General features: G+C 71.6%; 75 protein-coding genes. 41 read left to right on the top strand and 34 right to left on the bottom strand.

Going from position 1 to position 89754, the window contains the following annotated elements; genetic code table 11:
- Both ABZ374_RS13665 and ABZ374_RS13660 read right to left on the bottom strand, forming a co-directional pair.
- Positions 1 to 2884 (bottom strand): beta-ketoacyl synthase N-terminal-like domain-containing protein (locus ABZ374_RS13665; protein ID WP_360310362.1); only part of this gene is annotated, 2884 nt, incomplete at its 3' end.
- 53 nt (positions 2885 to 2937) lie between these two features.
- Complete coding sequence (locus ABZ374_RS13660; protein ID WP_360310360.1) at positions 2938 to 10110, bottom strand: SDR family NAD(P)-dependent oxidoreductase; 7173 nt, start codon at positions 10108 to 10110, stop codon at positions 2938 to 2940.
- Between the two features lie 499 nt (positions 10111 to 10609).
- Between ABZ374_RS13660 and ABZ374_RS13655 the strand changes: the two genes are divergently transcribed.
- Complete coding sequence (locus tag ABZ374_RS13655; protein WP_360310358.1) at positions 10610 to 11497, top strand: LysR family transcriptional regulator; 888 nt, start codon at positions 10610 to 10612, stop codon at positions 11495 to 11497.
- A gap of 32 nt (positions 11498 to 11529) precedes the next feature.
- Here ABZ374_RS13655 and ABZ374_RS13650 read toward each other — a convergent pair whose 3' ends face one another.
- Positions 11530 to 13320, bottom strand: a complete 1791-nt coding sequence (locus ABZ374_RS13650; RefSeq protein WP_360310356.1) for a glycoside hydrolase family 35 protein — start codon at positions 13318 to 13320, stop codon at positions 11530 to 11532.
- A 351-nt stretch (positions 13321 to 13671) separates the two neighbouring features.
- Between ABZ374_RS13650 and ABZ374_RS13645 the strand changes: the two genes are divergently transcribed.
- The 4 genes from ABZ374_RS13645 to ABZ374_RS13630 all read left to right on the top strand — a co-directional run bounded on the left by ABZ374_RS13645 (position 13672) and on the right by ABZ374_RS13630 (position 17910).
- Positions 13672 to 15084, top strand: coding sequence for a sugar ABC transporter substrate-binding protein (locus ABZ374_RS13645; RefSeq protein ID WP_360310354.1), 1413 nt, complete (start codon positions 13672 to 13674; stop codon positions 15082 to 15084).
- Positions 15085 to 15219: 135 nt separating this feature from the next.
- On the top strand, positions 15220 to 16134 hold the full coding sequence (locus tag ABZ374_RS13640; protein WP_360310352.1) for a sugar ABC transporter permease: 915 nt from the start codon (positions 15220 to 15222) through the stop codon (positions 16132 to 16134).
- Entirely contained in the window at positions 16131 to 17045 is a 915-nt protein-coding gene (locus tag ABZ374_RS13635) for a carbohydrate ABC transporter permease (protein ID WP_360310350.1), read from the top strand. Before ABZ374_RS13640 ends, ABZ374_RS13635 begins: the two co-directional genes overlap by 4 nt.
- A gap of 46 nt (positions 17046 to 17091) precedes the next feature.
- The gene (locus ABZ374_RS13630; RefSeq protein ID WP_360310348.1) at positions 17092 to 17910 is read left to right on the top strand and encodes an AraC family transcriptional regulator; all 819 of its coding nucleotides are present in this window, start codon (positions 17092 to 17094) and stop codon (positions 17908 to 17910) included.
- Here the strand turns inward: ABZ374_RS13630 and ABZ374_RS13625 are convergent.
- A complete protein-coding gene (locus tag ABZ374_RS13625) occupies positions 17901 to 18371 on the bottom strand; it encodes a hypothetical protein (protein ID WP_360310346.1) in 471 nt (156 codons plus the stop codon). The two genes, ABZ374_RS13630 and ABZ374_RS13625, sit on opposite strands and share 10 nt — an antisense overlap.
- 398 nt (positions 18372 to 18769) lie before the next feature.
- Positions 18770 to 20011: a hypothetical protein gene (locus ABZ374_RS13620; protein WP_360310344.1), complete on the bottom strand. Its 1242-nt coding sequence runs from the start codon at positions 20009 to 20011 to the stop codon at positions 18770 to 18772.
- A gap of 212 nt (positions 20012 to 20223) precedes the next feature.
- Here ABZ374_RS13620 and ABZ374_RS13615 point away from each other — a divergent pair, with 212 nt between their 5' ends.
- Positions 20224 to 20727, top strand: a complete 504-nt coding sequence (locus ABZ374_RS13615; RefSeq protein ID WP_360310342.1) for a hypothetical protein — start codon at positions 20224 to 20226, stop codon at positions 20725 to 20727.
- An 80-nt stretch (positions 20728 to 20807) separates the two neighbouring features.
- Positions 20808 to 21293 (top strand): DUF1269 domain-containing protein, encoded by a 486-nt coding sequence (locus ABZ374_RS13610; protein WP_360310340.1) that lies wholly within the window; start codon positions 20808 to 20810, stop codon positions 21291 to 21293.
- A 57-nt stretch (positions 21294 to 21350) separates the two neighbouring features.
- On the opposite strand, the gene ABZ374_RS13605 is transcribed toward ABZ374_RS13610, so the two are convergent.
- Positions 21351 to 23006 carry a tetratricopeptide repeat protein gene (locus ABZ374_RS13605; RefSeq protein ID WP_360310338.1) on the bottom strand — a complete coding sequence of 552 codons (1656 nt, stop codon included), beginning with the start codon at positions 23004 to 23006 and terminating at the stop codon, positions 21351 to 21353.
- Positions 23007 to 23024: 18 nt separating this feature from the next.
- On the bottom strand, positions 23025 to 23987 hold the full coding sequence (locus tag ABZ374_RS13600; RefSeq protein WP_360310336.1) for a DMT family transporter: 963 nt from the start codon (positions 23985 to 23987) through the stop codon (positions 23025 to 23027).
- A 218-nt stretch (positions 23988 to 24205) separates the two neighbouring features.
- Between ABZ374_RS13600 and ABZ374_RS13595 the strand changes: the two genes are divergently transcribed.
- A complete protein-coding gene (locus ABZ374_RS13595; protein WP_360310334.1) occupies positions 24206 to 24964 on the top strand; it encodes a rhomboid-like protein in 759 nt (252 codons plus the stop codon).
- Here the strand turns inward: ABZ374_RS13595 and ABZ374_RS13590 are convergent.
- Complete coding sequence (locus tag ABZ374_RS13590) at positions 24955 to 25431, bottom strand: hypothetical protein (RefSeq protein WP_360310332.1); 477 nt, start codon at positions 25429 to 25431, stop codon at positions 24955 to 24957. The two genes, ABZ374_RS13595 and ABZ374_RS13590, sit on opposite strands and share 10 nt — an antisense overlap.
- Positions 25432 to 25725: 294 nt before the next feature.
- Here ABZ374_RS13590 and ABZ374_RS13585 point away from each other — a divergent pair, with 294 nt between their 5' ends.
- The 8 genes from ABZ374_RS13585 to ABZ374_RS13550 all read left to right on the top strand — a co-directional run bounded on the left by ABZ374_RS13585 (position 25726) and on the right by ABZ374_RS13550 (position 33049).
- A complete protein-coding gene (locus ABZ374_RS13585) occupies positions 25726 to 25929 on the top strand; it encodes a cold-shock protein (RefSeq protein ID WP_020554660.1) in 204 nt (67 codons plus the stop codon).
- Positions 25930 to 26307: 378 nt separating this feature from the next.
- Entirely contained in the window at positions 26308 to 27876 is a 1569-nt protein-coding gene (locus ABZ374_RS13580; protein WP_360310330.1) for a DEAD/DEAH box helicase, read from the top strand.
- A gap of 415 nt (positions 27877 to 28291) precedes the next feature.
- Positions 28292 to 29347, top strand: a complete 1056-nt coding sequence (locus tag ABZ374_RS13575; protein WP_360310328.1) for an Ig-like domain-containing protein — start codon at positions 28292 to 28294, stop codon at positions 29345 to 29347.
- Entirely contained in the window at positions 29317 to 30273 is a 957-nt protein-coding gene (locus tag ABZ374_RS13570) for a protein kinase (protein ID WP_360310326.1), read from the top strand. The genes ABZ374_RS13575 and ABZ374_RS13570 overlap by 31 nt, the downstream gene beginning before the upstream one ends.
- Positions 30246 to 30530 carry a hypothetical protein gene (locus ABZ374_RS13565; protein WP_360310324.1) on the top strand — a complete coding sequence of 95 codons (285 nt, stop codon included), beginning with the start codon at positions 30246 to 30248 and terminating at the stop codon, positions 30528 to 30530. The genes ABZ374_RS13570 and ABZ374_RS13565 overlap by 28 nt, the downstream gene beginning before the upstream one ends.
- A gap of 160 nt (positions 30531 to 30690) precedes the next feature.
- On the top strand, positions 30691 to 31146 hold the full coding sequence (locus ABZ374_RS13560; RefSeq protein WP_360310322.1) for a tellurite resistance TerB family protein: 456 nt from the start codon (positions 30691 to 30693) through the stop codon (positions 31144 to 31146).
- Positions 31147 to 31298: 152 nt separating this feature from the next.
- Positions 31299 to 31886 carry a hypothetical protein gene (locus tag ABZ374_RS13555; RefSeq protein WP_360310320.1) on the top strand — a complete coding sequence of 196 codons (588 nt, stop codon included), beginning with the start codon at positions 31299 to 31301 and terminating at the stop codon, positions 31884 to 31886.
- A complete protein-coding gene (locus tag ABZ374_RS13550; RefSeq protein WP_360310318.1) occupies positions 31883 to 33049 on the top strand; it encodes a PrsW family intramembrane metalloprotease in 1167 nt (388 codons plus the stop codon). The genes ABZ374_RS13555 and ABZ374_RS13550 overlap by 4 nt, the downstream gene beginning before the upstream one ends.
- 349 nt (positions 33050 to 33398) lie before the next feature.
- Here ABZ374_RS13550 and trxA read toward each other — a convergent pair whose 3' ends face one another.
- Positions 33399 to 33770, bottom strand: coding sequence for a thioredoxin (gene trxA / locus ABZ374_RS13545; RefSeq protein ID WP_360310316.1), 372 nt, complete (start codon positions 33768 to 33770; stop codon positions 33399 to 33401).
- A gap of 272 nt (positions 33771 to 34042) precedes the next feature.
- On the opposite strand from trxA, the gene ABZ374_RS13540 reads away from it, so the two are divergent.
- Complete coding sequence (locus tag ABZ374_RS13540; RefSeq protein ID WP_020554669.1) at positions 34043 to 34303, top strand: hypothetical protein; 261 nt, start codon at positions 34043 to 34045, stop codon at positions 34301 to 34303.
- Positions 34304 to 34415: 112 nt separating this feature from the next.
- On the opposite strand, the gene ABZ374_RS13535 is transcribed toward ABZ374_RS13540, so the two are convergent.
- From ABZ374_RS13535 to ABZ374_RS13520, 4 genes are all read right to left on the bottom strand, one after another.
- Positions 34416 to 35276: a hypothetical protein gene (locus ABZ374_RS13535; RefSeq protein WP_360310314.1), complete on the bottom strand. Its 861-nt coding sequence runs from the start codon at positions 35274 to 35276 to the stop codon at positions 34416 to 34418.
- A gap of 129 nt (positions 35277 to 35405) precedes the next feature.
- On the bottom strand, positions 35406 to 36218 hold the full coding sequence (locus ABZ374_RS13530) for a serine hydrolase domain-containing protein (protein ID WP_360310312.1): 813 nt from the start codon (positions 36216 to 36218) through the stop codon (positions 35406 to 35408).
- Positions 36219 to 36229: 11 nt separating this feature from the next.
- Positions 36230 to 36763 (bottom strand): hypothetical protein, encoded by a 534-nt coding sequence (locus tag ABZ374_RS13525; protein ID WP_360310310.1) that lies wholly within the window; start codon positions 36761 to 36763, stop codon positions 36230 to 36232.
- 29 nt (positions 36764 to 36792) lie between these two features.
- Positions 36793 to 37098 (bottom strand): GNAT family N-acetyltransferase, encoded by a 306-nt coding sequence (locus ABZ374_RS13520; RefSeq protein ID WP_360310308.1) that lies wholly within the window; start codon positions 37096 to 37098, stop codon positions 36793 to 36795.
- A gap of 211 nt (positions 37099 to 37309) precedes the next feature.
- Between ABZ374_RS13520 and ABZ374_RS13515 the strand changes: the two genes are divergently transcribed.
- Both ABZ374_RS13515 and ABZ374_RS13510 read left to right on the top strand, forming a co-directional pair.
- Complete coding sequence (locus tag ABZ374_RS13515) at positions 37310 to 38131, top strand: SDR family oxidoreductase (RefSeq protein WP_360310306.1); 822 nt, start codon at positions 37310 to 37312, stop codon at positions 38129 to 38131.
- Between the two features lie 217 nt (positions 38132 to 38348).
- Positions 38349 to 38993, top strand: coding sequence for a restriction endonuclease (locus ABZ374_RS13510; protein WP_360310304.1), 645 nt, complete (start codon positions 38349 to 38351; stop codon positions 38991 to 38993).
- A gap of 82 nt (positions 38994 to 39075) precedes the next feature.
- Here the strand turns inward: ABZ374_RS13510 and ABZ374_RS13505 are convergent, their stop codons facing one another.
- Entirely contained in the window at positions 39076 to 39288 is a 213-nt protein-coding gene (locus ABZ374_RS13505) for a zinc ribbon domain-containing protein (protein ID WP_360310302.1), read from the bottom strand.
- Between the two features lie 41 nt (positions 39289 to 39329).
- Entirely contained in the window at positions 39330 to 39650 is a 321-nt protein-coding gene (locus ABZ374_RS13500; protein ID WP_360310300.1) for an antibiotic biosynthesis monooxygenase, read from the bottom strand.
- Between the two features lie 215 nt (positions 39651 to 39865).
- Between ABZ374_RS13500 and ABZ374_RS13495 the strand changes: the two genes are divergently transcribed.
- Entirely contained in the window at positions 39866 to 40144 is a 279-nt protein-coding gene (locus ABZ374_RS13495) for a hypothetical protein (protein WP_360310298.1), read from the top strand.
- A 64-nt stretch (positions 40145 to 40208) separates the two neighbouring features.
- Here ABZ374_RS13495 and ABZ374_RS13490 read toward each other — a convergent pair whose 3' ends face one another.
- The gene (locus ABZ374_RS13490) at positions 40209 to 42503 is read right to left on the bottom strand and encodes a collagenase (RefSeq protein WP_360310296.1); all 2295 of its coding nucleotides are present in this window, start codon (positions 42501 to 42503) and stop codon (positions 40209 to 40211) included.
- Positions 42504 to 42835: 332 nt separating this feature from the next.
- On the opposite strand from ABZ374_RS13490, the gene adh reads away from it, so the two are divergent.
- Positions 42836 to 44353: an aldehyde dehydrogenase gene (gene adh, locus ABZ374_RS13485; RefSeq protein WP_360310294.1), complete on the top strand. Its 1518-nt coding sequence runs from the start codon at positions 42836 to 42838 to the stop codon at positions 44351 to 44353.
- Entirely contained in the window at positions 44353 to 44784 is a 432-nt protein-coding gene (locus ABZ374_RS13480) for a DUF779 domain-containing protein (protein WP_360310292.1), read from the top strand. The genes adh and ABZ374_RS13480 overlap by 1 nt, the downstream gene beginning before the upstream one ends.
- Positions 44785 to 44844: 60 nt before the next feature.
- Here ABZ374_RS13480 and ABZ374_RS13475 read toward each other — a convergent pair whose 3' ends face one another.
- On the bottom strand, positions 44845 to 46134 hold the full coding sequence (locus ABZ374_RS13475) for a prenyltransferase/squalene oxidase repeat-containing protein (RefSeq protein ID WP_360310290.1): 1290 nt from the start codon (positions 46132 to 46134) through the stop codon (positions 44845 to 44847).
- A gap of 156 nt (positions 46135 to 46290) precedes the next feature.
- Positions 46291 to 47331 carry an MBL fold metallo-hydrolase gene (locus ABZ374_RS13470; RefSeq protein WP_360310288.1) on the bottom strand — a complete coding sequence of 347 codons (1041 nt, stop codon included), beginning with the start codon at positions 47329 to 47331 and terminating at the stop codon, positions 46291 to 46293.
- A gap of 311 nt (positions 47332 to 47642) precedes the next feature.
- Here ABZ374_RS13470 and ABZ374_RS13465 point away from each other — a divergent pair, with 311 nt between their 5' ends.
- Together ABZ374_RS13465 and ABZ374_RS13460 are read left to right on the top strand one after the other, a co-directional pair.
- Positions 47643 to 49106 carry an aldehyde dehydrogenase gene (locus ABZ374_RS13465; RefSeq protein ID WP_360310286.1) on the top strand — a complete coding sequence of 488 codons (1464 nt, stop codon included), beginning with the start codon at positions 47643 to 47645 and terminating at the stop codon, positions 49104 to 49106.
- Positions 49107 to 49187: 81 nt separating this feature from the next.
- Entirely contained in the window at positions 49188 to 49418 is a 231-nt protein-coding gene (locus ABZ374_RS13460) for a ferredoxin (protein ID WP_360310285.1), read from the top strand.
- Positions 49419 to 49472: 54 nt separating this feature from the next.
- Here ABZ374_RS13460 and ABZ374_RS13455 read toward each other — a convergent pair whose 3' ends face one another.
- The gene (locus ABZ374_RS13455; RefSeq protein WP_360310283.1) at positions 49473 to 50078 is read right to left on the bottom strand and encodes a TetR family transcriptional regulator; all 606 of its coding nucleotides are present in this window, start codon (positions 50076 to 50078) and stop codon (positions 49473 to 49475) included.
- A gap of 197 nt (positions 50079 to 50275) precedes the next feature.
- Here ABZ374_RS13455 and ABZ374_RS13450 point away from each other — a divergent pair, with 197 nt between their 5' ends.
- The 4 genes from ABZ374_RS13450 to ABZ374_RS13435 all read left to right on the top strand — a co-directional run bounded on the left by ABZ374_RS13450 (position 50276) and on the right by ABZ374_RS13435 (position 55944).
- On the top strand, positions 50276 to 51691 hold the full coding sequence (locus ABZ374_RS13450) for a glycosyltransferase family 4 protein (RefSeq protein ID WP_360310482.1): 1416 nt from the start codon (positions 50276 to 50278) through the stop codon (positions 51689 to 51691).
- Positions 51692 to 51756: 65 nt separating this feature from the next.
- The gene (locus ABZ374_RS13445) at positions 51757 to 52524 is read left to right on the top strand and encodes a class I SAM-dependent methyltransferase (RefSeq protein WP_360310281.1); all 768 of its coding nucleotides are present in this window, start codon (positions 51757 to 51759) and stop codon (positions 52522 to 52524) included.
- Entirely contained in the window at positions 52521 to 53654 is a 1134-nt protein-coding gene (locus ABZ374_RS13440) for a prenyltransferase (protein WP_360310279.1), read from the top strand. The genes ABZ374_RS13445 and ABZ374_RS13440 overlap by 4 nt, the downstream gene beginning before the upstream one ends.
- A gap of 481 nt (positions 53655 to 54135) precedes the next feature.
- On the top strand, positions 54136 to 55944 hold the full coding sequence (locus ABZ374_RS13435; RefSeq protein ID WP_360310277.1) for a serine/threonine-protein kinase: 1809 nt from the start codon (positions 54136 to 54138) through the stop codon (positions 55942 to 55944).
- An 82-nt stretch (positions 55945 to 56026) separates the two neighbouring features.
- Here the strand turns inward: ABZ374_RS13435 and ABZ374_RS13430 are convergent, their stop codons facing one another.
- The 7 genes from ABZ374_RS13430 to ABZ374_RS13400 form a co-directional block, all read right to left on the bottom strand.
- Entirely contained in the window at positions 56027 to 57040 is a 1014-nt protein-coding gene (locus ABZ374_RS13430; protein ID WP_360310275.1) for an LLM class F420-dependent oxidoreductase, read from the bottom strand.
- A 192-nt stretch (positions 57041 to 57232) separates the two neighbouring features.
- Complete coding sequence (locus ABZ374_RS13425) at positions 57233 to 58117, bottom strand: hypothetical protein (RefSeq protein ID WP_360310273.1); 885 nt, start codon at positions 58115 to 58117, stop codon at positions 57233 to 57235.
- A gap of 180 nt (positions 58118 to 58297) precedes the next feature.
- Positions 58298 to 59302, bottom strand: a complete 1005-nt coding sequence (locus ABZ374_RS13420) for a hypothetical protein (protein WP_360310271.1) — start codon at positions 59300 to 59302, stop codon at positions 58298 to 58300.
- 111 nt (positions 59303 to 59413) lie between these two features.
- Positions 59414 to 60406, bottom strand: coding sequence for a hypothetical protein (locus ABZ374_RS13415; RefSeq protein WP_360310269.1), 993 nt, complete (start codon positions 60404 to 60406; stop codon positions 59414 to 59416).
- A 238-nt stretch (positions 60407 to 60644) separates the two neighbouring features.
- Positions 60645 to 61760, bottom strand: a complete 1116-nt coding sequence (locus tag ABZ374_RS13410; RefSeq protein ID WP_360310267.1) for an N-acetylmuramoyl-L-alanine amidase — start codon at positions 61758 to 61760, stop codon at positions 60645 to 60647.
- A complete protein-coding gene (locus tag ABZ374_RS13405) occupies positions 61750 to 63012 on the bottom strand; it encodes a hypothetical protein (RefSeq protein WP_360310265.1) in 1263 nt (420 codons plus the stop codon). The genes ABZ374_RS13410 and ABZ374_RS13405 overlap by 11 nt, the downstream gene beginning before the upstream one ends.
- A gap of 214 nt (positions 63013 to 63226) precedes the next feature.
- Entirely contained in the window at positions 63227 to 63865 is a 639-nt protein-coding gene (locus ABZ374_RS13400) for a class I SAM-dependent methyltransferase (protein ID WP_360310263.1), read from the bottom strand.
- A 206-nt stretch (positions 63866 to 64071) separates the two neighbouring features.
- Between ABZ374_RS13400 and ABZ374_RS13395 the strand changes: the two genes are divergently transcribed.
- The 3 genes from ABZ374_RS13395 (at position 64072) to ABZ374_RS13385 (ending at position 68341) form a co-directional block, all read left to right on the top strand.
- A complete protein-coding gene (locus ABZ374_RS13395) occupies positions 64072 to 66276 on the top strand; it encodes an acyl-CoA dehydrogenase (protein WP_360310261.1) in 2205 nt (734 codons plus the stop codon).
- Positions 66277 to 66352: 76 nt separating this feature from the next.
- Positions 66353 to 67555, top strand: coding sequence for a lipid-transfer protein (locus tag ABZ374_RS13390; protein WP_360310259.1), 1203 nt, complete (start codon positions 66353 to 66355; stop codon positions 67553 to 67555).
- 393 nt (positions 67556 to 67948) lie between these two features.
- Positions 67949 to 68341 (top strand): hypothetical protein, encoded by a 393-nt coding sequence (locus ABZ374_RS13385; protein ID WP_360310257.1) that lies wholly within the window; start codon positions 67949 to 67951, stop codon positions 68339 to 68341.
- 34 nt (positions 68342 to 68375) lie between these two features.
- Here the strand turns inward: ABZ374_RS13385 and ABZ374_RS13380 are convergent, their stop codons facing one another.
- Positions 68376 to 69662 (bottom strand): NYN domain-containing protein, encoded by a 1287-nt coding sequence (locus ABZ374_RS13380; RefSeq protein ID WP_360310480.1) that lies wholly within the window; start codon positions 69660 to 69662, stop codon positions 68376 to 68378.
- 193 nt (positions 69663 to 69855) lie between these two features.
- Here ABZ374_RS13380 and ABZ374_RS13375 point away from each other — a divergent pair, with 193 nt between their 5' ends.
- Positions 69856 to 71538 carry a long-chain-fatty-acid--CoA ligase gene (locus ABZ374_RS13375; protein ID WP_360310255.1) on the top strand — a complete coding sequence of 561 codons (1683 nt, stop codon included), beginning with the start codon at positions 69856 to 69858 and terminating at the stop codon, positions 71536 to 71538.
- Between the two features lie 73 nt (positions 71539 to 71611).
- On the opposite strand, the gene ABZ374_RS13370 is transcribed toward ABZ374_RS13375, so the two are convergent.
- The 4 genes from ABZ374_RS13370 to ABZ374_RS13355 form a co-directional block, all read right to left on the bottom strand.
- A complete protein-coding gene (locus ABZ374_RS13370) occupies positions 71612 to 71959 on the bottom strand; it encodes a helix-turn-helix transcriptional regulator (protein WP_360310253.1) in 348 nt (115 codons plus the stop codon).
- Positions 71960 to 72214: 255 nt separating this feature from the next.
- Positions 72215 to 72865, bottom strand: coding sequence for an organomercurial lyase (gene merB, locus ABZ374_RS13365; RefSeq protein ID WP_360310251.1), 651 nt, complete (start codon positions 72863 to 72865; stop codon positions 72215 to 72217).
- Complete coding sequence (rarD, locus tag ABZ374_RS13360; protein WP_360310249.1) at positions 72862 to 73857, bottom strand: EamA family transporter RarD; 996 nt, start codon at positions 73855 to 73857, stop codon at positions 72862 to 72864. The genes merB and rarD overlap by 4 nt, the downstream gene beginning before the upstream one ends.
- A 99-nt stretch (positions 73858 to 73956) precedes the next feature.
- Positions 73957 to 74817: an SDR family NAD(P)-dependent oxidoreductase gene (locus ABZ374_RS13355; protein WP_360310247.1), complete on the bottom strand. Its 861-nt coding sequence runs from the start codon at positions 74815 to 74817 to the stop codon at positions 73957 to 73959.
- Positions 74818 to 75090: 273 nt separating this feature from the next.
- On the opposite strand from ABZ374_RS13355, the gene ABZ374_RS13350 reads away from it, so the two are divergent.
- Both ABZ374_RS13350 and ABZ374_RS13345 read left to right on the top strand, forming a co-directional pair.
- The gene (locus ABZ374_RS13350; RefSeq protein ID WP_360310245.1) at positions 75091 to 75231 is read left to right on the top strand and encodes a hypothetical protein; all 141 of its coding nucleotides are present in this window, start codon (positions 75091 to 75093) and stop codon (positions 75229 to 75231) included.
- 129 nt (positions 75232 to 75360) lie between these two features.
- Complete coding sequence (locus tag ABZ374_RS13345) at positions 75361 to 75975, top strand: TetR/AcrR family transcriptional regulator (RefSeq protein ID WP_360310243.1); 615 nt, start codon at positions 75361 to 75363, stop codon at positions 75973 to 75975.
- A gap of 231 nt (positions 75976 to 76206) precedes the next feature.
- Here the strand turns inward: ABZ374_RS13345 and ABZ374_RS13340 are convergent, their stop codons facing one another.
- On the bottom strand, positions 76207 to 77532 hold the full coding sequence (locus tag ABZ374_RS13340; protein ID WP_360310241.1) for a tetratricopeptide repeat protein: 1326 nt from the start codon (positions 77530 to 77532) through the stop codon (positions 76207 to 76209).
- Between the two features lie 380 nt (positions 77533 to 77912).
- On the opposite strand from ABZ374_RS13340, the gene ABZ374_RS13335 reads away from it, so the two are divergent.
- From ABZ374_RS13335 to ABZ374_RS13325, 3 genes are all read left to right on the top strand, one after another.
- Positions 77913 to 78947, top strand: coding sequence for a DUF5753 domain-containing protein (locus ABZ374_RS13335; RefSeq protein WP_360310239.1), 1035 nt, complete (start codon positions 77913 to 77915; stop codon positions 78945 to 78947).
- Complete coding sequence (locus ABZ374_RS13330) at positions 78917 to 79030, top strand: DUF397 domain-containing protein (protein WP_360310237.1); 114 nt, start codon at positions 78917 to 78919, stop codon at positions 79028 to 79030. The genes ABZ374_RS13335 and ABZ374_RS13330 overlap by 31 nt, the downstream gene beginning before the upstream one ends.
- A gap of 403 nt (positions 79031 to 79433) precedes the next feature.
- On the top strand, positions 79434 to 80999 hold the full coding sequence (locus tag ABZ374_RS13325) for an ABC transporter substrate-binding protein (RefSeq protein ID WP_360310235.1): 1566 nt from the start codon (positions 79434 to 79436) through the stop codon (positions 80997 to 80999).
- Positions 81000 to 81060: 61 nt separating this feature from the next.
- Here the strand turns inward: ABZ374_RS13325 and ABZ374_RS13320 are convergent, their stop codons facing one another.
- Complete coding sequence (locus ABZ374_RS13320; RefSeq protein ID WP_360310233.1) at positions 81061 to 81762, bottom strand: PaaI family thioesterase; 702 nt, start codon at positions 81760 to 81762, stop codon at positions 81061 to 81063.
- Positions 81763 to 81911: 149 nt separating this feature from the next.
- Here ABZ374_RS13320 and ABZ374_RS13315 point away from each other — a divergent pair, with 149 nt between their 5' ends.
- From ABZ374_RS13315 to ABZ374_RS13300, 4 genes are all read left to right on the top strand, one after another.
- Positions 81912 to 82772: a MaoC/PaaZ C-terminal domain-containing protein gene (locus tag ABZ374_RS13315; protein ID WP_360310231.1), complete on the top strand. Its 861-nt coding sequence runs from the start codon at positions 81912 to 81914 to the stop codon at positions 82770 to 82772.
- 463 nt (positions 82773 to 83235) lie between these two features.
- A complete protein-coding gene (locus ABZ374_RS13310) occupies positions 83236 to 84312 on the top strand; it encodes a Zn-dependent alcohol dehydrogenase (RefSeq protein WP_360310229.1) in 1077 nt (358 codons plus the stop codon).
- A gap of 148 nt (positions 84313 to 84460) precedes the next feature.
- A complete protein-coding gene (locus ABZ374_RS13305; protein ID WP_360310227.1) occupies positions 84461 to 85390 on the top strand; it encodes a 3-oxoacyl-ACP reductase in 930 nt (309 codons plus the stop codon).
- A 135-nt stretch (positions 85391 to 85525) separates the two neighbouring features.
- Complete coding sequence (locus ABZ374_RS13300; RefSeq protein ID WP_360310225.1) at positions 85526 to 86674, top strand: hypothetical protein; 1149 nt, start codon at positions 85526 to 85528, stop codon at positions 86672 to 86674.
- Between the two features lie 60 nt (positions 86675 to 86734).
- On the opposite strand, the gene ABZ374_RS13295 is transcribed toward ABZ374_RS13300, so the two are convergent.
- The coding region (locus ABZ374_RS13295) for an ATP-binding cassette domain-containing protein (protein ID WP_360310223.1) at positions 86735 to 89754 on the bottom strand (3020 nt) is incomplete at its 5' end.

The following is an 89754-nucleotide window of genomic DNA, read 5'->3' as shown; positions in this document are numbered from 1 at the left end:
CGGTCGAGTGGTTCGTGGACGGATCCGTGCTCGCGGGGCCGGTCGAGTGGTTCGTGGACGGATCCGTGCTCGCGGGGCCGGTCGAGTGGTTCGTGGACGGATCCGTGCTCGCGGGGCCGGTCGAGTGGTTCGTGGGCGCATGCGTGCCTGCCCGGTCGGTCACCTCGATCGCGGACGTACGTGGGTCCGTCGGCCCGGCCGGGTCGATTGCCGTCCCTTCCACCCACAGCGCCGCCGTGGCGCGACGGAAGCCCGCCAGGCCCGGCCGCAGCGTCGAGTGCGCGGCGACGGCCAGCGCGTCGCAGCCGCGCAGCGTGTCGTGCACGAAGCCGACCAGGCTGCCCGCACCCGGCTGGACGAACACCCGCACACCCTGCGCGTACAGCTCCTCGATCAACTCCCGGAACCGGACCGGCTCCAGAAGATGACGCACGGTCAATTCGCGGACGGCTGCCGCTTTTGTCGGATAGGGCGCGATGCCGGTCGCCGACCACACCGGCATCCGAGGTTCCCGCAGCGGGAGTTGCTCGAACGCGTCGGCGACCTGCCCGAGGTAGGGCGCCCACATCGGGGTGTGGAATCCGGAGCGGAACGGCAGCTCGCCACCCACGACGCACTCCCGGCGCAACCGGCCCAGCACTTCGGAGACCGCTTCGGCCGGACCGCACAACACGCTCTGGTTCGGGCAGTTGTCGTGTGAGACCACCACCGAGTCGGCGCCGACGAGATGGCGTCGGGCGACCGCCACCCCGCAGCCCACCGCCGCATAGACCAGGTCCGGAACGGCCAGCGAATCCGGCCTCAGCGAGGACAGGAAGCCGTCCACCGCAGCGCGCGGGTACATCCCGGCCACCACCATCGCGGTCCACTCGCCCATGCTGTGCCCGGCCAGCAGATCGGGGACCAGACCGGCACGTTCCCACTCGGCCGCCAGGAAGCGGCCCGCCGTCAGCGCGTCCACCGCACGGCCGACCAGGTCCTCGGCGCCGGTCAGCTCGGGTCGGGGCCGGCCGCACGCGTCGGCCAGGTCGTCCAGCCGCGGTGAGATCTCCGGCTCCAGACCGGGAAACAGGAACGCGACCCGGCCGGGATTCGGCGTGTACGGGCCCAGCAACGGGCGCGGGGTGAACCAGATCTCGGCCCGGCCGCGCCACGGCACACCGCGCTCGACCGCACGCGCGGCCAACGCGAGCCGCTTCCGCGTCGGATTCGCGACCGCGAGCCGACACGGCCCGGTGCCGGGCGGCACCGGCGCCGCCCGGCCGGCCGCAACCTCGGCAAGCATCCGACCCAACTCGGCCACCGACCCGGCCGCCAGCGTCAACACGTCGGACTCGACCCCCCGGCCCGACTCGGCGGTCGGCCCGACCCCACGCCCCGACTCGGCGGACCGCGTGACCGCCCGGGCCGATCCGGCAGGCGGTATGACCGTCCGGGCCGACTCGATCGCCGGCGCGAGTGCGCGGGCCGGTTCGGCCGGCAGTGCGACCGCCGTTCCCGTGGGCGGCTGTTCGAGTACGGCGTGGGCGTTGACGCCGCCGAAGCCGAACGCGTTGATCGCCGCGAGCCGGCTGCCCGCCGGGTTGACCGGCCAGGACTCGGCGTGGTCCTGCGGACGCATCCGGGTGCCGGTGAAGGCCGGATGCGGGTTCCGCACGTGCAGGGTCGGCGGGAGCGTGCGGTGATGCAGGGCGAGGGTGGCCTTGATCAGGCCCGCCATTCCGGAGGCCTGCATGGTGTGGCCGATGTTGGACTTGACCGTGCCCAGCGCGACATCGGCCGGGCTGTTGCCCGAGCGTGGCCCGAAGACCTTGCCCAGCGTGGTCAGTTCCGCCTCGTCGCCGACCGGCGTGCCGGTCCCGTGCGCCTCCAGCAGACCCAGCAGGCCGGGTACGGTCGGATCCAACTCGGCTACCCGCCAAGCCTGTTCCAGCGCCCTGACCTGTCCGTCGACCAGCGGGCTGAGCAGACTCGCCGCCCGGCCGTCACTGGAGACCCCGACAGCACGGACCACCGCGTACACCCGGTCGCCGTCGCGTTCGGCGTCGGCGAACCGCTTGAGCAACACCGCACCGGTGCCCTCGGAGATCAGCGTGCCGTCCGCCGCCCGGTCGAACGGCCGGATCCGCTCGCTCGCACTGAGCGCGCGCAACTGGGTGAACACGCTCCACAACGTCGCGATGTGGCAGTGGTGCACGGCGCCCGCGAGCACCGCGTCGCAGCGTCCGGAACGCAACTCGGCGGCGGCCTGGTCCAGCGCGAGCAGCGAGGTCGCGCAGGCCGCGTCCAGGGTGTAGGCCGGGCCGCCCAGGTCGAGCCGATTGGCGATCCGGGACGCGGTGAAGCTCGGCACCAGGCCGATCGAAGCTTCGGGCCGCTCGGGGCCGAGCGAGTCCTGGAATGCCGCCCGGATCGCGGTCAACCTGGCCCGGCCCAGCTCGGGCGCCAACTCGGCCAACAGCGCGGTGAGTTGATGCGCGGTGCGGACCCGTTGGTCGAGCCGGGCGGTGGCCACGCCCATGTAGCCGCCGCGACCGAAGATCACCCCGACTCGGGACCGGTCCGGCAGCCGGGCCTCGCCGCCCGCGTCGGCGATCGCCTCGGCGCCCGCCCGCAGCGCGAGCAGTTGGTCCGGTTCGGCGCCGGCGACCACGGCGGGCATGATGCCGAAGCGCACCGGGTCGAACGTGGCCAGGTCGTCCACGAAGCCGCCGCGCCGGCAGTAGAACCGGTCGCTGCGGGCGGGCTCGCCGGCCGTGCCCGGCGCGTAGTAGAGCGCCGGGTCCCAGCGATTCGCCGGCACCTCGGTGATCGCGTCGCCGCCGGACTCGATCAACCGCCAGAAGCCGCCCGGGTCGGCCGCGCCCGGGAAGATCGCACCCATCCCGACGATCGCCGCATCGTCGGGCCGAGGCCCGCGCCCCCCGATCCGGGCGCTCATCCGGACACCGACCCGCGCTCCGACTCCCACATCGACTCGTGCGTCGATCCGGGCGTCGGGGTCTGCGCCGACTCGGAGGCCGGCAGGCATACGTAGACGGCCTGTTCGTCCCGGCCCGAGATCAGTTCGTCGAGCAGTGCCCGGACGCCGTGCTCGGGGTCGATCAATGCGATGCCGCGTCGGCCGTACTCGCGGGCCAACTCCGGTGTGACCATGCCGCCGCCGCTTGCCGCCCAGGGACCCCAGTCGATGGTCAGTACCCGCTCCGCGACCGGCGCGATGGTGTCCTCGGACCCCGACGACCAGTGCCGACCCAACGTGGCCAGCGCGTCGTTGGCGGCGGCGTAGTCGGTCTGTCCCCGATTGCCGTACACCCCCGCGACGCTGCCGAACATGACCAGGAACGCCGGTGGTGCCAACGTCGGCCGCAGCGTGCGCAGAGCGGCCACCAGCGCCCGTGCCCCGGTCACCTTGGTGGCGAATACCTGCCAGCAGGACTCGGCGGTCTTGTCCGCGAGCAGCCGATCGGCCAGTACACCGGCGCCGTGCACGATCCCGTCCAGCCTGCCGTGTCGCTCGGCGATCCCGGTCAGGGTCCGGCGGACCGCGTCGGCGTCGGTGACATCGGCGACGTGCAGCCGGACCGACGCCGCGTGTTCGGCCAACTCGGCGAGTGTCGCCCGGACTTGGCGGCGACCGAGTACCCGGGTCAGCTCGGCCTCGATCCGGGCCGGCTCGCGCATCCCGGTCGCGATCAACGCGGCCCGGAGCGTGGGGACGTCGGTCGCCTCGGCGAGCGCGGCGGGCTCCGGGTCGCCGTCGTCACCGGTACGACCGAGCAACTCGATGTGGCACCCGGTGGCACGGGCCAGGCCGATGGCGGCCCGGGCGGTGATGCCGCGTGCCCCACCGGTCAGCAGTACCACGGCGTCCGGCCCGATCCGCTCGCGCAATCGGGCGTCCCGGTCGGCGGGCGACAGGTCCGGGAGCGGCACCGGGCGGGTGCGCAGGGTCAGCCGACGGTCGCCGGACAGGCCGAGCAGCACCGGCGCATCGGGCTCGGGCCGGCCTGCGGTGCGGACCAGTTCGGCCAGGAGCCGCCGGGCGATGCGGGCCGGTTCCTCCTTGGGATCCACGTCCACTACGCGCAGCACCCGGTCCGGATACTCCAGGGCGGCGGACCGGGCGAACCCGGCCAGGCCCGCGCCCGGCACCGGATCGGGCCCGGCGGCGGCCGGCGCCCGGCCGAAGTGGCCGCCGCCGGGGGTGCCGAGGAACACCTGCCGTACGCCGCCCACCAGCGCGTCCCGCAGCAGCGCGAAGGCGTCCGGGAGGATCGGGTCCGGGCCGTCGGCGAGTGCGGCCAGGTGCACCAGCGTGTCGACCTGCGACCACGCCGGGTCCGGCCGATCGTCCCCCGGTTCGGCCCGGTCCCGGGCGTGCGTCTCGACCACGACGCCGTGCGGCGCGAGCAGGTCGGCCAGCGCCCAGGCGATTCCGCCGCCGTCCTCGACCAGGACCACCCGGCGACCACGCAACGCCTCGCCGATGGGTGGGTCGGATTCGCCCGCGGGCACCGGGTCGTCGATCGGAACACACTCGACCAGATGCCGCGTGGGCCGGTCGGCAACCGGCTCGATCGGCGGCTCCGGCACGACCTGTTCGCCCGAGCCGGCCCCCGAACCCGAGCCGGAACCCAGGACCGGCCCCGAGCCGGAACCCGAGTCCGAGTCCGAGTCCGAGTCCGACCCGGAACCGAAACCCGAGCCCAAGTCCGACCCCGAGCCCGGCCCCGAGCCGGAACCGGAGCCGGGCTCCGAGCCCGCCCCCGCGTCGACCGCCAGCACCCCGGCCACGATCGCGTCGATCGTCTTGACCTTCGCCAGCCGCTCGATCACCGTCTCGTCGGCGTCCCCCGCCGCACCGAGCACCCCCGACTCCCCGACTGCCCCCGTCAGCCGCAGCCGCAAGGCCAGTTCGCCGATGATTTCGGTGCGCTTGATCGAGTCGACGGACAGATCCGCCTCCAGATCCAGCGCCGGATCGAGCATGTCCTCGGGATAACCGGTCCGTGTACCCACGATGTCGAGGACCACGGCCAACACGTGCTCGCGGGTGAGCGGCCCACCCGGCTCCTCGACCGGGACGACCGCCGCGACGGCCCCGGGCCCGGCCACAGCACCCGCCCCGGCCACCGAAGTCGCCCCCGTCACGGAACCCGGCCCCACCCCGAGCGAAACTCCCGCCGCCACCGCCCCGGGCGCAACAACCGGCGCCTCCGGCACCCCGCCCGGCACGCCCAGGTAGCCCAGCAGTACTTCGCGCTGGGCGGCGACCGCGGCCCGGGCGCCGGCCAGGTATTCGAGCAACACCGCGTCCCGCGCGTCCCCGGCCGGCGCCCCAGCCGCACCCGCCGAGCCGGCGGTCGACAGGGCGGCCACCGGGGTCGCCGGATGCAGCCCGCCCGCCACCGGCCTGCCGTCGGCGGTACGCACCAGGTGGCCGTCCACGGTCCAGGCCGGGCGGGTGCCCGGCTCGACGTCCACCGGCCGTACCCGACCGGCCAGGCCGCCCGCGACCCGCACCGGCACGCCGGCGACCGCGAGTTCGGCCAGTGCGGTGAGCAGCCGGCGCACCCCGTCCTCGCCCGGCACGTCGCAGGCCACCGCGGTGTGCGGCCGGTCGCCCAGGATCGTCCGGACCATGCCGGTCAGCGCCCGACCCGGCCCTGCCTCGACGAAGATCCGCACGCCCGCCGCGTACATCGCCTCGATCTGCTCGGCGAAGCGCACCGGCTCGGCCACCTGCCGGGCGATCAACGCGCGCACCTCGGCGGCCGCGTCCGGATAGCGCTCGGCGGTGGCGTTGGACCACACCGGGATCCTGGGCACCCGCACGTCCAGGTCGGCGACGGCGGCCGTGAGGGTGTCGGCCGCCGCCGCGACCACGGGGCTGTGGAACGCGCACGCCACCGGCAGTCGGCGTGCGGACAGCCCGGCCGCCGCCAGTGCCGCGATCGCCGCCGCCAGGGCCGCCTCGGGGCCCGATACGACGGTCTGCGTCGGCGTGTTGCGATTGGCGAGTACGACGCCGCCGATGCCGGCCAGCAGTTCGGCCACCCGGTCCGCGCCGGCCGGTACCGCCGCCATCGCGCCCGGTTCGCTGCCGGCGGCGGCCAGCACCGCGGCCGCCCGCACCTCGCCGAGCCGAGCCAGGTCCCGGGTGGCCAACACGCCCGCCGACCACAGCGCGGCCAACTCGCCGTAGCTGTGCCCGGCGACCTGGTCCGGCCACACCCCGAACCGGTCGAGCAGCCGGGTCAGCGCGACGGCGGCCACCCCGAGCGCGGGCTGCGCGCGGCGGGTGTCGGTGATCCGGGCCGCCTGCTCGGCCCGGGCCTCGGTGCCGAACGCGGCCGGCGGGAACATGGCCCGCACACACTCCGGGTCGATGTCCCGCAGCCCGTCGCACAGTTCGGGGAAACGGGCGAACAGATCGGCGAGCATCCCGGGCCGCTGACTGCCCTGTCCGGGATACAGGAACGCCACCTGCCCGCCCACCTCCGCCCCCCGGTGGAAGATCTCGCCGGCGGGATCGACCGCACCCGCCCGGGCCAGCGTCAGCTTGATCCGCAGATCGGCGTGATCGCTCGCGACGAAGGCGACCCAGACCGGGACTTCGTCGGCGCCTTCCCCGGCGGCGAGCGCCGCCAGGCCGCGCAGCGGCAGGTCCTCGGCCGCGTCCAGCCGGTCGGCGACCCGGTCCAGCGCCGCGTGCGCCGCCGCACGGTCCGCGCCCCGGAAGCAGAACAACTCGGCCGGCCACGCGGCGTCCGCGCCCCCCGGCCCGCCCACCCCGGACAGCTCCGAACCGGCCAGCACGGCGTGGAAATTGGTGCCGCCGAACCCGAACGCACTCACCCCCGCGATGCGTTCGGTGATCGGCGTGGGCCACGGCCGGGCCCGGTCGTCGAACACGAACGGCCCCGGGTCCGACGGTCGGCGCAGATGCAGGGTCGGCGGGCGCACCCCGAAGTGCACCGCGAGCGCGGCCTTGGCCAGGCCGGCCAGGCCCGCCGCACACTTGGTGTGCCCGATCTGGGATTTCACCGAGCCCACCGCACAGTCGCCGGGGGTCGCGCCGTGCTCGGTGAACACCGCGGTGAGGGTGTCCAGTTCGGCCCGGTCGCCGACCACCGTGCCGGTACCGTGCGCCTCGACCAGGCCGACCCGGGCCGGCGATACGCCCGCCGCCCGATACGCGCGTTCCAGCGCCCGCCGCTGGCCCTCGGGGCGCGGCGCGGTCAACCCGAGCGAACGGCCGTCGCTGGACCCGCCGACGCCCTTGACCACCGCGTACACCCGATCGCCGTCGCGCTCGGCGTCCGCCAGTCGCTTGAGCAGCACACACACCGCGCCCTCGCCCAGCGCGATCCCGTCCGCGTCCGCGTCGAACGTGGCGCAACGCCCGGTCGGCGACAGGGCGCGCACCGAGGAGAACATCAGGAAGTCGTTGATCCCGTTGTGCGTGTCCACGCCGCCGCACAACACCAGATCGCTGGAGCCGGTGTTCAACTCCTTGCAGGCCAGGTCCAGCGCGGCCAGCGAGGCCGCACACGCGGCGTCCACGGTGTAGTTGACCCCGCCCAGATCGAGCCGGTTGGCGATCCGGCCGGCGATCACGTTGGCCAGCACGCCGGGAAAGGAGTCCTCGGTGGGGGTCGGCAGTTGCCGGTCCAGATCGGCGGGAAGCGCACCGTAGTAGCCCGGGAACAACGCGCGGAAGCCGTACGCGCCGGCCAGGTCCGCGCCCGCCTCGGCGCCGAAGATCACCGAGGTGCGCTCCCGGGCGAAGGCCCGACCCGGTCCGTAGCCGGCATCCGCCAGCGCCCCCGACGCGACGTGCAGCGCGAGCAGTTGGGCCGGATCGATCGCCGCCAGCGAGGCGGGCGGGATCCCGTACCCGGTGGCGTCGAATCCGATCGCGGGCACGAACCCGCCCCACTTGGACGGCGTGCGCCCGGGCGGGACCGCGCCGGGGGCGGCACCGCGAACCGAGCCGCGAGCGGTCGCGCCCGGGTCGGCGTCGGCCGCGAAGTAGCGGTCCACGTCCCAGCGGTCGTGCGGCACCTCGGTCACCGCGTCGACGCCGGCCAGGATGTTGCGCCAGTAACCGGCCAGATCCGGTGCGCCCGGCAGGACACAGGCCATGCCCACGATGGCGACATCCTGCGGTCCGGCCGCAACGGGTCGGGCCGGCCCGCCCAGCTCGCGCACCCTGCGGGCCAGCCACGCGGCCGCCTCGATGGTGACCTCGCGGTGCAGTGTGGCGACATCGGTCGGCGCGGACCGCAACACCGCGGCCTGGCCCAGCATGAACATCCCGTCCCGGCGCTGCGCGTCCGCGTCCACCTCGACCAGGGCGTCGCCCTCGCGCCGCAGCCCCTTGCCGGCGATCCGCAACCGACCGAGGTTGAGCTGCTCCAACTCGGCCCAGACCTGCCGGGACGGCAGGCCACGCGCCTCCAGATCGCGCCGGGCGGCCTCGAACGCGGCCACGAACGGCGTGCCCGCACAGCGGGTGGCATGCCCGGGCGCGGTCTGCACGAGCGCGGTCGAGGCACACTCGACCGCCGCCGCCTGGAAGCCGGGCACGATCGCGCCGCTGTCCACCGCCTCGCGGGTGAACAGGTACGCGGTCCCCATCAACACGCCCACCGACGCACCGCGATCGACCAGGGGCGCCGCCGCGGCGGCCACCATCGCGGCCGAGCGCGCGTCGTGGATCCCACCCGCGAACAACAGGTCCAACTCGCCCGCGTCCGTGTGTCGTTCGGCGAAGGTCAGCAATTCGTCGAGCTGTGCCTCCCACAGCGGGAAACTCGCGCGCGGCCCGACATGGCCACCACATTCGGTGCCCTCGAAGACGAACCGCCGGGCGCCCTCCCGCAGGAACTGGGTCAACAAACCGGGGGAGGGCACATGCAGATAGGTACGGATCCCGGCGGCCTCCAACGGCGCCGCCCGATCCGGCCGACCACCCGCGATCAGCGCGTACGGCGGGCGCGCCGCGAGCACCGCGGCCAGTTGCTCCTCGCGCAGCTCGGGCGGCGCGAAGTCGAGCAGGCCCACCCCCCACGGCAGGTCGCCGAGCAGCGCGGCGGTCTCGCCGAGCAGCGCGCCCACCTGCGGGCCGCGCAGCAGCGACAACGCCAGGAACGGCAACCCGCCCTCCCGGGCCACCGCGTGCGCGAACGCGGCCCGGTCGCTCACCCGCGTCATCGGCCCCTGCGCCGGCCGCGGCCCCACTCCGTGCCGGGCGGCCGAGGCCACCTGGTCCACGATCGCCTCGCGCACCGCGCGCAACACCCGACCGGCGGTGCCGTACCGGTCCGCGAGCCGGGCGGCCGACGCGCCGTCCTGGCCGACCGGCAACAACTCGCGGTGCAGCCCGCTCGCACCCAGTGCGGCGCCGAGGTCGGCGGCCTGCTCGGCCAGTTCCGCGATCGGCAGGTCGGGCCGCCGGTAGACCCGATGCCCGCGGAGCACGACCGTCTCGCTGCCGTCCATCGCCCGCACGGCCGCTGCGACGTCGGCGGGCAGGGTGCTCTCCGCGACCAGGGCCAGTTGGGTGTCCAGCAGCACGCCGGCGGCACCGCCCGCGACCGCCGCGGCGGCGGTGTGCGGACCGATGCCACCGGCCGCCCAGACCGGCACCGGAACACTCTCGTCCGCGAGCAACTGCTGAAGCAGTACGAAGGTGGTCAACTCGCCGCATCGACCACCGCTCTCCGCGCCGCGCGCGACCACTCCCGCAGCCCCGGCGGCGACCGCCGCACGGGCCTGCTCGACGCAGGTGACCTCGACCAGGACCCGCCGCCCCGGCCCGGCGGCGGCGAGGGGCCACGGCGCGTCCGGCGCCAGGAGCACCACCCGCACCCGGGAGGGCAACTCGTCCGGACTCAGCGGACAACCCACCGGCACCCGAACACCGAAGGACGACAAGGCGGATGCCTCGGTCAACGCGTCGAGCGCCGCGTCGCGCTCGCGGCCGAGGTCGAGCACCCCGAGCGCGCCGGCCCGATGCGCGGCGATCACGAGTCGGGCGTTGGGACGACCCAGCGGGCTCACTGCGAGGACCTGATCGCGACGCGGGGACTGCGACGTCATGGGGGAGTGCCTCCATCCGGGAAACCGTGCGGCGGGACGAACGGTGCGGTGCGAAGGGCGCGCGAAGGCGATACCGGGCGCCACGCTTTCGGGAACTTCGGTTCCGGGCACGAGAAATCGCCGCATCGATGCCGATGTCGGGACGTATCCAAGTCAGGAATTGTCAAACGCTCGAAAGCGGTGCGAAATCGGAATATCGCCCGCAGCCGAATCACTGCGCCGTATAGTCGGTTTCGGGCATCGAGGTGTCAACGACGAACCGGTCGCGGGCCCGCCGCGCGAAAGCTCCGGCGAAAATCCCCCGGGGCCGCTCTGCCCAGTCGGCACACGGCCCGATCGGCCCCGGATCACGGCCGGCGCGACGCCGAACCTTGCCCGCACGGCATATACCGATGCCCGCGTGATCCGCCCGAGTGGAGCGATCCCCCGGGCGCCGGCGGTGAATTACCCGTTTTATGACCCTGCCGGCATGGGTGGCGTGACCGTTATGGTGCGGCGCGTGACCCTCCAGCAGCTCCGCTACCTCGTCGCCGTCGCCAACTTCGGCACCATGACCGCCGCCGCGGAAGCCCTCTACGTCGCCCAGTCCGCCCTGTCCCGGGCGCTCAAGGCCCTCGAACACGAGCTGGACGCCGAGCTGTTCGTCCGCGAGGGCCGGACGGTGGGACTGACCGCCGAGGGCTCCCGGGTGGTGCGGATCGCCCGTACCGTGCTGGACGCCGTCGGCGCGATCGAGGACATCGGCCGGGTGGCCGGCCCGGTCACCGAGCCCCCACTGACCGTGGCCACCACCGCCACCCTCGCGATCGGCCATGTCGCCCGGATGGTCTCGATGTTCGCCGCCGAGCACCCGGAGGCGCCGATCGAGGTGACCCGGTACGACGGGCGCGGGGGAGTGCTCAACGCGGTCCGCGCGGGCACCGCCGCGATCGGGGTGGCCGACGCGCCCGGGCCCGGCGACCTGCGCACCTACCGGCTCGCCGCGGCGGAGGTGGTGCTCGTGTCGCCACTCGACACCCGGCTGCCCGACCCGGTGCCGTGGTCCGCGCTGGACGGCCTGCGGATGGTGCTGCCCAGACGCGGTACCGAGCGCCGCTCCCAGTTCGAGGCGATGTTCGCCGAGATGGGCGTCCGACCGATCGCCGGCTGCGAACACGACGACCGGGTCAACTGGGTCGCCGGGGTCCTCAACGGCGAGGGATCGCTGCTGTGGTACCGCGACGTGGCACAGGACGTCTTCGGCGAATCCGCCTGCATCCGCTCCCTCGACCCGCCCCTGCGCCGCGGCATCATTCTGCTCTGCCGAGAAGACGCCCGAGAGCGCTCCGCCCGCCTGTTCATCGACCTCGCCCGCCGGCACGGCGTCAGTGAACCGGACGCCGACTGACGCGCGCCGCGCCGCAGGACGCCGGACCGGGCCTAGTCGATCATCGGCGCCGCGGCCGGCTCGCCCAGGTCGGGCGTGTCCGTGAACGTCACCTGCGCCCCGCCGGGACCGTGCAGTTCCAGCACCGTCACCGTATTCGTCCCCGCCCGCAGCAGCGGTCCCGGGACATACAGGGTGCGCTGCGGCCCCTTCGACCAGTAGCGGCCGAGCAGGAAGCCGTTGACCCAGACCAGGCCCTTGGTCCAGCCGTCCAGCCGGACGAAGGTGTCGCCGACCGTCTCCACCTCGAACGTGCCCGAGCGCAACACCGGTACACCCGCCGGGATCGGCCCGGAGGCGTCCGGCAGCACCGGTCCGTCCGGGGCGTCCAGCGGCAGCGGGTACATCTGCCAGCCGAACAGGTGCTGCCGCTCCAGCCGCACCCCCCGGGTGATGCCCTTGCGGTCGTGCAGCCCGGGGCCGTAGTTGACCCGCCCGCAGTTCTCCACCAGCAGGTCCAGCCGCGCACCGCCCGCGGGAATGGCCAACTCGCAGGAGGGTGAGCCGCCTTCGCTGCGGTCCAGCACCGCGACCGGCACCCCGTCCAGGAACACCTGGGCCCGGTCGGCCAGTCCGTCCACGTGCAACGGCGCCGCCTCGCGCGGACCGCTGATCCAGGTCCGGTAGAGCACGAAGCCGTACGCCTGGTCGAGTTCCTCCATGGTGAGCGTGCCGGGCGAGTACACCGGCGCGGACAGGTCCTCGACGTGCGCGAGCAGCGCCGCCGCCGAGGGCAGGGCGACCTCGCCGAGCTTGATCCGCGCCGGCAGCGCCGGCGGCGGTTCGACCGGCAGCGGCGCGTAGCGGCCGATCACCTCGCGGAAGGCCCAATACTTGTCGGTGAGTTCGCCCGCCTCGCCGATCGCCGCGTCGTAGTCGTAGCTGGTCACCGTCGGCTGATAGACGCCGTCCTGCTCGTTGGCGCCGTTCATCAGACCGAAGTTGGTGCCGCCGTGCGCCATGTACAGGTTCACCGAACCGCCGGCCGCGAGCATGTCCTCCAACACCGCCGCCGCGTCCGCCGCGTCCCGTACGTGGTGCGGATCGCGCCAGTGGTCGAACCAGCCGTTCCAGAACTCCATGCACACCGGCGGCCCGTCCGGCGACCAGCGACGCAACGTCGCGAACGCCTCGTCGGCGCGCGAGCCGAAGTTCACCGTCGGCAACACGCCGGCCACGGTGCCGCCCTGGAGCATCGGCTCGGTGGGCCCGTCGGAGGTGAACAGCAGCCCGTTCGCGCCGCGCCGGCGCAGCCCCTCGACCAGGTGCCGCAGATACGCGACGTCGTTGCCGTAGCTGCCGTACTCGTTCTCCACCTGGAGCGCGATCACCGGCCCGCCGTGCTCCGCGAGCAGCGGCTCGACCAGCGGCATCACCGCGTCGAGATAGCGGTCCACGGCGGCCAGGAACGGCGGGTGGGCACAGCGCAGCCGCATCCCCGGGTCCTTGAGCAGCCACGCGGGCAGGCCGCCGAACTCCCACTCGGCGCAGATGTAGGGGCCCGGCCGAACGATCGCCTTGAGCCCGTGGCGCTCGGCCGCGCGCAGGAACGCGACCAGGTCCTTGCCGCCGCTGAAGTCGAAGCGGCCCGGTGTCGGTTCGTGCACGTTCCAGGCGACGTAGGTCTCGACCGTGTTCAGACCCAGGCCGCGCAACCGGGCCAGCCGGTCGTCCCACTGCGCGGGATGCACGCGGAAGTAGTGCAGGGCACCGGAGAGCATGCGAAACGGCCTGCCGTCGAGGGTGAAGCCGTCTCGACTCGGGACGAGGCTGGGGGTGGTCAAGACGCTCCTCGGGCAGATCCGTGCGGTGGGTCCGGATCATCGTGCCCGACCCGCGCGACTCGAACATGCACTCTTCTGAGCGGCATCGTGGACTTTTCTACACCCGGTGACCCATGGTTCCAACGCTCTCACCTGGATGGATACTCTCTGGTTCACGCCCCTTGCCATTCGGTGACCAGACACTTGGACTTTTCTTGCGGATCACCTCGACAAAACCATGATCCGCCCGGCAACCCGTTGACGCTTTGTCGGGCAGGGCACATGATCGGCGGCCAGACAGCCTCCTCTGCCTTCCGACCACCTGCCGGGCTCCGTCGAGCCCTGCCCATTTCCCGAAGGGACGGCCACCTCATGTGGGGTAGCACCCGTGCTTCGCGCCCCTCGCCGCGCGCCGCTTCGCGTTTCTCGCGCCGAGGCCGCCGGACGGCCCGCCACGCCGCCGTCGCGGTCACGCTCGCGGCCCTGACCGCGCTCACCGCCTGCGGCTCCGACTCGGACTCCGGCAGCGACAAGACCGACAAGGCGGCACAGGGCGACAAGACGCCCGGGGGCCAGGGCGGCGGCACCGCCCAGCTCGACTTCTGGGGATGGAACCCGGCCTACGAGAAGGCCGTGACCGCGTTCAACGCCGCGCACCCCGACATCCACGTCAACTACAACAAGGTCGAGCCGGGCTCCAAGGGCGGCTACGCCAAGATGCTCGCCGCGGTGAAGGCGAACAACGCCCCGTGCCTGGCCCAGATGGGCTACGAGACCCTGCCCAGCTTCCTGGTCGAGGGCGCGCTCCAGGACGTGGACAAGGAGGCCGCCGGGGTCAAGTCCAAGTACTCGGCCGGCGCCTGGTCGCAGATGAGCGTCGCGGGCAAGACCTACGGCATCCCGGTGGACACCGGCCCGGTCGCGATGTTCTACCGCACCGACATTTTTGCCAGGAACGGCCTCACCCCGCCCAAGACCTGGGACGAGTTCGCCCAGCAGGCGGACAAGGTGCACGCGGCCGACCCGGCGGTGTCCTACTCGGCGTTCGGCGGCAACGACCCGTGGTGGTACGCGGGCATGGCCTGGCAGAACGGCGGCAGTTGGTTCAAGCCCGAGGGCGACACCTGGAAGGTCTCGCTGACCGAGCCGGGCACCCAAAAGGTCACCCAGTACTGGCAACAACTCCTGGATAGGAAGGTCGTCTCCGCCGACCCGACCTCCACTCCCGACTGGTACAAGCGCATGAGTGACGGCAGCGTTGCCAGCTACGTCGGCCCGGTCTGGTTCACCGCGCTGCTGGAGGAGAACAACAAGGACGCGGCGGGCAAGTGGGCGGTGGCGCCGATGCCGCAGTGGGAGGCGAACGGCAAGGCCACCGGCAACATCGGCGGCTCCGGCACGGCGGTGCTCAAGGGCTGCAAGAACACCAAGGCCGCGGTCACCTTCGCGGACTGGATGAGCAGCGACACCGGGAGCCTGACCACCCTGGTCAAGGACGCGGGCATCTACCCGGCGGCCACGGCCGGGGCGAGCCTGGAGGCGATGCAGCAGCCCTCCGCGTACTTCGGCAACGCGAAGATCTACGACATCTTCAAGGAGTCCGCCGCGCAGGCCCCGACCGGCTGGCAGTGGGGACCCACGATGACCCAGGTCTCCGCCGACCTGACCGACCGGATGGGCAAGGCCGGCGCCGGCAACGGCAAGCTCGCCGACGCGCTGACCGGCGTCCAGGGCACCACGATCAAGGCCATCCAGGACAAGGGCCTGAAGGCCGCCGCGGGCTGACCCGCCGTCACCACCCCGACGCCGCCGGCAGTTCGTACCGTGTCCCGCCGTCCGCGCGTCACCCGCGCGGGACGGCGGGCACGCCGCCGTCGGCCCACCCGTCCCCCACTCGTTCCATCCACCGGGAGCCCGCCCTTGAGCGCACCGATCCCGCGGCGCAAGCGCCGGCGGTCCGCGCCCCTGATGTTCCTTGCGCCGTTCGGCGTGCTGTTCGCCGCGATGTACGCCGTCCCCGTCGGCTACGCGATCGTCGAGAGCCTGCACAAGATGCAACGCTCCGGCCTGGGCCTGACCCCGCCCAAGCGGGTGTACGCGGGATTCGAGAACTACACCAAGGCGCTGCACGACGACGCCCTGTGGCACGGCGTGGGCCGCGTGCTGCTGTTCGGCGTGATCCAGGTGCCGGTGATGCTCGGCCTCGCACTGGTGCTCGCCCTGCTCCTGGACGCGAAGTCGGCCCGACTCAAGGGCTTCTTCCGCACCGCCTACTTCCTGCCCTACGCGATCCCCGGCGTGGTCGCCACCATCTTGTGGGCCTTCCTCTACATGCCGCGCTCCAGCCCCGTGGTGAGCATGCTGGACGCGGTCGGCCTGCCGTCCGACTTCCTCGGCGAGGACGCGGTGTTGTGGTCGATCGCGAACGTGGTCACCTGGACCTGGACCGGCTACAACATGCTGGTCATCTACTCCGCGCTCCAGGCGATCCCGCAGGAGCTCTACGAGGCCGCCGAGTTGGACGGTTGCGGCCCGTGGCGCACGGCGTGGCGGATCAAGGTGCCGCTGGTCGCCCCGGCGATCGCGCTGACCACCGTGTTCTCGGTGATCGGCACCCTCCAGCTCTACACCGAACCACGCGTGTTGCGACCGCTGACCTCGTCGCTGGACGCGGACTACACCCCGATCATGTCCGCGTACCACAAGGCCGTGGAGAACAACGACTACGGTCAGGGCGCCGCGATCTCGGTGCTGCTCGCGCTGGGCACCTGCGTGTTGTCCTTCGCGGTCCTCAAGCTCTCCGCCCGGCTCACGAACGGCAGGTCCTCGCTGTGACGACGCTGACCACCCCGCCCGCGAGCCCGGTCCGCGAGCAGGCCCCGCCGCGTGCGCGCAAGGTGGGCAAGGGCCGCACCACGCCGATGCGTTCGCAGGTGCTGACCACCTCGTTCCTGTTCCTGGTGGCCACCTACTTCCTGATGCCGGTGTGGTGGCTGCTGGTCTCCTCGACCAAGTCCTCCAGCGACCTGTTCGGCAGCAACGGCTTCTGGTTCGCCGACTGGAACCTGGGCGCCAACCTGCGCCAACTCTTCGACCAGGACGGCGGCATCTTCCTGCGCTGGGTGTTCAACTCGGTGCTGTACGCGGTCGGCGGCGGCGTGGTCGCCACCTTCCTGGCCGCGATGGCCGGCTACGCGCTGGCCAAGTACCGCTTCCGCGGCCGGGGCGCGATCTTCTCGGTGATCCTGGGCGCGGTGCTCATCCCCACTCCCATGCTCGCGCTGCCGATCTACCTGATGCTCTCCAAGGTGCACCTGGTCGACACGATCTGGGCGGTCCTGCTGCCCGCGGCGGTCAGCCCGTTCGGCGTCTTCCTGGCCAAGACCTACGCCGAGGCGTCGGTGCCGGACGAACTGATCGAGGCGGCCCGGCTGGACGGCGCGAGCGAGTTCCGGATCTTTTGCACCATCGGCCTGCGGATCATGTCGCCCGCGCTGGTGACCATCTTCCTGTTCCAACTGGTCGCGGTCTGGAACAACTTCTTCCTGCCGCTGATCACCCTCAACAACCAGCACCTGTGGCCGGTCACGCTGGGCCTGAACGCGTGGAACAGCGACCCCAACCAGCCGCACGCCAACCTGGTCGTGGTCGGCGCACTGGTCTCGGTGATCCCGCTGGTCGCCGCGTTCTGGTCGCTCCAACGGTTCTGGCGCACCGACCTGGTCGCGGGCGGGGTGAAGGCGTGAACAACCGCTGCGCAGCCGGCGCCCGCCGCCGTACGATCGGCGCACCATGATCTTCGCGCGCTATCTCACGCCCGCAAAGGAGCACCAGGCCCTCGGCCTGGTGTGCCTGGGCGTGGGCTGGCAACAGGTCAACGCGATGTTGTTCGAGGGCCGGGTGCTGGGCTGCTACCAACTCACCCTGATCACCGGCGGATCGGGCTGGTTCCGCTCCGGCAACCGGCACGCGCCGCGAATCCCGGTCCAGGCGCCCGCCGCCTTCCTGCTCTTCCCCGGCGAGTACCACGCGTACAGCCCGGACCCGACCGGCTGGCGCGAGCACTGGGTGCTGTTCGAGGGGCCGACCGCGGCGGCGTACGAGGACCTGGGCTTCCTGGACCGGGCCGAGCCGGTGATGTCGCTCGGCGGGGTCCGGCCGCTGCGCCAGGGCTTCGACCGGCTGCTGACCGCGGTGGAACCGGGCGCGCCCAATCGCGAGGTGGTCACCTCGGCGATCGTGCACCAGTTGATCATCGACCTGAAGACGATCCGGGTCGACGAGGACGGCTCGCGCGTGGTCCGCTACTTCGACGAGCACGCCACCGAGCCGCTCACCGTCGGCGAACACGCCCGCCGGCTGGGTCTGGACGAGGCGGGCCTGCGCGGCGAGATGCAGCGCGCGACCGGCACCACCCCCAAGGAGTACATCGTGCGCACCCGGCTGTCCCGGGCCAAGCGCCTGCTCCTGTCCACCGACCAGTCCATCCACGAGGTGGCCCGCAACGTCGGCTACGACGACCCCGCCTACTTCGCCCGACTGTTCTCCCGCCGGGTCCAGCAGTCGCCGACGGAGTTCCGGCGCACCGGGCAGACCCCCGGTCAGGCCTGAGGCGGGTCGATGTGCCGCGGCGCCTCGGGGGCGCCCAGCAGGCTGCCCAGCGGCTCCTCCTCGGCCAGGAACGCGCCGATGGTGATCGCGAAGACCACCACCGCGCAGGCCGCGACCAGCCACGACATCAGGGTCAACATCAGCCCGAGCGGGCCGAACTCGGCCACGCTGCGGGCCACCGCCCTGGGCATCACCAGATGTGAGCCGTACTGCATGCCGATCGTGCCCAGCGCGGCCGACAGCGAGCCGGGCAGCAGCGGCCACCAGCCGATCCGACCCTCCGGCAACAGGTGCTGAGTCCACCACCACAGCAGCACCGAGGCGACGAACAGGACGACCACGCCGAGCCGGGGCCCGGCGCCGAAGCCGTTGTGCAACTGCGCCTGGAACAGCAGCGCGACCAGCCACACCGACGACCCCAACAACCGGCGCCCGATCAGTCGGGGGCTGAAGCCGACCACCCGCACGAACCACGCGCCGGCACAACCGTTGCAGCGACCGGGCCACCCGGCCCGCCATCGACAGGGTGAACACCGCACTGGCCGCACCGGTTTGCCGGCGCAGATGCTCGCCCGCGTCGTGGACCCGGGAGACCTCGTCCAGCGTGCCGGCGGGCAGGCCCAGGATCGCGCGCAGCGAGTCGAGCAATTCGTCGCGCAGCACCCGGGGGGCGAACGCGGCGAACACGAACAGCGCCGGGACACCGGCGAGGAACACCTTCGCTGCCGACATGGTGGCCGCCTCGACGCTGTCGACCACCAGGAACCGGGTGGTCAACCGACCCACGAACGCCATCACCGGCATGTCCTCGACCCGGCCGCGCAGTCGGGTCACCGCCCCCTGGGACGGGGCCGCACACTCACCGATCGACCCCGGCCGGCTCGGGGGTTCCGGCCGCCGCCACGACCTCCAGGACCGCCACGACGGCCAGCACCACCAACAGGACCAGCAGCACCGCGGGCACCGTCGGATGGTTCCACCAGGCCAGCCACACCCCGCCGAGCAGGCCCACCACGGCGTAGATCGGGCCCCGCCGCGCGGCCACGAAGCGGCCCGCCGACCCGGTGCCCAGACCGGTCCGGGCCAGCGCGCCGCCCGCCGCGTCCGGACCGGCCGCCAGCACCCGCCGAACGGCCGCGGCCCGCCGCGCCGGGCCGACCACGAAGGCGGCGATCGCGACCGCGGCGGCGATGATCGCCAGGGTGCGGGTGGTCTCGCGCAGGAACCGCACCAGCGCGTCGAAGGTCGCCGCCGCCGCGTCCCGGGAGATCTCCGACGGCAACCGGTCCAGGTAGTACCGGCGCGCGACGGCCAGCCCGATCGCGAGCACGAGCAGGGCGAGCAGGGTGCCCAGGGCCGTCCACATGATCACCCGACGACGTCGGGGCGCGACGCACACACCCACCACGAAGAGCAGCGCCACCACGATCGGCAGCCAGGTGCCCGCGGCGTTCAGGAACCGGAACGCGTCCTGACCCTTGCGCAACCCCTCGCGGTGCAGCAGGACGAACCGTTGGTCGGTACTCGGGATGTTGGTCGCGATCGAGAAGCCCCGGTCCACCAGGCCCTGCCGGACCCGGTCGATCGTCGGACCCAGATCCAGCACCACCTCGCCGCCGGACGAGGTGACCGCGCCGTCGTCCTCGCCCTCCAGCGCGCGCAACGCGGACGCGTGGGCCAGGCGGAGCGCGTCGCGCCACACGACGTCGAACGCGTCGCTCGCGACGAAGGCGAGGGCGGCCTGGTTCACCACGCCGTGCAACAGGTTCCGAATCGATCCGGTGACCGGCCCCGACGCGTCGTTCGGATCCAGGCCCAGGGCCTCGCGCAGCGCGTCGCTCAACCCGCCCACGTCCACCGCCTGCACGGCGGCCTCGGCCACCCGATCGGCGACCTCGGCCTGGACGTCCGGGTTCGAGGACAGCGGCGCCAGCGTGGCGACGAAACGATCGGTGTCGCCGATCTCGTCGTCCGCCCACGAGGCCGCCACCGCGACCGGGGTGAGTACGCAGGCCAGGGCCAGGAACAGGCAGGCCAGGGCGAGCCGCAACCGGTGCCGGCCCCTCGTCCGTTCGCCCGATTCGGATGCTGCCTGGGACATCGCTGCAGTCCTCCCCGCTCGTGACCAGGTGTCCCGGGGCGGGTTCCATCAAAACCGCGTATCTACTCGTCTTTAGAAAAAGGTGCAAAATAGGACAAGCTGTGCCAAGGTGCGAGAAGGCCGACTCGCAAGGTCGCGGGCACCCGCGACGGCAGGCAATCGGCACGAGGCATAACCTTCCCGGCCGTCCGGGCCGGGGTTGGGAGTAGGCCATGAACAGCAAAACCCGCATGTCGGGCGCTTGGTCCGGGTGGGTGGCTTTCGCCGGATGCACCCTGCTCGTCCTGGGTGTCCTCAACCTCTTCCAGGGGTTCACGGCACTGTTCTCGGACGGGTACTTCGTCACCCGTTCCGGTGATCTCCTGGTGTGGAACTACAACACGTGGGGCGTCATCCTGCTGATCTTCGGCGGGTTGCAACTGCTCGTCGGTGGGGGGCTGCTCACCGGTGCGACCTGGGCCCGCGTGATCGGTACGTTCCTGGTGATGTTGAACATCATCGGTGAGATCGGCTTCCTGGCCGCGCACCCGGTCTGGTCCACCATCGTGATCGCGCTGGACCTGGTGGTCCTGTTCGCGCTGACCGTGCGCTGGGACGCCGCCCAGGGCTACTACTCGGACGAGACGGTGTCCGAGTGGCGGGCCCGGGACGAGAGCCGCCGCATGGGCACCGGAGCGCACCGCCGGGACGCCGAGCACGAGGGACCGATGGAGTAACAGGCCACACCACCCGCCACGCACGGACCCCCCGGGGCCCGTGCGTGGCTCTTCGTCCGCATCGATGTCGGAGGTCTTGCGTGTCCACGCTCACCGTCTGGAAGTTCCCCACCGCGCACGGCGCGGCCGATGCCGAACAGACGCTGCTCACGCTCCAGAAGCAGGAACTCGTCCGGGTACACGACGCGGCCGTGGTGTCGTGGCCCGCGGACGCCAAGAAGCCCAAGACCAAGCAGCTCAACAGCCTCACCGGGATCGGCGCGCTGTCCGGCACCTTCTGGGGCATGCTCTTCGGCCTGATCTTCTTCGTGCCGCTGCTGGGCGCCGCGATCGGCGCCGCGGCGGGCGCGCTCGGCGGCAGCATGAGCGACGTCGGCATCGACGACGACTTCGTCGCCGAGGTGCGCCGGCAGATCACCCCGGGCACCTCCGCGCTGTTCGTGATGACCTCGAACGTGGTGGTGGACCGGGTGCACGAGGCGTTCGGCGGGGCCCAGGCCGAACTGGTGCGCAGCAACCTGTCCAACGACCAGGAGGCCAAGCTCCGCGAGGTCTTCGCGGACTGACGGCGGTCCGTGCCGGTGGGCGGACCCGCCGGGGGTCCGCCCACCGCCCACGCGGCACTACGAGCGCAGCCACATCGCTTCCCCGCCGCGGCCCTGGGCGTCCAGGAAACGGGCGAGTTGGCCGGCGGCCGCCGGGTGTGCCTCGGCCAGGGCGCGCCGGTACATCTCCTCCGCCTCGCGGGTGCGACCGCGGCGCTCCAGCAGGCCGGCGAGCACGATCGCGGCCTCCGGGTGGCCCTCGACCAACGCACGACGGCAGAGCTTCTCCGCCTCCTTCAGCCGACCGCGCGCGCCCAGCAACCCGGCCAGGTTGACCGCGGCGTCCGGGTGGCCCTGTGCGTAGGCGTGCCGGAACAACTGCTCGGCCTCGTCCGGGCGCCCGGAGCCGGCCAGGAGCAGGCCCAGGTTGTTCGCGGCGTCGTCGTGGCCGTGGGCCGAGGCGTGCCGGAAGAGCATCTCGGCCTCCGGGGTCCGGCCCAGGCGCACCAGCAGTCGGCCCAGGTTGTTCGCCGCGTCCGGGTGGCCCTGCGCCAACGCGCGGCGGTACAACTCCTCGGCCTCACCGGCTCGATCGGTGGCCGCGAGCAGGTCGGCGAGGTCGTTCGCGGCCTCCGGGTGGTTGCGGGCCAGGGCCTCGCGGTACAGCGCCTCGGCCTCGGTCTCGCGGCCGGTGTCCGCGAGGTGGTAGGCGAGTTGCACCGCGGCGTCCGGATCGCCGGACGCCGCGGCCCGGCGGAGTTGCGGCTCGTCGTCCTCGTCGGCTGCCGCCGCGGCCGCCGCGACGGGGGGCGGGAACACGGGCGGGCCGAGCGGGGGCTGCGGCGGGGCGGGCGGGGGCGGTACCGGCGGAGCCGGCATCAGCGGCGGGGCGGCGGGCGGGCGGGGGCGGTCCGCCGGGGGCGGCGGGGGCGTCTCGGTCAGCCGCGCGGCGACCGAGGCCGCGTCGGCCGGGCGCTGCGCGGGATCCTTCGCCAACAGGTCCAGGACCAGCCTGCTCAGGTGCGCCGGCACGTCCACGCCGCGCCGCTCGGGCGGTTCCGGGATCGCGTCGAGCTGGGCGCAGACCGTGGCGGCCACGTCGCCGGTGCCGAACGGCGGTGTGCCGGTGAGCAGTTCGTAGAGCACGCAGCCCAGTGCGTACAGATCCGAGCGGGGCTCGGCGGGCTGCCCGCGCAGTCGTTCCGGCGCGGTGTAGGCGAGTGTCCCCAGCAGGCGTGTGCCGGTCGTGGCGACCGCCGCGAGGTGCCGGGCGAGGCCGAGGTCGAGCACTCGGACCCGGTCGTCCTCGCCCACGAACAGGTCGGCGGGCTTGAGGTCGCCGTGCACCAGACCGGCCCGGTGCGCGTGTTCGAGCGCGGCGCAGACCTGCGCCGCCCACGCCACCGCGTTCGCGGGCTCGGGCAGACCCGCGCCCAGCGTCGCCCGCAGATCGCGGCCGGTGAGCAACTCGGTGACCAGGAACGGCGTGCCGTCGGTGTCCCGCCCCACGTCGAGCACGGCGACCAGGCCCGGATGCGCCGGCGCCGCCGCGGCGCGCACCTCGTGCACGAACCGCGCCGCGGCCTCGTCGTCGGGCGGGCCGTGCAGCAGCTTGACCGCGACGTCGCGGGACTCGGTGCGATCGTGCGCGGCCCAGACCCGACCGAGCCCGCCGCGACCGCGCTGTTCGAGGAGTTCGTACCGATCCGCCAGGACCCGACCCACCGCTGTCACGACATCTCCCTCGTCCGGTCATCGTCCGGGGAGATCCTGCCGCACCGGCGGCCCTTCGGCGGCCTTCGGGTCGAACCCGGTCACCGGTCGGCGGGCACCACCCCGGGAGACCGCGACGCCGGCCAGGCACAGCGCGCCGCCGAGGAAGGTCAGCGGGCCGGGCACCTCGTCCAGGAATACCCAGGCGAGCAGCACCACGATGGCCGGCACCGCGTACGTGGTGCTGCCCATCCTGCCCGCGGTGGTCCGGGCCAGTGCGTACGCCCACGTGGTGAAGCCCAGCGCGGTGGGAAAGATGCCCAGGTAGATCACGTTCAGCGTGGCCGAGAGCGGTGCGTCGGCGGTCTGCTCGACCAGTTGCCCGGCGAACGGCAGGCAACAGAGCATGCCGATGAAGCAGCCGTACGCGGTGACCTGGAGCGCGGAGGTGTGTCGCAGCGCGGGCTTTTGCGCGACCACGCCGGCCGCGTAGGACAGCGCGGCGAGCACGCACAGGCCCACGCCCAGCAGCGGCGCCCCGCCGCCGTCCGACATCGAGACGCCCACCACGACCGCGCCCGCGAACGAGACGGCGATGCCGGCGAGCAGGCGCGGTGCGAAGCCCTCCTTGAGCAACCAACCGCCGAGCAGCGCGATCGCGATCGGGCCGATGTTGACCACCATCGCCGCGGTGCCCGCGTCCACCTTGCGCTCGCCCCAGTTCAGCACCGCCATGTAGACGCCGAACCACAACACCCCGGAGAGCAGGATGCCGGGCCACGCGGCGCGCGGCGGGAAACCCTCGCGGCGCACCAGCACGATCGTGCCGAGCACCAGCGAACCGGCGAACATCCGCCCCAGGGCCAGCGCCCCGGGGGCGAAATGCGCGCCCGCGCTGCGGATGGACACGAACGCGGACGCCCAGAACACCACCGTGACGCACGCCGCGGCGACGGCGCGCCGATCGACGCCGGTCGCCGGGCGAAGACGTGTCTCCGACATTGCTTGGACCCCCTGTGCCGGCGGCCCGGGTGGGCCGCTGCCGAAGCGTTCACCGGTGGCGGACGCGCTGACGAACACGACGCTAGGGGCGGGTCGTTTCGGTGCCCACCGAATCGTCGACCGTCCGATTCGGGGACCGGGCCGCGGCGACCCGGCCGGGTGATGCAGCATGGTGGTTTCGCGCCGCGTCCCCGCGCCGGCACAAGGAGAGTCGCACCGTGAGTCGGAACCCCGCGAGCCAACTGCGCGGCCTCGTCGGATATCCGCGACGCAGCCCGGCGACCTTCGCCGTACTGTTCCTGCTCGCGATCACCGGGGTCGTGGTCGGCCGGCTGATGTCCGAGACCGCCGCAGATCGGCTCCTGGACGAGATCAGCACGAACCTCGACAACCTGCACCACCATCCGCTGCGCGCGATGGCGGGCAGCCTGATGGTCGCGGACGTACACGGCACCCTGCTCGGCAACGTGCTGACGATCGGGTTCGGGCTCGGAGTGTGCATGGCGTTCCTGGAGCACCGGGTCGGCACGCTGCGCGCGGTCGGCGTCACGGTGCTCGGACACGTGGGTGCGACGCTCGTCACAGCGGTGGTGCTGACCGTGGCGATCGACGCCGGAACCTATCCGGAGGACACCCGGTACTCGCTCGACTACGGGGTGAGCTACGCCTCGATGGCGGCCATAGCGGCGGTCACCCCGCTGCTGTCCCGGTGGTTGCGGCCCTGGTGGGCGCTCGTCTGCCTGCTGTACCCGTTCTCGTCCGTCGAGTGGTTCGGCGCGTTGCCGGACTTCACCACGATCGGGCACGTCTCGGCGGCGCTGATCGGGCTCGGAGCCGGCTACCTGTTCTCCGGACGGCTGCGGCCGGCGCCGCGGCCGGAGCTTGCCGACGTCGGGCTCCCGCCGGCTGCGACCGTGCTTCCGGAGGCCGGGAACGGGTCGGCGCAGCCGGACGGGGCACGTTCGACTCAGCCCTGAACCGGCGGCACCCGCCACTCGATCTGCACCCGCTCCTCCAGCGGCAGTTCCGCCGGGCCGAGCGCCACGTGGTCGATGACGTAGCGGAAGAGCAGCACCACCGCGTCCGACTCCATCTCCGGCAGGCTCTTCCGGGTGGCCCCGAGCACGTCCAGGAGGAGTACCGGGTCGGACTCCAACTCCTCGATCTCCTCGGCCAGTTCGGCGTCGATGTCGTCACCGGCGGCGAGCGCCGCGATGGACCGGGCGACGAAGGTGGGTTCGGATTCCAGGCGCACCAGCACCTGCTCGGTGACGAACGCGTCGAGCAGGTCGGCGTCGATGTCGATGTCGCCACCGGCGCATCCGCAGCCGTCGCCGCAGCCACCGGTCGCGCTGACGTCCTCCAGGGTGAGGGGGGTGCCGATGGCGGAGAGGGAGATCGGCTGGGCCGAGTCGTCGGACGCGGGGAAGTCGGAGGAGGACACGCGAACCCTTCGGGGAAGCTGGGAGGTGGCCGGGGACCGGCGGAGCGTCCATGGTCGCACCCGGTGTGCGAGCGTGCGGCCGGCACAAGATCGGGAGGATCCCGCCGGCCGGGCCCTCCGGCGTGCTAACGTTAATTGCTGCTGTGGTTCCCATGGAATTTTCTGTGCGCCTGCTGGTTGTAGCCAACAGGTGCACTTTTGTTTTTCCGGTGTCCATCTCCGGGCGGGGTAATCAGCAACGATTCGGGTTTCGCAGGGTGCGAGATCCCGGTACTGCCCCGAAGGGGAAGATACGTGGCTACTGGCACCGTGAAGTGGTTCAACGGAGAAAAGGGCTTCGGCTTCATCGAGCAGGACGGTGGCGGCCCCGACGTCTTCGCCCACTACTCGAACATCAACGCTCAGGGCTTCCGTGAGCTGCAGGAGGGCCAGAAGGTCTCCTTCGACGTCACGCAGGGCCAGAAGGGCCCGCAGGCGGAGAACATCAACATCGTCTGACCTGTCTCATGGGCGTGGCTTCGGCCGCGCAGCGAGGGCCCGCGCCGCAAGGTGCGGGCCCTTCCCGTGGCCGGCTGCCCTTCGGGGCGACGGTCCTTCCGATCGGGAAGGCCACGGTGTACCACCCCAGGCGGATGCTCCGCGTCCGCCGATCAGGACCCTGCCCGACGCGACCTCGTCGCGCGGCCTCGCACGGTCCGGCACATCGGCCGCCGCTCTTCGGCAGGCGCCCGACCGTTGCGCACTATCTCGACGCGAGTGATCCCGAGTCACCACGTCGGTTCTTTTTCAGCTAGTCCGGCTCGTTCTTGCGACTCCTTGTGCGGCGTCATGCCGCGGAGACGTCCTCGATACGCGCCGCATCGAGGAAGGTTCTCCATGAATCGCACCCCCCGCTCCAACGACCGATACAGCCGCAGCGGCGGCAGCTCCGCCGGCCGCAGTGGTGGCTACGGCGGCGGCTCCGGTGGCGGCCGAGGCCGCGGCGGCGCCCCGTCGGGCAACCGTCGCAAGCCGATGACCGCGGCTCCCGTGGCCGAGTTCGCGCTGCCGGTCAGCACCACGCCGTCGCTGCCCGCGGTGAACTCGTTCGCCGAGCTGGACATGCCCAAGCCGATGTTGGCCGCGCTCACCCGGCAGGGTGTCACCGAGCCGTTCCCGATCCAGTCGGCCACGCTGCCCAACGCGCTGGTCGGGCGGGACGTGCTCGGTCGCGGTCGGACCGGCTCGGGCAAGACGCTCGCGTTCGGCCTCGCGATGCTCGCCCGGATCGCCGGTCGGCGGGCCGAGAGCAAGCAGCCGCTCGCCCTGGTCCTGGTGCCCACCCGCGAACTCGCGCAGCAGGTCACCGACGCGCTGATGCCGTACGCCAACTCGGTCCAGCTTCGGATGACCACGGTCGTCGGCGGCATGTCGATCGGTCGGCAGGCCAGCTCGCTGCGCAACGGCGCCGAGGTCGTGGTGGCCACCCCGGGCCGACTCAAGGACCTGATCGACCGCGGCGACGCGCGGCTGGACGCGGTCGGCATCACGGTGCTCGACGAGGCCGACCAGATGGCCGACATGGGCTTCATGCCGCAGGTCACCGCGCTGCTCGACCAGGTGCAGCCGGACGGTCAGCGGATGTTGTTCTCGGCCACGCTCGACCGCAACGTCGACCGCCTGGTCAAGCGCTTCCTGTCCGACCCGGTCGTGCACTCGGTCGACCCCTCGCAGGGCGCGGTCACCACGATGGAGCACCACGTGCTGCATGTGACCGAGGCCGACAAGCACACCGCCGCGACGCACATCGCGGCGCGTGAGGGCCGGGTGATCATGTTCATGGACACCAAGCACGCGGTGGACCGGCTCACCCGCCAGATGTTGCAGAGCGGCGTGCGCGCCGCGGCGCTGCACGGCGGCAAGTCGCAGCCGCAGCGCACCCGCACGCTGGAGCAGTTCAAGAGCGGGCACGTCACCGCGCTGATCGCGACCAACGTCGCGGCGCGCGGCATCCACGTGGACGGGCTGGACCTGGTCGTCAACATCGACCCGCCGACCGACCACAAGGACTACCTGCACCGCGGCGGTCGTACCGCGCGCGCCGGCGAGTCGGGCAGCGTCGTGACGCTGGTCACGCCGAACCAGCGCCGCGAGATGGCCCGCCTGATGATGATCGCCGGCATCGAGGCGTCGACCATCCAGGTCCGCTCGGGCGACGAGGAACTCACCCGCGTCACCGGCGCCCAGGTGCCCTCGGGCATCCCGGTCGTGATCTCCTCGCCGGTCTCCGAGACCCCGCGTCGCGGTGGCTCGGCCGGTGGCCGCGGTCGCGGTCGTCGGCCCGGCCAGGGTGGCGGCAGCGGTACCGGACGTCGTCCGTCCACCGCGGCCGGTGCCGCCTCGACCCGTACCGGTGGGACCACCGCCGGCGGCGGCGCCCCGCGTCGGCGCACCGCCGCCGCGTAGCCGCCGTTCGCCGCCCGTGCGGCGGACGATCGCCGACTCCGCACGGTGAGCGAATACCAACTCCGAAGCCGCGCCCGGGATTTCTTTCCCGGGCGCGGCTTCGTGCCGTGCCGGGCTTGGCGGTTGCATCCAGGCGGTGTCGACACCGTCACACCCCGCCCGGGCATGGGGAATTGCTCCGCATTGTTACTGTTGAACGATTCCCGGTCGTCCAGATTCGTGAGGTCAGCACGTGCGAAAGCCCCTGATATCCGGCTCCCGCAAGGGAATTCGTGTGGTTGCGCTGCCGTTGGCGGCGGCTGCCGTACTGCTTGCGGGATGTGGCTCGGGAGGGGCCGACAAAGCGGCGAAGTCGGACGCGGCACAGGCGAAGCCGGGCTCGGACGAGAATGAGGCGAAGGACACACCGGCGCGGGTGAGCGTGGATCCGGCGGACGGCACCCAGGGCGTGGCGCCGGGCAAGCCGGTCACGGTGACCGCGGACGCCGGCACGCTGGCCTCGGTGCGCGTGGTGGACGCGGACAACCGGGCGCTGGAGGGCACGGTGGCGCCGGACGGCCGGACCTGGACCTCGACCACCCGGACCGTGCCGGGCGCGGCCTACACGGTGACCGCCACCACGCGCGGCAAGAAGGGGGCGGAGTCCTCGGCCACCACCCGGTTCGGCACCCTCAAGGCCGACATCGTGAACAAGGTCACACTGCGACCGGCCAACGGCGGCACGTTCGGCGTCGGCCAGCCGGTGTCGATCATGTTCGACCACGCGGTCAAGGACAAGGCCGAGGTCGAGCGCAACCTCAAGGTGGCCACGAGCACGAACGTCGAGGGCTCGTGGGGCTGGACCAAGGACCAGTCCGGCAAGGACCGGGTCGACTGGCGGCCGCGCGAGTTCTGGCCCAGTGGTACGAAGGTCACTCTGAACGCGAACCTGGCGGGTGTGGCCAGCGCTCCGGGCACCTACTTCGCCCGCGACTACGAGAGCAGCTTCACGGTCGGCACGAACCGGGTCGTCGAGGTGGACATCACCAAGAAGCGGCTGACCGTGGTCGAGGACGGCGTCGCGGTCAAGACGCTCAAGATGTCGGCCGGTTCGAGCGAGTTCCCCACCCGCGGCGGCACGCACGTGATCCTGAACAAGAACGCCAAGGAGACGCTCGACTCGACCACGGTCGGCCTCGGCGACAGCTACAAGCTCCCGGACGTCCCGTGGGTGGTGCACTTCACCTCGTCGGGCACCTTCTTCCACTCGGCCGACTGGAACACCGCCAACATCGGCGTCGCCAACACCAGCCACGGCTGCGTCGGGATGACCATCCCGGACGCCGAGTGGTTCTACAACCGGGTCCAGGTCGGCGACCCGGTCGTGGTCAAGGGCTCGTCCAACACCGAGGCCACCGAGCCCGGCAACGGCTTCGGCAACTGGCAGCTGACCTACGACCAGTGGAAGGCCAAGAGCGCCCTGGCGGGCTGACCCCCGACCGCCGAACCGCTCCCGAACCGATCTCGCTGCGCGAGGCGGTCCGGACGCACGGACCGCTGTCCGAGGAGGCGGTCCGGGCGCTGGGCGCCGGGCTCGCCGCCGCGCTGGTGACCGTGCACGAGGTTCGGCTGGTGCATCGCGACCTCAAGCCCTCCAACGTGCTGCTCACGCTGGATGGTCCTCGGGTGATCGACTTCGGGATCGCCCGGGCCGCCGACGCCACCGCGCTGACCACCACCGGGGTGTTCGTCGGGTCGCCCGCGTTCATGTCGCCGGAGCAGGCCGACGGCCGGGAGAGCGGCCGGCGACGTGTTCTCGCTCGGTTCGGTGCTCGTGCACGCGGCGACCGGCGTCGGGCCGTTCGGCGAGGGGCGCACATGTACCGGGTGATCGGCCACGAGCCGAACCTGTCCCGGGTGCCCTACTCGATGCACCCGGTGATCGAGGCGTGCCTGCACAAGGACCCGGAGCAGCGCCCGACCCCGGAGCAGATCGTCGCGGCGCTCGCTCCCGACGGGAACCCGCGCGTGTTGTTCGGGCCCGGTTGGCTGCCGGGCGGCGTGGTGGAGGTGATGGCCCGGCGGGCGGTGGACCTGCTGGAGATCGAGACCGAGCCGGAGCCGGCCGCCGATCTCGCACCGACCCGGGTGGCGGGCGCGGAGCCCACGCGCGTGGCGGGGGAGCAGGGGACTCGACTCGCCCCGGAGTCGACACCGGCGGGCCCGGCGCGGCCGAGCGGGAGCCGGCGCGGATGGTGGTGGAAGTACCCGCTGAGGACAAGCCGGCCGCGCGAAAGGCGCCGGAGCCGCAGGTCTCGGCACCGCTGGAACTGCCGATCGAGTTGGCGCACAAGTGGGAGGGGATCCTTCCGGCGACCGAGGACCCCAATGTGCCGCTCAAGATCGTGGTCACGATGAGCAAGGGTCGGATCGGCGATCCGGTCGGCCGGGTCACGTACATGAACCGCTACAACTCGGTGATGTGCGAGGCGCCGATGAGCCTGAAGGAATACACCAGGGGTCGGATCGTGCCGGGCGGCGGCATTCGGCCGGACAACTTCGGCTTCTGCACGCGCAACGACGTGGTCCTGTCGATCGTGGCCGACGGGACGCTCGAATTCGCCTCCACCGACAGCTACAACCGGACCTTCGCCGCGACGCTGGGCGGGGTGTGAGCGCGCCGCCGGCCGGATCGGTCGGCGGTCGGTCGTCCGGCGCGGCGCCGGTGGATTGCCGAATGGATTCTGCAACCGTCGTGGGGGAGAGGTATCTTCTACGAGTCTGTAGATCAACGGCTCGAAGCGTACCTGCGTGTGCGAGAGACAGAGGACTCCGATGGCTCTGTGGGACAAGTTCAAGCAGTCGGCCCAGACGATGCAGGGGCAACTGGAGGCGAAGAAGAACGAGTTGAAGAGTGGTGGCTTCCGGGACGCGAGCATGGCGATCTGTGCGCTGGTGGCCGCGGCCGACGGCTCGATCGACCCGGCCGAGCGGCAGCGGGTCACCACGCTGATCACCACCAACGACGTGCTGCGCAACTTCGCCGCGAGCGACCTGGAGCAGCGTTTCGAGGCATACCTGGCCAAGCTCACCGCCGACTTCGAGCTGGGCAAGGTGTCCCTGCTCCAGGACATCGCGAAGGTCAAGAAGAAGCCGACCGAGGCGCGTGCGGTGGTCCAGATCGGCATCGTCATCGGCGGCGCCGACGGCCACTTCGACAAGACGGAGCAGGCCGTCGTGCGGGACGCGTGCTTCGCACTCGACCTCGCGCCGGTCGAGTTCGGGCTCTGATTCAGGTCGGGCCCCCGATTCCGCTCGGGCCCTGATTCCGGGTGGGTTCGCCGGCGGGGCGTGCGCACCCGTCAACCCTTTCGAGGGATCGATTCCGCCCGACGGCCGATGTTCGTCGGGCGGAATCGGGGGGCCCGTCGGACGTTGGAGACATGACCGACGCCCGCATGCGTTCCGGGCCGCGGCGAGCTCGTTGGTGGGGGCCGCTCGCGGTTGCCGCCGTGTTGGTACTGCTCGCCGGCGGGTGGCCGCTGATCGGGTCGTGGATCTCCGGGGACGAGCGGATCACGACGGGCACGGTGTTCCGGGTCGGGCCGGACGGGCACCGCGCGTGGTTTCGGGTCGGCTCCGGGTGGACGTTGGACCAGGCGGCGACCACGCCCTCGCGGGTGTTCGTACTGCGGCACGGCGACGTGGACCTGTCGATCGCGTACATCTCACTGCCCCGGGCCGAGGACGCGGACGCGTTGTGGAGCGGGCTGCGCAGGACGATCCGGGTCGGCGACCCGCATGCCCGGCTCGGTCCGCCGGCGCCGTTGATCGCCGACGCCGGGGCGCAGGGCATGGCCGGCACGCTGATCCGGGGCGGCGACACCGGGCGGGCGGTGATCTATCCGGGCCCCGAGGACGCGTTCGCGATCCGGCTGCTCGCGCTCGCGCCGGCACGGACCACCGACCCGCAATGGTTGCCGGTGCGGGACGTGCTGCGGTCGCTGACGTTCACCGAGGAGGCCGCGTGAGCGCTGTCCCGGTCCGGCCGGCCGGCGAGCGTCCGGCGCCGATCGCCGGGACGGTGGCGCTGCTCGGGTGCCTGTTCGGCCTCGCGGTGATCGGTTACGAGTACCTCGACGTGGTGCGGGTGTTCCCGGCGGCGGCCGCGCTCGCGGGCTTTCTGCTTCTGCTCACCCTGGGCGTGGGCTATCTGTTGCCCCGGCGGATCCGACCGGTCGTCGCGCCCGGGCACGAGGCCTCGCTCGTCTGCGTCGGCTGGGGGATGACCGCCGCGACCGGGTGCGCGATCCCGGCCAACAGCGGGCTCGGCGGGATCTGGGCCAAGACCCTGGGCGTCGACTTCGCCGACGCGTGGGGCGCCGCGTCGACCGCGCCGTTCAACGAGGAGACGCTCAAGGTGTGCGGCGTGTTGATGCTCGCGCTGATCGCCTCGCGCGTGATCCGCGCGCCGATCGACGGGTGGGTGTACGGGGCGCTGGTCGGCCTGGGCTTCCAGGTGGTGGAGAACCTGCTGTACGCGCTGAACGCCATCCTGTTGGACGGTGCGACCGACCCCGGCGCGTCCGTGAACGCGTCGTTCGTACTGCGCGTGGGGATCACCGGGTGGGGTTCGCACTGGGCGATGAGTGCGGTGGCCGGCACCGGTATCGGCTACCTGGTCGCCCGCGACGGTCGACCGCTCGGCCGACGGGTGGTGGTCGCGCTCGGCTGCTGGGGGACGGCGATGGGGATGCACTGGCTCTTCAACGCGCCGGTCCTGCCCGGGTGGCGCGGCACGGTGCTGAAGGTCGTGGTGAACCTGGTGATCGCGCTGTTGGTCTACCGCTCCGCCCGCCGGCACTATCTGGCCCGGTTCCGCGAGGTGGCCGCCGAGGAGGCGGCGACCGGTGCGATCCGCCCGGAGGAGGCCGCGTTGTTGCCGCGCCGACGCGGTCGCCGACAGGCCCGGGGCGGCCCGCGTCCCCGCGCGACGCGGGTGCTGATCGGCGAGATCGAGGATGCCCAACTCGCGCTCGTGGCCGCCCGAATCGCACGCGCGGACCCGCCGTCCCGACCGCCGGCCGAGGACCTGCGCGTGGAGATCGCGACCCTGCGTTCGCACCTGCGCGGGACCCGGACCGGTGGCCGGCCGGCCGGCCCGGACGCACCCGGCGCGGCACCGGGGCCGTGAGGGTGTGCGGGGAGCCTTTGCAAGTTCGCGGCGGTGGAGTTCTACTTGAGGGAGCGAGAGGGGTCCGATACGGATAGACGCGGAGGAGCGGTCGAGATCGGGCCGCGCACCGCGCAATCAGGATCCGCGAGAAGTGGATGGGCCCCTCTCGACCGCCTCGTCGTGCGTCGTGGTTGCGCGGCCGGGCGGGTCGGTGACCCGGTTCGACGACTCGGTCACCTGGAGCAGGCGACACGGAAGCCCGCCGGACATCGGTCCGACGGGCTTCCGGGCTGTCGGCGATTTACTTGTCCGCGCTGTTACGGACCCACTGCCGCGGGTCGCCACCGACGCGGCCGGGGCGCGAGGGTCAGCCCTGGGCGGCTATCTTGCGCTTGACCTCGTCCATGTCCAGGCCCTGCGCCTGCTTGATCAGGTCGACGAGTGCGGCCTCCGGGAGCGCGCCCGGCTGCGAGAACACCACGACGCCGTCCCGGACCAGCATCACGGTCGGGATGGACTGGATCGAGAACGCCTGCGCGAGATCGGTTTCCGCCTCGGTGTCCACCTTGGCGAACACCACGTCGGGGGTCGCCTCCGAGACCTTTTCGAAGGTCGGCGCGAACGACCGGCAGGGCCCGCACCACGACGCCCAGAAATCGAGCACGGTCAGCCCGTCGCCGGATACGACCTCTTCGAAGTTCTCCTTGGTCAGTGCGACCGTGGCCATGCGTCCTCCCAAACGTTCGTGCCCCGTGTGTTGCCTGTCCGGCGGTACGTGCCTGTCAACAGGCGCGGGGGCGCGGGCATTCCTGGACTCCTTCCCCGGCTCGACCGAGCGACTCCGGGAGCGGGTCACGAGTCGGCGCCGAGGCGGCGGGGTCCGTCGGGAGCTGCCGGGGCCGCGGACGATACGGCTGTGTACGCCCCGTGATCCCAGCCGTCACACCCGCACCATAGGCTTGTTCGGACCGGTGCCGAACGCCGGTTTCCGTGCAGCCGAGGAGTCCCGCCATGCGCTACACCCGCCGCAGCGTCGTCAGTCTCGCCCCGGCCGAACCCGGCTGGGACGTCGAGGTGACCAAGGCCGGCGAAGAGGCCGTTCTGTGCCCCGTCATCGGCTGGGCCATCGTCGTGCTCGACACCAGCGCCGAGGGGCTGACCGAGACCGCGATCGAGCCCGCGTTCGTCTACGACGGTGCCGTGTACACCCCGGCCGAACTGGCGCACTCGATCGGTGAGCTGGACTACCAGATCATCGAACCCGAGGAGTGATCGGGCCGCGATCGGGCGCCGCCCGGTCGTGGTGTCTCGGCTCGGATCGGCTCGGATCGGCTCCCGTCGCACGGTCGGCGGGAGCCGTCGGCATGTGGTGGCTCGCCCGGCCCTACGGATTCGACTCGTCGGGCGGGTGGGCGTCGTCGGGCTCGCCCTCGGCGAATCGGGACAGGGCGATCGCGCCGGCCACGGCCAGCACGAAGCCGGCCAGGGCGAGCGGGACGTACGGGCCGGGGCGGCTGTGGTCGCCGAGGAAGAGCAGGCCGACGCCGGCGGGCAGCACGGTCTCGCCGACCACGAGTGCGGCGGCCACCGAGGTGACCGCGCCGCTCTGCAGCGCGACCGTGTACAGCAGGAAGGTCAGTGCGGCGCCCAGGAGCAGCGCGTAGGCGGCCGGGTCGCGAAGCAGCGCGGCCGGGGACAGGTCGGTGAGCACGCGCGTGGCCAGCGCGATCAGGCCGAAGCCGAGTCCGGAGAGCAGGCCGAGCAGGCGTGAGCGCCAGGGTTCGCCCGCTCGCGCGCAGCCCCACCCGGCCAGGCCCAGCAGCGCGACGCAGCCCAGGAGCGACCAGCGGAAGGCGGCGTGGGTGTGTGCGGGCCCCTCGTGTCCCGCGGAGACGCCGAGCAGGGCCAGGCCCGCGCAGACGGCGGCGACGGCGCCCCACTCGCGGCTGTGCAATCGGGCGCCCAGGACCGGGACGGCCAGCACCGCGGTGACCGCGAGGTTGGCCGACTGGGCGGCCTCGACGGCGAAGATCGGCAGCTCGCGCAGCGCGACGAACTGGCAGACGTACCCGGCCAGATCGAGTCCGATGCCGAGGACGAAGGGCCATTGCCCCAGGGCCCGGACCAGGACCCTGGGGTCGAGCCCGCTCGCGCTCGCGGTGCGCCGCGCGCCCAGGGCCTGGAATACGGTCGCGACGCCGTAACAGAGCGCGGCGGCGAGCGCCGCGAGCACGGAGAACAACACGGTTCGACGGTATGCGCCGCCGGGTCCGGGTCGGCGCAGGACGGGCGGGGCGAAGGGGTGACTCGGCGTGCGGCCGCCGCCCCGCAGCGAACTGCCGCTCCGGGACGCCCGGTTGGCCGGATCGGCGGATCAGCGCAGTTCGGCGACCACGGCGTCGTTGAGCACCGGCCAGACCTGGGCGGCCCACGGGCCGAACTCGCGGTCCGTCAGGCACACACAGGCCGCGTCCAGCTCCGGGTCCACCCACAGGAACGTGCCGCACGCGCCGAAGTGGCCATAGGTCGCGGGCGAGTTGGTGGTCCCGGTCCAGTGTGGCGACTTGTGGCCGCGGATCTCGAAGCCCAGCCCCCAGTCGTTGGGCCGCCGGGTGCCGTAGCCCGGCAGTACGCCGTCCAGGCCGGGGAAGACCACACCGGTGGCCTCGCGCACCGTCTCCGGGGCGAGCAGGCGCGGGGCGAGCAGCTCGGCCGCGAACCGGCTCAGGTCGCGCACGGTGGAGATGCCGCCGGCCGCGGGGGAGTCGCCGATCGTGGTCTCGGTCATGCCCAGCGGCGCGAAGACCGCCTGGCGGACGTACTCGCCGAACGGGATGTCGCACGCCTTCTCGATGGTGGCCCCGAGCAGGTTGAAGCCGGTGTTCGAGTAGATGCGCTTGCGACCGGGCCCGGCGAGGACGCGGTCCTCGTCGAAGGCCAGGCCCGAGGTGTGCGCCTGGAGGTGGCGGATCGTGGATCCCGGTGGGCCGGCCGCGTCGCCGGGATCGATCGCGCCCTCCTCGATCGCGGCGAGCGCCGCGTACGCGGTGAGCAACTTGGTCACCGAGGCGAGTCGGAACGGCTCGTCCACCGGGCCGTGCTCACCCTTGACCACCCCGTCCCGGGTGATCACGGCGGCAGCGGCCTTCCCGACGGGCCAGGTGTCGATCATGCGCAGGCTGTTCACGGGAGTCGAGCCTACGGTGAGCCCACGCGGGCGCCCAACCGAGGGAGCAGATCATGCATCAGGGCGGCCAGTTCGTGCGCACACGCGACGAAATCGGCGACCTCGCCGCCGCCCGGGTCGACCACGTCCTCCCAGTCCGGTTCGAGTTCGACCGAGGCGAGGTCGAGCCCGGCGAGCCGAGGGGCCAGGGGTCGGTCCGTCGGGCCGGCGGCGGGCAGGTCGCGGACCAGGCGTTTGAGCGTCGCGGTGCGGGCGGCGCCGTGCGGGTGGTGCCGACGGATGTACTGGACCTGTTGGTACTCCTGGGTGATCACCAGGTCGGCGGCGGCCACGTGCGCGTCGGTGAGTTGGGTGCTGCGGTGTCCGGGCGCCCACAGGCCCAGTTCGGCCAGGGCGCTGCGGGTGCGCCAACTGATCGCCAGGCCCTCGACCACGAAGGTGCCGGCCGTGGCCACCGGCCAATCGGGTCGGGCCGTCCGGGCGAGCTCGCCCGCGATCACCGAGCGGGTGGCGTTGCCGGTGCAGACGAAGAGCAGCGAGGTCATCCGCACATGATGGCGTCGTGGGTGCGGGGTCAGTCGGTGACCTTGCTCGGCGGGGCGTCGTAGACGAGGTCGAAGTAGTCGGGGTGCCTGCCGATCCAGGTCTTGACGAAGGGGCACAGCGGCAGGACCTTGCGATTGCCGGTGCGTACCCGATCGAGTGCCCCGCGGACGAGTGCGCTGCCGACGCCCTTGCCCTCGAACCTCGGGTCCACCTCCGTGTGGGTGAACACGATCAGCACGTCGGTGGTCATGTAGTCGGCGAAGCCGGCCAGGTCGCCGTCGATCCGGGCCTCGAAGCGGTTCTGTGCCGGGACGTCCTCGACCGTGATGTCCATGTGATCCCTCGTCTGCGTCGGTGTGGGGGTCGGCCGGTGCCGACCCGTCGGTCTCTCGAATCCATTCGAACGTATACCGGGGCGGGTCGCGACCGCGTCGATCGGCACTCCGGTGATCGTTTGCCGGAGCACCGCCGTTGACCTCGTGGGCGACCTGGGAGAGCATGCGCAGATCTGACGCATCGTCACATTCGCCGAGGAGGCACCATCCATGCTTGATCCCGAACCCCTCGCCGGTCAGGTCGCGGTCGTCACCGGAGGCGGCGCGGGCATCGGCGGCGGGGTCTCCCGGCTGCTGGCCCGAGCGGGTGCGCTCGTGGTGCTGAACGACATCGACGCGGATTGGGCCGAGCAGGCCCGAAAGGACATCGAGGCGGCCGGCGGCCGGGTGCGGGTGGTGCTCGGCGACATTCGCGAGTCGGCCACCGTGGAACGGCTGCGGGACGCCGCCGCGGCGGCGGGCGGCGCGGACGTACTCGTGAACAACGTCGGCGACTATCGGCCCTCGACCACCTTCCTGCGCAGCACGGAGGAGCAGTGGCGGGCGCTGCACGCGATCAACTTCGAGCATGTGTTGCGGGTCACCCACGCGGTGCTGCCGCAGATGATCGAGCGTGGCTCGGGAAGCATCGTGAACGTGTCCACCGTCGAGGCGCTGCGGGGCATCCCGGGCTGCCCGGTGTACTCCGCCTACAACGCGGCGATCATCGCGTTCACCAAGAGCCTCGCGGTGGACGTGGCGCGCAAGGGGGTCCGGGTCAACGCGATCGCGCCGGACATGGCGAACACGCCGCAGACGACATATGAGGCGAAATTGCGGGACCGTGACCCCGAGTTGATCGGTTCGTGGGTGCCGATGGCGCGATTCGGCGAACCCGATGACTACGCGAAGGTTGTGCTCTTCCTGGCGAGTGCCGCATCGTCGTATGTGACGGGTCATCTGATCCCGGTGGACGGCGGTACGACCGCCGCGAGCGGTTGGTACGGCAAGGCGGACGGTCGCGGGTGGACCAACCTGCCGGATGGTGCGTGAGTGGCATTTCGTAGGGTGTCCGGTTGTTGTTCGGGGCGGGAACCGAGCAGGTGTCCCAAACGTCGGGACAGCAATAGGGGAACGATGGTGTGACCGACCGAGTCGGTCGCGCCGATCGGATCGGGACGGCGTGAACGACACGAGCACGACCACGAATACGACGATGAGTACGACCACGTGCACGACCGGCCGAAGCGTCACCGGGGGGACGACGGACATGGCACGTACGAGGGTGAGGGCCTACCTCAATCTGGCCATCCTGGTCGCCGGGCTCGAACTCCTCGCCGTCGGGATCTGGTTCGTCCTCGAGGGTCTTCGGTTCGACCAGTCCGACGCCATGATGGTGGTCTACGTCGCGGCCGCGGCGGTGCTCGGTTCGGTCATCTGGCTGGTCGGATATCGGCCTCGGGCCGGGGAGTCGGCCGAATATTGCGACGACACCGCGCTGCGGGACGCGAAGGCCCGCCTGGACCGGATGGACCCGACCCGGCTGGCCGAGCACGTGGCCGAACTGTGCGAGCGGGACGGGCTGGCCGAGGTCGAGACGGTGCGCGTGGTCGAGGACGCGTACGCGGTGGACATCCACGCCAGGCGCGGCGACGGCACCCCGGCCCTGCTCCGCTGCCGCAGCGCGGAGGGCCCGGGCCCGGTGGCGGGCGGGGTGGTCGAGGACTTCGTATCCGCGCTCGCCGCCGGCCCGGACACGAAGCGGCCGGGGCCACTGCTCCTGGCGACCACGGCGGGCTGCTTCTCCACCAAGGCCGAAGCCCTCGCGGCCGGCGCCGGGGTGATCCTCCTCGACCGCTCGGCCCTCGCCCACTGGGAATGCGACAAGGAGATCCCGGAGGTCCTGGCCGCGTAGGCGTGGTCCACCCGGTGGGTCCTACCGCCGGGCGGTGCCGATCGTCGAGGGCTTCGGCGCGATGTGTCGGTCGGGTCGAAGGTCAGGCGCAGCAACCTCCGCCGCAGCAGCCTCCGCCGCCTCCGCCGCCCGTGCTGGGGGCGGAGGCGCCCGTTGCCACGGCGACGGTCGACAGGAGCTTTGTGCTGTCGGTGTGGCCGTCCGGGCAGGTGGCGGGGTCGTTCGCCGCCGACATCGGGCGGTTGAGTTCGTAGGTGAGTCCACAGGCGCGGCAGCGGTAGTCATAGCGAGGCATGGCGCCAAGGCTAGTACCGGGGCAGGCGTCGGCGGAGCGGGTCAGGCTTTCGGGCCGTTGCTTTGCACGACCTCGAAGGACCACAGGGCCGAGTCGGTGGAGGCGGGCTTGGGGCGCTCGGCGCCGTCGCCCTGTGCGTGGGCGGCCTGCATGTTCCCGGCCATCCACGCCTTGAAGTCCTCCTCGCTGCGCCAGCGGGTGTAGACGAGGTACTTGTCGGTCCCTTCGACCGGGCGCAGCAGCTCGAACCACTCGAAGCCGTCCTGCGAGTCCACCATCCCGGCGCGCGACGCGAATCGCTGCTCCAGGGTCTCCCGCATCTCGGCGGGTACGGTCAGCGCGTTGATCTTCACCACAGACATGACCCCAGTGTGCCCGACACGCGCCGGCGTGCCGCCCCCGCCCGGTGTGGCGCCGGCTCAAGGATTGCCGGTCATTCGGAACGGTCGTGCCAGGCCCCGGGGTTCCCCGGTGGCCATCCAAGCGACCGCCCAGGAGGGTCGGGCATCCGCGCGTCCGGGTTTGTCGCGCGAGACGTACGCTCGGAGATCCGGCTGCCGAGGAATATGCCGGAGAGGTGATTGCTCGGCTCGCACCGAAGGAGCCGGAAGGAAAATTGGTGCGCCGGGCCGCAGTCGCGCATCTCGACCCGGCCTTGATTCTGCTTGGCGTCGGCAAAATCGACGAGGCGTGCGACGCAGCCCGACGCGCCATCTCCTCGCGCAGGGTCGTGCCGTCCGGCCACTGGCGGGTGCTCGACGTCGTGAAGGTGGTCGAGGGCCGCCGTATGCCGGAGGCCGCCGACCTCAGGGCCGCCTATGACGGCTTGAAGCAGTCCGGGACCGCCTCCACCTGATCGGGCGTGGGACGGCCCCGGGCGCGGGGTGGGCAGCGCTCGGGGCCGTCGATCGGGGGTGTGGTCAGGGGCGGAGGGGGCCTTCGCAGGTGTAGGGGGAGGTGGCGGCGAGGGTGTTGGGCCAGGGGACCGGTGGGGCGAAGTGGCAGTTCATGTCGGCGAGGTTGTTCAGGGCCGCGCCGGCGCGGGTGAGGATGAAGTAGTCGACCGTGGCGGCCATGTCCTTGTGCATGCGGCCGGGGTCGGTCGAGCCGATGTTCGCGGTGATCGAGCCCTTGCAGGTGAAGCGCGGCTGGGCTTCCCGGGTCGCGGTGCACGAGGTCGGGTCGTTGGCGGTGGCCTGGCGGAAGACCTGGCGGATGTAGTCGGGCCCGGTCGCCGAGAGTCGGGCGGTCGGGGTGTAGGTGGCCACCGGGACGATCAGGTTGTCCACGCCGGCGATCTGCCGGTCGAGGTAGGTGTCGAACTCGGCCTGGAAGGTCGGTCCGCTGACCCGGTCCAGGAAGGCGTCGTAGCCGGCCACGTCGTTGCCGCGCAGGTGGGTGTACATCTCGGTGAGCAGGTCGGGGTGGTCGCGGCCGAGCATCGAGAAGAACGAACCGGAGTAGGCGTAGTAGCGGAAGAAGTAGCCGTCGTCGTCGTACTCGAAGTGCAGGGTCTCGCGGACGGTGGGGCGGCTGCCGTACTTCTGCACGTCCGAGATCACCTTGGTGACCAGTGACTTGCGCAGTTTCACGCCCTGGTCACGGGTCGAGCCGGCCAGGTATTCGGCCATGCCCTCGTCGAAGGCCGTCGTCCGGTTCTCCGCGTACCAGGGTCCCTGGCCGAACGAACCGGGCACCGCCCAGCGGCCGTTGAGGTAGTGGGTGTACTCGTGGCGGAACAACTCCTCCAACTGGAGGAGGGAATCACGCGGCACGACGCGCTGGTACGTGTAGAAGGTCGCGCCCTCCTCGATGTACAACCCGCCGTTGCCGGTCGAGTAGCCGTACAGGAACGGCTGGTAGGTGTGGTAGTCGGCCATGCTCGCGTAGAGCCGGACCGTCAGCTTGTGGTTCGGGTCGCCGGCGAGCGGCAGGTCGCTGCCGATCGTGCGGAAGAACTGCTCCTTGACCTGCTTGGACGCGTAGTACAACTGCTCGACGGTGGCCCGGTCGAGGGACGTGTGCACCTCGATGTCGCCCAGGTCGTAGGTGTACGTGTTCGGGAAGACCATCGCCTCGACGTCGGCCCGACACACGCCCGCGGCATGGCAACTGCCGTAGTTCTCCAGCCAGTGCGCGACCTCGCTCCACGGCACGGAGAACCGGCCGTACCAACCCTCCGTGTCGGTGAGCAGCGTGCCCAGGCCGGCCACGGTCTCCGCGGTCAGGCTCCCGATCTGCCCGAGTCGGCCGTACTCCAGCACGCCGTTGCGCAGCAGCCCCGACGTGCCCGGCGTGTTCAGGTGCCGGTAGCCGACGAATGCCTTGAGCCCGGCCCGGTACGCCGGATCGGCCTGCACGGCGGCGATGAAGCCCGCGTCGTGGTTGTAGATGCCGTGGTAGGCGATGTTCTGCGCGGCCAGCGTGGCGGCCGGGCGGTTCGGGCTCTGCCAGGCGTTGGTGGTGCCGTCCATGTCCCGGAACACCCGGGTAAGCAGCGGCAGTTGGTGCTGACGGACGCCGTCGACGTCGGCGCTGATCAGCACCTCGCGCAGCAGCGCGCCCGAGGTGGGGGTGACGTCGAACGCGTGCGGCCCGGCGCGGAAGGCGTCGGCCGCCGTGTTGATCGCCGCCACCACCGCCGGTCCGCGCAGGTCGATCGCCGGGTTGTCCCAGTCGAGATAGAGCGCGGCGTGCGTGAAGTACCAGAGTTCGTACAGGTGCGACGCGTTGGTGCCGTCGTAACCGGGCGCCAGCGCGGTGATCCGGGCCAGTACCGCCTGGAGGTGAGCCGGCGTCAGCACCCGGCCCAACTCGGGCGTATAGGTCCACAGGAAGCCGCGCAGGCAATCGGGTCCGACGTCGACGCGGGTGAGGAAGTCGACCAGCGCCGGTGGGGACAGTGCGGAGAACTCGGCGAGGGTGCACCCCGGCACCGCGGCGGCGGTCGTGGCGCGCTGGTGCGCGGGCGGGCCGAGCGGGAGGTCCGCCGGGGACGGGCCTCGGCCGGGTGCCTCGGCGTTGCTTGCGTCGGCCGGCCCCGGACCTCGGTCGGGGCCGAGCGAGAGCGGCGAGCCGATCCGGTCGACCTCGTCGCCCGGATCGGCCGCCGTCGCCGTGTTCGCTTGCCCGACCCGCGAGTTCGCGCTCGGGACGGGGGCGGCCGAGGCCGCCGCCGGTACTGCGATCGGCAGTACCGCGACGGCCAGCGCCAAGAGGGGAACGCTTGTGGCAAACCACTTTCTCCGGCGTACGTGAGCACTCATGTACGGCCCTTCGGGGCACGGGTGGACCACGGTCGGTGGTCCACGGTGAGAACACGACGACGAGTACAATGGCATATGTCACACGTGACATCCAGATGAATGCGCGTTGAATCGGCGACCGACCACTGCGCCGGAAGCGGGTATTCCCCCGGCGAACCCGTGACCGCCGGCTCCCGAGCGACTAGCGTCGGCCGCAGGCGCCCCGAGCCGCGGCACGGCCCGGGTGAATGCCGCTGATGGTCCGTCATGCCCACTGCACGGCAACGGAAGCGGAGGCTCGCGTGGTCTACAGTCAGCCCGGCCAACCGGACAGCATCGTCACCTTCGAACCCCGGTACGACAACTACATCGGGGGCAAGTGGGTGCCGCCCGTGCAGGGCCGGTACTTCGACGACATCACCCCCGTGACCGGACAGCCGTTCTGCGAGGTGGCCCGCTCCACCGCCGAGGACGTCGAACTCGCGCTGGACGCCGCACACGCCGCCGCCGACGCGTGGGGACGGACCAGCGTCACCGAGCGGTCGCTGATCCTGCTGCGGATCGCCGATCGCATCGAGCAGAACCTCGAACGCCTCGCGGTCACCGAGTCGTGGGAGAACGGCAAGCCGGTCCGCGAGACATTGGCCGCCGATCTGCCGCTGGCGATAGACCACTTCCGCTACTTCGCCGGGGTGATCCGGGCCCAGGAGGGCTCCATCTCGCAGCTCGACGAGGACACCGTCGCGTACCACTTCCACGAGCCGCTCGGCGTGGTGGCGCAGATCATCCCGTGGAACTTCCCGCTGCTGATGGCCACGTGGAAGCTCGCACCGGCGCTCGCGGCCGGGAACTGCGTGGTGCTCAAGCCCGCCGAGCAGACCCCGGTGAGCATCCTGGTGCTGATCGAACTGATCGCCGACCTGCTGCCGCCCGGCGTGCTCAACGTGATCAACGGCTTCGGCTTCGAGGCCGGCAAGCCGCTCGCGAGCAGCAACCGGGTGGCCAAGGTCGCCTTCACCGGCGAGACCACCACCGGTCGGCTCATCCTGCAGTACGCCTCGCAGAACATCATCCCGGTGACCGTCGAACTCGGCGGCAAGAGCCCGAACATCTTCTTCGCCGACGTGGCCGACCAGGACGACGACTTCTTCGACAAGGCGATCGAGGGATTCGTGATGTTCGCGCTCAACCAGGGCGAGGTCTGTACCTGTCCGTCCCGGGCGCTGATCCACGAGTCGATCTACGACCGGTTCATCGAGCGCGCGTTGGCGCGCACCCGGGCGATCGTGCAGGGCAACCCGCTCGATCCGGCGACCATGGTCGGCGCGCAGGCGTCCAACGACCAGTTGGAGAAGATCCTCTCCTACCTCGACATCGGCCGGCAGGAGGGCGCCGAGATCCTGACCGGCGGCGCGCGCAAGGTGGTCGAGGGCTTCGAGGACGGCTACTACGTCGAGCCGACCATCTTCAAGGGCAGCAACGACATGCGGATCTTCCAGGAGGAGATCTTCGGCCCGGTGGTCTCGGTGACCACCTTCCGCGACGACGCCGAGGCGCTGCGGATCGCCAACGACACGCTGTACGGCCTGGGCGCGGGCGTGTGGACCCGGGACGCGACGCGGGCCTACCGGTTCGGCCGGGAGATCAAGGCCGGCCGGGTGTGGACCAACTGCTACCACGCCTACCCCGCACACGCGGCGTTCGGCGGATACAAGGCGTCCGGCATGGGTCGGGAGAACCACCGGATGATGCTCGGCCACTACCAGAACACCAAGAACATGCTGGTCAGTTACTCGGCGAAGAAGCTCGGATTCTTCTGATGGACGAACCGGTGCGGACGCCGAGCGGGCCCGAGGGGTGGGCCGGCTCGGTGGAGAAGGTCGCGATCACCGCGGCCGCCGCCGACCTGGTGGCCGAACTCGCGGCCGAACACGGGCCGTTGTTGTTCCACCAGTCGGGCGGATGTTGCGACGGGTCGTCGCCGATGTGCTACCCGCGCGGGGAGTTCCTGGTCGGCGACGCCGACGTGTTGCTGGGCTGGGTCGCGGAGCAGCCGTTCTACATGTCCGCGGCGCAGTACGAGTACTGGCGGCACACCCACCTGACCGTGGACGTGGTGCCCGGGCGGGGCGGCGGATTCTCGGTCGAGGCGCCCACCGGCAGGCGATTCCTGATCCGCTCCCGGGTGTTCACCGACGACGAGGCACGCCGACTGGAGACGCACGAGGTGACGCCGGGCCGCAGGCACTGAGCGGACCCGGACACCGGAACGGGGGCGGCCCGGCCGGGCCGCCCCCGTTCCGGCAGGCGCTCAGTCCTCGCGGCGACCCCGCCGCATGCCCAGGATCAAGGTGGCGGCCAGCAGCACCGCGATCACCGCGCCCACCGTGTCCCGTAGCGTGTGGTCCTCCGGGCCGTCGATCAGATTGCTCTGATTGGTCATGTCCGCGGTCGGCGTCGCGGCCGGGCCGGTGGCCGCGAGCAGGTTCGGCAGATCCAGGCCGCCGAACGTGGTCACCGTGCGGTTCGTCGCCACGGCCGCCAGGATCAGCGACGCGAGCCGGACCGGGTCGTTGCCCGCCATCGTCTTGGCGCCGGCGGCCAGCCAGTCGGCCGCCGCGCCCGCCTCGGCCGGGTGCCCGGTCGCCGACAGCGCCTGCACCGCGGCCACCGTGGCATCGAAGTCGGTCGGCCCACCGATGTGGTTGCCGCCCGCCTTCAGCTTGGCGATCAGCCACGCCGCGCCGCCCTGCGCCGCCGCCTGCCGGTTCGGCTCGGCGCCGGGGCACACCAGCGGCGTGATCGCGATCGAGGGTGCGGGGACCGCCGGTTGGGTCCCGTAGCCGAGCGCGAGCACCGAGCGGCCACTCAGCAGCGGGTCGACCGGTGCCCCCGGGCCCGCCGCGAACGCGCCCCGGTCCGGCTCCGGCGCGGTGCAGCCCAACTGGGCGGCCCTGAGCGCGTCGGTCGGCGTGCGGCCCTGCGGCGACTTGAGCAACTCCGGCGAGCGGCCGGCGGTGACGATCGCGCTGATCGCCGCCGCCGTCGCGGTCGGATCGCCGATCGCGTTCGGACCGGGGACGGCCGCGAACGAGCCGTCCGGGAGTTGCTTGGACCGGAGCCAGTCGCCCCCTCGGGCGACCCGCGTGTCGTACGTACGCAGCGCGCGCAACGCCTCCATCGCGGTCGCCGTGGCGACGGTGTCCTCCCGATCGGCGTCGCACGGCGCGGCCGGATCGGCGCGGTAGGCGGTGAAGCCGCCGTCCGCGCACTGCTGTCCGAGCAGCCACTCGATCGCGGTCGGGGCCGGCGTGCTGTCGGTCGAGGCCAGCGCCAGGATCGCCAGCGACTGCCGGTAGACCCCGTCCGCGCTCGGATCGCTCTTCCCGTACAGCGCGGGCGGCACGGGGCCGGACTGCGCCTTGCGGGCCGGAACGGGCGAGAGCGCCACTATCGGCCGGACGGTGGACCCGGAGACGGTCGTGGGCGGCGCCGAGGCGCCCATGCCCGCCCCGAGCGCACCGCCGGGCGGCGGCGGCGTCGGCGCGGCGCCGGCCACACCCCCCGTCCAGACCGAGCACAACAGTGCCGTCGTGAGCACGGAGGCCGCCGCGGCGCGCCCGCGACGTCGGGGGGAGGGCATGCATGGCCTTTCGCTGAACGCTGTGCGGATCGCACCGCGCCCCACGGATCGCACCGCGGGGCGACTGTCGAGAGTCCTCGCCACCCTACCCGGGCGTCCCGCGGGCCCCGAGCGTCACACGGCCGTATAGCGCACGGGGTCGGCACCGGACTCGGCCGTCGCCCGCCCGCGCTTGACCAGGTGACGCAGGTGCGCGGCGGCCTCGCTGAGGGCCAGTTGCCGATTCTGCGCGCCCAACCGCGCCCACGGCCGGTTCCAGTCCATGCCCTCGGCGATCTGCCACAGGGTCAGCGACGCCGCGCGCAGCCGGGTGTGCAGTGCCGCGAGCCGCACCTCGTGCAACGCGGCCACCTCCGCCGCCCGGCCCGCGGCGTCCGCGAAGGCGTGTTCGTGCGCGGGCAGCACGCCGGTGATCGGCAACCGCGCGACACGTGTCAGCGAGGCCAGGAAGTCGCCCAGCGGGTCGGCCTCCTCGGCATCGTCGTAGAGTCCGATGTGCGGCGTGATCGAGGGCAGCAGGTGGTCGCCGGAGAGCAACCGCCCGTCGCCGCCCTCCAGGTGCAGGCAGACGTGGCCGGGCGTGTGGCCGGGCGTCCACACCGTGCGCACCGTGCGGCCGGGCACGGGCGCGAGCTCGCCGTGCACCAACTCGCGGTCCGGCACCGCGTAGTGCAGGCGCGGGCGGTTGCCGGCCGCGGCGGTGCGCAGGCCGGTGAGCGCGTCCAGGGCCTCCTGCGGTGCGCCCGCGAGGGTGAGCACCTCCAGGTGGTGCCGCAGCCACGCGGCGCGCGGCGCGCTGTTGATCTGCTCGACCTGCTCGGCGTCCGCCGCGTGCAGCGCGACCCAGGCGCCGGAGACCTCGCGCACCTTCTCGGACAACCCGTGGTGGTCGGGGTGCGCGTGGGTGACCAGGACGCCGTGCACGTCCTCGATCGAGGTGCCGACCTCGACCAGGCCGTCGACCAGGGCCCGGTAGGAGACCGGGTCGTCCCAGCCCGAGTCGACCAGGACCGGTCCCGCGTCGGTTTCCAGCACATAGACGAGCGTGCAACCGAGCGGATTGTTCGGGATCGGAACCGGGACGGTCCACACTCCGTTGCCCAGATCGGCGACACGGGGAGCGGGTGGGATGGGGCGGTCGGGCGCGGTGGTCACGGGCGGCCTCCTTCTCGACGGTTCTCGAAGTGGCGCCAGCCGAAGGCCGGATGCCCGCCCGGCTTCGTTGATCACCATAGAACACGTTCTCTCATACACCACCGCACGGGTGACTTGAGGGGTCGTCAGATCGAGATCCGACACGTACGATCCTTACCTGTCAGCCGATGAGACTCCAGTCTCATTCGAGCCCCGAATGCGTTGTTCCCTCATCGGCAAACTGATATCTGTTCTAGTCAGAGTTCTGCTCATAGCCCGCAAGCCCCTGTATCGCGCAGCGTGTGTGCACGCCCGCACCGAGGAGGACCGTGATGACGGATATCGTGGAGCACAGCCAACTGGTCATCGGCGGCAAGCTGGTGGACCCGATTGGCAAGGACACGATCGAGGTCGTCTCGCCCCACACCGAAGAGGTCATCGCGCGTGTTCCGCACGCCTCGACCGCGGACGTGGACGCCGCGGTGGCCGCCGCGCGCAAGGCGTTCGAAGAGGGCCCGTGGCCGCGGATGTCGTTGGACGAGCGGATCACCATCCTGGAGAAGATCCGCGACGGCTTCATGACGCGTTCGCAGGAGATCGCCGAGGTGGTCGGCTCGCAGAACGGTTCGCCGGTCGGCTGGGGCCTGTTCGCGCAGGCCATCGGCGCCGGGATGATCTACGACACGGTGGCCAAGATCGCCCGCGACTACCAGTGGGAGGAGAAGCGGGCCGGCCTGCTCAACCCGCTGCTGATCCGCCGCGAGCCGGTCGGCGTGGTGGCCGCCGTGGTGCCGTGGAACGTCCCGCAGTTCGTCACCGCCGCCAAGTTGGCGCCGGCGATCGCGGCCGGCTGCACGATCGTGCTCAAGCCGTCCCCGGAGACCCCGCTCGACTCGTACATCCTGGCCGAGATCTGCCGGGAGGCCGGCCTCCCGGACGGCGTGCTGAGCATCGTCGCCGCCGACCGCGAGGTCAGCGAGTACCTGGTCGGCCACCCCGGCATCGACAAGGTCGCGTTCACCGGCTCGGTCGGCGCGGGCAAGCGCATCATGGAGGTCGCCGCGCGCAACCTCACCCGGGTCACCCTGGAACTGGGCGGCAAGTCGGCGGCGATCATCCTGCCGGACGCCGACCTGGAGCACACCGCCACGACGCTGCTGCCCAACTCGTACATGAACAACGGCCAGGCGTGCGTCGCGCAGACCCGCATCCTGGCGCCGCGCAGCCGCTACGACGAGATCGCCGAGCGCTTCACCGCGTGGGTCGGCGAGCTCAAGGTCGGCGACCCGATGGCGGCCGACACCCAGGTCGGCCCGCTGGTGGCCAAGCGGCAGCAGCAGCGTTCGTTCGACTACATCCGGATCGCCCAGGAGGAGGGCGCCAAGCTGCTCGCCGGCGGCGGTCGGCCCGAGGCGCTGGAGAAGGGCTGGTACGTCGAGCCCACGCTGTTCGGCGACGTGGACAACGCGATGCGGATCGCCCAGGAGGAGGTCTTCGGCCCGGTCGTCGCGCTGATCGCCTACGACGACGAGGAGCACGCGATCGCGCTGGCCAACGACTCGGACTTCGGGCTGTCCGGCAGCGTGTGGACCAACGACACCGAGAAGGGCATCGACGTCGCCCGCCGGATCCGTACCGGCACCTACTCGGTGAACACGTTCGGCCTGGACTTTTTCGGCCCGTTCGGCGGCTTCAAGAACTCCGGCATCGGCCGCGAGTTCGGCATCGAGGGCCTGGGCGCGTACACCGAGGCCAAGTCGATCGCGTTGCCCGCGGGCTACGACGCGCAGATCTGACCGTCGCCGCCGGCCCGCCCAAGCACGGGTGGGCCGGCGGTTCCAGGCCCCGCGAGGCCGAGCCAAGAAGAGGTGTTCCTGATGGGTGATCGCTGGCGCGTCGAGGTCGACAGAGGCGTCTGTATCGGTTCGGGCATGTGCATCGGCAGCGCCCCGACCGATTTCAAGCTGGACGCGGGTCGGCAGTCGCATCCCAGGGTCGAGGAGATGGACGCCTCGGACGCGATCCTGGAGGCGGCCGAGAGCTGCCCGGTCGAGGCGATCTCGATCATCGAGGTGGGCTCGGGCAAGGTCGTTTTTCCGCCGGACTAGGCGAGGCGGCTGCGACGCCGGGGCGGGTCGGAGCGGCCCGCCCCCGGCGTGGGCTCAGTCCTCCGGGATCAGCCGGCAGACCGTTTCGATGTCGGTACGGACCTGGGCGATCGAGGCGCGGCCGTTCAGCCACGCGATCAACGACGAGTGCCACGTGTGGGTGATCACCCGGATCACCGCGAGGTCCTCGGCGGTCGGCTCGGCCGCCGGCTCGTCGCCGCTGATCGCCTCCAGGATCATCGTGGTGGTCTCCCGGCTGACGGTGTCCACCTCCGCGCCCACCGAGCGGTCCGCGAACTGGAGCGCGCGCATCATCGCCTCGGTCAGGTGCGGCTCGCGCTGCATGCCCTTGAACGCGCGCAGCAGGGTGTCCACCACCCGCTCGCGCGAGTTCGCGCTGCGCGGCGGTCGTCGGCGAAGCTGGGCGTGCAGCTGGTCGAGCTGGTCGTACATGGTCGCCACGAGCAGGTGCACCTTGGACGGGAAGTACCGGTACAGCGTGCCCAGCGCGACCTCGGACAGCTCGGCGACCTCGCGCATCTGGACCGATTCGTAGCCGCCACGGGCGGCAAGCTGGGTGGTCGCCCGCAGGATCCGCCGGCGGCGCGCCTCCTGCCGCTCGGTGAGCGGCGCCCGGTCGGCCTTCGTATACGTCGTCATGTCAGCCTCTCGGTGCGCGGCGGTTCGCCGGCCGGTGTGTTACGGGTCACGCGGTGCCCGTCGCGGTGGGTACCCGGCGGTATCTTGGCTGGTCTCCGACGAGCAGTTACTGAAACTTGTTCTAGATTACGCGACTACTATGCTCCGACGAGGGCAGCGATAGGGGGCCATTCGTGATCCGGGAGACCGCAACCGCCGTGGACGCCCGGGTGGACCCGGCGCGGACCTCCCCGGAGCGACCCCTGCGAATCGCCCTGTTGGCGTATCGCGGCGATCCGTACTGCGGCGGACAGGGAGTCTACGTCCGCCACCTGTCCCGCGAACTCACCCGGCTCGGCCACGAGGTCGAGGTGATCTCCGGCCCGCCGTACGCGGTCGTGGACGAGGGCGTGAAGCTCACCACACTGCCCAGCCTGGACCTGTATCGCGACCCGGATCCGTTCCGGCTGCCCGGGTTGAAGGAATACCGCGACTGGATCGACGTCCTGGAGGTCGGCGGCATGCTGACCGCAGGCTTCCCCGAGCCGCTCACCTTCTCGCTGCGCGCGTGGCGGCACCTGGCGGCCCGGCGCGGCGAGTTCGACATCGTGCACGACAACCAGACGCTGGGCTACGGCCAACTCGCGCTGCCCCGACTCGGGTTCCCGCTGGTGACCACGATCCACCACCCGATCACGGTGGACCGCGCGCTGGAGATCGGCGAGGCCACCACGCTGCGGCGCAAGGCCACGCTGCACCGCTGGTACGGGTTCACCACCATGCAAAAGCGGGTGTCCGCGCGGCTGAGCGACGTGCTCACCGTGTCCGGCTCCTCCAAGGCGGAGATCGTCGACCACCTCGGCGTCTCGCCGAGCCGGGTCACCGTGGTCCCGGTGGGCGCCGACACCGATCGGTTCGCGCCGGACCCCGCGGTGGCCAAGGTGCCCGGCCGGATCGTCACCACCGCGAGCGCGGACGTCCCCCTCAAGGGCCTGATCCACCTGGTCGAGGCGCTCGCCAAGCTGCGCGCCGACCACGACCACGTCGAACTCGTGGTGGTCGGCCGTCCCAAGGGGGACGGGCCGGTGCTGCGTGCGATCGACCGGCTGGGCCTGACCTCGGCGATCCGGTTCGTGTCCGGACTCACCGACGACGAACTGGTCGACCTGATCCGCAGCGCCGAGGTCGCCTGCGTGCCCTCGCTCTACGAGGGCTTCTCGCTGCCCGCCGCCGAGGCGATGGCCTGCGGGACCGCGCTCGTGGCCAGCACCGGCGGCGCGATCCCCGAGGTCGCCGGCCCGGACGGGGAGACCTGCCTCGCGGTGCCGCCGGGCGACCCGGAGGCCCTGCGCGCCGCGCTCACCCGGTTGCTGGAGGACCCCGAACTGCGCGCCCGACTGGCCGAGGCGGGCCGGGCCCGGGTGCTGGAGCGGTTCACCTGGCGCAACACGGCAGTGCGTACCGTGGAGAGCTACCGGGCCGCACTCGCGGCCGGTCCCACCGCGCCGACCACGGCCGGCCCCGGTAGACGCGGGCTCACCGAACGGGCGAGCGATGTACTGCTCGGCCGCTCGCCGTTCGGCCGCCGGCTGCCGCCGCCCGCGTCGCACGGCGTCGGATCCGCAAACCGCTGACCACAGCCCATCCCCGCCGGCCGCCCCCGCAACCGGTTCGCGCAATACGAGACGGAGTCGCCGACTTGCTCACCGTGGATTTCTCCCGCTTTCCCCTGGCCCCGGGGGATCGGGTCCTGGACATGGGTTGTGGTGGCGGCCGGCATGCCTTCGAGGCGTACCGGCGCGGCGCCGACGTGGTCGCGCTCGATCAGAACGCGAAGGACATCGCCGAGGTGGACGCGATGTTCGCCTCGATGCTGGCCGCCGGTGAGGTTCCCGAGGGTGCGCGAGCCGAGGCGCTCGTCGGGGACGCGCTGGCGCTGCCGTTCCCGGACGACAGCTTCGACCGGGTGATCATCTCCGAGGTGCTGGAGCACATCCCGGACGACAAGGGCGTGTTGAACGAGCTGTTCCGGGTGCTCAAGCCGGGCGGCCTGGCCGCGATGACCGTGCCGCGCTACGGGCCGGAGAAGATCTGTTGGGCGCTGTCGGACGCCTACCACGAGGTCGAGGGCGGGCACATCCGGATCTACAAGGGCGACGAATTCGCGGCCCGGATCCGCGAGTCCGGGCTCCGGCCGTACGGGACCCACCACACGCACGCCCTGCACTCGCCGTACTGGTGGATCAAGTGCGCGGTGGGCGTGGACAACGACAAGGCGCTCCCGGTCCGGGCCTGGCACAAGCTCCTGGTGTGGGACATCATGAAGCGCCCGCTGGCCACCCGCCTCGCGGAGAAGGCGTTGGACCCGCTGATCGGCAAGAGCCTGGTGGTCTACGCGACCAAGCCCCGGCCGCACGGCGAGACCGAGGCCGGCGCGGACGGCGACCTCGCCGGGGCGAGCGCGTGAGCGTCGCGGGCCGCCGTCGCGGCTCCGAGCCCGCGCTCGAACTGCTGGCCCTGGAAGGCGTGTTGACGCTCGACCAGGTGGCCGTGACGATCGACGGGATCGCCGCCGTACAGCGACCGGACGGGTCGATCCCGTGGTTCGTCGGCGGACACCTGGACCCGTGGGACCACACCGAGGCCGCGATGGCGCTCGACGTGGCCGGCCGGCACGACGAGGCCGAGCGGGCGTATCGCTGGCTGGCGAGTCGGCAGGAGCGGGACGGCTCGTGGTACGCCGCGTACGTGGACGGCGTGGTGACCGATCGCAACAAGGAGGCCAACTTCACGGCCTACCTGGCGGTTGGCCTGTGGCACCACCATCTGCTCACCGGGAGCGAGGAGTTCCTGGTTCGGATGTGGCCGAAGCTGCGCGCGGCGATGGGCTTCATCCTCGATCTCCAGGCGCCCGGCGGGGAGATCCGCTGGAAGCGCGACGAACACGGCGTGCCGGTGCCGGACGCGTTGCTCACCGGGTCGGCGAGCATGTACCAGGCGCTGCGGTGTGCGCTGGCGATCGCCGAGCACCTCGGCGAGCCGCAGCCGGACTGGGAGTTGGCCGCGGGGCGGTTGGGCCATGCGGTGGTATCGCATCCCGAGCGGTTCCTGGACAAGAACCGATACTCGATGGACTGGTACTACCCGATCCTGGGCACCGCGCTGCGGGGGCCGGCGGCGGACGAACGGATCAAGGCCGGCTGGGACACCTTCGTGGTGCCGGAGCTGGGCGTGCGGTGTGTCTCCGACCGGCCCTGGGTCACCGGCGCGGAGAGCTGCGAACTGGCCATCGCGCTCTGGGCGTTGGGGGAGAGCGACCGGGCGGTGGAGATCGTCTCGTGGATCCAGCGGCTGCGGCACGAGGACGGGCTGTACTGGACCGGGTACGTGTTCGAGGACGATGCGATCTGGCCGGTGGAGCGGACCGCGTGGACGGCGGGCGCGATGATTTTGGCTACCGCCGTGTTGGGTGGGGAGCCGGCCACGACGGCGGTGTTCGGCGGGGCGGCTTCGGCGTTCGAGGGGGATTTCCTGCCGGTGGGGCTGGATCCGGCTCAGGTGCGGTGTGGGTCGGAGCTGTGTGTGGACGGGGTCTGAGCCGGGGGTCCTCAGGCGCCGGACGGGCTGGGGTTGTTTGGCTCGGGTGTGATGGCGCGGGTTTCGGGCTTGTCCTCAGGCGCCGGACGGGCTGGTTTTGCTTGGCTCGGGTGTGATGGCGCGGGTTGCAGGCTTGTCCTCAGGCGCCGGACGGGCTGGTTTTGCTTGGCTCGGGTGTGATGGCGCGGGTTGCAGGCTTGTCCTCAGGCGCCGGACGGGCTGGGGTTGTTTGGCTTGGGCGTGATGGGGCGGGTTTCGGGCTTGTCCTCAGGTGTCGGGCGGGCTGGTTTTGCTTGGCTTGGGGGTGTGTGGGGTGGTTTGCGGGCTTGTCCTTGAGTGGGGGCGGGCTGGGTTGCCGGCTTCGGGTGGGCTGTTCTTGCTTGGGTGACGAGTGGGGGCGGTGCGCTCGGTTGTTGGGGCAGGTCGTGGCGGCAATAGGGTTCGCGTGGGGGGCTGGGCGACTCGCGTGACGAGGGTGGGTATGGCGGCTGGGTTGGAGCCGGGGGATCGAATAGGTCCCTACACGGTGGTGGGATTGCTGGGCGCCGGCAGCCCCGGGTGGGTGTATCTGGCGCGAACCGCTGCCGGGCGGCCGATGGCCGTGCGGATGTTGTACGGCGAGCAGCAGGGCATCAAGCGGGCACAGAAGGTGCGCGGGCCCGGCGTGATCGAGGTGATCTCGGCCGGTGGCGCGACCCGCAATCCGTGGGTGGCCTCGGTGTACGTGCCCGCGCCGTCGCTCGGCGACCTGGTGATCTCGTGCGGACCGCTGCCGCCGGACGCGGTGCGGTGGCTCGCCGCCGGGATCGCCGAGGGGCTGGTGACGATTCATCAGGCGTCGCTGACGCACGGAGATCTGCGACCGGCGCAGATCGTGGTGGCCTCGGACGGGCCGAGGGTGACCGGATTCGGGATCGAGGGCGCGGGCAGTCCGCTCGCCGCGCCCGGCTACCTCGCGCCGGAGCAGGCCCGAGGCGAGGACCCGGGGCCGGCGTCCGATGTCTACGCGCTCGGCGCGCTGCTCTGCTTCGCGGCGACCGGGCGGCCCCCGCACTCCGGTACCGGCGAGGCGGCGATCCGACGCAGTGTGGCCACCGGCGAGCCGGAACTGGCCGATGTGCCGGAAGAGTTGATCGCGCTGATCCGCTCCTGTCTGGCCCGGGACCCGGCGGATCGGCCGACCCCGCGTGCGCTGCTCGACGAGGTGGCGCTGGATTCACCGGGTTCGGCGGATTCGGCGGATTCACCGGATTCGGCGGATCGTCGGGGGGCGTACGGCGCCGCCTCGTGGTTGCCGGGGTCCGCGTTGGAGCTGATCGACGCGTACCACCGGCGCGGGCGCCTGGTCGGTGACCCGCCGACCGTGCCGCTCGCCGATCGACTCGACGCCCAGGCGAAGGGCGGTTCCGCGCACGGGGGTTCGGTCGGTGACAAGGTCGGCCCGGTCAAGCCGGTCAAGCCGGTCGAGGCGAAACCGGCGGACGCGGGAGCGTCGACGAAGCCTGCTGCGGCGGAGCCGGCCGGGGCCTCGGCCGACGAGCCGGCGGTCGCCGAGACGATGCAACTGGCCCGGATCGTCGAGGCGATGGTGCCGCGCATCGACGACAGCGACGATCGGCCGGACACCTACGACCTGCCCGCCCCGCCCGAGCCGCACGAGGGTGGCGGGGCCGGCTGGTGGCTGGTCGCCGTGCTCGTGGTGATCGCCCTGGTGGGCGGCCTGTTCGGCGGTGTCGCCTACGAGCGTGGACGCGAGGACCGGGATCGGGGCAAGGCGGGTGCGGCCGATGCTCGTTCCTCCGGCGCGCCGACCGATCCGATCGCCGCGTTCGTGGCGAGCGCCCCGGTGGGCGCGTGTGTGGACTTCGCGAGCGACGGCACGCCGGGATGGCGACCCGCCGCGTTTCGCACCTTGCCCTGCGAGGACCCGGCGGCGCGGCAGCGGGTGTTGGCGCGTACCTCGGCCGGCGCCGGCACGACGGACTGTATGAGCACCGACGGGCGCAGTCGCTGGCCGACTACCCCCGGCGTGGTCGCGCTGTGCCTGGAGCGGGTCTTCCACCCGGGCGAGTGTGTGCCCGCGGAGACGCGCGACGGCCGGCAATGGGCCTTCCTGGCCTCGCTGGTCGCGTGCCAGGGCCCCCTCCCGCCGGATCGCCAGGGCCGCCTGCGGATCGACGAGGTGCACCCGCTGGCCGCCACGAACGCGACCAGTTGCCCGGGTCGTTCGCCGGTCTACTACCCGTTGCCGTCGCGCAATCAGGAACTGTGCATGGCGCCGTTGCCCTAGGCCCTGTCCGGGCCCCTGACCGGGGTGGGCGGTGGAGCGGCGGGGCCGGCGGGTGGATCGGCGGCCCGGCCGCTCCCGGTGCTCAGGTGGCGAGTTCGGCCAGGAGTTCGAGGGCCTCCAGGTTGCGGGTGGTGACGATCATGTCGGTGACGTGCGGGTCGGCGGCCCAGGTGGTGAAGCGCTCGCGGATTCGGGCCGCCGGGCCGACCAGCGCGATCTCGTCGACGAAGGCGCTCGGGACGGCGGCGATCGCCTCGTCCCGCTTGCCGGCCATGAACAACTCCTGGATCCGGTCCGCCTCGTCGGCGTAGCCGAACCGCCGCATCAGGTCGGCGTGGAAGTTCTTGTTTTTTGCGCCCATGCCGCCGACGTAGAAGCCCATCGCCGCCTTGATCGGGTACATCGCCTGTTCGACGTCGTCGCCGAGGGCCACCTGCACCATCGGCGCGATCCGGAAGCCGGCCGGCTTGTCGCGCAGGGCGTCCGCGTACACCTCGGGGCGGGTCGGCGCCCAGTGCAGGGGCAACCAGCCGTCCGCGATCTGCGTGGTCAGGTGCACGTTCTTCGGCCCCTCGGCGCCGAGGAAGATCGGCAGATCGGCCCGCAGCGGGTGGGTGATCGACTTGAGCGACTTGCCCAGTCCGCTGCCGTCCTCGCCGGTGTAGGGGTGGCGGGCGTAGCGGCCTTCGGCGACCACCGGTCCCTCCCGGCGCAACACCTGGCGGATCACGTCCACGTATTCGCGGGTGAAGGTCAGCGGGCTCTTCGGGAACGGCCGTCCGTACCAGCCCTCGACCACCTGCGGGCCGGAGAGCCCCAGGCCCAGGATCACCCGGCCGCCGGAGAGGTGGTCCAGAGTCAGCGCGTGCATCGCGGTCGCGGTGGGCGTGCGTGCGGTCATCTGGGTCACCGCCGTGCCCAGCTTGATGCGTGAGGTGTGGGCGGCGATCCAGGTCAGCGGCGTGAAGGCGTCCGAGCCCCAGGACTCGGCGGTCCACACCGCGTCGAACCCGAGTTGCTCGGCCTTTTGGGCCGACTCGACGAAGCCTGCGGACGGGCCTCGGCCCCAGTATCCGAACGTCAGACCCAGCCTCATGGCGTTACCTCCACGGAGTAGCACGGCGAATCGCCTCCGCAGACTAGAACACGTTTTACTTTCCTGGGAGGCCGCCTCCCCTCGGGCGCCCGCTCCGGGCATGCGACAGGGCGCCGTCCGATGTGGACGACGCCCTGTCGTATTGCCGAGTCGCGGTGTCTCGGTACTACCGGTTCCTCGGGAGCACCGGTGTCACGAGCGCTGGATGCCGATCGTGTTCTGGAGCACGCCGCGCACGTTGTCGACCTCGACCAGCAGGCCGTTGGGGTGCTCGGCCACCGCCAGGTACCAGACGCCCGTGTTCAGGACGCCCTTCTCCTGGTTGGTGTGCTCGTCCAGCATCGGACGCGAGTCCGGCACCGAGAACCAGAAGGGCTGGAAGGGTGCCTGGCCGCCGGGGGCGGGCTGCTGCATGCCGCCGGGGCCCTGCGGACCCTGCGGGCCGGGGCCGCCGAAGCCGGCCTGCGGACCCTGCGGCGCCGGGCCGCCGAAGCCGCCCTGCTGCGGGGCGCCGCCGTACGACTGCGGACCCTGGGGGCCCTGGGGACCCTGCGGGCCGCCGAAGGGCGCGCCGCCGTACTGCTGCTGCTGACCCTGCGGGCCGCCGTACTGACCCTGCGGGGCCGCCGCGGGGCCGGCCGCGCCGAGCAGCGGCGCCTGGAGGGCGGGCGCCACGGTGGTGGCGATCATCGTCGCGACGAGGACGATGACCAGCAGGATGAGGAAGATGCCACCGATCCCCATCTCGATGCCGAGGTCACTGTCCGCCTGCGCGATCGACCACAGCGCGGAGATCGGCGCCAGGATCGTGAGCGGCAACGCCCACTGACGTGCGGTCAGACCGAGGATCTGCTTGTCCTGGAGCTGCGGGAGCAGGCCACCGAGGATGAACAGGACGGCCGCGATGATCGGCGTGAGGACCACGGCGAAGAGGGTCGGCGCGAGGTGCGACGACCACGCGTTGACACCATCGGACGAACGCGTCGACTTGACGTAGTTCAGGAACGAGAAGATGAAGATGAGCACGGCGGCGACCCCGATGACCGCGTCGCCACGCGAAAGCTTTCTGACGTCCACTAATACTCCTCCCGAGGGGGATGGGCGCCGACAGCGTACGGGGGCGACCCATGTCGTGCCACCGACGTCGCCCCCGCGCGTCCTCGGTGCATTGGTCCGGGGACACTGTGCCAGACGAGGGAACGATCTGTGTCCCGGCCCCACACGACGCGCCGTATGGGGGCATTTTCTCGAAGATGTCTACTCGCCGCGCTGAACACCCGTCAGATCGGTCAACAGGCCCTGTAGGCCGTCGAGATCGATGACGACGCCGCCGTCTCGAACACCCACCGCGAGATACCAGACGCCCGGATGCAGGGTGGCCGGCGCGTCACCGGCGTGGTCCAGCGGGTGCAGCGGCCTCGGTTCGGGAACGGCCAGCCAGTACTGCTCGAACGTGCCCGGGTCGCCGGATTCAGGCTCGCGTTCGAGGGCGGCGGGCTCCGGGGAGTCGTCCTGCTTGAACAGCAGTACCGGCGGCTGGACCGCGGGCGGCTGCATCGGCTGTATCGGCGGTGTCTGCGGCGGGGGAGTGTTGCCCGACGGCCCGTAGACCGGCGGCGCGACGGGCGGCGGGATCGGGAAGCCACCGGTGCCGGGCGGGCCGGGCGGATACCCGCCGGGAGCGCCGGGGAAGCCGCCGCCGGGGTAGCCCTGCCAGTTGTTCTCGCGCGGGCGCACCAGCGGGACGTTCAGCCCGCCGATGCGATCCACGGTCAACAGCAACAGGGCCTGGAGTACGGCGAAGCCCGCCAACCCCCACGCACCCCAGCCGTGTCCGGCGTCCACGCTCGCCTGCGGGTCGCCGGCGCGGGCGACCTCCTGGGCGTAGCGCGCCAACTTCTCGTAGCCGCCGTCCGCGCCGAACACGGCCCACACCGCGCTCCACGCCGACGCGACGCCCAGCGCGACGCCCCATTGCCGAAGAGCCAGCCCACAGAACTGGATCTCGGTCGGCTGCGGCGATCCGGGCCGGAAGGTGTAGCGGCCGATCAGCAGCAGCACCAGCGAGATCGAGGACAGCAGCACGACCGCGGGCGCCAGCGGCGTGAAGTCGCCGATCCAGGCCGAGTAGTCGGTGGTTCCCCCGACGATCTGTTTGCCCTTGGCGGTCACCGTGTACCAGGGGAGAAACGAGAAGACCAGAACTCCGATCGCCGCCACGGCGACGATCAGATCACCTCGGGTGACGCCCTTGCGTGGCATCGTGCTCCTCCCTGACAGGGCTTTCGTACTGCTCGGAATTGCCGTGCGGCGGCCGGACCGTCGCCGGTGCCGGCGCGGTCGCCCGCGCCGGCACCGGCGGTTGACGTACCGTCATTCTCCGCGCTGGATGCCGGAGACGTTGCTCAGGACCCCTCGAACACCATCCACCTCGACCAGGACGCCGCCCGGGTGCGGGGCGACCGCGAGGTACCACTGGCCGGTCTGCAGTGTGGCCACCGGTTCCTTGGACAGCCCCTCGGCGGGCGCCAGCGTCCGGGCCTCCGGGACGGCGAACCAGAACTGGGCGAACTCCGGTGCGCTCGACCCGGTCGCGGCCGGAGCCGGCTGTCCGGGGACCGGCGCGACGCCGGTCCCGGTGCCGGCGGCGCCGGTGACGTCCGGCGGGGGCATGTGCGCCGGCACGCCCGCCATCGGCGCGCCCGCGCCCGCGCCCGTGCCGGTGCCCGGTGCCGGGTAGGCGGGCGCCGGGTAGGCGCCGGTGGCGTTCGGCAGCGGGTAGCCGGTGTTCGGGTCGACCGGGGCCGGGTAGCCGCCCGTGCCGTTCGGCGGGTAGCCCCACGGCTGCTGCGGGACCGGGCTGAACAGCGGCGCGGCCAGGCTGGGGATGCGATCCCCGATGAGCAGGAAGAGCGCCGCGATGAGCCCGGCCACCATCATCAACCAGGCGAAGACGGTGGGTCCGGCATCGACCGTGTCCGAACCCTTGACGATGTCGCCGATCACGCCGCCCGCCCCGAACGGGGCGAAGAAGCCGCTGATCGCGCCGGTCACGCCGAACGCGATCGCCCACTGGCGCGGGGCCAGGCCGAGCACCTGCCGGTCCGGCTGGGCCACGAAGCGGCCGATCACCAGGAGCAGTGCGGCCAGCAGCGGGACCAGCACCACGGCGGGCATCAGCGGATAGAAGTTGACGGTCCAGGCGTTCCAGCCCTGACTCCGGCTGCGCCCGCTGAACGGACCGTCGCTGTCTTCGCTGCTCAGGGATTCGCTGATTTCGTAGTATTTGAAGAACGAGAAGATGAAGATCAGGACGATCGCGAGAATGACGATCGCATCGCCCCTCGTGATCCCTTTCCGGTTCAACGTTTCTCCTTAACAGGTACGGAGGGGACGTGTGTCGGCGGCGCGGGGCGCGCCGGACGACATGCGGTGCGTGGACGGCTCGCGCCGGGCCCGATCGTGCGGTTCACGGCGGTCGTTGCCCGACCCGGAACCGTCCGGTGGTACATGGCGCGCGTGGGCGCCGCGAACCGGGGACCGTCAGCGGCGCGGGGGCGACGAGGACGGTCGGAAAGACCCTAGGGGACAGCCGACTCGGGGCTCACGTCCCCTTCAGCAGATAGGCCGTGATGCCAGTCGCGATCCCGGACGCGGCGCGTTCGCGCCAGTTCGCGTCGGTGAACTGCGCGGCGTCCGTGGCGTTGCGCATGTTGCCGCATTCGATGAACACCTTGGGTCGGGTGGACAGGTTCAACCCGCCGAGGTCGGTGCGGGTGACCAGACCGTCCTGGGTGCCCAGGTAGGTCGCGGGGCCGGTGCCGGTCGCCGCCCGGAAGGCGGCGGCCAGGTTGGTGCCCAGCGCGCGTGAGGAGGCCAGGATCGGGGTGGTGTCGACGTTCTTGTCCTTGACCGTGGCGGGCAGGATGACGTGGAAGCCGCGTCCGCCCGCCGGTCCGCCGTCCGCGTGGATGGACACGATCGCGTCCGCCGCGGCCGCGTTGCCGCGCGCGGCCCGCTCGTTCACGCACGGGCCCCACGCCTCGGTCTCCCAGGTGTAGAGCACCGTGGCGCCCTGGGCCTCCAGGAGGCGTTTGGCCCGGTGCGCCACGTCGAGGGTGAACTCGGCCTCGGTGTAGCCCTTGTCGGTCTCGGTGCCGGTGGTGTCGCACTCCTTGGTCAACCCGCCCGCGTACACCTGCTTGTTGATCTCGCGGGAATGCGCACCGTTGCCCGGGTTGTGGCCCGGGTCGATCATCACGACCCGCCCGGAGAGCGGCAGTCCGGCGGTTCCGGCGCGCGGTGCGGGTGGGCCGGCCGAGGTGGCGGGGGCGGCGGTCGTCGGTGCGGCGGACGGTTGTTGCCCACCCGCCGGGGTGGTCAGCGCCGGGACCGGTGCACCGCCGGCCGCCGCGGGATCGGGCCCGGAGCCCGGCACGGCGGAGGTCGTGCTGCCGCTCGCCGTCGGCCGGTCGGCGCTCGCGTGCCGGGCGTCGGAGCCGTCCGGCCAGGCCACCGCGATCGTGGTGATGCCGGTGGCGGCGAGCGCGAGCGCCAGTACGGTCAGGGTGACCCGCCGGCGCCGGCGCAACCGGTCGTGCGCGGCCTCCAGCCGGGCCTCGTGCGAGGCGGAGTGGCCGAAGAAGCCGTCCGCGGCGCGGGAGTGCGCGGCGTGCGGGTCGTCGGGACGGCCGCGGTCGTCGCGGCGGTCAGAGGTCAAGTTCACTCCTGGACGTGAGGCCGTACTGCGGCGCGACGGAGTTCCAGGTGTCGACGAAGGACTTCTTGGCGCCGGACGCCTCGGCGCTGATCGTGGCCCCGTCGTCGTACAACGAACGGGTGCCCGGACAGCCCGAGTCGGCGGCCGACTGCGCCCATGCGGCGAAGGCCCGGTCGGCGCGGGCCGAGGCGGTCCACGCGGTGCGCAACGTCGGCGCGGCGGCTTGCAGTTGGGGCACCCCGTCGAAGCGCATCGTGTCCAACTGGGCGACCAGTTGGTCGCGTTGGGTGGCGGCGTCGAGCAGGGCGGTGCGGGAGGCGGCCAGCGCCGAGCAGGAACCGACGTTGTTCACCGCGTCGATCACCGACTGCCGGGACGAACCGCTGCGGGAGAGCAGCGAGTCCAGCGCGGCGGCCTGCGTGCGGGCGTCCGGTGGCGCGCTGGTCGGCGGCTGCGTGGTCATCACCGGGTTCTGCGACGGGGGCGTGGCCGGAGGCAGCCCCTGCTGCCCGCCCGAGCCGCCGTCGGAGGGGATCGGCGAGCCGGGCGCGGACTGCCCGGGGCTCGTCGCGCCGTGCGCGGCCGGCGTCTTCTTGTCGTCCTCCCACGGTCGCAGTGCGAACAGCGTGCCCAGCGCGGCGACGAACACCACGGCGACCACGATGAACAGCAGCGTGCGTTCGAACGAGGGGCCGGGCGGGGCCGGGGACAGCGGGCCGGGCGGCGGCGGGGTGGCGCCGCGATACCAGTCCGGCGCGGGAGGCACGTCGCGCGCCGGGGGCATGCCGTAGCCGTGCACGGGCGTGTGCGCCGCGTCGGCGAAGGTGCCGCCCGGGGGCAGCGGCGAGGGGCCGCGCTCGTGCTGGAACCAGTCGGCGGGCGCCGGCTCGCCGGGCGGTTCGGTCGGCCGGGGCGCGGCCGGCGGGGCGGGAACCGGCCACGCGGGCGGCGGTGGGCCGGCGGGCAGGCCGCGGGCGGCCGGATTGTCCACCGTGTCCTGGTCCTGCGGCGGAGCAGGCGGACCGGGCTGCCCTCCCGGTCGGGGCGGGCCGGCGGCCGGCAGGTGTGCGGTCGGCTGGTGGTACGGGCGTGGCGGCACGTCCGGATTCACCGCGGTCGGGGCCGCGGTGACCCGGCGGCGCACCCAGCCGCCCACGCCGCCGTTGGCGGACCGGTCCCAGACGGTCTCGAACTGTTCGCCGTCCGCCGCAGGTTCACCGGGCCGGTCGTCGTGCTGGTGTCGATCGGACATCAAGATCCCCCCGCGTCCTTCCCCGGATCGGCATTGTCCCAGCAAACCGGACCCGCGCGGGACCGGATCCGATTGCTTTCGGGAATCGAATCAGGCTCGAATCGATCTTGACCGGATGTGCCGTCACATGGTCGACATGGCGACGTGGCCGCTCGGCGCTCGGCCGTCGTGCCGCCGGCCGTCGTGCCGCGCGGGCGTTCGGTCGTCGTACCGCTCAGATGCCGGGCGCGATGCGCCGCAACACCCGCAGCGACCCGTCGCCGGGCAGTTCCTCGAAGGCGCCGCAGGCCAGCGCGCGCAGGTAGACCCGGTACGGCGCCTGGCCACCGTCGGCCGGATCCGGGAACACGTCGTGGATCAGCAGCAGTCCGCCGACCGCCACGTGCGGCGCCCAGCCCTCGTAGTCGCCCTGCGCGTGCTCGTCGGTGTGCCCGCCGTCGATGAACACCAGGCCCACCGGGGTGTTCCACAGCGGCGCGACCACCCGGCTGTGGCCGACCAGGGCCACCACGTACGGCTCCAGGCCGCTCTTGTACAGCGTGCGCCGAAAGCGCGGCAGCGTGTCCATCACGCCGACCTCGGGGTCGACCAGGGTCGGGTCGTGGTACTCCCAGCCCGGCTGCTGCTCCTCGGAGCCGCGGTGGTGGTCGAGGGTGACCACCACGGTGCCGGCGTCGCGGGCGACCGCGGCGAGCAGGATCGTCGAGCGTCCGCAGTAGCTGCCCAGTTCGACCAGCGGGCCGACCTTGGCGGCCTCGGCCGCCGCCGCGTACAGCGCGTCGCCCTCGTTCGCGGGCATGAATCCGGTGGCGGCCTCGAACGCGGCCCGCACGGCGGGGTCGATGGTGCTCATCCTGGGGTTCTCCTTGATCGAGGCCGTGCGCGGCGCTCCGGGTCGGTGCGACCCCGGGGCGGCCATGCTGCCGCAGCCCGGGTCGCGGCACCGTGTCGGGGGCCACATTCGAGGCCCTCGACCCGACTTCGGTCTCCCGATTAATTGAAACGGGTTCTACTATCGCAAGTACTGGACCGAGTCACGGAAGTCATGGAAGGCGCGATATGGCCATCGGCATCACGGAGGAGCATCGCTCCCTGGCGGAATCGGTACGCGGATGGGTGCAACGTGTTGCACCCATCGGAGAGGTGCGCCGGGTGCTGGAGGCGGAGGCCGAGGAACGGCCCGGTCACTGGGCCGGCCTGGCCGAACAGGGCCTGCTCGGCATGCACGTCGCGGAGGAGTTCGGCGGCGCGGGCTACGGCCTGGTGGAGACCGCCGTCGCGCTGGAGCAGGCCGGCCAGGGCATGCTGCCCGGCCCGTTCCTGCCCACCGTGCTGGCCTCGGCGCTGATCCAGGCGGACGGCGGCGACGCGGCCAAGGAACTGCTGCCGGGCCTGGTGGACGGCACCCTGATCGGCGCGGTCGCCCCGAACCCGGGCACCGTGCTGGCCGCCGAGGAGGCGGGCGGCCTGCGGGTGAGCGGGGTGGCCACGCCGATCCTGGGCGGTGCGCTCGCCGACGTGCTGGTGCTGGCCGCGCGCCGGGCCGACGGCACGTCGGTCCACGTGGTCGTGGACGCCGCGGCCGTGAGCATCCGGGCGCTCAAGAGCGTGGACCCGACCCGGCGCAGCGCCGAGGTCACCGTGGACACCGTGGTCGCCCCCGGGCGGGTGCTCGGCGGTGTGGACGAGGACCTGGCCCGCGACCTGGCGGCCGTACTGCTGTCCGCCGAGGCCTGCGGGGTGGCCGAGTGGGCGCTCACCACGGCGACCGAATACGCCAAGGTGCGCGAGCAGTTCGGCCGCCCGATCGGGCAGTTCCAGGCGATCAAGCACCTGTGCGCGGACATGCTGGTGCGGGTCGAGCAGTCGCGAGCGGTCACCTGGGACGCGGCGCGCGCGATCGACGCGGGCTCGGACGCGCCTACCCGGTCGCTGACCGCGGCGATCGCGGCGACGTACGCGATCGAGGCGGCCTTCACCACCACCAAGGACTGCGTGCAGATCCTCGGCGGGATCGGCTTCACCTGGGAACACGACGCGCACATCTACCTGCGCCGGGGCCTGACCCTGCGGCAGTACGCCGGGCCCGCCGCGTTCTGGCGGCTGCGGGTGACCGAGCTGGCGAGCGCCGGGGCGCGCCGCGAGCTGGTCCTGGACCTGCCCGCGGAGGCGGAGAACCTGCGCGACACCGCGCGGGCGATCCTGACCGAGGTGGCCGGCGAGTCCGGCGCCGAGCAGCGTGCCCGGTTGGCCCCGCTGGGCTATGCCGCGCCGTACCTGCCCAAGCCGTACGGCATCGGCGCCGGGCCGGTCGAGCAACTGGTGATCCAGCAGGAGATGAAGGCGCTCGGCGTGCGGCTGCCGGACATCACCATGGGCAACTGGGTGATCCCGTCGCTGATCGCCTACGGCACCCCGGCCCAGCAGGAGCGGTTCGCGCCGCCGACGCTGCGCGGCGAGATCCAGTGGTGTCAGCTCTTCTCCGAGCCGGGCGCGGGCTCGGACCTGGCCGCGATCAGCACCCGGGCGACCCGGACCGAGGGCGGCTGGCTGATCAACGGCCAGAAGGTGTGGACCTCGCGGGCCCGCGAGTCGCAGTGGGGCATCCTGCTCGCACGCACCTCGCCGGACAAGCCCAAGCACGAGGGCCTGACCTACTTCATCGTGGACATGGCCGCGGCGGGTCTGGACATCCGGCCGCTCAAGGAGATCAGCGGCCTGGCGATGTTCAACGAGATCTTCCTCGAAGACCTCTTCGTGCCGGACGACATGGTGGTCGGCAAGGTCGACGAGGGCTGGCAGGTGGCCCGCAACACGCTCGGCAACGAGCGGGTGCACATGGGCGCGGGCAGCTCGTTCGGCGCGGGCATCGCGAATCTGGTCGCCTCGGTGAACGGGCCGGCGGGCGAGTTCGTGGACGGCGGCTTCCGGGAGCGGTTGGGCGCGCTGGTGGCCGAGGCGTCCTCGCTCGCGCTGATCGAACTGCGCACCACGCTGGCCCGGTTGTCGGGTCTGGAGCCGGGCGCCGGTGCCTCGGTGCGCAAGCTGGTCGGCACGCCGCACCAGCAGCGCGAGTCCGAGCTGTCCCTCGAACTGCTGGGCCCGCTGGGCGCGGTGGACGAGGGGGCGGGGCAAAAGGCCGCGTTCGGGTTCCTGATGAGCCGCTGCCTGACCATCGCCGGCGGCACCACGCAGGTCCAGCTCAATGTGGTCGGCGAACGCATCCTGGGGCTGCCGAGGGACCCGCAGCCCACCGAGAAGTAGTCCGTTTTCGTTCTCGTTCCTCTCGTCCTCGTTTCGCTCGTTCTCGTTCCGCATTCGTTCAGTGGGAGTTCGCGACATGGCACAAAAGGCATTCATCGTCGGCGTCGGCATGACCAAGTTCGAGAAGCCGGAGAGCCGCGACTGGCAGTACTGGGACATGGTCAAGGAGGCCGGCGACAAGGCCCTGGCGGACGCGGGCGTCGGCTACGACCTGGTCGAGCAGGCGCCGGTCGGCTACTGCTTCCAGGCGTCCACCGCCGGGCAGCGTGCGGTGTACGAGCTGGGTCTGACCGGGGTGCCGGTCTACAACGTCAACAACAACTGTGCGACCGGCTCGTCCGCGCTGATGATGGCTCGTCAGTTCGTCGCCGGTGGGCTGAACGACTGTGTGCTCGCGATCGGCTTCGAGAAGATGAAGCGCGGCTCGCTCGGTGGGGGCGGCGAGGGCGACTTCTCCACGTCGCCGGTCGCCGCGCACTACAAGATCATGGGCGACGCGCACGGGTTCTCGATGACCGCGCCGCCGACCGCGCAGATCTTCGGCAACGCGGCCCGCGAGCACATGGCCCGCTACGGCACCACCGCCGAGCAGATCGCGCACGTGGGCGTCAAGAACCACCGGCACTCGGTGAACAACCCGTACGCCCAGTTCCAGGTCGAGTACTCGCTCGAAGAGGTGCTCGGCGCCAAGGAGATCCACGCGCCGCTCACCCGGCTCCAGTGCTCGCCCACCTCGGACGGCGCCGCCGCGGCGCTCGTGGTCAGCGAGCGCTTCGTGCGCGAACACGGCCTGCAGGACCAGGCGATCGAGATCGTCGCGCAGTCGATGACCACCGACACCGAGGAGAGCTTCGCCTCGAAGTCGTGCATCGACGTGGTCGGCAAGCCGATGTCGGCGGCGGCCGGTCGACAGGTCTTCGAGCAGTCCGGGCTGGGCATCGAGGACGTCGACGTGATCGAGCTGCACGACTGCTTCTCGATCAACGAGATCCTCACCTACGAGGCGCTGGGCATGTGCGGCGAGGGCGAGGGCGGCAAGCTGGTCGCCGACGGCGCCACCACCTACGGCGGTCGCTGGGTGGTCAACCCGTCCGGCGGGCTGATCTCCAAGGGCCACCCGCTCGGCGCCACCGGCCTGGCCCAGGCCGCCGAGGTGAGCTGGCAACTGCGCGGCCTCGCCGAGGGTCGCCAGGTCGCCGACGCCAAGGTCGGTCTGACGCACAACATCGGCCTCGGCGGCGCCGCGGTCGTGGGGCTGTACCGCCGCGGGCAGTTCTAGGGCTTGCCGGTCCGCCGTCCGTGGCCGTGTTCGTCTCGGTCACGGCGGCGGACGGTGCTCCCGAGGCGGCCCCGGTCGGGTCGTTCCGGGGGCCTCGGGTACGGGATTGAGTACGCGGGCTCACGCGACGGGGCGGCGTCGAGAGCCAGGGTGGAGCTGTTCCCGAGGCCCCGACGAAAGTGAAACCCCGTGTTCCCGAAGCGAGTTCGTGCGGTGGTCCTGGCAGCGGCGCTGATGGTTTCCGGCGCGGGATGTGGGCTGGGCAGTGCGTTCGACATGCCGAAGCGGTCGACCGAGCCGGCGCCGGTGCACAACGTCGAGGAGATGCGGCGGAACGTTTCGGGATATGCGTCGGACATCACGGGGTGGATCGGTAACGGACCCTTCGAGGCCGTGTCCACGAAAGTGTGGTCGGATCCGGTGCAGTGCTACGACGACTGGGCCGCGGGCGGATCCGGGGTCGAGAGTGTGTTCCGGGTGCCGCTGGCGGGCCCGTCGCACCCGGACGCCTACGAGCGGGTGCGGGCCGGGATGCGGGCGCGCGGGATCGACATCTGGTTCGACGGGGCGGGCGGACCGGGACCGGCTGCGGTGCTGAACGCGAGTGACCGCAAGAGTGGCTATGGGCTTCGGCTCTTCTCGGCGCTCGTTACGCCGGATCGGCCGGTGTCCGACGCGATCGTGATCGAAGTCACGTCGCCGTGCTTCACCGCGGCGGGGGCGTCGGTGCCGTCGTCGACTCCGACGTCCGTTTCGACGTCGGTTCCGCCGACTCCGACGTCCTGACGGGTGCGGTGCGGGACCGCACCCGTCGGTGGGGTCAGGTGCCGTTGACGCCCGGGACGGTGGTCAGGTCGGGGGCGATCAGGGTCGGGGCGGCGGGGGTGCCGTGCAGCCACTCGGTGAGAAGGGCGCGTTCGGTGTCGTTGAGGTAGAGGCGGGCGTTGGCGCACAGGGTTTCGACGTTGCGCAGGAAGGCGTCGGCCAGGTCGTCGGCGGAGGCGACCGGGTGCGCGGTGGAGGACCAGTAGCCGGAGTAGACCAGCCCGGTGGTCACGAACGCGATCGCCTTGCGGGCGATCGTCTGCATGCGTTCGGCGCATCGGTCGCGGACCGCGCCCGAGGTCTGGTTGCCCTGGAAGCCGTTCTCGCTGACCTCGGCGTGCAGTTCCTCGAAGAGCACGTGGTACTCCTCCGGGGAGAGCCGGGGTGCCCCGGTGACCGTGGCCACCCGGTCGATCAGGTCGCGGACCGGCTCGCGCACGTGGTCCATCCGGCCCTGGCCGTTGGGGCGGGCCGAGGGCGCCTGATGTCGGGTGCGGTCGTAGATGTAACCCGGTGGCACCCGGCTGATCAGCAGCTTCTCGTCGCTGCCCTGCTCCAGCATCAGTTCGAGCAGGGACGAGAAGGTGGCCGCCCCGCCCCAGCGGGTGCGGGTGACCTGTTCGCGGCCGACCTGCTGGAGCACCGAGTGGGCCAGCGTCGCGAGCACGATCGGCTCCTCGGATCCGCCGAGTTGCGCGCGCACGTGTGCCATCACCTGCTCGCGCACGCCCTCGTCGGCCGGCGCGACGTCGATCTCGTCGCGCAGCGCCCGTTCGATGAACTCCTGGTCGCTGATCACCACGTCGCCCGCCGCGACGTACGCCTGGGCGGCCGGGCCGCTGGCGATCACCATGGTGCGCCGATCGTGGCTGCGCAGTCGCAGCAGCACGGGCGTGAAATCCGCGTCCGCGCTCATGATGATGACCTCGTCGAAACGGGTCGAGTGCTGGAGCGTATCCAGGACATCCATCACCATGTGGATGTCGGCGCTGTTCTTGCCCCGCCCCGTCAACGGCGGGCAGTCGATCACGCGAAAGGCCGACCGCGTGAAGAAGGCCCGGTAACGGTCGTGCATGACCGGGTTGAGATAACAGTTGCGCACAAGCAGGGATCGGCGCAGGCCACGCTCGATCGCCTCGTTCTCCAACCACTCCAACCACTGGGAGGGCTTACGGGCGAAAATCTCCGCCGAAGCCCGATCCGTCTCACGCAGCCCGCTGTAAATATTGTCAAAGTCAAGAAAAAGCGCGCTGCGAATTCTGCCTGGTATGCCCGAATCCATACTCATGTCCATGCCTGCCTCCCCCGATGCGTACGGCTTCAATCTGTCCGACGCGTCACGTGTGGGCAAGCGAGACCACCTACGCCCCGATTTCGATCTTGGTCGTCTTCCGATCCACGCGCACCCGGGTTAGGTTGCGAAGCGAAAGCTTGATCGTGCCATGTACGTGTGTCTGTCCGTCAGGAGTCGTGCCGTGTCCGGACGTTGGAGCACCACCCTGGACGTACTACTGCGTGAGCGGGCCGCGGATGCGAGCCCCGGGCTCCGCCACGAGGACCGGGTCTGGTCGTGGGCCGAGGTGGTCGCCGAGTCGGCCCGGCGGGCGGCCCTGCTGCGCGCGCTGCGGGTCGAGGGTCGGCCGTGGCACATCGGGGTGATGCTGGAGAACGTGCCGGAGTTTCCGCTGCTGCTGGGCGCCGCGGCGCTGTCCGGCGCGGTGATCGTCGGGCTCAATCCGACCCGGGTCGGCGCCGAACTCGCCCGCGACATCGACCACACGGACTGCTCGCTCGTGATCACCGACGCCGCGCACCTGGCGCAGCTCCGCACTGCGGCGCCGGACTTCCCGGCGGACCGGCTGCTGTGCGTGGACGACGCGTCCTGGGCGGCGGCGCTGGAGCCGTACGCGGGAGCCGAGCCGCCGGCCGAGCAGCCGAGCGCCGACGACACCTTCATGTTGATCCTCACCTCCGGGACCACCGGACACCCCAAGGCGGTGATCTGCTCGCAGGGCAAGATCGCCGTGCAGGGGGCGAGCGTGGTGGACCTGGAACGGCTCACCGGCGCGGACGTCGCGTACTGCGCGATGCCGCTGTTCCACTCCAACGCGATCGTCACGTGCTGGGCGCCGGCGGTCGCCTCCGGGGCCGAACTGGTGCTGCGTCGACGCTTTTCCGCGTCCGGCTTCCTGCCCGACGTGCGGCGCTTCGGGGTCACCTACGCCAACTACGTGGGCAAGCCGCTGTCGTACATCCTGGCCACGCCCGAGCGTCCGGACGACGCGGACAACTCGCTGGCGCGAGTGTTCGGCAACGAGGGCGGGCCGCAGGACGTCGAGCGATTCGCCCGGCGGTTCGGCTGCACGGTGCGTGACGGGTTCGGCTCGACCGAGGGCGGCCTGTCGTTCCAGCCGGTCCCGGGCATGCCGCCGGGTGCGCTGGGGCGGCCCAACGGCGAGATCCGGATCCTGAACCAGGACACCCGCGAGGAGTGCCCGCCGGCGGCCTTCGACGCCGAGGGCCGGATGACCAACCTGGAGGCCGCGGTCGGCGAACTCGTCAACATCGGCGGTGCGGGTTCCTTCGAGGGCTACTACAACAACCCGGCGGCGACCGCCCAGCGCATGCGCGAGGGCTGGTACTGGAGCGGCGACCTGGCCTACCGGACCGAGGACGGCCTGGTCTTCTTCGCCGGCCGCAGCGGGGAATGGCTGCGTGTCGCCGGGGAGAACTTCGGCGCGGCGCCGGTCACCCGGATCCTGTCCCGGCATCCGGACGTCGCGGTGGCCGCGGTGTACGGCGTGGCCGACGAGGCGGCGGGCGACCAGGCGATGGCGGCCCTGGTGCTGCGCGAGGGCGCGAGCTTCGAACCGGCGCGGTTCGCGCAGTGGTTGACGGCGCAGTCGGACCTGTCCGGGGCCTGGCACCCGCGCTACGTCCGGATCGCCGCGACGCTTCCGCAGACCAGCACGAACAAGATCCTGACCCGGGTCCTGGTCCGCCAGGCCTGGTACACCGGATCCGACGAACTGTGGTGGCGCGAGGGCAGGGACGGCCCGTACCGACCCTTCACCGAGGCGGACCGCAAGACCCTGGAGACGGCCTTCGCCGACCGGGGGCGGGCGCATGTGCTGGCGCTGCTGGATCGGGAGGGGTAAGGGCGGGCCGGGGTCGGTCGGAGCGTCCTGTGCCGTCCTGGGATACCGCAGGCGGTCGACGACCCGAGACGCCTCAGGCGCTTCGAAGGTCGCCGTGAGGGACGAAGACGGCGGTGGTGGAGTCGTCCACACCGAAAACGACATTGAGGTCCGCCTGTAGAGCGCGGGCCAAACGGTGCAGCACGGGGGGAGTCGGCATGGTGCCGCCGCCTTCCACCCGGGAGATCGCCGCCTGGTGCATCCCGGCGCGTTCTGCCAACGCCGTCTGGGAGAGGCCCAGTTCGGTGCGTCGGTCGTAGACGGCCTGGCCGAGAGCGAAGGCGGCGCCGGCCGCGTCATATGCCGCCTGTTGGGCTGGATCGCGCTCGGCGTCGCGTTCCCAACGGGCGTGGCCACCTCGGATCGCGTGACGGGCTTCCATGATCAGTCCTCCTGAGCGCCGGCCTACCTGCTGTAGATGTGCGTTGCCGCACTGTGCGTCGTCTCGCATTCGTGCAGGGCGCGCCGGGAGCGCTCCACTTGAGCTGTTTCGACTATCCGGGTCTTGGCAAACACGGTCGGTAGGATGATTCGACGCCCGGGCGCGAGCCGGTATGTGATGATCGAGTCCTGGATGCGACGTCGGACGATGGCGGCAAGGAGCCGGGTCGCGCGGTGCGGCGTCGTCCGGGTGCGCTCACAGGCCCCAGAAGCGGCCTTCCAGGCCCACCGAGGCGAAGTAGGTCGCGGCCGAGGACGGGTCGCGGCGTTCGTAGCCCCGGTGCAGGCGTCCCTCGTACCAGTGCTCGGCCAGCCGCCACAGCCTGGTGAGGTCCAGGACGTAGCCGCGTGTCTGGCCCGTGTGGGCGAGCCAGTCGTCCACACAGCCCTCGTCGCAGAACAGTCGTTGATTGCCGCACGCGTGCACCACGTCGTCCCACAGCGTGGTGATCGGCACCAGGAAGTGCGCCACCTCGTCGCCCTTGGGCGGTTGTTCGGTGCCCACGGTCCAGGCGAGGGCCCGCTCGCAGCCGGGGCAGCGGGTCGCGACCAGGACTTCCTCGCCCACCAGGTGCGGCACCGCGAAGGAGTCCCACGCGCAGCCGCCCCACCACAGCGTGCGCGGACCCATCACCGAGAAGCCCAGCGGCACCGCGCTGAACGGGTGTGCCATCACGATCGCGCCGTCGCGCAGCACGATGTGTCGCTGCTCGTGCAGGGCCCACAGCCCCGCCCGCACGGTCGCCTCGGAGACCCCCAAGGTCATTGCCAACTCCGGGTCGGACGGCGCCCGTCCGGTCTCGGCGAAGCCTCGGTAGACCGCCAGGCGCAATTGCTCGACGCTCACGAGGCCACCTCCCGCTCGGGCTCGGGCACGACCGTGATCGGGGCCGCAGTCTTCGGGGCCGGTTCGGCGGCGCCTGCGGCCTCGGGCACCCGCGCGGTCGGGATCGTGGCGACCCGATTGCGCCGGGACTGGCGGATCGCGTCGTAGGTGAGCACGGCGAGCGCCGTCCACACCAGGGCGAAGCCCGCCCACCGCGCGGCGGGCATCGGCTCGTGATAGACCGCGACTCCGATCCCGAACTGGATGATCGGGGCCAGGTATTGCAGCATGCCGATCGTGCTCAGCGGCACCGTGTTCGCCGCCACCGCGAAGCACAACATGGGGATCACGGTGATCAGGCCCGCCGTCATCAACATCAGCGCCTGGGGCGTGCCCTCGTGCCCGAACGTGCCCTCCCCGGTCCAGGCCAACCAGGTCAGGTAGCCCAGCGCGGGCAGGAACATCACGGCCGTCTCGATCGTCATCGAGTGGGTCGCGGGCAGGTTCATCCGCTTCTTGATGTAGCCGTACGTCGCGAACGAGCAGGCCAGGGTCAGCGCGATCCACGGCACCCGGCCGTAGGCGACGATCAGCACCACCACCGCCGTGACGCCCATCCCCACGGCGGTCCACTGGATCGCCCGCAACCGCTCGCCGAGCACCACGACACCGATGCCGATCAGCACCAACGGCGTGATGAAGTAGCCCAACGAGGTCTCCACGACCTGGTCGTGGTTCACGCCGTAGATGTAGGCGCCCCAGTTGATCGAGATCATCACGGCCGCCAGCGTGACCGTGACCAGCTTGGCCGGCGTGCGGACGATCTCGCGGATCCACGACCACTGCCGCAGTGCGGCGAGCAGGACGACCATGCACAGCAGCGACCAGGTCATCCGGTGGGCGAGGATCTCCACGGCGCCGGCCGGCTTGACGTGCGGCCAGTAGAGCGGGAAGAGGCCCCACATGGCGTAGGCCGCCGTGCCCAGGAGCAATCCGCGTCGTTCTGAACCCATGCCGCCGACCGTACTGGCGAATTGGCCTGCCGTCAGGAGCCAATCCGGAATGAGTGGATTCACCACGCCCGGGCGCGCCCCCGAGGCGTGCTCCGGGGCTCAGTCGCCCTCGCGGCTCAACGCCTCCCATCGGGTGTACTCCTCCCGGCGGGCCCGGTCGAGCTCGGCGACCATGTCGAAGGCCGCGCCGCCGAGGATGATCCGGCGTGGTGGTTCGGGCAGATCGACGACGCGCAGCAGGACCGCCGCCGCCTTGGCCGGGTCGGCGTCCTTCGATTCGCCCCAGATCTGCGCCAGTTCGGTGCGCAGCGGTGCGTACGCCTCCTTCTCGGTGGTCATGGTCAGGCCGTGGGTGAACAGCGCCGTCTCGTAGCCACCGGGCTGGACCAGGGTCACGTGCACCCCGAAGCCCGCCGCCTCCATGGCCAGGGCGCCGGTCACGCTGTCGAGGGCGGCCTTGGCCGCGCTGTACAGACCCGTGGACGCGAAGCCGACGGCGGAGCCCATCGAACCGATCTGGAGGATGTGCCCCGAACCCTGCTCGCGCAGGTGGGGGATCACGGCCTGGCTCACCCACAGCGCGCCGAAGAAATTGACGTCGAAGTGCGCCCGGGCCTGCTCCTCGGTCACCTCCTCGATCATCCCGATCAGGCTGACGCCCGCGTTGTTGACCACGATGTCGAGCCGACCGAAGGCCGCGACGGCGCGGGCCACGGTGCGGAACACCGCGTCGCGATCGGTGACATCGAGGGAGAGGGCCACGAAGCGGCCGTCGTACTCGGCGGTGAGGTCGGCGAGCGGCCCGACATCGCGAGCCGCGCCGACGACCCGATCGCCCGCCGCGAGCGCGGCCTCGGCGAAGGCGCGCCCGAGACCCCGGGACGCACCGGTGACGAACCAGACGCGGGGTTCGCGGTCGGTGGGGTCGGTGGTGGTTGTGGTGAGGGCGGCGGTGGTCATGAGGGTGGGCTCCTGTGCTTTTGCGGGGTCGGAACGGGCACTGCGTTCGGATGGTGTCGGCGAGACGGTTCGCGAAGTCGTCGGGATCTCGCTCACCTCGGTCGACAGCCGGACGAGGTCGCCGTGCGGCGGTCGGTCCGCACGGGTCGCGGGGCGGCGATCCGCGACCCGGCGATCCGCCCTTCGCGCCGAGGGCGCGGCCCGGCGGGTGTTGCGGGTGCGGCGAGGCCCCGGGCGGCGGCAGCCTCAACGGTGATTCGCAGACCGGTCCCGGTGGTGGTGCGCACGTCGACGACGGAGAACGTGTCGGATGCGGATGCGGATGCGGATGCGGATGCAGAGGTGGAGGTGGTGAGCGGTGCGGCGGAGGCCGGGGTGCGGAACAAGAGCGACAACTCCTCGGAGATGCGATGACGTGCGTTATGCGGGATCAATGCCAAGTGAGACGAGACGGTTCGTCTCGCTTCGAGATTCAGCATGCACCGTCCGCGACTCCAAGTCAAGACGAGACGGTTCGTCTCGCAGATCGGCTATGCTGTGCCCATGACCACCGACAACACCGATGCCGGCACCGCCGCGAAGCCGAACCCGTCCCGCCGCAGCGAGCAGTCCCGCCGCGCGATCCTGGCCGCCGCCCGCGAGTTGGTCTCCGAGGTCGGCTTCGCGAAGCTCTCGATCGAGGCCATCGCGGCGCGCGCGGGAGTCGGCAAGCAGACCATCTACCGGTGGTGGGGCTCCAAGGGCGAGGTCGTCTTCGAGGCGTTCCTCGCGCTGAGCGACCCGGGGGAGGGCATCGTGCTGCCCGACACGGGCGACGTCGAGACGGACCTGCGGCATCTGATGCGCGAGACCGTCGCCGAGTTCGCCGACCCCGCGTTCGAAGGCCCGATCCGCGCCCTGAACGCCGAGATCATCAACGACCCCAAACTGGCCAGGCTCTACCACGAGAAAATGGCCGCCCCCGTCGACGAAGCCAAAAAGGAACGCCTCCGCAGCGCCCAACGAGCCGGCCAGATCGCCCCCGACCTCGACCTCGACCTGGCCCTCGAACTCCTCTACGCCCCCCTCTACCAACGCTGGCTACTCCGCTCCGGCCCCCTCACCCAGGACTACGCCGACAGCCTCGTCGCCCTGACCCTCAAGGCCCTGCGCCCCTGACCGACCCGCGAACCGCCGACCCACGACCGGCAAGGGCGCGCCACGGGCCGCCGGGACGGGCCAAGGCCACGCCGTCGTCGAGGCTGCTCGTCCGCCGCGCTGGGGCCGCGCTCGGGGCGGTTGCCCACGCTCTCGTCGGATGGCGTGTGGCCGATCCTCGGTCGTGGGCGTCCCAAGGCGCGCCGTGGTTCCTCGACGTGAGGCGGGCTCGTGGCCGGGCGCGGGTTCCGGTCAGACGGCCACGGTGCCGGTCCACGGGGGCAGGGCGGCAATGGCCTCGGCACGGGAGAGCGCGGTGGTGATGGCTTCGGCGACACGTCCCCGGCCGATCAGCAGGGAAGCCAACGTGGTGACGTCCCTCCTGAGCGCGTCGACAGTGGTCAGCACCGCGATGGCCTCGTCCACGCGTCCCGCGTCGGCCAGGAGCGTGCCCAGGGGGTTCGCCAGGTACCAGTCGCCGACCTTGGGATGCGCACTCAGAATGGCGATCGCCTCGTCTTTCCGGCCGCAGTAGGCAAGCAGCTTGACGCGTTCGAGGAACAGCGCACCGTCCCGACCGCATGCCCGCCGGGCCACGTCGTCGAGGAACGCGAACGCCTCCTCCACCCGCCCCAGGTCGACCAACCGCGTCAACAACACGCTTACGACCCAAGCGAGTTCGGCTCCCGAGGTCGGCAATACGCGCAGTACCTCGATCGCCTCCTCGATCCGATCCAGCCGCGTCGACAACTCGGCCGATCTTGCGGCCACTTCGAACTGCCCACCTCGTGCCACGAAAGGCCGCAGCGCCTCGTCGGCCTCGGCCACCCGCCCCTGTTCCTCCAGCGCGTCGGCCATCCGCCAGGCAACCCACGTGTCGTCGCACTCCGGCAACTCCCGCAACTCGTCCCATCGATCGTGGCGGACCAGCATGTCGGCGAGGCCCTCCAGCACGTCGTGGTAGACGGCGCCCTCGTGATGGACGTAGGCCCGCAGTAGCGCCATCGCCTCCTCGACCCGCCCGCGTCGCTCCAGCACCCGGGCCACCGAACCCACGACGTCCCACCCCCGGGTGGACCACGTATCGGCGGCAACGGTGGGCAGGAGGGCCGCCACCTCCTGCTCCCGACCACACCCTGCGGTCGACTCGACCAGTGCCTCGGCGATGTTCCGGTCCTCGGCGCGCGGCCCCAACAACGCGATCACCTCGTCGACGCCCCGCCGCGCCAGTAGTCCGGCCAGTCGGCGCAGTGCGTGGCCGTCCCGTGCGTCCACGAGTGGGCGCACGAGAGCGATCGCCTCGTCCGCACGCCCCCATGCGTCCAGGAGCCCGGCAGCGGTCCCGACCGCCTCCCACCAGCCACTGCGGACGAACGGCGCAAGGACCTCCAGGCCGGCATCGCGCCGGCCCTGCCCGATCAGGACGTTCGCGAACTCCCGCGCGCAATACCAGCCCCAGTCGCCCGCACGCCGGCGCACTTCGCCGAGATGGCCGTGCTCGACGAGCAGCGTCGCCACCTCCGGCGGGATCCAGCCACGGCAGGTACGAAAGCGTCGGTCGAGCTCGGCGGCGTCCACGACGACGGACCCTGATCACCGGCGAGCGATCGCGACCTCTCGGCCGCGTGCACCGACGCTCACGCCCAACGGAGAGCCCGCCGGCCTGTCCGCAGCGGGGGCGACAAAGCCGCAGCCTGGACGAACCGGATCGGCCAAGGTCGCGCGGCGCCGGGCTTCGCGGGCCCTGCACGACCGCAACTTGGCCGTGCCGAGGGAGCCGGGTCCGGACCATGAGGGGGCTGGGCGGATGGGTCGGGGCGGCGACGCAGGGGAGGAACGGCTCTGGGTGAGCCGTGCCGGCGCATTGTCACCGTCTGCCGTCTGTGAAATATCGTGAACCGACTAAATCGGCCGATCAAGGTTGTTACCGTGTGTTTGGTGACCACCTTGGGGGCGTTGTGAAACGTTCGATCCAGCCGGGCAATCCGGTATTCGTCGCCGCGCGGCACCAGCGTGGGTGGCACTCGCAACAGCGGCTCGCAGACGCGTTCGAGCAGCGAGCCGCCGAATGCGGATTTCGCATCGCCGTCAGCGTGCGGCAGGTGCGGCGCTGGGAGAGTGCCGAGCCGCCGTGGCCGTCGAGCGAATATCAAACGGTTCTGGAGTCGCTGTTCGGATTGCCGCTGACCATGCTGGGCTTCTCGCCACCGGTCGGCTCGCGCCGGTTCGAGGACGAGGTTGCCAGTGCACAGGTGATCGACATGGTCGAGGGCCTGCACGAGGGCGAGCAGTCCGGATGGTGGCGGACCGACCCGAGTGAAGGTTCCGGTGCCCGCGTCGATCGCCTCGTCCGGGTGGAGCAACGGGCGATCGTGACGCGGGCATACGCATCCAGCCTGATTCCTGGTCCTCTTCAGGTCTATGAATATGCGGTAGCGGCGATTCGCGCTTATTTGCCCGCACTGCCCGAGGACGAGGTGATTCAGCGAGCGCAAAGGCGCACCGAACGACTGGGCGACTTGCAAGCGCGTCCCGAGGGATCACGCGCGCTGTTGTACATAATTGACGAGCCTGTCCTGCATCGTCCCGTGGGCAGCCAAGCGATCCTGCGAAAGCAACTCGCGCATCTGCTCATCACGGTGTCCGCGCTGCCTCATGTTCAACTTCAGGTACTGCCGTTGTCCGCCGGCGGTCATCCGGGTATGGCCGGGCCGTTCACGATCTTCGACTTCGGGGATCGGCGCGTGGTGTATGTCGAGGCCCTTACCGGGGCTTCGTGGTCTTCTCGGCCGGCCTGTCTCGCTGCGTACTCGCTCGCCTACGATCGACTCCAAGCAGCAGCGCTTACTGCGGATGAGTCGATGCAACGTGTTGCGCAGAGGCTCGCGGAATTGGAGACGGCATGGATGCTCGCGGGCGATGGAAGATCAGCAGTCACAGCGGAGGAGAAGACTGCGTCGAGGTGGCGTCCCTGGGAGCCGCTGTCGGAGTGAAGGACAGCAAAGTCGCCGATTCACCGGTGATCACCGTCAACGCGGCTGCGTGGGCTCGTCTTGTAGAGCGCGCCGGCCGCTGACCGACACCATCGGAGTGGACCTCGATCGACCGTCGGGACGTTCAGTCGGCCATGGTCGGACCTTCACAAGGTCCTTGTGTCGACGGCGGTCCGTTCGGTGTGTCCGGGAACAGGTAAGGGCAACGTGGCTGCGGTGAGTCTCCCGAACGGCTTCCGGTAGCCCTGCGACGCGCCCCAGCCCCCATGGTGGACGGTTCCTGACGGAGCGTCACTTCGATCGGTGGATTTTGGGGATTGGGGCTGCGGTACCGTCACGGACGGTGCCGAATTGTTATTTGACGGACCGTCAGATTTCTCCATACCGTGGCCGTATATCCACGTCTGGATCAAGGAATCGACGCCACCCCGCTCCCGGGACGGCGTGCCTTGTGCTTCCCGAACGCAGGAGCGTCCCGTGCGAACCGTGAACTCCACACCCTTCAAAACCCGCCTGCTGCGCCGCTCCGGCGTACTGGCGGGCCTCGTCGGCCTGACGCTCGGCGCCACCGCGTGTGGTGGCGACGACGACTCCGGCAGCGGAGCCTCCGGCTCGATGACGGTGCTCATCACCCAGGAGGCCAAGGGCATCGACCCGATCATGACCACGGTGTCCTCCCTCACCGGCGGCAACCAGGCCGCGGCCGTGTTCGACATGCTCTTCTGGATCAACCCCAAGACCGGCAAGGCCGAACCGCAGATCGCCGAGAGCGCGACCGCCGGCGAGGGCAACTCGGTCTGGACGATCAAGCTCAAGCCCAACGTCAAGTTCTCCGACGGCACCGCGCTCGACGCCGAGGCGGTCAAGTTCAACTGGGAGCGGCACGCCGACCCGGCGAACAAGTCGGTGCAGTTCACCGCCGTCAAGGGGATGAAGTTCGACGCGGTCGACGCGCAGACCGTCAAGGTCACGCTGCCCGCGCCGAACGCCCACTTCGACCTGGTCGTCGCGCACAACCTGGCCTTCATCGGATCGCCCACCGCGATCCGGGCCGACCCGAAGCTGTTCGCGCAAAAGCCGGTCGGCGCGGGGCCGTTCAAGCTCAAGACGTGGATGCGCGACTCGCAGCTCACCCTGGAGCGCAACGCCTCGTACTGGGGCCAGGGCAAGCCCGCGCTCAAGGAATTGATCTTCAAGCCGGTGATGGACCAGAAGCAGCGCCTGGCCGCGCTGTCCTCGGGTCAGGCCCAGCTCATGACGACGGCGCACTTCCCGTCGACCGAGCAGGCCAGGAAGGACGGCATGACGGTCACGCTCGATCCCAAGAGCGGCGGCTTCATGACCATGTTCGACACGTCCAAGCCGCCGTTCAACGATCCGCGTGCGCGCCGCGCGTTCGCGTTGATCATGAACCCGGAGGACCGCAACCAGACCATCCAGGGCTCGCCGGGGCAGACCCTGAAGAGCTGGTTCCAGCCCGCGTCGCCGTTCGCCAACCCGGACGCGGTGTACGCGACCAACAACCGCGTCGAGGGGCAGAAGCTGCTCGACGAACTGGCGGCCGAGGGCAAGCCGTTGAGCTTCACCTACACGACCAACAGCAGCGCGAGCGCGCGGATGACGGCCGAGTACTGGCTCACCCAGATCAACGGCATGAAGAACATCACGATGAAGACCGAGTTCCTGGAGGGCGCGGCCTACATCCAGAAGGTGCTGATCAACAACGACTTCCAGGCCTCGGAGTTCGTGATCACCTTCGACGAGCCGGAGCCGGTGTTGTACAACTTCACCCACTCCAAGGGCTCGGAGAACCGCACCAAGTGGAGCAACCCCGTCGTGGACAGGGCGCTCGACGACGCCCGCAACAGCGATGACCCGGCGGTGCGCAAGGCCGCCTACCAGAGCGTGCAGGCGGAGATCGTCAAGGAGGTTCCGTTCTTCTCCTACGAGAAGTCCTTCGCGGCGGCGGTCCAGGGCAAGAACAGCAAGATCGAGGGCCTGTCGCTGTTCGAGGACGGTCTGATCCTCTTCGACCGGATCGCGCTCAAGTAGTCGCCGGCACAAAAGTGACACCACGTCAGGGACGCACCCACCGTGCGTCCCTGACGCCGTGTCAGGCCCGCGACGGGCGGATGAACAGCGCCTCGGCCTCGGCTACCAACTCGCCCTCGGCGTACGACCGGGCGGTGACCCACGCCTTGCGTCCCTCCACGCGCGAGACGCCCGCCTCGTAGTCGATGCGCGTGTACAGCGGCGTCGCCCGACGCATCCGCACGGTCAGCCACCCGGTCATCCCGAGCACCCCGGAGCCGGATTGCGCGCAGCCCATCACCTCGTCGAAGGCCGCCGCGACATAGCCGCCGTGCACCCGCCCGTACGGCCCCTCGTAGGCGGCGCCGAAGGTGGCGTGCGCCCGGACCAGCGGCCCGTCGCCGGTGATCTGCATCGGCGGCGCGAGCGGGTTCGCCGCGCCCGCGAGCGGGCTGCGTTCGTGCAGGGCCAGATCGCGCGAGTTCGGTGTGCGGTCGCCCACACGAACCAGTGCGGCGATGCGATCGGCCAAATCTGATACATCGTCAGCTACGCTTTCCAGCGTGCTCTCGGCGTCCTCCGGGTCGACCGACTTCACCGCCTCGATCAGGCGGCGGGTCGCCTCGGCCAGCCGGTGCCGCGCCGCGCGTCCGGCGCTGTCCGGCTCCGGTCGGGGGGTCCAGGTCAGCCGCAACTCGCGCAACACGTCGGCCGGTATCGGCGGCGGAGCGAGGGCCTCGTCGGGCTCGCGGATGTCCGTGGGGTCGGGGGCGGCGGCGGTCATGACGGCTCCCGGAGGTGGAGTGGCCCTGGCTTCAGCCGGGCGAATGGCCGATCATTGCATGTAAAAAGAACGAGTTCTAGTTTTGACGGGCCGCCGTCGCAGGTGGCGCCGTCGTAGTACCGAACCGCAGTCACAGTAGAGGAGACGTCATGCCGATCGATGCCGCGAAGGCCACCGGAGCCGAGCCCCGCACGGGTGAGATCGCCTGGTCGAACAAGGACGTGATCCTCTACCACCTGGGCCTGGGCGCGGGCAACCCGGCCACCGGCGCGGACGAACTGCGTTACACGTACGAGAAGAACCTGCACGTCCTGCCGACCTTCGCGACGGTGGCCGGCACCAAGGTCGGCGGCAGCCTCTCCGCGCTGCCCGGCATCGACATCAACCTGCGCGCGGTGCTGCACGGCGGCCAGGAGATCGTCGTGCACAACCCGCTCCCGGCCAAGGCCAAGGGTGTCAAGGCCACCAGCCGGGTCTCGAACGTGTACGACAAGGGCAAGGCCGCCGTGATCGTGCTGGAGTCGTCGGCCGAACTCGAGGACGGGACCAAGCTGTACGACTCCCGCGCCGAGATCTTCGTGCGCGGCGAGGGCGGCTTCGGCGGCGAGCGCGGCCCGGTGACCAAGATCGACGTGCCCGAGCGGCCGGCCGACCACACCATCGACGTGCCCACCAGCGCGGACCAGGCGCTGCTGTACCGCCTGTCCGGCGACTGGAACCCGCTGCACGCCGACCCGGACTTCGCCAAGGCGGCCGGCTTCGACACCCCGATCCTGCACGGCCTGTGCTCGTACGGCCTGACGCTGAAGGCGGTCGTGGACAACGTGCTGGGCGGCGACGTCTCGCGGGTCAAGCGCTACCGCACCAAGTTCGCCGGCATCTTCTTCCCGGGCGAGACCATGCGGATCCGAGTCTGGGAAGAGGACGGCAAGCTGCTGATCAACACCTCCGCCGTGGAGCGCGACGACGCGATCGTGCTCTCCGACACGGTGGTCGAGTACGGCGCCTGACGACACGCGCCGCCGCCGAAGCGGCAAGGCAGGCCGGGGAGCCCCGGGGTCACCCGACCCCGAGGCTCCCCGGCCTGTATCCCCGCCCGGCGCGCTCGGCGGGCGCGGCCCCGTTGCCATGGGGGTGACCTCGATCGCCGGATGACCTTCGTCCGCGCCGAGCATCCGGCCCACGCGGTGAAGCGCTCCCGGCGCCGCCCTGTCCGCCCGCATGCCCCGCAGCCGCGCGCCCGCACCCGCGCTCCCGTCCGCCGTCGCGCCCGCAATCGTGCCGTCCGCGCCCGGATGGCGCGTGCGTTCGACGTTCCGAGGTGTGAGCTTGCCCTGTCCGGGGGTGGATGCCTTTCGCCTTCCCTCGGCGGCAGATACCTTGACTGTGTCATTGGTCTTGAGTCAAAACGAGAACAAGTTATAGTTCTTGACCGGGCCAAGTATTGGTTCGAGGAAAGACGAGGGAGCCCCCATGCGCGCTGCGGTTCTGCACGAGACCGGCCAGGACAAGCTCGACGTCCGCGATGACGTCGAGGCCGTGGGCATGGGCCCGGGACGCGTGCGGGTCAAGCTGCACGCGACCGGCGTGTGCCACTCGGACCTGTCCGCGATGACCGGCGTCCTGCCCCAGCCCGCGCCGTTCGTACCCGGCCACGAGGGCGCGGGCGAGGTGGTCGAGGTCGGCGACGGCGTGACCACCGTCGCGGTCGGCGACCGGGTGATCATCTGCTGGGCGCCGCCCTGTGGCACCTGCAACTACTGCCGCGGCGGCCAGTCCAACCTGTGCCTGGCCGGGTTCATGAACGCCGGCACCCAGAACTTCACCTTCGGCGGCACCCCGTCGTTCGGCTTCACCGGCACCGGCACCTTCGCCGAGGAGGTCGTGGTCGCCGCGCCGTGCGCGGTCAAGGTCGCCGACGACGTGCCGTACGAGATCGCCGCGCTGATCGGCTGCGGGGTCACCACCGGCGTCGGCGCGGTGTTCAACAGCGCGCGGATCGAGCCGGGCGCGTCCTGCGCGGTGATCGGCGCGGGCGGCGTGGGCATCGCGGTGATCCAGGGTCTGCGCGCGGCCGGTGCCGCCGAGATCGTGGCCATCGACCCGGCCGAGTCCAAGCACGTGTGGGCCAAGAAGTTCGGCGCCACCCACGCGATCACCCCGGACCAGGCCGCGGACGCCAAGCGCGACCTGACCGCCGGCCAGGGCTTCGACTACGTGTTCGAGGTGGTCGGCAAGTCGTTCACCGCCCGCAGCGCGTACGACCTGACCCGCCGCGGCGGCGACGTGATCATCGTCGGCGCGGGCGCGATGGACGACAACGTCTCGTTCAACATGTTCGAGCTGTTCTTCGACCAGAAGCGCATCATCGGCAGCATCTACGGCGGCGGCGACATCGTCACCGAGTACGAGCGGATCACCAAGCTGTGGCGCGCCGGTCGACTCGACCTGGAGGCGATGATCACCCACCGCCTGACCCTCGCCAACATCAACGACGCGTTCGACCTGATGAAGAGCGGCGAGTCGATCCGCACCATCGTCACCCTCTGACCGAGCAGCACCCCCGACCCGCAGCAAGCGGTGTCGTCATCCGCGACCCGCCCACCCGACGCAACGGGTGGGCGGGTGGGAGCAACGCATCCCGAGCCGACCGACACGCCACCGCAGCAATCAACCGAGACCCCACGGGAGCACCCGCATGACCACGTCGCTGGATGGCAAGGTCGCCGTAGTCACCGGCGCCGGCCGCGGCCTCGGCCGCGCCGAAGCACTCGAACTCGCGAAGCAGGGCGCGGCCGTCGTGATCAACGACTTCGCCCCCGAAGGCAGCCCCAACCCGGCGGACGACGTCGTCGCCGAGATTGTCGCGGCCGGTGGCAAGGCCGCCGCACACCGCGGTGACGTCTCCGACTTCGACGCGGCGGGCAAGCTGATCCGGCTCGCGATCGACACCTTCGGCTCGATCGACATCGTGGTCAACAACGCGGGCATCCTGCGTGACCGGATGATCTTCTCGATGACGGAGCAGGAGTGGGACTCGGTCCTGGCGGTACACGCCAAGGGCCACTTCAACACCACCCACCACGCCTCGAAGTACTGGCGGGAGAAGTCCAAGGCGACCGGCGGCGCGGTGTACGCGCGGGTGATCAACACCGCGTCCGAGGCGTGGCTGGCGGGCTCCGCCGGACAGCCCAACTACGCCGCGGCCAAGTCGGCGATCGTGGGCCTGACCATGTCCACCGCGAACGCGCTGGTCAAGTACGGCGTGCGGGCCAACGTGATCTGCCCGCGGGCGCGCACCAGCATGACCACGCACGTGTTCGGTGAGAGCGCGAACAACGTCGCCGAGGGCGAGATGGACCCGCTGGCGCCCGAGCACGTCGCGCCGCTGGTCGCCTACCTGGCCAGCCCGGCCGCCGAGCAGGTCACCGGTCAGGCGTTCGTGGTGCACGGCGGCTTCGTCGCGGTGATCGAACGCCCCACGCTCCAGGCCAAGTTCGACTCGAAGCAGGCCACCTTCACGCCGGACGAGCTGGACCAGGTGCTCTCCGCGCACTACGCGGACAAGAAGTTGGGCGCCGGCTACACCGCCGACGACCTGCTCTTCCTCAAGCGCGACCCGCGCTGATTCTCGAAAGGCGGGGCCGGAGGTGGCGGATCACCCCCGGCCCCGCCTTTCGCCCACACCGTTGACACGTGTCGGGACGCGGCCCGCGCAGGGGTCATCAAGCGCTCCCCGTACCGCATCGAGAAGGGGTTCCCCGTGCTGACCTCCGCCGACGATTTCCCGATCCACCAGACCCCCGAGCCGGTGGCCACGCCCGCCACCTCGGACCGCAACGCGTACGACCGCTACTGGTTCAACGGCTACGACCGCGACGGCGCGTTCTACTTCGCGTTCTCGCACGGCCTGTACCCGAACCGCTTCGTCGCCGACGCGCACTTCACGATCAGCGTGGACGGCGTCCAGCACAGCCTGCACGCGTCCCGCCGGGCGCCGCTGGACCGCTTCGACCTCACCGTCGGCCCGGTCGGCATCGAGGTGCGCACGCCGCTCAAGGTGCTGCGGGTGTACGTCGAGCCCAACGAGCACGGGCTGGGCTGCGACCTGACGTTCACGGCGCGCGCCGCCGCGATCGAGGAGGAGCGCACCACCACCCGCAACGGGCATCACGTGATCATGGACTCGACCCGGCTGACCCAACTCGGCGTGTGGTCGGGCACGGTGACGCTGCCCGGCGGCCGGGTCCTGGAGATCGACCCGGCGACCACGCTCGGCACCCGGGACCGCTCGTGGGGGGTGCGGCCGGTCGGCGAGCGCGAGGGCGGTGCGCCCAAGCCGTTCAACCCGATGTTGTGGTTGTGGACGCCGATCCACTGGGACGACGAGGTCAGCCTGTGGGCCTCGTTCGAGCGGGCGGACGGGCACATGTACCACGTGGACGGCAAGCGGGTCGCCGCGACACCGCTGGGCGCGCTGCCCGACCCGGCGGCGGTCCCGGTGCCCGAGGACGAGCCCGCGTTCGAGAAGTTGACGCCGCATCACCACGCGCTCACCTGGGTCCCCGGCACCCGGCGGATCCAGGGCGGCGAGTTCCACATGACCGACGGCGCGGGCGAGCCGTTCGCCTACCGGATCGAGCCGATCGGCAGCCGCGGGCTGCTCGCGGGGCTGGGCTACCTGCACTCCGAGTGGGGGCACGCGGTGTGGCAGGGCGACCTGAAGGTCGGCTACGAGAGCTGGGAGTTGGACAAGGTCGACCCGCTCCAGTTCGACCGGCAGCACCAGCAGCAGGTGATCCGGGTGACCGAACTGACCGGCGCCGGACGGGTCGGGGTGGGCGTGGTCGAGCAGTTGTTCTTCGGCCCGCACGAGCCGTACGGCTTCAAGGAGATCCTCGACGGCGCGTGAGTCGCGGTGGCCGAGGGCGCGCGGGTCGAACCGATCCGGCGTGCCCTCGGCCGGGCCGGCTCAGACCCGGTCCGGGGCGTCCTCCTCGACCCGGGCGGGCTTGCGCTCGAACCAGTCGGCCGGGTCGCCCGGGCGGTGCTCCCACGCGCCCACCAGGTCGCGGTACAGCGGGGATTCGGCGAGCAGTTCGTGGTGGGTGCCCAGGATCGGCCGGTTGCCGTCCATGAGCAGGACGCGGTCCGCGCGACGCGCCGAGTCGATCCGGTGCGCGATCACCACCAGGGCGCCGGCGCGGGTGGCGAACGCCGCCTCGGCCAGTGCCTCGGTGGGCGGATCCAGATGGCAGGTGGCCTCGTCGAGGATCACCAGACGCGCGGGGGACAGGTACGTGCGGGCCAGCGCGATCAGTTGGCGCTCACCGGCGGACAACGTGCCCGGGTCGGCCAGGTGCGCGTGGTAACCGCCGAGGCGGGCGACCAGTTCGGCCGCGCCGACCAGGCGCACCGCGCGGTCCAACGCGGCGCGGGTGACGTCCGGGTCGAGGTAGCTCAGGTTCTCGTGCACGGAACCGGCGAAGACGTACGCCTCCTGCGGGACCACCGCGATGGTGCCGCGCCCGATGGCGGCCCCGGGCCGGCCGGCGAGCGAGACGGTGCCCTGATCCGGGGGCAGCAGGCCGGCCAGCAACGCGGCGAGAGTGGACTTGCCGATGCCGCTCGGGCCCACCACGGCCAGGTGTGAGCCGGGTGGGACGGTCATCGACAGATCACGCACGACCGGCTCGGCGTACGGGCCGTAGCCGAAGGTGACCCGGTCCAGGACCAGGGCGAACGGGGCGCCGGGAACGAAGTCGTCGGGGTCGGCCGCGTCCGCCGCGGTGCGGGCGGCGGGCACCGGCGCGGGAGCCGCGCCGCCCGTCCGGGCCAGTCGACCGGCGACCACGAGCAACTCCAGGAACCAGCCGCCCACGGTCGCGGTCGCGGCGCGTACGGCGGGCTCCAGGTGCTGGGCCAGATACAGCGCGGCGCCGGCCACCTCGCCGGTGCTCAAGGTGCCCTGTCGGACCAGCCAGGGCGCGGCGAGCAGCACGGCGAGCAGCGGGAGGTGGCCGCCCAGCGCGACCACCAGCAGACGCACCGAGGAGGCGCGGGCGAGCAGCTTGGCGGCGCGCGCCTGGGCGTCCGCGGCGGCACCGAGTTCGGCCACCACGCGGTCCTGCGCGCCGCACGCGATCACGTCCCGGAGGCCGGCCACGGTGCGGCCGGTGCGGGTGGCGATCTCCTCGTCGGCCAGCACCAGCGCACGCCGGCGTCGGGCCAGCGGTGGCAACAGGCGGACGAACAACCACGCGGCGAGACCCAGCGGGATCAGTACGAGGGGCAACAACAACGGTGCCAGGACGGCGAGGCCGAGCAGCGCGGCCACGATCGTCACGCCCAGTTGGCGCAGCGTGCGCAGCAGCGAGGCGGTGAGGTTGCGGCAACTCTCGACCTGCTCGGTCAGCCGGGCCACCGCCGCCGCCGCGTGCCGCCCCGCGTCCGGGCGCCCGGACGTCGCGTCGAGCACCGCCTCGGACACCACCCGGCGTACCAGCGTGTCCCGGATCGGCTCCACCACGGCGGCGAGGTGCGGGAACATCGCGTACGTCGCGGCGGCGCGGATCAGCATCGCCAGCGCGAGTACGCCCAGCAGCACGAACCCGACGCCGAGTCGACCGGCCAGGAACCCGCGATCGAGCGCGGCGGCGAGCAACGCACCCGACAGCAGCGCGGGAACGCCCTCCGCCACGGACCACCCCAGCACATGCAGCAACGGCTCCCGCCGCTCCCGTAACAGCCCGACCAACAGCGCCTGTCCGGCCCGCAGCCCACCCCCGTACGGCCCGGCACTGTGCCGCCGCCGAGGCGCCGCCGACGGCTTGCCCGCGTCCGCCGAGCGCCCGCCACCGACGCGGGCGCCCCTGGCGAGGCCACCCCCGCGCACGGCCCGTCGCCGATGCCGCGCGGCCGCACCGGCACGCGTCGGCGCAGCAACCGAGGCCGCCACCTCGACCCGCACCCACCCGGCCCCACTCGCGGCGGTATCGACCGGCACCGGCGACACCGGCTCGCCATCGCGAGTCGGATCGTCCGCGGCCGAAGACGGCGGAAGGGCCCCATCCACCGCCGACTCGCCACCCACGTCACCGGGAACCGCTGCCGACGCGGCCCCGGGGACCTGTCGCGCCGCCGGTTTGCCCCGCCCCGCCCGCCGACGCCCGCGGCCGCGCCCCCGGCCCGAGCCGGCATCCCCACCCGCCGCCCGGCCGGGAGCCTTGGCCGCGTCGTCCGTGCCGGATTCCGGGCCCGAGCCGGGGACCTCCGCCGCGCAGTCCCGACCCTCGGGGACGGACGCGGAGCCCGAGTCCGCCCCGGGGCCGGGAGCCGCCGCATCGTCCCGCCCCGGCGAGACGGCCGCCGAGCCCGAATCCGGCCCGGGACTCAAGCCGACCCACACCACTCCCGAGCCGGGAACGTCGGCGGCGCCACCCACATCCCGGACGGCGCCCGCCGAGCCCCGACCCGGCCTCGGCCTCGCATCCGCTCCGACCACGCGCCTGCGCATGATCCGGCCGAGGACTTCACCCGACTCCCAGCCGGACTCCGAGCCGCCGTTGCTCCAGGCCACGAATCGCCCTGCGCTCCGCCCGGGCGCCTGGGCCGCGTCACCCACGCTCGGGATGGCCTCCGCCGAGTCCCGGTCCGCCTCGGATTCCGGGCCCGGCTCGGTGACCCGCCGCCGAGCGCCCCGACCGAGGACCGTCCCCGCGCTGTCCCGGCCGTCGTGGCCGCGCGGCGAACTGCGCTCCGCCTCGGGTTCGGTGTCGGCCCGTGCCACGTGTCGCTCCGCGCTCCGGTCGGGGGCTTCGTCGGCCGCGCGGCCCGTCTTGCGGCGGGTGTCCGCCGAGTCCCGGTCGGCCTCGGGTGCCGTGTCGGCCCGTGTCACGTGTCGCTCCGCGCTCCGGTCGGGGGCTTCGTCGGCCGCGCGGCCCGTCTTGCGGCGGGTGTCCGCCGAGTCCCGGTCGGCCTCGGGTGCCGTGT

The sequence above is a fragment of the Embleya sp. NPDC005971 genome (assembly GCF_040629175.1).
GTDB lineage: Bacteria > Actinomycetota > Actinomycetes > Streptomycetales > Streptomycetaceae > Embleya.
This window is presented reverse-complemented; position numbering and strand designations above follow the sequence as displayed.

Bases quoted from the DNA above. Each gene is read 5' to 3' on its own strand.
- ABZ374_RS13645 (WP_360310354.1), top strand. From the start codon at position 13,672: ATGTGGGGTAGCACCCGTGCTTCGCGCCCCTCGCCGCGCGCCGCTTCG.
- ABZ374_RS13460 (WP_360310285.1), top strand. From the start codon at position 49,188: ATGGGTGATCGCTGGCGCGTCGAGGTCGACAGAGGCGTCTGTATCGGT.
- ABZ374_RS13515 (WP_360310306.1), top strand. From the start codon at position 37,310: ATGCTTGATCCCGAACCCCTCGCCGGTCAGGTCGCGGTCGTCACCGGA.
- ABZ374_RS13395 (WP_360310261.1), top strand. From the start codon at position 64,072: ATGGCCATCGGCATCACGGAGGAGCATCGCTCCCTGGCGGAATCGGTA.
- ABZ374_RS13480 (WP_360310292.1), top strand. From the start codon at position 44,353: ATGGACGAACCGGTGCGGACGCCGAGCGGGCCCGAGGGGTGGGCCGGC.
- ABZ374_RS13345 (WP_360310243.1), top strand. From the start codon at position 75,361: ATGACCACCGACAACACCGATGCCGGCACCGCCGCGAAGCCGAACCCG.
- ABZ374_RS13620 (WP_360310344.1), bottom strand. From the start codon at position 20,011: ATGTCCCAGGCAGCATCCGAATCGGGCGAACGGACGAGGGGCCGGCAC.
- ABZ374_RS13380 (WP_360310480.1), bottom strand. From the start codon at position 69,662: ATGGATTCGGGCATACCAGGCAGAATTCGCAGCGCGCTTTTTCTTGAC.
- ABZ374_RS13430 (WP_360310275.1), bottom strand. From the start codon at position 57,040: ATGAGGCTGGGTCTGACGTTCGGATACTGGGGCCGAGGCCCGTCCGCA.
- ABZ374_RS13630 (WP_360310348.1), top strand. From the start codon at position 17,092: ATGATCTTCGCGCGCTATCTCACGCCCGCAAAGGAGCACCAGGCCCTC.
- ABZ374_RS13615 (WP_360310342.1), top strand. From the start codon at position 20,224: ATGAACAGCAAAACCCGCATGTCGGGCGCTTGGTCCGGGTGGGTGGCT.
- ABZ374_RS13305 (WP_360310227.1), top strand. From the start codon at position 84,461: ATGACCACGTCGCTGGATGGCAAGGTCGCCGTAGTCACCGGCGCCGGC.
- ABZ374_RS13405 (WP_360310265.1), bottom strand. From the start codon at position 63,012: ATGTCCGATCGACACCAGCACGACGACCGGCCCGGTGAACCTGCGGCG.
- ABZ374_RS13520 (WP_360310308.1), bottom strand. From the start codon at position 37,098: ATGGACATCACGGTCGAGGACGTCCCGGCACAGAACCGCTTCGAGGCC.
- ABZ374_RS13660 (WP_360310360.1), bottom strand. From the start codon at position 10,110: ATGACGTCGCAGTCCCCGCGTCGCGATCAGGTCCTCGCAGTGAGCCCG.
- ABZ374_RS13355 (WP_360310247.1), bottom strand. From the start codon at position 74,817: ATGACCACCGCCGCCCTCACCACAACCACCACCGACCCCACCGACCGC.
- ABZ374_RS13580 (WP_360310330.1), top strand. From the start codon at position 26,308: ATGAATCGCACCCCCCGCTCCAACGACCGATACAGCCGCAGCGGCGGC.
- ABZ374_RS13465 (WP_360310286.1), top strand. From the start codon at position 47,643: ATGACGGATATCGTGGAGCACAGCCAACTGGTCATCGGCGGCAAGCTG.
- ABZ374_RS13540 (WP_020554669.1), top strand. From the start codon at position 34,043: ATGCGCTACACCCGCCGCAGCGTCGTCAGTCTCGCCCCGGCCGAACCC.
- ABZ374_RS13560 (WP_360310322.1), top strand. From the start codon at position 30,691: ATGGCTCTGTGGGACAAGTTCAAGCAGTCGGCCCAGACGATGCAGGGG.
- rarD (WP_360310249.1), bottom strand. From the start codon at position 73,857: ATGGGTTCAGAACGACGCGGATTGCTCCTGGGCACGGCGGCCTACGCC.
- ABZ374_RS13600 (WP_360310336.1), bottom strand. From the start codon at position 23,987: ATGTCGGAGACACGTCTTCGCCCGGCGACCGGCGTCGATCGGCGCGCC.
- ABZ374_RS13505 (WP_360310302.1), bottom strand. From the start codon at position 39,288: ATGCCTCGCTATGACTACCGCTGCCGCGCCTGTGGACTCACCTACGAA.
- ABZ374_RS13435 (WP_360310277.1), top strand. From the start codon at position 54,136: ATGGCGGCTGGGTTGGAGCCGGGGGATCGAATAGGTCCCTACACGGTG.
- ABZ374_RS13370 (WP_360310253.1), bottom strand. From the start codon at position 71,959: ATGGAAGCCCGTCACGCGATCCGAGGTGGCCACGCCCGTTGGGAACGC.
- ABZ374_RS13390 (WP_360310259.1), top strand. From the start codon at position 66,353: ATGGCACAAAAGGCATTCATCGTCGGCGTCGGCATGACCAAGTTCGAG.
- ABZ374_RS13525 (WP_360310310.1), bottom strand. From the start codon at position 36,763: ATGACCTCGCTGCTCTTCGTCTGCACCGGCAACGCCACCCGCTCGGTG.
- ABZ374_RS13400 (WP_360310263.1), bottom strand. From the start codon at position 63,865: ATGAGCACCATCGACCCCGCCGTGCGGGCCGCGTTCGAGGCCGCCACC.
- ABZ374_RS13500 (WP_360310300.1), bottom strand. From the start codon at position 39,650: ATGTCTGTGGTGAAGATCAACGCGCTGACCGTACCCGCCGAGATGCGG.
- ABZ374_RS13310 (WP_360310229.1), top strand. From the start codon at position 83,236: ATGCGCGCTGCGGTTCTGCACGAGACCGGCCAGGACAAGCTCGACGTC.
- ABZ374_RS13455 (WP_360310283.1), bottom strand. From the start codon at position 50,078: ATGACGACGTATACGAAGGCCGACCGGGCGCCGCTCACCGAGCGGCAG.
- ABZ374_RS13315 (WP_360310231.1), top strand. From the start codon at position 81,912: ATGCCGATCGATGCCGCGAAGGCCACCGGAGCCGAGCCCCGCACGGGT.
- ABZ374_RS13320 (WP_360310233.1), bottom strand. From the start codon at position 81,762: ATGACCGCCGCCGCCCCCGACCCCACGGACATCCGCGAGCCCGACGAG.
- ABZ374_RS13420 (WP_360310271.1), bottom strand. From the start codon at position 59,302: ATGCCACGCAAGGGCGTCACCCGAGGTGATCTGATCGTCGCCGTGGCG.
- ABZ374_RS13555 (WP_360310320.1), top strand. From the start codon at position 31,299: ATGACCGACGCCCGCATGCGTTCCGGGCCGCGGCGAGCTCGTTGGTGG.
- ABZ374_RS13510 (WP_360310304.1), top strand. From the start codon at position 38,349: ATGGCACGTACGAGGGTGAGGGCCTACCTCAATCTGGCCATCCTGGTC.